Origin of the sequence: Candidatus Salinivivens marinus (assembly GCF_965655845.1) — a bacterium.
Classification (GTDB): Bacteria; Pseudomonadota; Alphaproteobacteria; order Rhodobacterales; family Rhodobacteraceae; genus Salinivivens; species Salinivivens marinus.
This window is the reverse complement of sequence record NZ_CBFHHX010000001.1, coordinates 114,804-230,146: the sequence shown is the minus strand read 5'-3', so window position 1 is coordinate 230,146 and position 115,343 is coordinate 114,804. Positions and strand designations below refer to the sequence as shown.

The window sequence follows — 115,343 nt, the reverse complement described above, 5'->3', positions numbered from 1 at the left end:
TGGAGTGTCTGTCGACGAAGGCGAGGATTGGTGGATAGTAAAGGGCAATGGTGCTGGCTCAGTCAAAGGTGGTTCTACTTGCCAGACATTTTTGGATCATCGTATTGCTATGTCTTTTTTAATCCTGGGTTTATCATCACAAAAATATATCGAAATAGATGATTGTTCGCCAATCAATACATCCTTTCCAAATTTCATTCAGCTAATGCGTGAGCTTGGAGCTAACTTAGAAGCACGAGGTTAACAGCTTTGGCAAAGTTTGACCTAGTAATAGCAATAGATGGTACGGCAGCATCCGGTAAAGGTACAATTTCAAAGAAAATAGCACAAAATTATTCTGTACCGCACCTTGATACTGGCCTTCTATATCGATTTGTTGGGTATAAAGTTCTTAAAGGATTTGATCCGGTAAGCGCTGCAGACCAGTTAAATCTGTTCGAACTGGAAGCTTTAGATTTAAAAACACTAAAGGTATCAAATGCAGCCTCCGAGGTTGCTAAAAACCCCTTAGTCCGAGCTAAATTACTAGAATTTCAGAGAAGTTTTGCTTCACAACCTGGTGGTGCTGTTTTAGATGGACGCGATATTGGAACAGTAATTTGTCCTAACGCAGATATAAAATTTTTTATAAGTGCTTCGGCTGAGATTAGAGCGCGAAGGAGATATGAAGAGCTCTTAGGCTTGGGGCACTCAATATCACTCAACAAAGTTTTAAAAGATATACAAGAAAGAGATGAACGAGATTCTAATCGTAAAGTTTCCCCGTTGGTACCGGCAGTGAACGCAAAAAAAATTGATACTTCTGATATGACCATTGCAGAAGTCTATGAATCAGTTTCAAGGGTAATTGAATCAGAACTAAAAAAATAATTTCTTCAGTATAATTGTGATTATTTAGTGTGCAGAAACCCCTTGATTTACAGAAAATTAACATGTAAACCGCGCCCGTCGTGCACTTAAAAGTAGTCAAGAAGATCTGCTTCTAATTGGCTAATCGTAGTAACGCTCGGCAAGTGAAACTAAAGACCGGTGGACCCAACCATCTGGCCAGTAAATATTTAATAAAGGATATAGAGACTATATGGCTCAAAATGCAACTATGGCAGAATTTGAAGCTCTGCTGAACGAAAGCTTCAAGATTGATACCCCCCAAGAAGGTTCTGTTGTCAAAGGTAAAGTGATTGCTATCGAGGCTGGCTTTGCAATCGTTGACGTAGGCTACAAAATGGAGGGCAGGGTAGAATTAAAAGAGTTTGCCAACCCCGGCGAAGCACCCGAAGTTGCGGTTGGCGACGAGGTGGAGGTTTTCTTAAGACAGGTCGAAAATGCCAAAGGCGAAGCTGTTATTTCTCGTGAAATGGCACGTAGAGAAGAAGCCTGGGATAGACTTGAAAAAGCTTATGCAGAAGATGCGAGGGTTGATGGTGCAATTTTTGGCCGTGTAAAGGGTGGGTTCACCGTGGACCTAGGTGGTGCAGTTGCCTTCCTGCCTGGTTCTCAGGTTGACGTGCGTCCAGTTCGTGACGCAGGTCCACTTATGGGTTTGAAGCAACCATTCCAGATTTTGAAAATGGATCGTAGAAGAGGTAACATTGTCGTATCCCGGCGTGCGATATTAGAAGAAAGTCGTGCCGAACAAAGAGCGGAAGTTATCGGAAACTTGGCAGAGGGTGACGATGTAGAGGGCGTAGTTAAAAATATAACTGAATACGGTGCGTTTGTTGATTTAGGAGGAGTAGATGGTCTTCTTCATGTAACCGATATGGCTTGGCGTAGAATTAATCATCCTTCCGAAATTTTAACTATCGGCGAGTCTATTAAAGTTCAGGTTATCAAAATCAATAAAGACACACACAGAATTTCGTTGGGAATGAAGCAACTTGAAGAAGATCCGTGGGAACTGGTAGCTGGTAAATATCCCTTAGAGTCTCTGCATAAAGGCGTCGTAACAAATATTACAGATTATGGTGCTTTTGTTGAATTAGAGGCTGGAGTTGAGGGTTTGGTACATGTTTCTGAGATGTCATGGACTAAAAAGAACGTTCATCCTGGAAAAATTGTGTCTACTAGCCAAGAAGTGGACGTCATGGTCTTGGAAATAGATGGTGTAAAGCGGAGAGTTTCTTTAGGGATCAAGCAATGCCAAAGAAATCCGTGGGAAGTATTTGCTGAGAATCATCCTGTTGATAGTGAAGTTGAGGGTGAAGTTAAAAATATCACTGAATTTGGCCTCTTTATTGGTTTAGATGGCGAGATTGATGGAATGGTTCACTTGAGTGATATTTCCTGGGATGAGCGTGGTGAGGATGTAATCCAAAATTTCCGTAAGGGTGACATGGTGAAAGCGGCAGTTACGGAAATTGATGTAGAGAAAGAACGAATTTCATTGTCAATAAAAGCGTTGGGTGGAGATAAATTTGCTCAAGCTACAGACAAGGTCAAGCGCGGCTCTATAGTAACGGTAGAGGTTACGTCAGTTGAAGATGGTGGAATCGAAGTCGAATACGAAGGTATGAAATCATTTATCCGTCGTTCAGATTTAAGTCGGGACCGCGCAGAACAGCGTCCGGAAAGATTTAGCGCGGGTGATAAAGTTGATGTTAGAGTGACCAGTGTTGATAGTAAGACTAGAAAATTGGGTCTCTCAATAAAAGCCCGTGAAATTGCTGAGGAAAAGGAAGCTGTAGAGCAATATGGCTCTTCTGATAGTGGAGCTTCGCTTGGAGATATCTTGGGTGCAGCACTTAAGGGTGATGAAGATTAATTTATAACATTTTCACAAGTTATAAGCCCCGCGTTTAACACGCGGGGTTTTTTTTATTGATTCGTTAGATGTGAGAAATTGCATTTAAACTTGGAATATAACAGTAACGACGCATCTTAAATTAGAAAAATATATCTTTTTGTAATAGTAATTCGTTAAAAAATAATACTTTAGGACGAGAAATGATTTTAATTTAGTGGGACTGATGATTATAGTTGAACTGCTACAACTAAAAATGCCAGGGAGACGACCCGATGATCCGATCGGAATTAATTCAAAAAATTGCGGATGAAAATCCACATCTTTTCCAACGTGATGTAGAAAGAATCGTGAATACCATATTTGAAGAGATTACGGATGCTCTAGCAAATGGTGATAGAGTTGAACTTAGAGGTTTTGGCGCTTTTTCAGTAAAAACGCGTGGTGCAAGAGTGGGGCGTAATCCTAGAACTGGTGAGGCAGTCAGTGTAGATCAGAAAAAGGTTCCATTTTTTAAAACTGGAAAACTTTTGCGTGATAGACTTAACGGGAAGGCTTAATATTTGACGCGTTACATTCGAGTTATTTTCTTAACTTGTCTTTCCGTCATAATTTTGACCTTAGCTGTTGCTAATAGAGAATTAGTGGACGTCAGATTGCTGCCCCGTGAATTTGATGGTTTTCTTGGTGTTGATGTGGGTTTGTCAATTCCAGTGTTTGTTCTATTTTTAAGTGGTGTTATTTTTGGACTTTTCGTAGGTTTTGTTTGGGAGTGGATTAGGGAAATGAAACATAGATCGGCTTCGAATAGAAAATCTAGGGATCTTGTTCGAGTAGAAAACGAGTTAAACAAGTTGAAACGTGACACTGGGCAAAACGAAGATGAGGTTCTTCTGCTTCTCAATAATAATCAATCAAACCAATGACCCGCAGCTTAAAGGAAATTAGCCCAATTGCGGTTAAAATTTGTGGGTTAACGTCTTTAAACGATATAAAGCTGGCAGCTTCCATAGGCGCTAGATATGCAGGTTTTGTATTTTTTGAAAAGTCTCCTCGTGCGTTGACGTTCGAACTAGGTCGTAAACTAGCACTGGAGGCGCCAATCGGATTGGCTAAAGTAGCGTTAGTCGTAGATGCTGAATTCTCGTATTTGGATGAACTTACTAGCAAGGTTCCAATAGATATGATACAGATGCATGGTTCCGAAAGTCCGAAATTAGTATACGAGATCAAAAGGCGATACGGTCTGCCGGTTATGAAGGCCGTTGGTATTTCTTCTGAAAGTGATTTAGACAAAGTAAAGTCATTTTGCGAAGTTTGTGATCAAATTCTATTTGATGCAAAACCTGCGAATAGGCACGCTTTGCCTGGTGGAAATGGGGTGCAATTTGATTGGTCTATCCTTGCAAATAGAAGCTGGTCAAAGCCCTGGATGTTGGCCGGGGGATTAAATGCCAGTAATGTTCAAACAGCTGTGAAATTAACCAATGCAAAGCAACTGGATTTATCAAGTAGTGTGGAGCTAAGCCCTGGTATAAAAGATGCGACTAAGATGAAGAATTTCATGCAGGCTTTGGACAATTGTAATTTTGGTAATTAATATAACTAAAATCCCTTGAACTTGGCGGCAAGTAATATAACAACTTAGTATCGAAACGTTAAAATTTCTAATAGGAGCTTGATTTTAGTGGCCAATGATCTTTTCAATAGTTTTATGACTGGTCCTGACGAAAAAGGTAGGTTTGGGCAGTTCGGTGGACGTTTTGTATCGGAAACCTTGATGCCATTAATACTGGAATTAGAGGACCAATATGAAAAAGCTAAGTTGGATTCAGAGTTCTGGGAGGAAATGGACTACCTATGGAAGCATTATGTCGGTAGGCCTAGTCCCTTGTACTTCGCTGAGCGTTTAACAGAGAGGCTTGGTGGAGCAAAAATTTATCTCAAACGAGATGAATTAAACCATACAGGCGCCCATAAGATTAATAATGTTCTTGGTCAAATTATATTGGCCAGGAGAATGGGAAAGAGCCGCATTATAGCTGAAACTGGGGCGGGTCAACATGGTGTTGCAACGGCAACTGTATGTGCAAAGTTTGGTTTAAAGTGTATCGTTTACATGGGCTCACATGATGTGGAGCGTCAGGCACCAAATGTATTTCGTATGAAACTACTTGGTGCCGAGGTTATTCCAGTTACATCAGGCAGGGGTACACTTAAAGACGCTATGAATGACGCTTTGAGGGATTGGGTAACGAATGTAAGAGATACTTTTTATTGTATAGGTACGGTTGCAGGTCCTCATCCTTACCCAGCGATGGTTCGCGACTTTCAATCTATTATCGGTAAAGAGGCTAAAGACCAAATGATGGAGGCAGAAGGTCGATTGCCCAATACATTAATTGCAGCAATCGGGGGTGGGTCTAACGCCATGGGTTTATTTTATCCCTTCCTTGATGACAAAGATGTGGAGATAATTGGGGTTGAAGCAGGTGGTAAAGGCGTCAATGGCAAAATGGAGCATTGTGCTTCGTTAACCGGTGGAAGGCCTGGCGTACTGCACGGTAATAGAACATACCTACTACAGGATAATGATGGCCAGATATTAGAAGGCTTTTCGATTTCAGCAGGCTTAGATTATCCTGGAATAGGTCCTGAGCATGCGTGGTTACATGAAATTGGAAGAGCAAAATATGTCTCAATCACAGATAAAGAAGCTTTAGGCGCTTTTGAACTGTGCTGTAAAGCCGAAGGTATCATTCCAGCTTTGGAACCTTCTCATGCACTTGCTCATGTGGAAAAAATTGCTCCTGATTTACCAAAAGATCATATAATTTGCATGAACATGTGTGGTCGGGGAGATAAGGATATATTTACGGTCGCACGGCATCTTGGCTTTGACATGTCTGGTCCAGAGGGTCGCAATTTAGAATAAATAATTAGTCGGTAAGGTTTTGGTGTAGCATAATATACTTCAATTCGCTCTTAAATTTCTTCTAGCCTCTTTAGTGCATTTGTAATTTGTGCTTCTTCCTCTTTTCTTTTCTCTAGATTTTCCCTTGTTTCATTTACGACTTCCGGAGGGGCACTTTTAACAAATTTCGGATTGTTCAGCCTACCTTCCATTGAACTAATTTCCTTAATTAATTTTTCGTTAGTTTTAACCAGTCGGTTTTTTTCAGCGTCAATATCAATAACATTTGCCAGAGGAAGGCCAAATATTGCCCCTGAGGCACTGACAGAAACGGTTCCTTTCGGAAATCTACTACTTTTTTCCGCATGACTAATGCGTGCCAATTTCATAATCATGATCGAATTTCGTTCAAAAGTTTTTTCAGCCTCTGTGGTCATTTCCTGATAAATCAGAGGAGTTTTCAGTCCCGCTGGTACGTGCATCTGCTGCCTTGCACTGCGAATGTTTTCTATTAAAGATATAACCCAATTCATTTCTTGGTCAGCTTCGGGGTCAACCAAGTCCAACGCATTATAATTTGGCCAGTTCTCGTGAACTAATAGATTACTGCGCTTTCCGAGTGAACTCCAGAGTTCTTCTGTGATAAACGGCATTATTGGATGTAATAATATTAAGCACTGATCAATTACCCAACCCATTGTTTCTTGAGTTTCAGCAATTACCTTTGTATTTGATGAACTAAAGAGTGGTTTAGACAGCTCTACATACCAATCGCAAACCTTTCCCCAGACGAATGCATAGAGAGCATTAGCAGCGTCATTAAATCGGAAGTTTTCAAATGAAATTTGAACTTCACTCAATACTTTTGCGGTTTCACCCATTATCCATTTATTAAGATTTTCCACTGGACTGGGTAAATTTCCGTTATTTGGTTTAGCTCCATTCATTTCAGCATAACGGGCTGCATTCCATAACTTTGTTCCAAAATTACGGTATCCTTGTATACGCTGCATATCTAATTTCAGAACGCCCCCGATTGACGCCATTGCCGCATTTGTAAAACGTAAAGAGTCAGCCCCGTATTCCTCAATTATATCTAAGGGGTCGATCACATTTCCTGTCGATTTCGACATCTTTCTACCCTTTGCATCTCTAACGAGGCCGTGTAAATAAACAGATGAAAATGGTATTTCATTAACCACTGCTAATTGCATCATCATCATTCTAGCAACCCAGAAAAATAGAATATCATGGGCTGTAATTAAGGTGCTCGTTGGAAAATAATCCTCCATCTGTTGCGTTTCTTCAGGCCATCCCAGTGTACCAATAGGCCAAAGTCCAGACGAGAACCATGTATCCAAAACGTCGGGGTCTCTTGTTAACTTAGCTCCGCTACCTGCCAGTCGCTGAGCGTCTTCTTTGTTAATGGCACAGTACTGGTTTCCATCTTGGTCAAACCAAACTGGGATTTGATGTCCCCACCACAATTGGCGAGAAATACACCATGGTTCTATATTTTCTAGCCAATGATAATATGTTTTTTTATCACTATTTGGTATTATCTCTACTTTCCCCGACTTTACGGCATCCAAAGCGGGTCCAACTATTTTTGCTGTATCAACGAACCATTGGTCTGTAAGCATGGGCTCTATTACGACTTTGGACCGATCGCCAAAGGGTTGCATAACTGGTTTTTCTTCAACAAATGGGATTTTTTCACTGTGCTCCCCATTTGGTTGTCCTTTATCAGTATATACGGCCAAGCCTTGATCTGTAATGTGATCAACAATTAGCTTTCGCGCTTCAAAACGATCCAAGCCACGAAACTCTTCTGGTACAATGTTTAAACTGTCTATTTCTGCTTCACTGAATTCGCCACCTCTGGAAAAATTCACTGCCAGTGATGCGGCTTCTTTATATGGAGCCCCATCGCTTCTCATTCGTCCTTTTGTATCCATAAGCCGATAAAGTGGAATATTATTTCTTCTAGCTACCTGATAATCGTTAAAATCATGAGCCCCTGTAATTTTAACAGCACCAGAACCAAAGTCTGGATCGGGATATTCATCAGCTATGATAGGAATCAGTCGTCTGTGTTCTTTTGATCCAACCGGAATTTCACAGTATTTTCCGATAATTGAAGCGTATCTTTCATCTTTTGGGTTTACTGCAATGGCGCCATCACCTAACATCGTTTCCGGTCGAGTTGTGGCGATAGAAATGTAATCGCGAACTTCTTCTTTAACGATATTACTGTCAACATCGCGCTCGATATGAAGATAAGTTTCATTATTTTGAAGTGGGTATTTAAAATGCCACATTTTTCCGGCAACTTCGATATTTTCTACTTCTAAATCAGAAATAGCAGTTTCAAAATGTGGGTCCCAATTTACTAATCTTTTGCCGCGATATATCAGGCCTTTATTATACATTTCGACAAATACTTTTATAACAGCATCATGAAAGTTTCCGCTGTCTTCGGCCGGTGAGCCAGGGGCGCCAGACATCGTAAAAGCTGTGCGTTCCCAATCACAACTTGCACCAAGCCTCTTCAATTGATTAATGATCGTATCTCCGGACTGTTTTTTCCACTTCCAAACATTTTTTAGAAATTCATTTCGGCCCATTTCCTGGCGAGTTTGATTCTCCGGATTTTTTGCCAACTCCCGTTCCACAACCATTTGCGTTGCTATGCCCGCATGATCCGTCCCCGGCTGCCATAGCGTGTTATATCCTTGCATCCGTTTCCATCGAATAAGTATATCTTGGAGAGTATTGTTGAATGCATGTCCAATGTGAAGAACTCCAGTAACATTGGGAGGAGGGATCATTATGGAGTATGCTTCTTTTCTCGATGCGTTTGCTCCTGCTCTAAAGCAATTTTCTTTTTCCCAATTTTCATAAATTCTTTTTTCTGCTGATTTAGCGTCGAAAGTTTTTTCCAGTGCCATAAAATTCTCGCCGTTTCCTCGATTTAGCTGCAATTACCTTTTTTAGAGTGAAATTAAAAGGCACAAGATAACAATATCTCATTAAAATTAAGTTAAATAATTATAAAGTTAGTTTAATGATTTTAACGAAAATTACGTTTTAACATTCTCTATGATGACCGCAATTCCTTGGCCGCCGCCAATGCACATTGTTGCCAAACCATATCGACCATCTTGCCGTTTTAATTCGTAAATTAGCTTGGTCAGAATTATGGCGCCAGATGCTCCAACAGGATGTCCAAGAGCTATTGCCCCACCATTTGGGTTGGTTATTGCTGGGTCAAAGTTTAATTCTCTCGCCACTGCACAGGCCTGGGCTGCAAATGCCTCATTTGACTCAATACAGTCAATTTGTGAAATAGTTAGTCCGGCGAGTGATAGCGCCTCATGTACTGCTGGTATTGGCCCGAGCCCCATTAAATTTGGAGCTACGCCTTTTAGTCCATATGATATAAATTTAGCCATGACAGGCATAGAGTACTTTGAAACTGCATGCTCGTTGGCAAGGACTAAAGCAGCGGCTCCGTCATTTATTCCAGATGAGTTACCTGCCGTTACCGTGCCTTCGCTATCAAAAGCAGGTTTCAGTTTAGTAAAATCCAGTAAGCTTACTGCCTTTCTGTAGTGCTCATCTGTATCAAAAACCTCTTTCTTTTTTCCGATTTGGATTGCTATTGGCAGAATTTGCTCTTTGAAATACCCCGCTTTAATTGCCATAGCAGCCCGTAGATGACTGTTATATGCTAGCTCATCTTGTGCGTCTCGCGTTACGCTCATTTTTTTTGCTACATTTTCGGCAGTGTTTCCCATGTGCCCGTTGCCAAATGGATCTGTAAGTGCTCCTGTCATCATATCAATTGCACTTACATGTCCCATTTTTTGCCCAAATCGAGCTGACAGTAGGATGTGACCGACGCGGCTCATGCACTCTGCGCCTCCAGCCAGGTTAACGCAGGAGCGACCTAATAAAATTTGTTCATAAGCCGTAACTACAGCCTGTAAACCGCTGCCACAAAGACGGTTTAAGGTCAGAGCAGGAGATTCTTGCGGGACCCCTGAGTTTATCGCGGTCACGCGCGATAAATACATATCTCGAGGTTCAGTGTGAATAACATTTCCAAAAACTGTCTGTTCAATTTTATCTGGAGCTATTCCAGCCCTATTTATCGCTTCTTTGCCCACATGGGTTGCCAATTCACTAAGCGATAAGCCGGACAGTGAACCACCAAAAGATCCTATTGCGGTTCTTACTGCCGAAGATATAAAAATATCTGCCATTTTATGTATCCGTAATAGAACCGTTGTTTTTTATCCATTCAGTGATGCCACCGGCCAAATTTATCACTGGTTTAAGTCCCATATCTTTGGCTGCAACTGCTGCTAGTGCTGAGCGTGCGCCAGAAGCACAATAGAAAATGTATGTTGTGTCCTGAGAAAAGTCTGATTTATGTAAAGGACTATCTGGGTCGATATGGAATTCGATCATACCCCTTGATGATAAAATGGCTCCTGGTATGACACCTACTTTTTGTTGTTCAGACCGTTCCCTAACGTCTACAAATTGATATCTATGGTTATCGACCAATGATTTTGCTTCCTGGACTGAAATTGAGTTTACCGAAGTCATGGCGTCTTTAACTATTTTCTTTATACTGGTACTTATACTTTGACCCATTTGGTGCCCTTTAAATTGGTGTTTTGGTTAAGTCGATTTCATTGGGGCAGTCAGTCAGCGATCAAACCTGACTGAAATGCTATATTTTAAGATCTAGCCTGGGTTTCCAGAAGGGTCTAAATAATTCAATTTTTGGACATCTATTCATGACGACTTTCAATCCCGCAGCCTCGGCTAATTTGGCGGCTTTGTCGTCATATACACCTATTTGCCCCCATAGGACTTTTGCTCCAACCTCGATAGCTTGTTCCGCTATTCCATAAAGTTCGTTTGCAGGCCGGAACACTTCTACCATATCAATTTTCTTATCAATATCTTGAAGAGAACGGTAAACTCTAAGTCCACGTATTTCTGTAATTTTTGGGTTTGGGTTTATAGGAAGTATGTCATAACCTATTTCGCTTAGTTGTCGTAAAACCCCGTAACTAAATTTTGTTTTATCTCCGCTCGCACCCACCATCGCAATCGTTTTAACTGATTTAAGAATGTCAGCGAGGTACAATGGGTCGTAATCATAAATGCGATCTATATCTGCAACTGGCAATTAAATGTCCTCCTTTGAAGCAATATCAGCCTTTAGCTGGTATGATTTCAATGGTTCTAAAAATGGGTTTCGGTACAATTTGTAATGACTTTCGGTGCCTATTTCCAGAGTAATATCAGACTTAGCCCTCGCAACGCATAAAATAACGTAGCCGTTATCCAGCTGCCAATTATTAAGAGCAACTTGTCTTTTCTGGTCCACATCTCCGGAGGTCAACTTTGCGGCGCAAGTTATACACCCGCCATATTTACATCCATATGGAAGATCTACACCTTGGTTTCGCAGTTCATCCAATATTGGCCGCTTGGCATCTACTTCATATTCCACATTATCGCGGTTTGTGATCGTAACCTTATATTTTGTCATAGCCATATGTCACTTGTGCAATCACCACCAGGGTAGCGGGCTTCATGGCATCGGCTAGGCCCATTTGGTTCTTTGCCAAAGTTGATCATAAAATTGGGGTTAACTTTCATTCCACCATTCTCTGGATCGCAGTCAATCTGAAGCATTACACCGCCTTTTTCTCGTATATCGGGATAGAATTGATTATCCCAGGTCGAAAATAGAGATGTGGTTACGTAAAGCCTCTTCCCATCCAAGCTGAGCTGAAACATTTGAGGTCCACCAGCAACCTCAACTCCATTAACTTTTGGTGATTTGCCTAAAAGGCCACCCATGTAAACTTGACCTGTCAGTACTGGGTTATGAGGGTCGGAGATATCGTATTGCCGCATATCACCATGCAGCCAGTTATTAAGATACAAGTACTTATCATCCATTGATACAAGTATTGCTGACATAACGCCTGGTAGTGGAATGGGCCACTCTGGATGCATCTCGTTTTCTATGTCTATTATTTTTTCCCACTGCCATTTCCCATCACTATTTTTCCACCAATGTATAACATTTGTGGAAAGTGCGGCCCCGCAGAAACCATGAGTGCTGTCTGGATTGTGGTGAAATTTTACTTCTAGTGGTACTAATCCATCCTCGCCCAAATAAAAACTTTCTACTGGTTCTCGTTTCTCAAAATCCCAAAAGTGTAATTCACGACCATACTTGAGATGTCCTACCTCTTCCAAATCAAAGCCAGGCATAAAGGTATTTGGTGCCGCCCATTCGGAACTTACCATGACATTGTGACGTGGTTGGTACCAAAAATCATATCCAAACTTAATGCCGCCCATAGAATTCTCCCAGCGACCAATAATATTAAATTCTTTATCTAATTGGAGATATCCTCCGGGTGCCTCTCCTTTTGCATTACCAAGAAACGATATAATTATTTCGGATCCTAGGCAGTGTACTGTGTGTGGGCCTGACAAGTCGGCCTTTGATTTAATTTCTGCTCCTTCAATTACTTTATATAGTCTTGGGGCTTTGGGGTCTGTCGCAGTATCAACAATATGAAGATTATTAGAGCGTACACCTGGAAGTATTAAATATTTTCGCGACATTGAGCTATCATCATGACACGAGGAGCAAGCATTCCAGCCCATATGATGAAGCTCATCACCAATCCCAGGCATTTCCAGCCTATGAATAACCTGACTGTACGTTGGACTGTCAGGGTCAACGTCGACGGTCGCCAAATAGTCTGGTTTTTGTATGCCAGTACCGGTATAGATGGCGATAGTATACAGTAGTTTTTCCCGCGGAGCGTTTATAGCCTCGATTGGTGAAGCGTAACCAGGTCCGCAACATACTTTGTTCATAAAAATCTCCTAAGCACGGGTCGCCATTTAACTTTTGCAATTAACTGAAATTGAAATTTAGTAATTTTCATTATGGAACACAGGATTTATAACGATGTCAATTATACGATTAGCGAAAGTTACGTATGGTAACTAAGTTGCTAAAAATCTTTACGAATAATTTTTATTGCATTGACAAAAAAATAGCAGATTGTGGCTGGGCACCTTAGCAAAACAACAGGAGCTAGATAGTTATGGAAGAAAAAACGCATCTACGTGGCGGTGCAATTTTAGCCAGAGCTTTTAAAGAAAAGGGTGTTGAGCATGTTTTTACTCTGGCAGGTGGGTTTTGTAATCCAGCTTTAGAAGGATTCATGGAATGTCAAATGCCAGTTATAAATTGCCCTCATGAGCAAGTTGCAGGCCACCTTGCCGATGGTCATACAAGAATTTCACGTAAGCCAACGGTTTGTTTAGTTGGTCCAGAAGGTTTTGCTAATGCTGTGCCTGCAATGCTGGAAGCTTGGGGGGAGAGGTCACCAGTAATTTTTATAACAGGATCGTCTACCCTTAAACGTCAAGGTGCTGGAGGGTTTAAAGAAATAGACGATGTTGCGATTGCTAAACCGTTAACCAAATACTCCGTTCAAGTTACAGATGGATCAAGGATAAGTGAATTTGTAGATCGAGCTTGGCATGCAGCTACGAATGGATATCCAGGGCCAGTCCATATTTCACTACCTGTAGATATAATGTTTTCCTCATTTGCAAAGGATGTTGGGCGTGAGGAGCGTCCCTTTGACCGTTCTGAAAAATCGGTATTAAAAGCTTGGCCCAATCCAGAAGAATTACTAAAAATTATATCTCTTGTAAGAGAAAGTAGTCGGCCAGTAATCATCGGTGGGCATGGAATTTGGTGGTCACACAACGAGCACGCATTAGCCTCGGCAGCAACTAAGTTAAAAATACCAATCTTTAATGTGCCATACCACACAAAATTACTTGGTGAGGACTGCAGCGCTATGATGGGGCTTGCGGATTTTCATCAATATCATCCATCCAGAGATGCAATTCAGGAAGCAGATGTGATTTTAATGGTTGGTTGCAAACTTGATAACCAAATGAACTTTGGGAACCCGCCCTTCATCAATAAAGATACTAAACTTGTTTGTGTAAATGGAAGCCATGAAGAGTTAGAATATAATATTGGAGCAGATATTCACCTGTTATCTGATCCTGGGGCGTTTTTTAATGAGCTTATAAAAATAGACCATTCTTGGGACGCATGGTTTGATCTGCAGAGACAGCGTAGGGCTGACTGGGTTTCTCAATGGGTCGAACACATTAAGAAGGAAACAGTAGATGATCTTAAACTTGATCGAAAAATGCATCCCTTACAGTTGGCTTTAGACGTGCAGTCCATGATGAAGGATGGTGATTGGTTGGTTTTTGATGGAGGTAACACGCATTTTTGGAATGAAATTGCTACAAATATTGCAGCGGCGCGAGGTAGAAAACTCGGCGGCATACTTCATCCAGGGAATTATAGCCTTTTGGGCGTGGGTGTGTCGTTTGCACTATCTGCAAAAAGGCTCAATCCAACCAAAAATGTTGTTTTAGTCACTGGAGATGGAGCCTTTCTGTCCGGTGGATTGTCTGTTGAGTCATGTTTTCAGGAAGGTACTCCAATTGTTGTTGTGATTGATAACAACGGTGGTCTAGACTGTATTAGCCAACAACAGGAGCGACTTTTTGAAAGTGGACAACACTTTGCAACCGATTTTCGCGATATTCCATTTCATACAATGTTCGAGGGTCTCGGTGGCTTTGGTGAGCTTGTTACTAAGCGTGATCAGCTGCCGGGCGCTTTCGAGAGAGCTTATAAAAGTGGAAAGACCGCATGCATCAATGTAAAATGCCGAGGTGTAATTAGTCCGATTGTTGCTGCCACTTCGGATAAAAGGGACAAGGCATCGATTGAGTAATGGTTAGTATTACATCGCATATACTAAATGGTACCGATGGAACCCATGCCATGAACATCCCGGTTAGGCTTGTTGAATTGAAGTCTCAAAAGCTTTTGGTAAGTGGTAAGACGGATGGTGGTGGACGGTTATCGTTAGAAATAAGATCAGAAGATATTTATTCTTCAATGGCGTGTGAGTTAGTGTTTTCGCTTACAGAATATTGGAAATTAAAAGAAATAACTGGGGGAATTGCTGAAATAGCTCTGAGGTTTTCAGTATTTCAAGAAGAAAGATCTTATCACCTCCCTGTTATAATTAATCCCCATTCTTATTCGACATGGATCTCGAGTTAATGAACGGTCTTAACATGTCGATTAGGCTTCGAAGAACACCTTATACTAACCGGGTGGAAAAGTTGGGCGTTTCTGGCTTCTCCATTGTAAACCATATGCTTCTGCCAAAAGCGTTTAAATCATCTGTTGAAGAAGATTACTGGCATTTAAGGGAGCATGTTCAAATTTGGGATGTATCTTGCCAGCGCCAAGTAGAAATTGAAGGTCCAGATGCTCAAAAGTTGGTACAACTAATGACGCCTAGAAATATTGCAAGGGCTTCGATTGGTGACTGCTTATATATTCCATTAATTGATGAGAATGCAGGATTAATAAATGATCCAGTATTATTAAAGCTTTCAAAAGATAAATTTTGGCTATCAATTGCTGATAGCGATGTACTTTTGTATGCGAAGGGCCTAGCCATAGGTAGTAAGTTCGATGTTAAAATTAGTGAGCCAGATGTATACCCTCTGGCTGTTCAAGGTCCAAAAGCTGAAAATTTATTATCTGAGATTTTTGGTTCTCATATAAAAGAGATTAAGTTTTTTAAGTTTGGTTGGATAGATTTTAATGGATCCAAACAGTTAATTGCTCGTTCCGGTTATTCGCGTCAGGGTGGCTTTGAAATTTATTTAAAGGGCAAAGATTTTGCAAATTTTTTGTGGGATGTAATTTGGGATGTTGGTCAGTCATATCAAATAGCGCCAGGGTGTCCTAATTTAATCGAGCGAATTGAGGGGGGCCTTTTTTCTTATGGCAATGAAATGACACTTGCAAATAATCCATTTGAGATTGGTTTTGAAAAATTCTGTGACTTAGATGGACCGACACAGTTTATTGGAAAAAGTAAATTGCTGGAAATCCGTGCCAACGGTGTGCAAAAGATTATTCGGGGGTTTGTCTTCGGCAAAATCCCTTGTTCAAGCTGCTCCGAACCGTGGCCTGTTTTTGTAGATGGTAAAGTGGTTGGTAACGTTACTTCAGCAATTTGGTCGCCACGCCTAAAAGCAAATGTAGCGCAGGGCATGGTAGACAAAGACTACTGGGACATAGGCCAGAATGTTAAAATTAAAGTTCAGGATGGGACTGAGATGATTGGTATGATTAAAGATTTCCCTCTTTGATGTCATTGTGTAAATTCAAACTCTAAGAAATAGGATCTAGGTGAAAACTAGTTCACAAAAAAGGGTGTTTATTTGTCTAATCGATCGCGCAGGAGACAGCAAAAAAGAGTTACCCCGTTGTCAAATAGAATAAGTCCGAACACTGGTCGGATAAAATTTTTTTCTGATGAGCAGTTGTACTCAATTCATGATGCAACTTTGCAAATTCTGGAAACTATCGGTTTAAGCGATGCCCCGGAAGAAGCTATTAGACTTATTCGTGATAATGGTGGAAAAGTTACTGACAGCGGCAGACTTACCTTTCCTCCTAAATTAGTAAATGAAGCAATTTTAAAGCTGAGAAAAAATTTTATTTTGCACGCTCGCGGTAATGATCAAAATTTAGATTTATCTGGATATAAGGTTCACACCGGTACAGGCGGAGCAGCACCGATGATAGCTGATATGTCGACGCACACCTTCCGGCAATCACTCTTAGGTGATTTATATGATGCATCTCGTTTGGTTGACAAACTAGATAATATTCATTTTTTTGCCCGACCGATGGTGGCAAATGATATGTCAACCAGTATAATGTTGGACATTAATACTGCTTACGCCTCATTAGTTGGAACATCGAAACATGTAATTAGTAGTATCAGTGCTGTAAGCAATGTCAAAACAGTCCACCAGTTATGTTCAATTATTGCTGGCTCTGATAAAAACTTTTTCGATAAACCTTTCATGTCTCTTAATGTGAATCATGTTGTTCCACCACTCAGATTTGATACTGAGTCATGTGAAGTTTTAATTGAAGCATCAAGGTTTGGATTTCCAGTTATGGTAAATACATTTGGCCAAATGGGTGCTTCGAGTCCAGTAACGATAGCTGGCTGTTTGGTTCAAACAAATGCCGAAACGTTAGCAGGTATGGTGCTAGCCTGGTTAGCAAATAAAGATGTAAATGCTATTTATGGCGCTCGCCCAATGGTTACAGATTTGAGAACTGGAGGAATGGCTGGAGGAAGTGGGGAGCAATCTTTATTGACCGCAGCTGCAGTTCAACTTGCTCAATATTATAATTTCCCTAATTCTACAATCTCTGGCGCTACTGATAGTAAGCTTCCTGATAATCAAGCTGGTTATGAGAAAGCTATCAATTTAACTCTAGCTGTGCAAACTGGCGCTAATCTTATTACCCAAGCTGCGGGCACCCAAGCGGGTTTAATGGCAACTTCACTTGAGGCTTATGTAATAGATAACGAAATGTTGGGTGCAATCCTCAGTACTGGGAAACAGATTGAAGTAAATGAAGAGACCTGCTCAGTTGAATCAATTAAAAAAGTAGTAGAGGGCGATGGTCATTTTCTTGGTCAATCTGCGACTTTTAATAGAATGAGCACAGATTTTGTATATCCAGAAGTTGCTGACAGACAGCCTTATGATAGTTGGGTGGCTAATGGTAAGCCAAGTATAAATTCAAATGCAAAAACAAAAGTTGAAGCTATATTACAGGAACATAAGCCTAACTACATTCCAAAAGATTGTGATACGCAAATTCGAAAACTATTCGACATAAAGATCAGAATTTAGGCAGGGAATATGATGAAAATCACTATTATTGGATTAGGCGCAATGGGGTCAATATATGCAGCTTTATTCGCGGCGGCTGGCTATGAAGTGATTGCATATGACCCCTGGGTCGAGCATATTGATGCGATCAATAAAAAAGGACTTTCAATTGAAAGCCCAAGCGGAACCTATACAATCAAAAATATAAAAAGCTCCTCAGTTTTTGAGGCACATAAAGATTGTGATCTTTATATAATTGCCACGAAGGCATCTGGTGTTGAGTCTGCGGCTAAGAAGATATCTCCATTATTGGGGCCAAATGCTACTGTGGTTACCATTCAGAATGGTTTAGGTGCAGACAAAGAAATAGAAAAACACATTAGTTATAATCATATTGTTCTAGGAGTGGCTGATGGCTTTGGAGCATCAGTCAAAAGTCCGGGGCATGTCCATCACAATGCTATGAACCTCATACGACTAGGTGAACTTAATGGTAAAATTACAGATAGGCTTAAAGACCTAACTGGCCACTGGGAAAAAGCCGGTTTCACTGTGCAGGCCTATGAGGACATACAAAAACTAATTTGGGAGAAATTTTTATGCAATGTTACGTTCAGTGCTCCTTGTACGGTTTTCGAAAAGACAGTTGGTGAACTGATGGATGATCCTCTTGCTTGGCCAGTGGCCTTGGGAGCCATGGATGAAGCTTATAAGATTGGAACCGCAAAAAAGATTAATTTCAGTTTCAACGACCCAGTTCAATATGTTTCCAAATTTGGAGAGAATCTGCGCAATGCTCGTCCATCTATGTTTTTGGATCATCTGGTAAAGAAAAGGTCAGAAATTATGTTTATCAATGGAATAGTACCTAATCTTGGAATTGAAGTTGGAGTTTCCACACCCATCAATTCAACTTTAACTGCTTTGGTTCTCAACAGGGAAACCCAATTTAAGGAAATAATAAAGTGAATGTTGGATCTTTTATAACCTCTGAAAAAGAAACATATGGAATATTTTCTGACGGGTATGCACAATCAGTTACAGATGAATTTATATTTGAATATAATAGCTTAAGAGATGTTCTTGAGAAAGATTCTCTTTCATTAATGTATGAAAATGCACTGGGAACTTCAAAATTAAAGCATAGTAATATACAGTTTTTACCCCCACTTATTAATCCAACTAAAATTATATGTGTGGGAATGAATTATCGTAAGCCATACCCCATCGATGGACAAAGTGTGCGCGATCCAAACAATATAATTCTATTCGGTAAAAATCGTGAGGCAATGCTGGCACATCTTGATTTCCTAGAAAGTCCCGTTGGGGATGCTTCCAATAGCTTTGATTATGAAGGTGAAATAGCAGTAGTGATTAGAAAGCAGGCGAGAAACATTCCACCAGCTAATGCACATGAATATATATTTGGTTTTTCAGCCTTCAACGATGGCTCTGTACGGGACTGGCAATCGCATTCAATATATGCCGGCAAAAACTTTTCTGGCTCGGGATCGTGGGGGCCATGGATAACGCCCTTAGAAGATTTAGTCCGTCCTAGCGATTTAGAATTGACAGTGCGTTTGAACGGAGAAGTTGTGCAAAAGGCTTCTAGTAAGGATATGATTTTTAGTATAAATGAACAAATTTCTTATATTTCTAGTATAATGACTTTGAATCCTGGAGATGTCATAGCCACGGGCTCCCCAGATGGAACAGGGGCTAGTTTTAATCCTAAACGCTATCTTAAATCAGGAGACGATCTGGAAATTCACGTAAGTGAGATAGGTAGTTTAAGAAATTATATTTGACCAGACCAATATACTTATTGTGCGATGCGAGATTTTTTTTCCTTAATTCCAGATTTAGATTTACGGCTCTCCAACTCGTCCGTTATATCACTAAGTTTTACCCCATTTGAATGAAGCATTACCACAAAGTGGTATAATAAGTCTGCTGCTTCGCGTATCAGTCCAGCTTTGTTTTTTTTTGCTGCTTCAATTATAATTTCGATTGCTTCTTCCCCAAATTTTTCAGCACATTTGTCTGAGCCTTTTGATAGAAGTTGAGCAGTCCAGCTTAACTCTGGATCGCTTTTTGCTCGATCCTCAACAACTTGAAATAAATCATCAATTTTCATAATTTAAATCCTTACGGGAATCCCTGCTGATTTTAAATACTTCTTAGCTTCTTCGATTGTATATTCTCCAAAATGGAAAATAGATGCAGCAAGAACAGCTGATGCACCTCCTAATTTTATTCCGTCGACTAGATGTGAAAGATTTCCAACCCCTCCAGATGCGATGACGGGTATATTTACAGCAGAAGAGATTTTTTTTGTTAACTCTAAGTTAAAGCCCGATTTTGTGCCATCTTTATCCATCGAAGTAAGCAAAATTTCTCCAGCCCCCATATCGGCAATTTTTTTCGCAAACTCAATAGCATCAATGCCAGTTTCTTGTCGTCCGCCATGAGTAAATAATTCCCATTTTTGAGAATCGACAGTTTTTGCGTCTATTGCGCAAACAATACATTGACTGCCAAATTGATTAGCTGCTGCGGTTATAATTTCTGGGTTAGCAACTGCAGCTGAATTAAAGGAAACTTTATCAGCGCCCGCAAGTAGAAGCTTTCTTACGTCCTCGACAGTTCTTACCCCACCCCCAACCGTCAAAGGAATAAAACATTTTTCTGCTGTTTTTCTAACCATATCATAGGTTGTATTTCTGTTTTTGTATGTTGCGTTTATGTCCAAGAAACATATTTCATCTGCTCCAGCTTGGTCGTAGCGATAGGCTGCTTCTACCGGGTCGCCTGCATCTTTTAGATTAACAAAATTTACTCCTTTAACGACCCTGCCATCAGCTACGTCGAGGCACGGGATAATGCGAATTTTAAGCATTAAAGAATTTCCAAGGCTTTTTTCAAATCAATCGCTCCATCATACAAGGCTCGTCCAGAAATTACTCCGTTAAGTTCTGCTCCGCAACTTTTCAATGCAATTATATCATCCATTTTTGAGACACCTCCTGATGCAATTATGGGGATTGATACCTCATTAGCTAACTCTGCAGTAGCCTGCACATTTGGTCCTTGCATTGCTCCATCTCTATTGATGTCTGTATAAATTATCGAACAAACACCAGCATCTTCAAAGGATTTTGCCAGTTCTGTGGCGCTAATATTTGTGGATTTTGCCCAGCCCTCAGTTGCTACTATCCCATCTCTTGCATCTACACCAACTGCTATTTTCCCGGGAAACTCCTTTGCTGCTTCTTTTACCAGTAGGGGGTTTTCGACTGCTACCGTTCCAAGAATGACTCTTGCTAAACCCTTCAATAGCCAATTTTCTATTGTCTTAAGACTGCGAATTCCTCCTCCAAGCTGCGCAGGAATATTTACCTGAGACAAGATTTCTTCAACGGCTCCTGAATTAACAGGTTCACCAGCAAAAGCTCCATTTAAGTCTACTAGGTGTAGCCACTGGCAACCGGCCTGCTCGAATTCAAGAGCCTGTTTACTTGGATTTTTATTAAAAACAGTCGATTTGTTCATATCGCCTCTAAACAACCTGACCGCATTACCGTCTTTTAAATCAATTGCTGGATATAATATCATTTTTCGCGAACCTGCAGTTTTGAAAATCCGTAAAGCATGCTTCATAAAATAATGCAACTTCATCTCCGCAGGGGCTTGCTCTAAATCAAGTTTGGTTGCAGAGTGTGGTAAATAAGGGAGGTTCCAATGAAGAATATTTTAAAAATAGCAGCTACCTTGAGCTTGCTGTCTGGCGCGGCGGTGGCGGATCCGGTACTTGGTGTCTGGAAAACAACTCCAGATGATAATGGAAATTTTGGCCACATCAAAGTAGCGGAATGTGAAGGAGAAATTTGTGGCACTCTTATAAAGTCATTCGACTCCACTGGAGCATCATACAAATCAGAAAATATCGGTAAGCAAATTATATGGGCTATGAAAAACAAAGGTGATGGCAAATACGGTGGAGGGAAAATATGGAGCCCTGATCGAGACAAAGTTTATAGTTCTAAAATGGTTCTAGAGGGAAATGACCAGCTAAAAATTTCAGGGTGTGTTTTAATTTTATGTCGTGATGGTGGCACTTGGACGAGGATAGATTAATATTTTCAACGGTTTAAGGCGCCCATTCTAAAAAATTTTTTATAAGTTTCATTCCAGATTGAGAACTCTTTTCGGGATGAAATTGTAATCCGACCATATTGTCTTTGGCAACAATAGCAGTGATGTCACCGCCATAGTCGACGTGTGCAAGTCGTTCTTCGTGACTAAATACTCTCATTTGGTAGGAATGCACGAAGTAAAAGTGATCTCCATTTTTAATATCCTTCAGAATGGCGTGGTAGTGATCGATGGCTATTTCGTTCCAGCCCATGTGAGGTATTTTCAAACTTGGATCATCTAATTGTATTCTTTCTACTTGGCCGTTAATCCAATTAAGACCATTAGTTGGCTCAAATTCAAAACCTTTTTTTGCCATTAATTGCATTCCGACGCAAATCCCAAGAAATGGTCTGCCTTTGGCTAAAACGGCGTGTTTAAGTGCCTCAAAGACCTCTGATTTTTCGAGGGCGACTTTGCACGCTGGGAAAGCCCCATCGCCAGGCAAAACTAATCTATCTGCATTACTAACAATTTCAGGGTCGTTTGTGACCGTCACGGATCCAAGCGAGTTTTCACTAGAAATTTTTTCGAAGGCCTTTAAAGCGGAGTGTAAATTGCCACTCTCATAATCGATAAGCGCTGTAAGCATTATCTCTAGAGTGTTCCCTTGGTGCTCGGTAAACTTTTAGCCATTCTCGGATCAATTTCGATCGCTTGTCGTAAAGCTTTCGCTACAGATTTGAATATCGCCTCTGCGATATGATGGCTGTTTATTCCGTGTACCATATCTACATGCAACGTTAATCCAGCGTGTGTTGAAAAAGCTTGAAAGAATTCACGCACTAGCTCTGCATCAAAATTTCCTATTTTATTTGTTGAGAAACTGACATTCCAGATAAAATAAGGCCTTGAAGAGAAGTCCAAAGAAGTTCGAATTTGTGCATCATCCATTGGTAAATGGCACGAGCCATATCTAACTATGCCTTGTTTATTACCCAAAGCATTTTTTACCGCCTGTCCGAGTGCTATGCCGGTATCTTCCACGGTGTGATGGTCGTCAATTTCTGTATCGCCTGTCGTTTTTACTTTTAAGTCTATTAGCGAGTGACGAGATAACTGATCCAACATATGATCAAAAAAGCCAACATTTGTATAGTTAGAATACTCGCCTGTACCATCAAGGTTAATAGAGACCGAGACTTTAGTTTCGTTAGTTTCGCGTGTAATTTTGTTTTTGCGCATCGGTCTTTTCCTCATGCTAGATGCGGTGCTTATAGCTCGGCTGGATAACTTGGAAAACCCTAAGAATATTTCTAAAAGTATGCTGTTTATTTCATGCCACAGCGCTATTATTTTTATATGACATCTTTTCTAATTTCTTCAGATATATATCGCAATACGCACTATGGAGAAAAACATCCTTTAAATATACCAAGGGTGGGAGCTACACTCGATTTAATCAAAGCTATGTCATGGTACGATGAGGCGAAATTTATAACAGCGCCTATCGCTAAGCCAAGTTTACTTAAGAAATTCCATTCTAACGATTATGTTAATGTCCTTATAGAAGTTGATGAAAAGCAGGAAATTGATAAAAATCAATCTAACAAATATAACTTGGGAACACCGTCTAATCCTATTTTTAAAGGAATGTACAAGCGGCCAGCTACCTCAGTTGGTGGGTCAGTGGTTGCGGCAGAATTTGCATTTTTACATGGTCGCGCCTTTAATTTGGGCGGTGGCTTACATCATGGTCTAGCAAATAAAGCAAATGGATTCTGTTATTTGAATGATTTAGTGTTTGCCATTAAAAGATTCAGAGACTTTGGCCTTCGCCGTATTGCCTACGTGGATTTGGATGCACACTTTTGTGATGGTGTAGCATCTGCCTTTTCTGACGACCCAGATGTGATGTTAGTGTCAGCACATGAAGCAAACCGATGGCCATTTCAAGGGAAATTAGAGGAAAATTTCCCTGATAAAAATTTATATGCACCCATTTCAAAAGGTTCGACGGATATTGATTTAGAAGCTCTCTTTGAATACATTTTTTATCCCGCGATAGAAAATTTCAAACCTGAAGCTTTGATTGTTCAAGGAGGTGCAGACATGTTAAAAGATGATCCGCTGTCTCGGTTGGAAATGACAAACAATTGTCTATGGAAAGTTCTATCAAAGCTTGCCCTTTTGGCCCCTAAATTACTTCTAACGAGCGGTGGTGGGTATAACCCCTGGTCTGTTTCAAGGCTTTGGACTGGCTTTTGGGCCATACTTAATGATATTGAACCGCCATCTTTATATACTGACGAGGGTAGGCGACTAATAGAAAACTTGCGCTGGTTTCGTAAGGATAAAGTTAACCCTAACTTACTCTCTTCTTTGAAAGACGAGCAAATTTGCTATCGAATAAAGCAGGAGACTTTAGATCTTATAAAACGGATGAACGTTATTCATAGGAGCTCTATTCGAATGACATGATATAATCTCAATTTAATAGAAAATATATTTTTAATTATTCTGGTATGTCTTAATGTACTTTAACTCTAAATAAAGTTATCAATTTAAAAATTGTTTTAATTTATGAAGGTCGTTTATGATTTTAAATAGATTGATCTATTTGATTGGGGTCTCTTCCATTGCGGTAGGCTTGTTATTTGGTTGTAGTAATACTGCTAATGTAGGTTCAGACGAAATTGAAAATTATTCTGCAAAACAGATTTACGATAGAGCAGAATATGAAATGGCAAGATCGAAGCCGATAGACGCAATCGCTTTCTTCTCTGACGTTGAAAGGCTTTACCCTTATTCAGAATGGGCAAAAAGATCGGTAATTATGCAAGCTTTTGCAAATCACAAGGCAAAGCAATACAAAGAGGCTAGGGACGCAGCCGAAAGATATATTGAATATTATCCAGCTGACGAGGATTCTGCATATGCTCAATATATAATAGCTTTAAGTTATTATGACCAAATTGAAGATATTGGTCGGGATCAAGAAGTAACTGCAAAGGCCTTGCAAGCTTTCAAAAAGCTTATCAAAAATTATCCCGACAGTGAGTATGTTAAACCTGCGGAACTAAAATTTGATTTAGCTTTTGATCATTTGGCGGGAAAGGAAATGGAGGTGGGCAGATATTATTTAAAGAGACAACAATTTCCAGCTGCTATCAACAGATTTCGTATTGTTGTAGAGGATTATCAGACCTCCTCTTACACCGCTGAGGCTTTGCACAGACTCGTAGAAGCATATTTGTCTATGGGACTGGTCGACGAGGCTCAATCCGCGGGTGCCATACTTGGGCATAATTATCAAGCTTCAGCTTGGTATAAACGAACCTTTAGTTTATTAAGGAATGAAGATCTGAGCCCAGCCGTTAAAGGTAATGGCTGGCTCCGGAAGATCCATAGGCAGGTTCTAAAAGGTAGATGGCTCTAACTTAATGATTTTATAAAATGCTTGTTGGTTTAGACATACGCGATATTTTGATTATCGACCATGCAGAGATTTTATTCACTAATGGATTGAATGTACTCACTGGTGAGACTGGCGCAGGTAAATCAATTCTTTTGGATAGTTTGGGATTTGTACTGGGCTGGCGGGGTAAAACAGAAATAGTTCGTCCAGGAGCTGATTTTGGAGAAGTAAGCGTTTGGTTTGAACTAAAAGATGACCATCCGGTGAGAAAGATACTCGATGATAATAACGTTCCGTGGGAAGGAGAACTATTAATTCGGCGGGTTATAAATGTCGATGGACGTAAGACTGCATGGATTAACGGAAGAAGGGCTCCAAGAGATTTATTAATTCGGATATCGACACTCTTAGTTGAAATTCATGGTCAACATGACGATAAAGGTTTACTTGATCAACGGTCACATATTCGCTTACTTGATATGTTTGCGGGTAACAGTACCCAACGAGAGAGGGTCAAAGAAGCTTGGAAAAAGCTAAAAAAAGCAAAAAAAGAATATCAGGATGAACAAAAAAAGTTATCAGATTTTGATGCTGAAGAATCGTTTATACAACATTCACTGGATGAGCTGAAGTGCCTAGATCCAAAAGTAGGCGAGGAACAAAAATTAGATACCAAAAGACGCATGATGCAGTCAGCGGAAAAAATAAAAGATGACGTATTAAAGGCTCAAAGTGCTGTTGGTAGTAGCGGTGCAGAGAGTTTAATTTTAGATGCTATGAGATGGATTGAAACAGCATCTGGCAAAAGTGATGGGCCATTTGAAGAAGCATTGGCGTCGTTATCCAGAGCATCAACTGAGTTAGGTGAAGCCGTACGCATTATTGAGAGTCTTGTTGAGTTGCTGGACTTTGATGGGTATGAGCTCGAAGTGCTTGAAGAAAGACTATTTGAAATCCGTGGTTTAGCTAGAAAACATAAAATTGCGCCCGATCAGCTACCACAATTTAAGGCAGAACTAGCGGATAAAATAGAAGAGTTTTCATTTGGTGCTGAAAAGCTATCTTCATTGGAAAATCAAATAAAAGAGTGCGATTCTGAATATAATGTTGCAGCGTCAAAACTGAATGAGTCCAGACGTATTGCTGGTGACAAATTAGACAAATTAGTCGCAGCTGAATTACCATTTCTTAAAATGGAAGATGCCCATTTTGAAACTAACATAAGACCTGCACCAAGTTCAGCTGATGGATGTGATGAGGTTTCTTTTTTAGTTTCTACAAATAAGGGAACTGCTAAAGGTCCAATTGGTAAAATAGCATCGGGCGGTGAATTAAGCCGTTTCTTATTGGCACTAAAAGTGTGTCTAACTAGAGATTATAGCTCAGTTACGATGATTTTTGATGAAATTGACCGTGGCATTGGGGGAGCTACCGCCGATGCAGTTGGTAGAAGACTTGTTAGACTGTCCCAAAATGCACAAATTCTTACAGTCACGCATTCTCCCCAAGTAGCAGCTCTTGGTGATGCTCATTTTCAGGTTTCCAAATCTACAAATTCAATAAGCACTATTACTGAGGTAACAACCCTTCATGGAGATACCAGGATCGAGGAGATTGCCCGAATGATCTCAGGAGACAAAATAACGGCTGCTGCAATTAATGCTGCTGCAACCTTGGTAGCAGGGCGTTAAAGATCTTAATTATTCGATTTTTTTTGTTGCGTGGTCCAACCAGATTTTTTCATTTTCTTCTAGGTTTTCTCTGATTTTTTTTCGACACTTTAAATGATACTCATTGAGCCAATCTTTTTCTTCGTTTGTCATCAGACTTATATCAATTAAATTTTTATCTATAGGGACAAAATTAAGGGTCTCAAAGATAAACATTTCGTCAACGGTTGAGTTTTCCAATTTTGGAGCTTTTGTGACTGCTAGAAGGTTTTCAATCCGAATCCCGAAATGTCCTTCTTTATAGAAACCCGGTTCATTTGATATGATCATTCCTGTTTCAAAGGGAACCTTTGACGTTCTACTCAATCTCTGTGGCCCTTCGTGAACAGAAAGAAATTGTCCTACACCATGTCCCGTGCCATGAGCGAAGTCTAGTCCTTCCGACCATAGGTGCACTCGAGCAAATGCATCTAAATCACATCCTGCCATTCCCTTAGGAAATTTTAACCTCGATATCGAGATCATTCCTTTAAGGACCAACGTAAATGCCTTCTTGATTTCGCCTGAAACCTCACCCAAGGCGGTTGTTCTGGTAATGTCAGTTGTTCCGCCTTTATATTGGCCGCCACTGTCGATTAGTATTACTTCATTTTTTTCTATAGCGCGATCACTATCGTAATTTACCCGATAGTGCGGTAGGGCCGCATTTGGTCCACTTGCGCAAATTGTTTCAAAGCTGATGTCATAAAATTCTGGATTTTGAGACCTGAACGCCTCGAGTGAGATAACTAAATCAATTTCGGTTAACTTACTCTCCGACTGGGAATTTAGCCAGCAAAGAAATTTACACATTGCTACGGCATCAATTAAATGGGCTTCTCTTGCTCTACTTAGCTCAATCTCATTTTTACAAGCTTTGGGTACTGCTGTTATGTCTCCTCGTGGGTCCAAAGTTGCTTTTGATGAAAGCAGAGCTTCAAAAGCCGCAAATGGCAGACTAGCCTTATCTATGCATATACTACCCGTAAGTTGTTCAAGGTGTGAAAGAAAATCATTTTGATTGTATAAGCTAATGTTGTGGCCAAAATGTTTTTTCAAATCTTTTACTTTGGTTTTATCTACAAAAAGGTCAACTTTACAATTTGAATGCAGAATAGCAAAAGCGTGAACAATGGGTAAATGTTCGACATCTCCACCCCGTATGTTTAACAACCAGGCAATTCCTTCTGGTAAAGTAATTACTGCTGCCGTATTTCCATTTTCCCTCAATTCTTTCGCTAATATTTTTCTTTTATTGACTTGTGTCAGACCTGCAAATTTGTTTTCGTATCGAAAAGCTTTTGCATTTGGTGGGGCTGGCTGATCTGTCCAGATTATATCAACAAGGTTCTGTGTCGGTTGTAAAACGATATTAGTGTTCTCTGTTGATTTTTTATATTGCTCAATTTCATCGACTGAGTGTAACCAAGGGTCAAAACCAATTTTACCCTTATTAGTGATTTCCATTATCCAGTCCGTGACTTTTTTATTTGGCCAATTAATAATTTCTATAGGTGGCAGTGTTTGATTTTTCGCCTGAATCGAGTAGCGCCCATCTACAAAAATACCTACCCGTTTATTAACTAAAACGCAGATTCCTGCAGAACCTTCAAATCCAGTAAGCCATCGTAAACGCTGATCTTTTTCAGCTACATACTCACCTCTGAAAGAATCGGAGCGTGGAACAAGAAAACCATCAAGGTTCCTTTTAGCAATTTGATCCTGCAACGCTTCAAGTCTTTTCGGACCCAATTTCGGATCGCCGGTAGAAGCGAAAGATTGAAACTTACAAATTTTTTCTTTGTGCATTAATTGTTAGCCTCTTTTGAGTTGATTCACTCGGGCTCTAGCTTTTGGATCGCTGTCGAATAGGGCAGCAAGCTGTTCAGTCATTGCTCCTGCTAGTTGTTCAACGTCTGTTATGGTAACTGCACGATCGTAGTAGCGGGTCACATCATGACCAATCCCAATTGCCAAAAGTTCTACATTTTTTATTTTTTCTACCATTGATATAACATCTCGTAAGTGTTTCTCTAGGTAATTAGCGGGGTTTACGGATAACGTGCTGTCATCTACCGGGGCCCCGTCAGAAATTACCATTAAAATCTTTCGAGCTTCTGGACGCGCAGTCATGCGTCGGTGTGCCCACTCTAACGCCTCACCATCAATGTTTTCTTTAAGAAGCCCTTCTTTCATCATAAGTCCAAGATTAGAGCGCGCACGGCGCCAAGGAGCGTCGGCTCCTTTGTAAATTATGTGACGTAAATCGTTCAAACGACCGGGCTGTTGTGGTCGATCCTGATTTAGCCAGGCTTCGCGAGATTGGCCTCCTTTCCAAGCACGAGTTGTAAATCCTAAAATTTCAACTTTCACGTTGCAGCGTTCCAATGTGCGTGCCAACACATCTGCACATATTGCTGCTATTGAAATCGGCCTCCCACGCATTGATCCAGAGTTATCCAAAAGTAAAGTCACCACGGTATCTCTGAATTCAGTATCCTTTTCTATTTTAAAACTGAGAGAGGTCGTTGGATTTGTGATAACCCTAGCAAGTCTTCCAGCGTCAAGAATTCCTTCTTCAAGATCGAATAACCAGCTACGGTTTTGCTGTGCCTGCAAGCGTCTTTGAAGCTTGTTCGCAAGCCTGCTTACTGCCCCTTTTAGTGGTTCGAGTTGTTGATCCAAATATGCTCTTAATCTCTCTAACTCAACTTGCTCAGCAAGGTCTTCCGCCTTTATTTCTTCGTCAAAATTTGTCTCAAAAACTTGATAATTTGGATCAGCGTCAGAAATAGGTTGTGCAGGTGGCGGTTCCAGTGGAGCTTCTCCGTCAGGCAATTCCTGATCGTCAAAGTCCTCATCAGAGCTGTCTTCACTACTCATTTGCGCTTGTGCAGCGTCTTGTTGTTCGTCCTGACTTTGTTGGTCTTCTGCGTCTAGAGTTTCATCATTGTTTTCATCTGTCCCTGAGCTTTCGGGGTCATCAGCTCGTTCCTCATTCTCGTCCTGCTGTTCTTGATTTTCATCGTCTTCTGCTTCGGGTTCGTCACCTAGCTGATCTCCGTAACCCAAGTCAGTAATTATTTGACGAGAAAATTTTGCAAACCTTTCCTGATTATCCAAATTTTCAGTAAGATTTTCTATTGTAGTCTCTGCTTGTTCTAGAATAAAATCCTTCCATAAATTTAATACGTTGTTTGCTGAGGAAGGAAGATCCTTTTTGGTCGTTAGAGTTCTAATTAAATAAGCTGCGGCGTCTGCAAGAGGGGCATCAGCGCGATCTGTCAATTTATCAAAACCCTTTCGTTTTGCTTCAACGCCGATTTTTGCATTAATGTTGCCAGTAGTACCTGGCATATCTTTTGCCCCGATAGCTTCGCATCTGGCGGTTTCCATCGCTTCATATATCTCCCTTGCCATAGGACCGTCTGGGGCAAATCGTGAATGTAAATCGGAATTGTGGTATTTATGATGCATGGCGAGAGCATCAGCTGTTCCTCGAGCCAGAAGAACTTCTTCTTTAGTCATGCGTCTGCTGACTTGGGGAAGCCTGATATTATCTCCAGATACACCTGATGGATCAACTGAGTAGTTAATAGAAAGTTCTGGGTTGTCAGCCAAAACTTTCGTTGCCTCTGCTAGGGCTTTTTTGAATGGATCAGCAGGATTGTCTGATTTTGAAACCATAATAAACTCAAGAAATGTTTAAGCTTTGCCAGATCACTTATATAAATTTTAGTTGATGGCTAATTATTGCTCATAATAAAATTATTCTACTCTAGACTTACGCTTGCTGCACTTTCTGGTAACTCTTCATCAAAACAACGTTGAAAAAATTCAGCTACTATTTGCCTTTCCAGCTCGTCACATTTGTTTAAAAAGGTTAAACGAAAAGCATAACCCACATCTTTGAAAATTTCTGTGTTACTTGCCCAATTTATAACCGTTCTTGGGCTCATAACGGTAGATAAATCTCCGTTCATAAATGCAGTTCTCGTGAGATCAGCCACGGTAACCATTTGCTTTATAACACGCTTGCCTTCTTCACTATCGTAACTTGGCGACTTAGCAAGCACTATTGCGCTTTCCACCTCCACCGATAGATAATTCAAGGTTGCAACTAGTGACCAGCGATCCATTTGAGCTTGGTTAATCTGCTGTGTTCCATGATACAGACCAGTCGTATCACCTAACCCGACGGTATTTGAAGTAGCAAACAATCTGAAATTACTATGAGGTGTGATAATTTCGTTTTGATCTAGTAGTGTTAATTTCCCATCGTGTTCTAAGACTCGCTGGATCACAAACATAACGTCTGCTCTGCCTGCATCATATTCGTCAAACACAATAGCGACTGGGTTTCTCAAAGCCCAAGGTAAAATTCCTTCATGAAATTCAGTAACTTGCTTGCCGTCCTTGAGCTTAATCGCGTCCTTACCTATCAAGTCTATTCTACTAATATGACTATCAAGATTAACCCTTACTGCGGGCCAATTTAATCTTGCAGCAACTTGTTCAATATGGGTTGATTTACCTGTGCCGTGATAACCTTGTATCATAACCCTCCTATTATGATTAAAGCCTGCCAGTATGGCTAACGTTGTATCTGGATCGAATTTGTATGTTTCATCAACCTCAGGAACTCGATTGGCTCGTTCCGAGAAACCTTTTACAATCATATCTGAATCGATACCAAAAACTTCTCTTACCGAAATATCCTCCGTGGGGTTGCTGTCCATGATTTTAGAGCCATCGGCCATAATTTTTTCCTTATAATCGGCTTATGAAATTAACTGGTGCACTAATAATTGCTGCTGTTCAAGAGTTCCAAGGTAAATAAATTTCATATTTTTGACTATTACTAACCTTCACAATATTTTAAACTTAATACTTGAAGTTGATTTTAACCTGTAATGAACCAGATATATCCGGTAGCAAACATGACAAGAGATAATTTATGAACAGACGTTCCTTACTCAAACTAGGTCTAGCAACAATAGTTATTCCCACCCAGTCAATCGTTGCAAAAGAAGAGCTTGCTGAATTTCCTTTTCGGTTAAGTAAAAGTGAATGGAAAGCTAGACTTACTCCATTTGAATTTGCAGTGATGAGAGAGGAAGCTACCGAACGTGCGTTCACATCTCCATTGAATTCAAACTATGAGACAGGCACGTATCACTGCAAGGGTTGTGATCAAAAACTATATATGTCTCGCTACAAATATGACTCAGGTACTGGATGGCCAAGTTTTTCAAAAGAGATTGATGGTGCAATCGGCACAAGAAAAGATAGAAAGTTTTTTATGATCCGAACGGAGTGCCACTGTAGCAACTGTGGTTCACATTTAGGACATATATTCGATGATGGGCCGCAGCCAACTGGGAAGAGGCATTGTATTAATGGCGTTAGCTTAATTTTCCGAAAAACTTAGTACTTCACTATTTGAAATTTCTGCTATCCTTAATTTGATCCCATGCCCACATAACTTGTTGTAACTGCTCTTCCTGACTTCTATCGCCACCATTCATATCTGGATGAAGTATTTTAATAAGTGCCTTATAAGCCTTGCGAATTTCTGGCTTTGACCAACTATCTTTTGCTTCAAGAATTTCCACCGCTCGCCTTTCGGTAGCCGGTAGCCGCCTAGTATGACCAGCACTCGTCCCGGCACGCCCAGGGTTTTTTGTCGCATTTTCTCCCAAAACTTGGTGGGGGTCTTCTATTCCAAGCCTTGCCCAAGCTCTTGATTCAGGATCTCTCCAAGATTTAGTTTCTCTTTCCCAAACTTTGTCTTTTGACATTTGCGCATTCAATTCTGCTTCAGTCTGGTTCTGGAAAAAATTCCATTTTTGATTATACTCTCGAACGTGATCTTTGCAGAACCAAAAAAAATCGTCTAGAACGTCAGGTGCTTTTGGGGCTCGAAATTTTCCTGCATTTTCGCAGCCTTCATGGTCGCAAAGCCTCCTCGATGTCTCACTTTCGCCGGACATTCCACGCCTTGTGCGAGGTTTGTTCTTCTTTGCCGAAGAAACAGATATATCAAATCCAAATGGATCAGGTTTTTCCGTCATTAATTGTACCTTTTCGACTCGAGCGTTAAAGCATACAGTAATTAAAAGTAAATTGAAGAGGTAATTATTCAAAATGACCAAAACAGATCGAATAAATAAGGCTTTAGAGGCCTCGTTTAAAGGGTCAGAAATATCTGTTGTTGATGATAGCGAAAGTCATCGAGGTCACGCAGGCTTTGCGGAAGGGGGAGAAAGCCATTTTCAAATAAAAATTGTTTGGAAAGGTTTTGAGACTTTGTCCCTGATTGCGAGACACCGAGCTGTACATGAAGCACTTGGAAAGGACTTGCTAAACGAGATCCATGCACTGGCACTCGAGTTAACGTCTGAGTAATTTCGTGTACATCCAGTCTTAAACTTTAATTCATGACTCAGAATAGTTAGGGCTCAGTCTTTTACGAGTTAAGCTTAGCTGCAACAAGTTCATTAACGGTTTTTGGGTTTGCTTTTCCACCAGTAGCTTTCATTACCTGACCAACGAACCAACCGACTAATTTTGGATTAAGTTTCGCCTTTTCAACCTGGTCGGGATTTGCACTAATTATTTCTGCAACTGCTTTTTCTATCGCGACTGTGTCAGTGACTTGCTTCATTTCCCGTTTTTCAACTATCTCGGCTGGTTCGCCACCTTCACTGTAAACAATCTCGAATAACTCTTTTGCTATTTTGCCATTAATTTCACCATTTTTGATTAAGTCAATGATTTGCCCGAGTTGCATCGGGCTCACAGGCGATGACGTTATTTCCAGGTCATCTTTTTTTAGGCGTCCAAACAGCTCATTTATTACCCAATTAGCAGCCATCTTACCATCTCGATTAGCTGCAACCGTTTCAAAATAGTTTGCGGCTTCCACCTCCGCTGTCAACACGCTTGCGTCATATTCGCTTAAACCAAATGAAGATATGAAACGAGCTTTCTTGTCATCAGGAAGCTCGGGTAGAGATAAAGCTATTTCATCCACCCAGGATTGTTCCAATTCTAATGGCAGTAAGTCTGGGTCTGGAAAATAGCGATAATCATGAGCCTCTTCCTTTGATCGCATTGATCTTGTTTCGCCCTTTTCAGGGTCATACAGCCTTGTTTCCTGATCGACGGTTCCACCACCCTCCAAGATCTTGATTTGACGTTTTGCTTCAACTTCAATTGCTTGTTGAATGAAACGCATTGAGTTCATATTCTTTATCTCGCATCGAGTGCCCAGCACGCTAAAATCACCAGTTTCTATAAATTTTTCAAAAGTACCCGATTGGCATACAGAAACATTTACATCCGCACGCAAATTTCCATTTTGCATATTGCCGTCGCATGTTCCCAAATAACGCATTATTTGCCGAAGTTTTCCCACATACGCAGCAGCTTCTTCTGGGCCACGAATATCTGGTCTGCTCACAATCTCCATCAGGCAAACTCCAGTTCTGTTTAAATCCACAAAAGACATATCTGGATCCATATCGTGAATTGATTTTCCCGCGTCTTGCTCCATGTGGATACGCTCGATCCGAACTCTCCGTGCAATTCCAGGTTCCATATTCACAATAACTTCGCCTTCACCCACTATCGGATGATATAATTGGCTAATCTGATAACCCTGAGGTAGGTCAGGGTAAAAATAATTTTTTCGATCAAATGCACTCCAAAGGTTAATCTTTGCTTTTAAACCTAAGCCAGTTCTAACAGCCTGCTCGATACAGTAGTCGTTGACTACAGGCAGCATCCCTGGCATCGCAGCATCAACGAATGATACATTAGAATTTGGCTCATTTCCAAATTGGGTTGATGCTCCCGAAAATAACTTTGACTTTGACGAAACCTGTGCATGGACTTCCATACCAATGACTAATTCCCAATCATGTCTCGCGCCAGGTATGACTGTCGGTTTGGGGGATGAGTAGTTTATATCCAGCATCTTATTCTTCCAATCTAATTTACAAACTCATTAACTAAGATGAAACAATGTTGCAATCTAGATTAACTGAGAGTTGTTTTAAAATTAAATCGCATATGAGAAGCTTAAGTATTCAGGGCCCTTTAATTATTTAGTATCCGCGAAATCATTTCGTTTGTGTCTTTGCTTAGCTTGTCGACTTTTAGTAACTTCGTAAGTTCTAAAGAGATTTTATCCTTGCGCAGGTTATCAAACTGTTTCCAGTTTTGAAATGCCGTGCAGGTTCTTGCTGCTAATTGTGGGTTTAAAGTATCAATTTTTTTGATCCAACTGGCTAAAAACTTATAACCTGCCCCATCTGCTCTGTGGAAAGCAACCAAGTTTTGAGTAAATCCACCAACGGTGGCTCGAAATCGATTTGGATTTTTTTTGTTGAAGTCAGAATGTTTTGTTAAAGTTTTTGTGATTTCGAGGGATTTACTAGGCTGACTTAACGATGTTTGCAGCATAAACCATTTGTCAATGACTAGACGGTCATCAGCCCACCTCTCATAAAAACTATCAATTTCTGTTGATACTAAGTCATTTTGAATCAGCACACTTAATGCTGCCACTTCGTCGGTCATATTATCTGCTCTAGCAAACTGCTTTCTAGAACTTTCCCCGTTATCCACCCTCGTCAGCAGACCAAGCAAAATATTCTTCAGTGAACGCTCTCCTGCCTGATCTGCCGAGGGTTCATATTTTACGTTTTGGGTCAGAGAATGGAATAATTGTTCTAAAAATTGATTAGAACTTTCTGCTAGCTTTTGGGAAAATATTTTTTTTGCAGTGTAAATCATTTCAGGATCTATGGGCAAATTATTTTCAAAAAAATGTGCGATAATTTCTGAAATAGAAGGTTGTGAAAGCAATTGTGCGCGAAAAGCTGGCATTATCTTTTGATCCTGCATTATTTGGCAAAATGCATTTATTAATTCGTCGTTTGGTTCTTGTTTTTGAATCGCAATCTTTTCAAAGCTTGCTAACATTAACTGCTGTGAAGCATCCCACCGATTGTATGCATCATTATCTTTGGTAAGAAGGGTTAGCCTGTCTTGGTCTGTGATCTCTCGCTCTATTATTACCGGAGCAGAAAATTTTCTTAAAAGAGATACTGTTGGCTTTTTCTCAATTCCTTTAAATGTAAGTGTATCTCTTGGCTTTTTAAGTTCGAATACCTTCGTTTCAATTAAATCTGCACCATTTTCATCCAGAAGGCCTATTGAGATTGGAATAACCATTGGTTGTAATTTCTTTTTGCGATTGTTGGGCAGAATTTGTTCAAAATCTAAAGTCAGAGTATTTTCGCCATATCTTTCATTCACCTTTACTTTAGGTGTTCCAGCTTGGGAGTACCAAAGCATGAATTGTTCAAGATTTTGATTGGTGACATCCTCAAATACTTTGATCCAGTCTTCAATTGTAGCCGCCTGACCATCATGTCGTTCAAAGTATAAATCTAGTGCTGAATAGTAATTTTTTTCACCGACTAATAGCTTAAGCATACCAATTAGTTCAGCACCTTTTTCATAAACGGTCAAAGTATAGAAGTTATTAATTTCAACAAAGCTATCGGGTCTTACCGGATGTGAAAGTGGGCCGGCATCCTCTCGAAATTGAGGCCCTTTAATTACCCTGGCATCTTGAATTCTTTTAACTGAGGGGTCCCTTAAATCAGATGTAAATTGTGCATCTCTGAAAACTGTAAGCCCTTCTTTTAAACAGAGCTGAAACCAATCTCGGCAGGTTACACGATTTCCTGTCCAATTATGAAAATATTCATGAGCAATTATACCCTCTACATATTCAAAATCGGTATCGGTACTTTTTCTGGGATGTGTCAGAACACACTTCGAATTGAAAATATTTAGCCCCTTATTTTCCATGGCCCCCATATTGAAGTCATCAACGGCAACGATATTGAAAACCTCAAGATCATATTGTCGCCCATAGCGCTCTTCATCCCATTTCATAGCTTTTTTTAAAGATCTGATTGCAAACTGACATTTGTCCTCATCGCCCTTTCTTACATAAATATTAAGGTCGATATGAGAGCCTTGCTGCGTTGTAAATTCGTCTGATACTTTCTCTAAATCTCCAGCGACTAATGCGAAAAGGTATGCCGGTTTTGGCCAGGGGTCTGACCACTTTGAAAAACCCTTTTCACTCGAAATAAGATTGCCATTTGACAATAAGACTGGTGAAGGTCCCCGAATACTAACAACAAATGGTGCTAAAACGTCTGGACGATCTGGATAGTAGCATATTTTTCTAAAGCCTTCTGCCTCACATTGAGTGCAGTAAATACCATTTGACATATATAACCCCTCCAATGAGGTGTTACTAGAGGGATCTATCTCTACCAGGCACTCCCATAGGAAAGGGCCGTTGGGGACGTCACATTCGAGACCGTCTTTTTGTAGTTTTGGATGTACTGTATTCCCATCGATTCTAGCGTTAAGGAAATTTAAATTTTCTCCATTTAAAAAAAAATTTCTTGCTGAATTTGAATTAGGATTTTTACGGAAATTGATTTTAGAGTAAACTTTTGTTCTACTTGGATGTAGTTCAAAATTGAGTTCCACTGCGTCTACTAAATAAGCAGGGGCCTTATAGTCTTTCAGAAAGATTTCCTCATTACTTTTTTTTGCCATAATTACTCCGCGGTGCTTGGAATTTGTAGTTGAACCTACTCAGCTAATAGATGTTGCTACATTTAGGTAGTGCTACTATTAATTAATACCAAAAAATAGGCGACTCTTTTAGTGAATAATAACAGCTTTTGCCTCGCCTTAAATAAGATACCTATTTGAAATCAGAGAAAGGTTTGGGGTCGAGTGATGAAAAAGCGCCTGATGCGATGTGATCTAAGTGTAGAAGAAGGCTTGGTGGATTTTATCGAGAATACGGCTTTGCCAGATACTGGAGTTTCGCAGAATAACTTTTGGCTTGGCTTGTCATCATTGATTAAGGAGATGACTCCCGAAAATAGAAAACTTTTGAGGGTAAGAGAAGAGCTGCAAGACAAAATTGATAAATGGCATGTGGCTAGAATTGGCCAGCCACATGATCATGTGGCCTATAAAAGTTATTTAAAGGAGATCGGTTATCTGGTTGATGAGGGTGAGAACTTTTTAATTGAAACAGAAAATGTTGATCCGGAGATTTCCAGCGTAGCTGGCCCACAACTCGTAGTACCATCGACCAATGCCCGCTACGCTCTTAATGCAGCAAACGCAAGATGGGGAAGTTTATACGACAGTTTATATGGCACTGATGCGATGGGTGCATTCGACCAGGCTAAGGTTTATGATCGGGGCAGGGGCGCTCGTGTTGTTGCCCGTGCAAGAGTATTTTTGGATAATGCATTTCCAATCATTGGTGCGAGTCATGCAGATGTGAAGCGATATTATGTTAGTGAAAGGCAACTTTTAGTAGATGACCTTCCGTTGGTCTCACCAGAAAAGTTTATTGGCTATTCAGGCAACTCGAAGGCTCCAAATTCTATTCTATTGAAGAATAACGGTCTTTTCGTCGTGCTTGTCTTCAATCGAGCACATGTTGTCGGCAGTAGGGATCAGGCAGGTTTGGCCGATGTTCGGATCGAAAGCGCTCTATCTGCCATAATTGATTTAGAGGATTCTGTAGCATGTGTTGATGGTGAAGATAAGGTAAATGCATACTCAACATGGTTAGGTCTAATGAAAGGAGACCTTACTTCCGAATTCGAGAAAAACGGAAAAAAAGTCGTTAGGCGTCTCAACTCTGATTTGTCTTTTATTTCTCCCTCTGGTGATGATTTTAGCATTAGGGCTAGAGCATTACTTTGGATCAGAAATGTTGGTCATTTGATGACGACACCAGCCGTACTTGACTCAAATGGGGACGAGATATTTGAGGGCTTGCTGGATGCTATGGTTACCACAATGCTCGGAATGCATGATTTGAAAAAGGCTGATGGCAATTCAAGACATGGTTCAATTTACATTGTAAAACCCAAGATGCATGGCCCCGCTGAAGTGGATTTTGCCGATAAAATATTTTCCAAGGTAGAGAGTTTTTTAGGTATAGAGAAATATTCTGTAAAATTGGGAATAATGGATGAAGAACGCCGAACCTCCGTTAACCTAAAAGAGTGTATCCGCGCCGCAAAAAGACGAGTAGCCTTCATAAATACTGGATTTCTCGATCGGACTGGAGATGAAATTCACACTAGCATGGAGGCAGGCCCATTTAGCAGGAAAGATTTTATAAAAAGAAAGTCTTGGATAGTAGGATACGAAAATCAAAATGTTGACATTGGTTTAGAGTGTGGGCTTTCCGGACGAGCCCAAATTGGAAAAGGTATGTGGGCTATGCCGGATTTAATGTCTGCTATGCTGGAGCAAAAAATAGAGCATCCAAAATCAGGAGCAAATTGTGCCTGGGTACCATCCCCTACCGCTGCCACATTGCATGCCTTGCATTATCATCAAGTGGATGTCTTTGCAGTTCAAGAAAATTTAAGAAAAAACGGCCGAAGAGCCTATGTTGATACACTTCTTGATATTCCCCTAGCTGCTTACAGAAAATGGTCGCACGGGCAAAAAATTCGGGAAGTAGAAAATAATGCTCAAGGGATCCTTGGATATGTTGTGCGGTGGGTGGATCAGGGAATTGGTTGCTCAAAAGTACCGGATATTAATAATGTAGGCTTGATGGAAGATCGTGCCACATGCAGAATATCTAGTCAGGCGCTTGCTAACTGGTTGCATCATAACGTCGTGAGTGAAGAAGAGGTCATTACAGCGCTTAAATCCATGGCAAAAATTGTTGACGAGCAAAATATTAACGATCCAAATTATATACCGATGAGCCCAAGCTTTGATGGATTGGCATTTAAGGCTGCATATAATTTAATCTTCGAGGGTAAAAATCAGCCATCGGGTTACACTGAGCCAATTTTACATGAAACTCGTTTGAAATTGAAAAATCTAGCATAGAAATATCGTTAATAGTGAGTTAAAAAATAAATACATAGAATAATAATTTGCAAAGTAATAGTTAAAGGCGAAAAATGGGACGTTTTGTAGTTGGAATTGTTGGGAATTTCAACTTAATCAATGATGAATATCCAGCATACGCAGCTGGGAAAATGAATTGTGACGCACTATCTAAGGTATCGAATGTAATACCTATCATCGTACCTTCGAGTCCCGAATTTACTACAGTTGATGAGCTCATCTCAATGTGCGACGGTTTTTTGTTTACTGGCGGTAGACCTAACGTACATCCGAGTAATTATGGTGTCGAGGCAACGGCAGCTCATGGCGATTTCGATCGTGATCGTGATGCTTTAACACTTCCCTTGATAAAAAGGGCTGTTTCGATCGGTCTTCCTATCTTTGGTATATGCAGAGGATTTCAGGAAATTGCGGTAGCAATGGGGGCAACACTACATCCAGAAATTCGCGAGTTAGATGGGAGAATGAACCATAGAATGCCACCAGATGGGACGCTTGAAGAAAAATTTGCCATTAGGCATGAAGTCACGTTTAGAAGCGATGGAATTTTCAGCAAAATTTTAGGTTCTGATCGAATTGAGACAAATACGCTACATGGACAGGGAATAGCAGATGCCGGTGATCGGTTGATAATTGATGGTTGGGCAAGTGATGGAACCCCAGAGGCGTTGTATGTAAAAGATGCACCGGGTTACACTTACTCTGTCCAATGGCACCCGGAATGGAATGCTGAGAATGATCCAATTTCTACACGTTTGTTTGAGGCTTTTGGCGAAGCGGTGCGTAATTATGGAAATGCTCAGTAGTTGATCCCAGGTAGTTATGTGACAAATTTTCGCTTTTTGTATTTGGGTCTGTCCCACAAGGAATTTTGAATAACATTTGAAATAACCTCAATTGCCAAATCGATATCTTCTTTAGAGATATACAGAGGTGTAATTCCAAATCTCATAATGTTTGGCGACCGAAAATCTCCAATAACGCCTTTTTCTATGATTGCTTGCATTGCAGGGTATCCATGTTCAAAATAAAACGAAACTTGGGAACCCCTGTCTTCTGCATTTATTGGAGATGCTAATTTAAGATCAGGGCAGTTTTTTCTCAACCCGCTTATAAGTCGCTCAGAAAGATCAACTGACCCGGAGCGCAGTTCACTCATGTCGACGGTATCCCAAATTTTTAGAGAAGCAGCAAGAGCCGCATTAGCCAGAACTGGTGGTGTTCCTATTTTCATTCGGTTTATACCTTTGCCAGGGGCATACTTATGCAAAAACTCAAATGGTGTTTTATGACCAAGCCAGCCCATTAAAGATGGTTTGACCGCATTAATTTTTTTTGGATTAACATAGATAAACGCTGGCGAACCAGGTCCTGCGTTCAGATATTTATATGTACAACCAACGGCATAATCGATATTCCACTCCTTTAGATTTAGATTTAAAGCGCCAGCAGAGTGCGCTAGATCCCAAATCGTAACGATCCCATTGTCTTTTGCAATTTCACTGATTACTGAAATGTCATGCCTTCTGCCAGTACGGTAATCAACGTCGGTTAGCATCAGTACCGCAATCTCGTCGCTTAGACTGTCAAGTATTTCCTCAGGTGCGCATATTCTAATCTCAAGTTGATCATTCACTAGATGCACCAGTCCCTGAGCCATATATAAATCTGACGGAAAGTTTCCACTATCTGTGAGTATAATTTTTCTTTTCCCCACATCTTTAATGGCGCTACTCAATGCTTGAAAAACTCTAACAGATAGGGTTTCTCCAACAACTACTGAATTATCTTCCGCTCCGATAATGCGCGAAATTTTGTTACCCAAACTTTCAGGCTGAAACATCCATTCCGCATCATTCCATCCATTTATTAAAAGGTTTGACCATTCTTCATGAAGTAAAGTGTTAATTTCACTGGGAACATTCTTGGGCATAGGGCCCAGCGAGTTACCATCTAAATAGATTAATCCTTTTGGAAGTATGAATTGCTTTTTTGTTTCTTCAAAGTTTGTCATCTGCTCTTTTGTAGCCGTCTCATATCAACGTTTCACCAAGTTGCTGTAGTTACAACATTTATATAACATGGAATACAATTAATATTTTTATTTTCGACAATTTTTGAATTTAATGAGGGTTGAATGGGTCTTTTAAGATATTTTTTATTATCAATTGCCATGAGCCAGTACTCAATAGCTAGTGAAAATATACCGGATCAATATCCTCAATCGGTATTGTATTCAAAACCTTCTGAATTTATCCCAAATGTATTTTCTGCAATTGGTGCTACTGCTCCACCTACGTACGAAAATTCTGGTCATAATAATAATTTATCTTTCGTTGTAACCGCGGATGGAGTCGTGGTGATTAACTCTGGTGCATCATTTAGTCTGGCTGAGGCAATGCATCACGAGATTAAAGCAGTAACAAATAAACCTGTAAAGCTAGTAATCAACGAAAATGGGCAGGGACATGCTATGTTGGGAAACTCTTACTGGGCTGAGCTTGGCATTGATATATTAGCACATGAAGACGCTATTGATGAGGTGAAGGATAATGGCTATCAAATCCTAGAAGAAATGAAGCGTTACAATAGAGAAAAGGCTGACGGTACAGCCGTTATTACCGCAAACATTTCATTTTCCGAAAAGTATGTTTTTACTTTAGGAGGTATAAAGTTTGAGGTTCTACATCTGGGTGATGCTCATGGTCCTGGAGATACACAGGTCTGGATCCCGCAATGGTCACTAATGATTGCTGGTGATATAGCTTTTCATGAACGAATGCTGCCAATTTTTGAAAATACTTGCACAAGATGCTGGATAGAAACTTGGAAAACAAGCTTTGCACCTCTTAATCCGCTTTATATAATTCCTGGGCATGGACATCCCACAAATTTACCACAAGTTGAAAAGTATACGTTGGGATATCTTTTAGATTTACGATCAAAGATCAAAAGCCATATTGAGGCTGGGGGCGATTTAAGTTCGTCTTATTATGTCGATCAGCAAAAATGGAAGAACTTAGATACTTTTGAAGAGTTAGCAAAGAAAAATGCTGGTAGGGTTTTTGAAGAAATGGAGTGGGAGTGATAAAACTGGTCTCTGGTCTCGAAAGAAAGTTGGGCTGGTTGCGGTTTCATTAATTGGTAGTCAAAACGCTATTGGAATTTATAGCGGTTGATTAAAATGCGTTGCGACATAATTTTTCACTTTAAGCACATTGATCTTTAATAATGTTGCGTATAGGAAGCTGGTCAGACATGTCTCTTAGTGTATTTAAGTGAGGATTTAATTTTGAAAATCGGTACCCCCAAAGAAATTTTCGACGGTGAAAATAGGGTTGCTTTAACCCCTGATAGTGCTCTTCAACTTCAAAAGTTAGGTTTTGATTGTTTAATTGAAAGTGGTGCCGGCAAAGCAGCAGGATATTCAGACAAAATCTACAAAGAGGCTGGGGTCAAGGTTGTAAAAACGGCTGCTGCTTTGTGGAAAGAAGCTGATGTAGTGACCAAGGTTAGGCAGCCCTCTACTGCTGAGCTTAAGAGATTATCTGCCGGGCAGACATTGATTTCCTTTTTTAATCCAGCCGTCAATGAGCAGGGTCTTGACCTGGCTAAATCCAAAAAAGCAAACGTCATAGCAATGGAAATGGTTCCAAGGATCAGTCGGGCACAAAAGATGGATGCTCTTTCATCCATGGCAAATATAGCTGGTTATCGAGCAGTTATCGAGGCCAGCAATAATTTTGGAAGATTTTTCACAGGTCAAGTCACTGCAGCAGGGAAGGTGCCTCCGGCGAAAGTGCTTATAATAGGCGCCGGTGTTGCCGGGCTTGCTGCGATTGGGACAGCTACATCGTTAGGAGCTATTACTTATGCTTTTGATGTCAGGCCTGAAGTGGCGGAACAAGTGGAATCCATGGGTGCTGAATTTGTCTATCTCGATTTTGAGGAGCAGCAGCAAGATGGTGCTAAAACTGGCGGATATGCGTCAGTTTCGTCACCAGAATTTCGAGAGGCTCAACTTGCGAAATTTAGAGAGTTAGCGCCAGAGGTTGATATTGTTATTACCACCGCGCTTATTCCAAACCGCGAGGCTCCAGAATTGTGGACAGCTGATATGGTTAAATCAATGAAACCAGGTTCGGTTATTGTGGATTTAGCCGCTGAGAAGGGTGGTAACTGTAAGCTAACAGTTTTGGATGAAAAAATTGTAACTGACAACGGGGTTACTATTGTAGGATATTCTGACTTTCCGAGTAGAATGGCCGCTCAAGCATCAAATTTATATTCTACTAATATTAGGCACATGATTAGTGATCTTACGCCGGAAAAAGACGGTAAAATAAACCATAATATGGAAGATGACGTAATCAGAGGTGCTACGGTTGCTTTTGAAGGGGAAATAACTTACCCGCCGCCACCGCCGAAAGTTAACGCTATCGCTGCAAAAACGCAGGAGAAGCCAAAAGAGTTGTCTCCAGAGGAACTGAGAGCGAAAGAGCAAGAGGATTTTAATGCGCAAACTCGCCAGCAGGTTATTCTGCTCGCAGTAGGTGGTGCCCTTACATTAGGTGTTGGGCTTGTTGCTCCAGCTAGCTTTATGCAACACTTTATCGTATTCGTTCTTGCTGTTTTCGTTGGATTTCAAGTTATTTGGAATGTAAGCCATGCTCTTCATACGCCGTTGATGGCTGTTACGAATGCAATATCATCGATTATAATTTTGGGCGCGCTGATGCAGATTGGTTCAGGTTCATTGCTAGTAATCTTACTTGCAGCATTATCGGTTTTTATGGCTGGTATTAACATTTTTGGTGGGTTTCTCGTCACAAGACGAATGCTTGCCATGTTCCAAAAATCTTAAGGGGTTAGAAATATGGAATTAGGATTTACTACCGCCGCATATGTCGTAGCTGCTGTATTGTTTATACTGTCCCTAGGTGGATTATCTGGACAAGAGAGTGCCAAGCGAGCCGTATGGTATGGCATTTTTGGGATGGCTCTTGCTGTATTTGCAACCTTGATAGGTCCCGGTTCTGGCTTATGGGCCCTGTCTGTTCTCCTTATCGCAGCTGGTGGTGTTATTGGGTATTTTCTAGCGGCCAGGGTTGAAATGACACAGATGCCTGAACTTGTTGCAGGTATGCACGCGTTGGTTGGTTTGGCAGCCGTTTTCGTCGGATTTAATGCAGATTTGGAAATAAAAAATGTAGCGTCAGCGGTGAACTCTGAGGCGGTGAAAGAGCTAACGGGATTTGCAGCCTTGGTGGCTAAAAAATCAGTTGTAGAAATTAATATATTGAGAGTAGAGCTGTTTTTAGGTGTATTTATTGGTGCTATAACATTTACAGGATCTATAATCGCCTACGGTAAACTATCAGGCCGTGTTACTTCTGCGGCGGTAAAACTTCCTGGCGGACATTTTTTAAACGCATCAGCGGCGATCATTTCTGTTCTATGCTTGATCTGGTATCTTCAAACAGGTGGTATTTTACCACTACTACTAATGACTATTTTAGCTTTTTTTATAGGTTTTCATTTGATCATGGGGATTGGTGGAGCAGACATGCCAGTGGTTGTGTCTATGTTGAACAGCTATTCTGGTTGGGCTGCAGCCGCCATTGGTTTCAGTCTTGGCAACGACCTGTTAATCGTTGTTGGAGCCCTTGTCGGATCCTCTGGTGCTATCCTCAGTTACATAATGTGTAAGGCAATGAATAGGTCGTTTATTTCGGTGATACTCGGTGGTTTTGGTGGTGCATCAGGACCTGCAATGGAGGTGGAAGGCGAACAAATTGCGATAGATGCAGACGGGGTCGCATCTGCATTAGCCGATGCCGATAGCGTTATAATAATACCAGGTTATGGACTTGCTGTTGCCCAAGCCCAACAAGCTGTATCCGAGCTTACTAAACGTCTTCGGGACAAAGGGAAGAATGTAAGGTTCGCTATTCATCCGGTTGCGGGACGGCTTCCCGGGCATATGAATGTTCTACTTGCTGAAGCTAAAGTTCCATACGATATAGTGCTCGAAATGGATGAAATAAATGAAGATTTTCCAGATACCGATGTAGCAATTGTTATTGGTTCCAATGATATCGTAAATCCTGCAGCACAAGAAGATCCAAATAGTCCAATAGCTGGTATGCCTGTTTTAGAATGTTGGAAATCGAAACAGGTCTTTGTATCTAAACGAGGACAAGGAACTGGGTACTCTGGCATCGAAAACCCACTTTTCTTTAAAGAAAATACACGCATGTTCTATGGAGATGCAAAAGATAGTTTGAACAAGCTTTTGTCAATGATAGACTAATGTAATTTCAACGCACCCTTAAATTGATGTAGATAAATTTGGGTTGTTTTACGTCTTTTATTTGGGTTTTATTAGCGTTATTCAATAAGTAGTGTGTTTAGATTAGGATAACATTTTGACACTTATCGCAGATCATGCGCAAAGGTATCAATTAGCTAATGAGCTTCACGCCCGCCCGTTTCCGTTTCACTCGGCACCTGGGATGGTTGCGTTTTTGGCATTGAAAGAGCCTGAAAATGCTGCCCAGAGAGATAGAAGTGGAGATAGAAAAAATTTAATCGAGCTGCTTGATAGGTTTGGTGCTCCACATCCAAAGGAAGATGCTACTCATTATTTTGGTGATTTAGGTCGTTTTAAACTTAAATGGGAAGCTCACACAGAATTTGTTACCTATACGATATTTTTAAACAATTTATCTGAAAAGCCTTTTGATGGTATTTGTTTCGATGCTTTTCCAAAAGATTGGTTAGAGTCCCTGTCATCGCTTCGGATAACATCGGTGAATTTGCGTCTTGAAACTATGAGTGATCAGGAAAACAGTAGCGAGATTATCTCAAAAAAATTAGCTAATTGGTTCGTACCGGAGAGTCTTGCAGTAAGTAAAGTTTTAGATGGGTCAGCGGTTGTGGCTTCAGACTTCAGAATAGATGAAGTAGGTCATCAACGATTCGTCCTTTTTGTTGATCCACTAACTGATGAACGACGGGTTGGTAGGATTATTCAGCGTCTATGTGAAATTGAAATGTATAAATCCATGTCAATGCTGGGCTTTTCGAGAGTGCGTAGTATGGCAAGGCAAATGGGTAATATTGATACAGAATTATCTCATATAATGAACGATATGAACGACGGTAAAGTGGCTGCGGAAGTTACTTTAGATAATTTGTTGAAAGTTTCCACTGAACTGGAAACTTTATCAGCAGCAGCATCTTTTCGTTTAGGTGCAACTGAGGCATATGAGGCGATTGTTCATCAGAGGATTAGGGTTTTAAGAGAGGAAAGGTTTAAGGGACGTCAGACGTTTTCGGAATTTATGATGAGACGTTATGATCCCGCGATGAGGACAGTTAAATCTAGTCGTGTTAGATTGGGAAATTTGGCTGACAGAGCCATTCGAGCGGGTGATTTGCTGCGAACCAGAGTGGATGTCGAAAGGTCTGCTCAAAATCAAGCTTTGCTTACTAGTATGGATAGGAGAGCAGATTTACAGCTGCGGTTACAAAAGACAGTAGAAGGTCTGTCGGTGGTCGCTATAAGTTATTATGCGGTGTCTTTGGTGTCGTACTTGCTGTATCCTCTCGCAGAGAACTATTCAGTAACAGAGGGGTTTTTAACCTCGATTATCACTTTGCCTGTGGTTGGGCTTGTCTATCTAATGATCCGGCGTGTACGTTCAAAAATGCTGTAGATGCTAATGCATACTTACATGCTAAACCTCCTAATATAATTGAAACTGTAACCAAAATTGTAGCTAGTGCTAATGACGGCAATCCGGCCAGACCTGCTCCAATTGTGCAACCCCCTGCCAAAACACCACCAACGCCCATCATTGTGGCACCAATGAAGTATCGTGTTGTTTGAGCAGTAGAGTCGAAAGTCTCAATTTTGAATTCTCTTGTAACTAGTGATGTTACAATGGAGCCACAGACTGTGCCGCCAACTAGGCCGACCCCAAAATTTGGTGATATCGCGCTGGAAGCTACGATCCAGAACAGAGTATCTGCATATGGTTTTGTGTATGAAAGGCTTTCAAACGCAATTGGGTCAAATTCATCGTATAAAATAAAGCCAGTTCCGGCCCATGATAATGGTATAAGCAAACCGATAATAGACGCTAACAGAAGTTTAATTAATTTTGGTTTAGTTAGTATAATCAGCAAAGCCCAAAACAAAGTTAGTGTCAGAGATAAAGCGACTTTAATTATTAAAATAGATATGGAGTTTGTGAACTTCTCAGTATTTAACGTTATTGTTTTTATGAAAATAATTGGCTCAGAGATGACACCTTTCAAGCTTGCGTGAGCTACTATACCAAAAATTAAGAGTACCATTGCCGCTCTTAAATTACCGGTACCAGCTAATACTGTCAGCCGTGATACACAGCCCTGTGTTAAAACCATCCCTGAACCAAAAAGAAATCCGCCCAAAATTAGTGCAACCCATGGCAACTCATTTTGGAAAAAACGGTGCTCATTAAAACTTATAAACCCCAGAAAAATAATAAGTTGTGTGCCTGCTAATGCCGTGATCAATGCAGACATCCAAATTGCAGTTTCCTGAGTAGGTCTTTCAACAATAAATGCACTTCTAAAACAAAATTTCGTTCTATGTGCTAAAATGCCAAAGCACGCGCCGATAAATATTCCAAAGTAAATGGACATCTGTCGTGAATCGACAATGTCTAAATTTATCAAATCGCTCAAAATTTTCTCCTATCAGAATAATTTTCTAATAAGGGTCAAAAAAAGTGATTTCAATTCATTAATTATTTGAAGTTTAGTGCTTTAGAGGAATAATATTCTAAATAATTTATTTTACTTTAAAATTTTTTCTAACTTTTTTTTGAACCCAAAAAAATATTGGGCCTTGTGTAATAATTTCAAAACGTAGGTCTTTTCTAGCCTTATCTTCCTCTAATTCTTGGGTCTAATGCATCTCTTAAGCCATCACCTAAGTAATTAATACTTAAAACGGTAAGAGATATGGCAAGTCCAGGCCAAAACACACGCTCAGGAAATTGCTGAAGATAATCAACGGCGTCATTAAGAAGCCTACCCCAAGTAGGAAAATCAGGAGGAAAACCGAGTCCAAGGAACGAAAGTGCACTTTCTGTTATTATTGCATTCGCGATTCCCAGTGTCGCTGATACCATTATCGGAGACAGCACATTCGGCAGGATATGGCGGAAAATGATTTTTGTATCGGTGCCACCGATTGAGCGGGCTGCGAGAATAAACTCTCGTTCTTTGATCGCCAATACATCACCTCTTACGATCCTAGCTGTAGGCATCCAGCTAGTTATACCGATTGATACAACTATTAGAATGAACATTCCTTTTTCTGGACCAAAAGAAGTGCTTAAAGGCTCTCTAAACAAGAGCATCATTACCAAAAGTAATGGTAGAAGTGGTAGCGATAAAAATAGGTCTGTGAACCGCATCAATGCACTATCAAGTTTTTTAAAATAGCCTGCAACCACACCAATTAGAGTACCTAAGAATAACGAAAGCAGCATTGCCGTTAGGCCTACAGTAATCGACGTTCGTCCCCCAGCCATTATCCTCGCTAAGGTATCTCTACCTAATTGATCGGTTCCTAATGGATGAGCTAGGCTCGGGCCTTGGTTTCTTATTCGAATATTAATTCCATTCGCTTCGTATGGCCAAACAAAAGGGCCAATTAGTACGAGAATTACAATCAGCGCGAAGATAATAGCCCCTGCTAATGCACCTTTGTGATTTTTGAACTCATTCCAGACATCTAACCATTTATTATTTGTCGTCTCGAATGTACTGTTTTGGACATTTTCAGTCATATCGGATCCTTGGATCTAAAATTCCGTAAAGAATGTCAGCTATCAAATTAAATACTACAATCAGAACAGCAAACATGAAGGTGATGGTCTGTACAGTGGGCAAGTCATTGGCGTATATCGCGTTGATTAACTGCTGACCAATTCCGTTTACTTTAAATACCTGCTCTGTAATAATTGCACCACCAAAAATACTTGGAATACCGAGAGCAATCACTGTTACCACTGGTATCATAGAGTTCCTTAACACATGTATTGCGACTACCGTCCACTCACTTAATCCTTTTGCTCTCGCCGTCCTGACATAGTCTTGGTTTAAATTGTCTAGCATCGACGAGCGCATAAACCGACTTATTTGAGCTGTTGTTTGAAGTGCTAGCACCATTACTGGCATTATCATTTGCCGAAATTGAAACTTGAATGTTTCCCAATCGACCACCTCATGCAATGTGTCATAAACAGAAGGAAGCCATCCAAGTTGCACAGAAAAAAGAACAATAACAAATACGCCGCTAAAAAAAGGCGGTACAGAATAGCCTACCATTGTAACAAAAGTTCCGACTTGGTCAAAGACTGAATACTGCCGATATGCAGAGTAGATCCCAATTGGTAGGGCGATTAAAATACCTACTATATAAGACATACCAACGACCCATAGAGTTTGTGGTAATCGTTGGACCACAATATCCATTACTGGACTTCTAGTTTGCCAACTGAATATCCGCTGTTTACCTTCAGAAAATGATGTGTTGAAAAGGTAATCAACAAAAACTTGAGGTTCGACCCAAAAAAATTGGATAACCCATTTCAAAAACTGAACGTGTAAAGGTTGTCCTAGTCCTAAGGCCTCTCTCATTTTTTCTTTGACGTCAGGAGGTATTGTCATTGGCACTTGTGCCATTGGATCATTCGGTGCCAAATTTAATAACAAAAAAATACACGCAGCTATAAACAGCAACGTGGGTATCGCCAGAAGCAAACGCCGAACAATATAGGTTAACATTTATGGGGTCTTTCTAAAAGCACGCCGGCGCTTTCGCGCCGGCGCCATTTTCAATTAGTCAATTCGATACCAGTCTTCTACATTCCATAACTCTGTATCCCATGTATTGAGAACAACTCCACCAAGTGAATTGGAACGTGCAGAAACTCTACCGCGCCATGTTAATGGAACGATTGTATAGCTATCTTTAGTAAGCATATCATTGAGTTTCCTACCAATTTCACCTCTTTTTTCGAGATCAGCAGTCATTTTCAACTCGTCCAATAACTTGTCATACGCTGGGTCACAATATCTATTGATATTTTCTCCAGCCCATCCATTTTCAGGGCTTGGTTCATTTCCACATCTGTATGCCGAAAGATAAGCTTGAGGATCTGTACCATCAAAAATGTTTGTATACATTTCAATGTCTGCATAGAATTTTTGATAAGTGTCAGGTGAAGCAGGATCACCTCCAAAGAACACAGATGCATTGAGGTTTCTCAGCTCAGTTTCAACTCCAATCTGTCCCCACCACTCTTTAATCAGAGCCTGATAATCCTGGCGAACAGCGTTAGTCGAAGTTTGATAAAGTACAGAAAGTTTCATTCCATCTTTCGTTCTCACACCATCTGCTCCTGCCTTCCAGCCTGCACCTTCTAGCAATGCTTTTGCACCTTCGATATCCTGCGTTAGACAGTCAGTATTATCTGAAGCATATAGTTCAGGACCAGGTACAAGGTTACAAGTTGGTTTACCTGCAACTCCATAACCGATCTCGGTGAGTAGGGTCCGATCTATAGCCATTGATAGGGCTTTTCTTACATTAATATCACTAAGAAATGGGTGTAGAGCTTTTCTAGTTGATCTAGTATCAGCGTCCAAGTTTGATGATGGATCAGTCATGTTCATTTCTAATCGCTCAACTGCAGTACCGAAAGCAGCAAGCGGTTGACCTTTTCCTGCAGAAGCCATCTGGTTAATAACTTCCGGAGCTAGCTGTAAGTTCCAGCCGTAATCGTACTCTCCGGTTTCCATAACCGCTCTACCAGCTGCAGCAGCGTCGCCACCACCTTTGAAAACCATAGTTGCGAAAGCTGGTTTGCTTGGATCTCTGTAATTGTCATTTGCTTTAAGCTGTATAACATCATTTGGTTTGAATTCTGTTACAACAAATGGTCCAGTACCTATGGGACCAAAATTTTCTTCCGTACATTCCTGACGCCGTGTACCGGTGCAGTTTTCAAATTGTGCTTGCTGTAAAATTGGCGTTTGTGATCCAACGAACGGTCCATATGGATTAGGCATTGGGTCTGCAAAAGAAATTTTTACGGTAAGGTCGTCTAGCGCTTCTACGTTAGTGACGCCCTCAAATTTTGCTTCTTGGTAGCATCCAGCTTCTCCCATACAATAATCATATGTAAAAAGAACGTCAGCAGACGTAAATGGAGTGCCATCTGACCAAAGTATGCCGGGTTTTAGGTTCCAGGTAATTGATTTCAGATCTGAACTTATGCCACCATTGCCGACAGTAGGAACTTCCGTCGCTAGTCGAGGAAACATTGCTCCGTTATTGTCGTAACCTGCAAGTGCTTCAATAACCATACTTGAAGACTCAATATCTTTTGTTCCACCTGATAGGTATGGATTCAGGATTGAGGGAGCTTGCCAGTATATTATACCGACATTGCCATCGGAACCACGATCAGCAAAGGCTGACGACCCAATGGCAATAGCTCCAGCGACACCCAGTGCTAAAGACTTAATTTTCATTTTATTCTCCTTATTTTTTAACTGTAATTAGAAATACGACCTTTGTTAATCCAAAATCATTTTCCCATACATATAGGGAGACCATATTTTTGTGTAAAACTCCCCCCGAAGTCGTAATGGAAGCAGAGTTTTCGAAAAATGCAAGAGAAAGCTGAAATTTTGTGCATTTTTTTTGAAACTTTTTAAAATTTTAAATTTAGAAACTGAACTGAACAGTTTTTTTAAAGTTAAGAACGAGCTAATAATTGGTTTTATTTTGAAATTATTGATGTTGACAAGAATAGCATCTTTAAGCAACGCTGCTTTGGTCTAGTTAGGAACAAAAATGTTAGATGATGACAAAGCACCAATTGCCGAATTTAAAAATCTTAAAGTAGTTTTTGAGACAAAAGATGGAACGGTTACAGGGGTAGAAGATGTTTCTTTTTCCATTTACCCGGGCGAGACAGTTTGTGTAGTTGGTGAGTCTGGCTCTGGAAAATCTGTGTCATCACTATCAATGATGCGTCTTGTGGAATTTGGTGGAGGGAAAATTCAGGGTGGTGAACTTAATTTTGAAAAGCAAGTCGGCGGTAAAATAGATTTAGCCAATGCTAGTCAAAAGTCCATGCGGCATACCAGAGGCAATGAAATTGGAATGATATTTCAGGAGCCAATGACAGCACTAAATCCTGTATTCACAATTGGCAGGCAGCTAACCGAAGGGCTACGTTTGCACAAAAATTTATCTAAACAGCAGGCAAGATCAAGAGCAATTGAACTATTAGATCAGGTAAGAATACCAGAGCCTGAAAAGAGATTAAAGCAGTATCCCCACGAGCTATCAGGTGGAATGCGGCAGCGGGTTGTGATTGCTATGGCTTTAGCATGTGAGCCAAGGTTACTGATTGCTGACGAGCCAACAACTGCTCTTGATGTAACTATTCAGGCGGAGATTTTAGCATTAATTGATCGTTTGAAAAGAGAAACGGGAACTGCGGTAATGTTCATTACTCACGATATGGCAGTTGTTGCACAAATGGCGGATCGAGTTGTCGTAATGTACCGTGGAAACAAAGTTGAGGAAGGTAATGTTATAGACGTCTTCGAGAATCCGCAGCATGATTACACCAAATCGTTGCTTTCAGCGGTGCCAAAGCTCGGGGAAATGTTGGGAAAAAAATATCCCGAACCCATGAAACTGCTAGGCGAAAGTAAGAAAAGCTCTAAGCCACTGATTGGCACTGATGAGGTTTTGCTGGAAGTAAAAAATTTAGTCACAAGGTTTCCAGTCGCCGGTGGTCTTCTTCGAAGGACAGTTGCGCAAGTTCATGCCGTCGAAGATGTTTCTTTTTCGATTAAACGTGGCTGTACTCTGGCTCTCGTCGGGGAATCAGGCTGTGGCAAATCAACTGTTGGCAGGTCGCTTTTACGACTTGTTGAGCCCTTGTCAGGTGAAGTGCGCATGGCAGGACAAGATGTGCTTAAACTTCCCAAAGACGAACTTCGTAATATCCGAAGTGATATGCAAATGGTTTTTCAGGATCCTTTTGCGTCACTCGATCCGCAAATGTTGCTTCTGGATCAAGTTGCGGAGCCAATGCGAAACTTTTCAACTATGGCTGAAAGGTCGATCGAGGCACGAGTTGAAGGCCTTTTCGAGCGTGTTGAACTACCAAAGAGTTTTTTACGCCGCTATCCGCACGAGCTATCGGGGGGGCAAAGACAGCGCGTTGCAATAGCTAGGGCTCTAGCTTTGAACCCAAAATTAATAATTGCTGACGAAGCAGTGAGCGCATTAGATGTATCAGTTCAAGCACAAGTTCTTAATCTAATGATGGAATTGCAATCGGAGTTAGAACTAAGTTTCTTATTCATAAGCCATGATATGGCCGTTGTAGAACGCGTTAGCCACGATGTTGGCGTGATGTATCTCGGTCGGTTGGTAGAAATTGGTTCTAGACAAGCAGTATTCAGTAACCCACAGCACGCTTACACAAAAGCACTCATGAGTGCTGTTCCTATAGTAGACCCGTCAAAAAAGGTTTTAGAGGGTGATTTGAAATTTAAGCAAATACCATCTCCAATCCATCCACTTGATCACGAAGCTGAAAAACCGAAATACAAAGAGGTAACTGAAGGGCATTTTGTTCTAACCTCTGATTGCGGGTATTGATCTATTTAAAAGGATTTTTTTATGCCAGTAAAGAACCGCTTTGCAGAGTTGCACGAGGAAATTACCGAATGGCGTCATGATTTACATGCTAATCCTGAAATATTATTTGAAACACATAGAACATCCCAAATTGTGGAGCAAAAACTGAAATCATTCGGCTGTGACGATGTAGTTTTTGGATTGGGAAGAACTGGTGTAGTTGGCGTTATTCATGGTAAAGTGAATACCAAAAATAGTGTAATTGGACTTCGCGCTGATATTGATGCTTTGCCAATTGATGAAGCGACTGGTTTATCTTATGCGTCAAAGGTTAATGGGGCGATGCACGCATGTGGTCACGACGGTCACACAGCAATGCTTCTCGGAGCAGCTAAATATCTAGCTGAAACACGGAATTTTGATGGTACGGCAGTGGTCATTTTCCAACCAGCCGAAGAAGGCGGTGGCGGCGGTCGGGAAATGTGTGAAGACGGATTAATGGAGCGTTTTGGTATACAAGAGGTTTATGGCATGCATAATTGGCCAGATCTAGAAATTGGTAAATTTGCAATAAGACCGGGACCTTTTTTTGCAGCCTCTGATTTTTTTGAAATTACAATAAATGGGCTTGGGGGACATGCCGCCAAACCGCAAATAGCCGTTGATCCAACAATTGTGGGATCTCACATAGTAATTGCATTACAATCTATTGTTAGTCGAAATGCCGACCCGACAGATCAAATTGTAGTTTCGGTCACTTCATTTGAGACATCCTCAACAGCTTTCAATGTTATCCCTCAAACCGTTGTACTAAAAGGAACTGTCCGAACGCTGTCCGATGAGACCAGAGATCTTGCTGAGAAGAGATTAGAAGAAATTGCACGAAAGACAGGTGATGTATTTGGAGCAAATGTAGATCCAGTCTATACCAGAGGTTACCCAGTAATGACAAATTCAGTTGATCAAACTGAGTTTGCCGCTTCTGTTGCAAAATCTGTTAGTGGCTATTGTGAAGAGGCGCCTCTAGTAATGGGCGGTGAAGACTTCTCATATATGGCCATTGAAAGGCCAGGTGCATATATTTTGATTGGTAACGGAGACAGTGCGCCTGTACACAATCCCAATTATAATTTTAATGATGAAGCAATATCGATTGGATGCAGTTGGTGGGCAGAGATAATTGAGAAAAGAATGCCTGTTAGCTAAAAATACATAATAGAATCTTTATAGATCAGCCGCCTGTGTGGCTCATATGACGCGTCATTTGCCCCTGAACTTCCTGCCGAGTATAATCAAAATCATGGCCCTTTGGTTTTTTAGCAATAGCAGCCTCAATTGCTTTTCTAAGATGACCCTCATCGGTTGGTTTCTCTCGAAGCGGACGCCGCAAATCTGCTTTATCCTCCTGTCCAAGGCACATGTAAAGCTCGCCAGTACAGGTCAATCTTACCCTGTTACAACTTTCGCAAAAATTATGTGATAACGGTGTAATGAACCCTATTTTTTGACCAGTTTCATTAACCTTTACATATCGAGCTGGCCCACCTGATCGTTCAGTCATGTCTGTGAGTGTATATTCTTGTTCTAATGTTTGGCGTAATTCATTTAATGACCAATATTGTCCTATCCGCTCTTCTGATTCCAGATCGCCCATTGGCATAACTTCTATCCAGGTTAAATCCATTCCTCGCTCATTACACCATGAGACAATTCTAAAAAGTTCATCCTCATTAAACCCCTTAAGAGCCACAACATTTATTTTTACCCTAAGACCTGCAGCCTGAGCAGCCTCTATTCCCTCTAGCACTTGTGATAAACGACCCCAACGTGTTACTTTGCCAAACTTGGCATCATCCAAAGTGTCGAGGGAAATATTTACCCTACGCACGCCTACTTCAAAGAGCTCTTTTGCAAATTTTTTCAACTGTGATCCATTTGTAGTTAGGGTGAGCTCCTTTAGTTTTTGATCATCTAAATGCCGAGATATTGACTGAAAAAAACTCATAATATTTCGTCTTACTAGCGGTTCTCCTCCAGTAATACGAAGTTTTTCAACACCCATATTGATAAATGAGGAGCATAGAAAATCTAATTCTTCTAAAGTAAGAAGCTCTTTTTTTGGCAGAAATTTCATGTTTTCTGTCATGCAATAAACACATCTGAAATCGCAGCGATCTGTTACCGAAACGCGCAAATAACTTATTGAACGGTTAAAGGGGTCTATTAACGTTTTCATCATCATAACAATGTATAATTAATAATTTTTATAGCAAGGCAAATATGATAGCGAAGCAAAATAAAAATGACAGACAATTGTTAATAATTTATTTTTCCTATTCTGGGTTTCCGAATTGATCTCACATTAATTTAAAAATTAAACTTGATTTCTATACTAAATCTGTCATTTGTGACATACTTTCTGTGAGAATAAAAAGGGTCTAACCGTGTCGAAAACATTTATAAGCTCGGATATGTCCGTTGAAGGCGATGTTTCAAGCCAAAGCGATATTGAAGTTGATGGCAAGGTAAAAGGAAACCTCTCTGGTGAGGCGATATCTATTCTATCATCTGGCTCGGTAGATGGTAGCATTTCTGGTACCTCAGTTAATGTTGATGGTAACGTATCTGGTAAAATTTCAGTGCAGGACTTGGCAGTAAACTCTACTGGAAAAGTGAGTGCTGACGTGACCTATCAATCTATTGCAACTCAAAAGGGCGCAAGGATTGATGGAAAGCTTAAATCCAAATAGCAGTGCGAATATCCAAGACGCATTTGCGTTCTTGCCTCACTTTAAGAGGGTTTATATTTGGAACTAAGCCCTCCTTCTTCTTCGACCTAATTTACCATTTTTTCCCGATAAAGCGTTGAATGAAGGACTGGGTATTTGTACTACCTTCCTTAGTTCCGTAAATGGATCATGCTTATGCGGTATCGCATTGGCAGCTACAAAATGCTCTTGAAATTTTGGCTCTACGGCGGTTTCAACTTTTGTTATTTTTCTCACGATCTGTTCGATCTCAGACCTTGCATTTATATTGCAAAGAGCAATTCTGGCTCCAGTACCCGCAGCATTGCCAGCAGAGGTAACATTCTTGAGGGATACATCTGGGATCATGCCCAAAATCATCGCATGTTTTGATGATATATGGGCACCAAATGCTCCTGCTAAAACAACTTTATCGACACTATCCACTTCCATTTCATCCATCAAAAGCTTTGCACCCGCATACAAGGCAGATTTCGCAAGTTGTATCGCCCTTATGTCTCCTTGCGTGACTTGTATTGCAGGCTGAGAGGCATCTTTGTTAGCGAAGAGTTCATAGGAGTAGGTTCGACCATCAGGTTTTGATCTTGCAGTTCCAGTTGCTTCAGGGCTTCCAATCAAACCACTTTCATCTAGAAGCCCTGCAATTCGCATTTCTGCGACAGCCTCGATTATTCCTGAGCCACAAATTCCAGTAATACCAATTTTCTTTATGCTTTCGTCAAATCCGCTGTCGTCAGACCACAGATCCGATCCAATTACTTTAAAACGAGGTTCTTTGGATTTTGGGTCTATCTCCACGCGCTCTATAGCACCAGGTGCTGCCCTTTGACCTGAACTAATCTGAGCCCCTTCAAATGCGGGGCCGGTTGGTGAAGAACAGGCTAGTACTCGCTGTTTATTTCCAAGCAATATTTCTGCGTTTGTTCCCACATCAACAATCAATGTTAAATCTTTTGATTTGTTCGGTTCTTCAGACAACGCGACCGCCGCAGCGTCTGCTCCAACATGTCCTGCTATACATGGAAGAAGATATATCCTTGCATCGTCTATTAACGAGACCAGGTTTAGATCCTTAGCATCTAGATATAATGCGTCTGAAGTGGCTAAGGCAAATGGTGCCTGACCTAGCTCAATCGGGTCAATTCCAAGCAATAAGTGGTGCATAACTGGGTTACAAACAAAAACAGCTTCCAGTATATCTTCTGGCTCAATTTTCGCACTTTCTGCCAGTTCTAAAACTAATTTATTTATGGCTTTACGCACTTCATTGGTCATGGCTGATGCGCCATCAGCGTTCATCATCGCGTAACTAACACGGCTCATTAAATCCTCGCCAAATCTAATTTGGGGATTCATTACGCCAGAACTCTCAATGACTTTTCCTGACCTCAAATCAGTTAGATGCGCTGCTATGGTAGTTGACCCTAAATCTATTGCTAACCCATATATGCTGGCATCGTGGTAGCCGGGCCAAATATTTACAATTCTTCGGAGACTTTCGCTGGGGGTCGAATTAACTGCCACTGTAACGCCCCAGTCTCCCTTGCGAAGAATGTTTTGGAGTTTTTTGACAAGAGAAATGCTCGCATGGGTATCATCTATATTCCATTGCTCGGCTAAAGCAGTTTTTAAACGTTCTAGGTCACCCTTCGGTTCGTGCATATCAGGTTCTAGGACCTCTACGTAATAAAGCTTAGTTGCAGGATTCATCTCAATTTTACGTGAGCTTGCAGCCTTTCGAATAACCTGCTTATGGACCTGACTTTCTGCTGGGACGTCTACGACTAAATCACCTTGAATTTTTAATTGACATCCCAAGCGACGGTTTGGTTTTAAACCTCTTTTGTCATGGTAACGCTGTTCAATCGCATTCCAAGCTGAAACCGCGCTCTCATCCACAAAAACACCGTGTTTTGGGAAATCTCCAAACGAAGGAGTAACTTGGCACTTGCTACAAATCCCTCTGCCGCCACAAACACTGTCTAAATCCACACCAAGCTGTTGAGCAGCCTCCAGAACTGGAGTACCTGTTTCGAAGCTACCTCTCTTGCCAGATGGAGTGAATACTACCAAATGCTTCATTGTTTAATCCCGTTTTCCTATGTCGGTTTTAACTCGTAGCACTTAGATAAAAATTCTAAAATCGCCAAGTCTTAGTTTATCAGCGCCAATTTATTATGTTTTTTAAAAAGATTTCAAAAAAACAAAACTTTTTATACAATCTTTTTATTGACTTATTTCAAACTTTTATTTTCGCTATCCTCTTTCAATTTCAATAGTTTCGTGAGATATAGGCTCGCCAGTGTACATGCTATGAAAAGGACGTGCATTATGCAGATTCGCGAGGCTTTAACTTTTGACGATGTACTTCTTGTGCCGGCAGCTTCCAAAGTATTGCCGACCGATGCTGACACGAGGACTCAGGTAACTCAATCCATTGCTTTGAATATTCCTTTGCTAAGCTCTGCGATGGATACCGTCACTGAAGCAAAAATGGCAATAACAATGGCTCAGGCTGGCGGAATGGGTGTTATTCACAGAAATTTAGGTGTGGAACAGCAAGCCCAGCAGGTGAGACGGGTTAAGCGGTTTGAAAGTGGGATCGTTTATAATCCTATCACCTTGAAAGCTGACCAATCTTTGAAAGATGCAAACGACCTTAGGGCAAAGTACAATGTATCTGGATTCCCAGTCATCGATGAAAAAAATCGTGTGGTGGGAATTCTAACAAACAGAGATATGAGATTTGCTTCAGATGAAAATACTCCTGTAAGCCTTATGATGACGACAGATGATTTAGCTATTTTGGAAGAACCAGCGGATAGGCAAGAAGCTATAAATCTAATGAAGTCGCGTCGTATTGAAAAGTTATTGGTGACTGATGCCTCAGGACGGCTTACTGGCCTATTAACCCTGAAAGATACTGAAATGTCCGTACTGAACCCTACTGCATGTAAAGATGAGTTAGGTCGTTTGAGAGTTGCTGCTGCTTCGACTGTAGGTGATGAAGGATTCGAAAGATCACAAGCGCTCATTGATGCTGGTGTTGATATGGTCGTAATCGATACCGCTCACGGCCACTCTGATAGTGTCTCTAAAGCGGTTGAGCGAATTAAGAAAACCTCAAATGAAGTTCAAGTTATAGCTGGTAACGTTGCTACTTCTGATGCAACCAAATCGTTGATTGACGTGGGCGCAGATGCCATCAAAGTGGGTATTGGGCCTGGATCTATCTGTACTACAAGGATGGTAGCTGGCGTTGGAGTACCTCAATTGAGCGCGATTATTGATTGTGCAACCGTTGCGGGTAATATTCCTGTTATAGCTGATGGTGGAATTAAGTTTTCCGGAGACTTCGCTAAAGCAATCGCGGCTGGAGCAAGTTGTGCGATGATTGGCTCTATGGTGGCAGGGACCGATGAAAGCCCTGGTGAGGTAATATTGTATCAGGGTAGATCGTTTAAAGCATACAGGGGAATGGGCTCTCTAGGAGCAATGGCTCGCGGCTCAGCAGATCGCTATTTTCAGAAAGATGCTGCTAGCGACAAACTGGTCCCGGAGGGAATTGAAGGGCAGGTGCCATATAAGGGTGCTGCGGCCGCCGTTATTCACCAAATGGTTGGAGGGTTAAAAGCAGCCATGGGGTATACAGGTTGCCGTTCAATATCTGAAATGCGTAACAATTGTAAATTTGTAAAAATTACTGGTGCTGGATTAAAAGAAAGTCATGTCCACGACGTTCAAATCACGAGAGAAAGTCCAAATTACAGGGTAATTTAGCCATGACTCCGGCGGCGCAAGTATTTTCTGCTAGTCAAATTTTACAAGAGATACTTAATGGTAAAAACGCCAACTACTTGCTTCAACAATGGGGTAAAGAAAACAGGTTTGCAGGTTCGAAAGATAGGCGTGCAATCAGAGATTTTGTATATGATGGCTTAAGAATAAAGCGAAGTGCTCTTTCTAGAATAAAGGCTCCTCACTCTGGTAGAAACTGGGCATTAGGGGTGCTTATGGAAACAAATGAGGATTTAGAACAATATTTCAACGATGAAGCTTATGGGAGCCCACGTCTAACGCCAACGGAAAAGCTGGCTATACAAGAAGCCACAAAGTGCAATAAACCACCAGACGTAGAAGTTAATTTACCGGCTTTTCTTTGGCCTATTTGGAAAGCTGACCTAGGAGAGGAGGCTGTTCCTGTTGCTAAGCGTTTATGTAAAAGGGCTCCAGCATTTCTCCGAGTGAATATCGGAAGAACTACAGTAGAAAAAGTCCAGCAAATACTTAGCGAGGAAGGTATTCATACTGATAAGCACCCCTCAGTAATTACTGCTTTGAAAGTAACCAATGGTCAAAATAAAATTAAGAGCTGCATTGCCTATAGAGATGGTTTAGTTGAAATTCAGGACGCATCCAGCCAGGCTAGCGTTACTGATCTGCCGGTAGATAGTAGTTTAAAAATTTTAGATTATTGTTGTGGTTCTGGAGGTAAATCTCTTGCTCTACATTCTTGGACTACTGCAAAAATATTTGCTTATGATGCTTTTCCGGAGAGAACTAATGATTTGCGTGCTAGAGCAGAAAGAGCAAAAGCAAAAATACTCAACATCAGTAAACCAATAAATGATAGATTTGACGTAATATTTTGTGATGTTCCATGCTCGGGAAGCGGATCATGGCGGCGGGACCCGGATGGAAAATGGAAGTTAACTGCAAATTCTTGGCAAAACCTTCTAAATACACAAATTCAGATTCTTAATGAGGCTAAAGAACTTCTTACATCGGATGGGACCTTAGTTTATGCTACTTGTTCTGTGCTATCGACCGAGAATCACAAGCAGCTAGAAACATTTTGTGATGCTTACCCTGAGTTTGAAATAAAAAAAGCTCGCCAGTTCTTTCCGTCTGATCTGGGGGATGGGTTTTTCTACGGATTTTTGAAGAAAAGTGAAAAATTTTCTTGATATGTTCTTTTTTTGCGTCCATAAGAGAACATTATAAGAACAAACGAGTGATTGCTGTTTCGTTTTCACTATGAAATAAAGAGGTATAAACATGGCAGAACTTTTATCAATGAGCGACAAAAAAGACGACGACAGACAAAAAGCATTAGAAAGCGCTTTGAGCCAAATTGAACGACAATTTGGGAAGGGTTCAATTATGAAGCTTGGCGATGAAAATGCCATTCAAGAAATTGAATCCACGTCAACAGGTTCATTAGGTTTGGATATAGCTTTAGGGATTGGTGGATTACCTAAGGGTCGGATTGTTGAAATATATGGTCCGGAGAGTTCTGGTAAAACAACCCTTACATTGCATTGTGTAGCTGAAGAGCAAAAGAAGGGAGGCGTATGCGCATTCGTGGATGCCGAGCATGCTCTTGACCCACAGTATGCGAAAAAGTTGGGGGTGGATCTAGATGAGCTACTAATTTCCCAGCCTGATACAGGTGAGCAAGCTCTTGAAATTACAGATACATTAGTACGGTCTGGTGCTGTTAGCATGGTTGTTGTTGACTCAGTTGCTGCTCTTACGCCCAAATCAGAACTTGAAGGCGATATGGGTGATAGCAATGTGGGTGTGCAGGCACGTCTTATGAGCCAAGCAATGCGGAAATTGACCGGGTCAATTAGTAGATCAAATTGTATGGTAATTTTTATTAACCAAATTCGCATGAAAATTGGTGTAATGTTTGGTAGTCCCGAAACTACAACTGGTGGAAATGCTCTTAAATTTTATAGCTCTGTTCGATTAGATATAAGGCGCATTGGTGCTATTAAGGATAGAGATGAAGTAGTTGGGAACGCAACTAGGGTAAAGGTGGTAAAAAATAAAGTAGCGCCGCCTTTTAAACAAGTTGAATTCGATATTATGTATGGTGAAGGTATATCCAAGAATGGAGAACTTTTGGATTTGGGCGTGAAAGCGGGTGTTGTTGAAAAATCAGGAGCTTGGTATAGCTACATGGACGAGCGTATTGGGCAGGGTAGAGAAAATGCTAAAATTTTCTTGAAGGAGAACCCTAACATAGCACTCTCAATAGAAGATAAAATTAGAGCTGCTCACGGGTTGGATTTTGATTTGCAGAATGATGCTGATGGTGAAGTTTTAGAAGCGTAGATTTAATATAAAAACTCGATCAAAGGGGTAGCATTTATGCTGCCCTTTTTTTTGTTTTAAGTGTTCGTTATGGACAATACACGAAGCAATCATTAGAGCTAAAAAAAATATGTGAGAATATAATGCGCACGCTAAATGATATTAGGTCTACATTTTTAGATTATTTTAAAAGGCAGGGACACGAAGTTGTCCAATCTAGTCCATTGGTGCCCCGAAATGACCCCACATTGATGTTTGCTAATTCTGGCATGGTGCAGTTTAAAAATTTGTTTACTGGGGTAGAAACAAGAGATTATAAACGCGCTGTAACCTCTCAAAAATGTGTTAGAGCAGGTGGTAAACATAATGATCTTGATAATGTTGGCTACACTGCTCGTCATCATACTTTTTTCGAAATGTTGGGTAACTTCAGCTTTGGGGATTACTTTAAGTCTGAAGCAATACCATTTGCATGGGAACTGATTACAAAAGAATTTGATATTCCTAAAGAACGACTTCTTGTAACTGTTTATCATACAGATGAGGAGGCTGCGCTGCTGTGGAAAAAGGTAGCAGGGCTTCCCGATGATAAAATAATACGAATTTCGACTAACGATAATTTTTGGATGATGGGGGCCACTGGGCCATGTGGACCATGTACAGAAATATTTTTTGATCATGGTGAGAAATATTGGGGTGGTCCACCAGGCTCGCCTGAGGAAGATGGTGATAGATTTGTAGAAATTTGGAACCTTGTATTTATGCAATATGAGCAGTTTGAAGATGGGACAAGGAAAGATCTTCCTAATCAATCTATTGATACTGGTATGGGCATCGAACGCGTAGCGGCTTTACTGCAAGGTACAAATGACAACTATGAAACTGACCTTATTAGGGCCCTTATCGAAGCATCTGCGGAAGCTACGAGTTCAAAACCAGATGGAGATAACTCAAATCATCATAGAGTGATAGCAGATCACCTGCGGTCAACCTCTTTTTTAATTGCAGACGGCGTAATGCCTTCCAATGAGGGCCGTGGCTATGTATTGCGTAGAATAATGCGGCGTGCGATGCGACATGCTCATTTGGTTGGCGCTAAAGACCCTGTAATGCATCAATTAGTTCCATCCCTTGTTGGGCAAATGGGAGCAGCATATCCAGAATTGGTTTCAGCTCGGGCATTGATAGAAGAAACACTATTGAATGAAGAAACAAAATTTAAGCAAACTCTGGAACGTGGACTTAAATTATTGGATGAAGAGCTTGATGGTTTGCCGTCGGATGTTTCATTTCCTGGCAAAATTGCTTTTAAGCTTTATGACACTTATGGATTCCCTTTGGATCTGACGCAGGACGCACTGCGAGAGAAAGGTCGTGTGGTTGATGCTGACGCTTTTCAGGTTGAAATGGACGAGCAGAAAAGAAAGGCGAGAGCAGCTTGGACCGGCTCGGGAGAAACAGCGGATACTGCAGTATTTTATGATATTTTTGATAAATATGGAGCTACTGATTTTTTGGGTTATGATACCGAGTTTGCGCAGGCTCAAGTTATTGCCATCGTTAAAGATGGTTTGTTGGTAGATAGTGCTGCTCAGGGTGATAGTGTTCAAATGGTTTTTAATCAGACCCCGTTTTATGGAGAAAGTGGTGGTCAGATTGGTGATACTGGCCAGATTAACTTTAAAAACGGTGCAGCCAATATTGTTGATACTAAGCGCTCTGCGGGTATTTTTGTTCATTTTACAAAAGTTACTGCTGGAGTTTTGTCACTAAATGACCCCGTAGAGTTGGAAGTTGAAAATTTGCGTAGATCGTCTATTCAGGCCAACCACTCAGCGACACATTTATTACATGAAGCTTTGAGAATTAAATTAGGCCACCATGTGGCGCAAAGGGGCTCACTCAATGCAGCGGATAGATTAAGATTTGATTTTAGTCATTCTAAAGCCCTTACTAAAGGAGAGTTGCTTGAAGTTGAACGTTCTGTAAATTTTTATATACGCCAGAATACAGAGGTTACTACTAGGGTAATGTCTCCTGATGATGCCAGAGAACTTGGAGCCACGGCTTTATTCGGGGAAAAGTATGGTGAGGAAGTTCGCGTTGTTTCAATGGGTTATAATCAAAAAAGTGGTAAGGGCATTGATGGAAATGGATATTCTTTAGAGCTATGTGGTGGAACCCATGTAAAACGCACTGGGGATATAGGAGCATTTGTTATTTTGTCTGATGGTGCCAGTAGTTCTGGGGTAAGACGTATTGAGGCTTTAACTGGCGAAGCAGCTATGGATCATCTTGCCAAACAGCAAAATTATCTGTCCGATATTGCAATTGAACTAAAGTCTGGCTCATCTGATATTCTTTCTCGAGTAAAAAGCCTGATGGCAGAACGAAAATCTCTCGTAAGTGAGGTCGCGCAGCTCAGAAAGGATATGGCACTGGGGGGCAGCTCTTCGGGACAAGATGAGTTGAAAAGCGAAGATCTTTCTGGTGTGAATTTTTTAGCAAAGCAATTAAATGGGATACCTGGCAAGGAGCTTCCGGGCCTAATTGATGGTTATAAACAGAAGCTATCTTCAGGTGTTATACTACTTATTTCGGAAAACGACGGAAAAGTTGCAGTCGCTTCTGGCGTTACTAAGGACCTTTTGTCTAATATTTCTGCCGTAGATATTGTTAAAACTGCAGCCAACAAGCTCGGAGGCAAAGGCGGCGGCGGCAGGCCCGATTTGGCGCAAGCGGGTGGCTCTAGTATGGATGGAGTTACAACTGCTATAGACGCTGTCAGATCGTTAATAGTCTCAAAATAAAATTACTAACTTAAAAACAGGGATCCTTATTTTTAATTATTTCGGGCCTGTCTTTTCCGTTCATGAGAGTCCAAAAACCTTTTTCTTAATCTGATACTTGCGGGCGTTACTTCAACCAATTCATCATTGTTAATATAAGATATGGCTTCCTCAAGAGAGAATTTTATATGCGGTGTTAGCCTAACTGCTTCATCTGATCCTGACGCCCTGACATTGGTCAGTTTTTTGCCTTTTAGTGGATTTACCTCTAAGTCGTTGTCACGAGTATGCTCTCCGATAACCATTCCCTTGTAGACCTTAGTTTGGGGGCCAACGAACATTTTCCCCCGCTCCTCAAGGTTCCAAAGGGCATACGCCACGGTGTCTCCATCTTCGATAGATATCAAAACGCCAGCGCGCCGTCCCTCTATGCTTCCCTTGTATGGTGACCAACCACTAAAGACCCTATTCATAATACCTGTTCCGCGTGTGTCAGTGAGAAATTCTCCATGGTAACCTATAAGGCCTCGGGCTGGAACCTTGGCAATTAACCTTGTTTTGCCTACTCCGGAGGGCTTCATTTCGACTAAGTCGCCCTTTCTTGGCCCCGTTATCTTTTCAATCACGGCGCCTGTATATTCATCATCTACGTCTATCGTTACTTCTTCTATTGGTTCTAATTTTTGGCCGTCTTCCTCTTTCATCAATACTTGAGGTCTAGAAATTGAAAGTTCAAAGCCCTCGCGACGCATATTTTCGATTAAAACACCCATTTGCAGTTCGCCGCGGCCAGCGACTTCAAAGGCATCACCGCTGGGAGTGTCTTTTATTTTAATGGCTACGTTACTCTCAGCTTCCTTCATTAACCTGTCTCTAATTACACGGCTTTGAACTTTGGATCCCTCTCTGCCTGCAAGTGGACTGTCATTTATTCCAAAGGTAACAGTTATTGTGGGGGGGTCTATCGGTTGAGATTCCAATGGCGTCTCAACTGCTAGAGCACAAATTGTGTCAGCAACGGTTGCTTTAGTCATTCCGGCAAGGGATACGATATCTCCGGCGATACCCTCATCAATATCCGCATGTCCTAGTCCTCTAAATGCCCTTATTTTACTTACTCTAAATTGTTCGATTTTTTGACTAGATCTGCTGATGGCTTGAACTGTAGACCCAACTTTTATAGTGCCACTTTCAATGCGACCAGTAAGGATCCTGCCAACAAATGGGTCACTTCCTAGTGTTGTTGCCAGCATTCTGAAATCATCTTCAATGTGTTCTGCCTGTCTTGGGGGAGGAACATGATTAAGAATAAGATCAAACAGTGCGTTTAAATCATTTCGTGGTCCGTTTAAGTCGTGATCCGCCCAGCCAGATCTCCCTGAAGCATACATGTGAGGAAAGTCCAGTTGATCATCGTTTGCGCCGAGATTAGCAAAGAGGTCAAAACACTCATCTAACGCTCTATCTGGCTCAGCATCACCTTTGTCTACTTTATTTAGAACAACTATTGGTCTAAGGCCTAAATTAAGAGCTTTTGAAGTGACAAATTTTGTTTGGGGCATTGGCCCTTCGGCAGCGTCTACAAGTAAAACTACACCGTCAACCATCGATAATATCCGCTCCACCTCTCCGCCAAAGTCTGCGTGACCGGGAGTGTCAACAATATTTATTCGATTACCTTTCCACTCGACAGACGTTGCTTTTGCTAAAATAGTAATTCCTCGCTCTCGTTCGAGATCATTACTATCCAAAGCACGTTCTGTAATGGCCTGATTTTCTCTAAATGCGCCAGATTGTTTTAGTAATTCATCAACAAGAGTTGTTTTTCCGTGATCAACGTGTGCTATTATTGCGATATTTCTTAATGTCATTTAGGGAGCCTGTTCCATATTTTAGGGCCACCTATATTGATTTTTATAGAAATACCACCCGTTAATGTGAGGATGTTGAGGAAAAAAGGTGAATTACCACAATTCCCAAAATGATCATTGTAAGTCCAATGATCGCAGCACTGTCTGGTTTTTGCCCAAACACGACTAATCCGACTATTGTAATAAAGATTATTCCCAAACCAGCCCAAAGTGCATAAGCGATACCAACTGGAATGTATTTTAATGTTATTGATAAAAAATAAAATGCCAATGCATATGAAATGATTACTGTAACACTTGGCCAAAATTTCGTAAATTGATTACTGGCCTGAAGTGCTGCAGTTCCAATTGTTTCAGAAAGTACCGCCGCTACAAGGAATAAGTACTTCATCCGCCCTCCAAATTAGCGAGTTACCCTAATTCGACTTACTAAATTTGTAAATGAATATTAAATGCTGAGCGAATTTTACTATCAGTGCCCGCATCTAATGCGCCTGGTGAATTTTTACTTAAAATTTCGTTCTTTTTTATAATTGCTTTCTCCAGTAAATCCGGTTTTCCAAGTTCCAGCCACTCCTTTGGTGATGTTCTGTCACCTAAATCTGGGTATATATATTCGGTTTGCATTAGGTTTAATGTCTGTTCTGAGCCTAGATAATGTCCCGGACCATCAAGACAGGTCGCGCGGATAACATCCAAGCTGACAGTGTCTTCTGTGACTTCAATGCCTCGAACACATCTAAGAGCTTGACCTATAAGGTCATTACCTAAAATTAAACTTTCTAGACAGAAGCCCAATAAAGATGCGTGCATTCCAGCTGCTTCGTAAACCATGTTCAGGCCGGAAAGACCAGCCATAACATTGGAAGTTGCCTGCTCCCAACCAGCTTGCATATCGGGCAGTTTTGCATCCGCTATACCGGCAGCAGCGCCACCTGGCAGATTGTAGAATCTATGCATCTGTGCGCAGCCCGCGCTAAGTAAGGCCTGTTCTCCGCTTCCACCCGACATCGCTCCCGTTCTTAAATCCGACACGAAGGGCCATGTTCCAAAAATCGCTGGGAAGCCTGGAACTATTGAATTTACATAAACAAGCCCGGCTAAACACTCTGCAACTGCCTGAACTATCGCACCAGCAATTGGCGCAGGTGCAGTCGCTCCAGCTTGTCCTGCCGACAAAAGAAGAACTGGCATACCGCCCTTGATACATTCTTCCATGACTTTACAACTCTCCGTTGCAAATTTCATAGGCGGTACAACAAAACAATTTGAATTAGAAACAAATGGCCGTTCTCGCCATTTTTTTTCTCCACCAGCCATCATAAACAGCATTTCAAGAGCATCTCTCGCATAATCTGGCTCTGTAAAAGATGTCCCAACATGTTTTGTCGTGCCAGTACAACAGGCATACACAGTATTTAAGTCCATTTCCTTGTTATCAATTATATCACGCGCGACCATCGGCCTTTGAACGAAATGAATATTATCGAGTTCGTGAGCTATTCGTGCAGCGTCATGTAAATCTTGTATTGTACTGTCTCGGTAGTTTTTACTTTCTAAATCGACTAAGTGTACAGCAGCACCAGCAGTTCCATAGTGAACTCTAGTTCCTGTTAAGTCCAGATCGTAGGCAGAGTCCCTTCCAAACAAAATGATATCTCGCTTCGCAATTGAAAGCATATCTTCTACGAGACTTCTAGGAAATCGAATCCGCCCATCATCTCCAAAAGTCGCACCTGACTTCAACATACTCTCTTTGCCGCTTTCGGGCACATCTCCCAGGCCGATAGTTTCCAGCGCATCCAATGCGGCAGAATGAATTCGCTTCTCACCAGCCTCAGTTAATGGTCTGTATGTGTTACTTTCCATACCCGCTCTTACGGGTTGTAATTCTTTTGAAAGAGGGGCTGCTCTTGCTGCTCGCCGTGCATTTCTGCCACCCGACCGGCGGCTATTTTTGTCTGTCATTTTCAAGATCCTTATTAATAAATTTTAAAGAAACTTAGCTATGACGGTCTGCCTCTAGCGGCTCTCCCCCGATTTGCACCGATAGTGATGATCACCAAATATATTTTGGATCTTTGATTTTGCACAAAAACTGACCTTATTTAACAATTAAAATCAAAACATCTATTGTTGCAGCGATCTATCCCAATTACGACCAATGTCGTTTTTATTCAAAGACCTAATCTAAGTCGATAATTCCCATTTTTACTGCTAAAGTTGCAACTATTGTAAAATTAATTTGGCAAAGCATCTTCCATGCTTTTTCATTCTGTGTTTTTACTTTCTGACTGATTGCGGTCCGCCATGGGTTATGAAATGTATTTTTTGCGTCTAATTCGGAATTTTCTGATTATAAGTTTATGTGCCAGCTACGGTAAAGCCGATGTTATTTCAAACCTCTATGATGCACTTCACATGGACAGGATAAATGAAATTATTCGTTTAGAGGGCATACAAGATGCGGAGGGTACCGGTGAAGCGTATCTGCCTCCAAATTCTGTAGATCGTTTCGTGGCTCAAGCAAAGTCTGTTTATCAACTGGAGGCGATGGAAAGAGATTTCAAGCGTCTCTTAACTCAAAACTTATCCATCCCAGATGCAAATAAAATATTATTTTTTTATCAAAAGCCTTTAGGGAAAGTTGCTTCAGAATTGGAAGTGAGCGCTAGAATAGCTATTTCTGATGCGCATATAGAAGAAATGGCAAAAATAAAACTCAAAGAAGCTGTGAAGTCAAAAAACAAACGTCTCGATGAAATAGAGTCTGTTATTAGGACGTTGGAGCTTGTTGAACAAAATTTAATTGGTGCATATGCCGCTCAGTTTGCTTTTATGTATGAGCTTTCAAAGCTTGGTGTCATTGAACTCAGTAAACAAGAGATGATAGATTTAATTACTAACGATGAAGAAAAACTTAAAAGTGAAATACTGGAGTGGCTAATGGCCTTTTCTCACATGGCGTATACGCCTATGAGCGAGAAAGAGTTCAGCGATTACAGTGACTTTTCAAAATCAGAACTTGGTATAGCACTAAATAAAGCTCTTTTTTCGGTTTACAATGAGATGGCGAAGGATCAGTCTCAGCGTCTTGCAAGTATACTGGGAGAATTCATGAAATCTGAGGATTTATGATTTAAAATAATTTTCAAAGTGTTGACTTCGTCTTGTATTACTGTAATAGCGCATGGATCGGAATAATTGCCGATTAACAACGCCGAAGGGCGCGCAGTTTTAGGCACAACAAAAGTTGTAAACGTTCTATATTAGAAGGCCAAATGACGCGAAGAAAAGGATGATAAAATTGTTTGCTGTAATAAAGACAGGTGGTAAACAGTATAAGGTTCAGGCCGGTGATATGCTCAAGCTCGAGAAGCTTGCTGCGCATGCGGGAGACAAAATACAGTTTAATGAAATTATGTTGCTCGGCGGAGATAAAACGGTGGTGGGAACGCCTCTTGTTAATGGTGCTGCTGTGCAGGCGGATGTTATTGATCAAATGAAAGGTGCTAAAACGATTAAGTTCGTGAAGCGTCGCAGAAAACATGGCTCACAAAGAACACGCGGACATAGACAACACTTAACGCTGGTGCGTATCACTGATATTTTAGCGTCAGGTGGTGAAAAATCTGGAGTAAAGTCTGCAATAGGGGCGCGTTTGGGCGCCGATGAAATGGTAAAGGCTCCGCTACAAACAAAACCAAAAGCAAAAAAGGCTGCTAAAACTGAAAAAGAACAGAAAAAGGCTGTTCCAAAAAGTAGTCCAAAAGCAAAGAATGATGAAAAGTCAAAAGCTGCTCTCAAGACAAAAATAGATGATCTAAAAGAATTGTCTGGAGTAGGTCCTGCGCTTGAGAAGAAGCTTAACGCAGCAGGTATAACATCATTTTCGCAGATAGCTGCGTGGACAGCTAAAGACGTAACTGCTATTGATGAAACGCTCTCTTTAAAAGAAAAGATAGATAAAGAGGGTTGGGTTAAGCAGGCAAAGAAATTGTCTAAGTAGGAGGACGGATAGAAATGGCTCATAAAAAAGCAGGTGGTTCGTCACGTAATGGTCGAGACTCAGCCGGTCGCCGGTTAGGTGTAAAAATATTTGGCGGTCAAAAGGTTGTCGCGGGCAATATCATTGTGAGACAACGCGGAACAAAAATGTTTCCTGGAGAAGGTGTTGGCATGGGTAAAGATCATACTATTTTTGCAACTGCCGAGGGTAAAGTTCAATTCAAAAAAGGCTTGAAGGGTAGGACCTTTATATCAGTTTTACCGGTCGCTGAAGCAGCTGAATAGTAGTCCAACTAACGAGTGCATTTTGGGATCGGTTAGCCCCGATCCCTTTTTATTTAAATTTGCGCGAACAATATTATGATTAACTTATCGTTTATACCTTTTGCGTTTTCGCAGGTTGCTACTCCTGGCCCAGCAAATATGGCTATGATGGCGACTGGTGCGCGCTTTGGCTTCAAGGCGGCGCTTCCTTTTGTGGTTGGGGTAATTTTAGGTAAGCAACTAATTATATGGCCAATTGGATACGGTATTATGGAGTTTGCTGCTCACGTACCACTTCTTTTTACGATTTTAAAATTTTTGTCTGCGACGTATATTATTTGGTTGGCGTGGCGCGTTGCCAATATGCGTTTGACATATAATGAGGCTTCAGCAGAAGTACCTGGCTTTTGGGCTGGGGTCTTGGTTCACCCACTTAATCCTAAGGCATGGGCAATGATCCTCGCTGGTTTTACAAATTTTATAGATAGCGATACGCCCACCTTCTTTGCCACACTGTACATCGCGTTTTGTCTATTAATTATTCAGATCATTTGTCATCCAATATGGACGTTATTTGGAGATCGCATCGCGACGCTTATTGCTGGAAAAAAATACGAACGTTTCTTTATGTGGTTTTTAGCCTTGGTAACTGTTATTTTTGTTTTGATGGCTCTAATTGCTTGAAATGTAAAACTTAGCCACAAATGGCTACACGAATTTACAAATAAATCTCTTTGCCAAGTTTATCTGATCGAGATCTTGAGCATTTAAGGCAAAGTCGCTACTGCTCGTGTCAATTACTAAAAGAGTTTTTAGGGAATGAAATTTCTAGATTTAGCAAAAGTATTTATTAGATCAGGGTCGGGAGGCGCTGGAGCGATAAGTTTCAGGCGTGAGAAATTTATTGAATACGGTGGCCCGGATGGGGGCGATGGCGGACGCGGTGGTTCGGTCTGGGCGCAGGCAGCCGACGGTCTAAACACCTTGATCGATTTTCGATACCAGCAGCATTTCTTTGCAGAAAATGGTAAGTCTGGAATGGGTAAGCAACGCTCTGGAGCAAGTGGTGGAGATAAAATATTAGTCGTTCCCGTTGGAACTGAGATACTTGATGAAGATAAGGAAACAATAATAGCAGATCTTACTGAAATCGGTCAGCGCGTACTTTTGGCGAAGGGTGGAAATGGTGGCTTCGGTAATTTGCATTTTAAAACTTCAGTAAACCAGGCTCCACGTAGATCTAACCCTGGTCAAGAAGGGGTTGAGCGGATACTCTGGCTTCGTCTAAAATTGATCGCTGACGTTGGTCTTCTTGGGATGCCCAACGCAGGTAAGTCTACTTTTTTAGCTGCAACATCTAATGCAAGACCTAAAATTGCAGATTATCCATTCACCACGCTAACGCCTAATTTAGGTGTGGTTGGGGTAGATCAAACAGAATTTGTGGTGGCAGATGTGCCTGGTTTGATTGAGGGAGCTAACGCCGGTCGTGGCTTGGGCGATTTATTTTTAGGACATATTGAAAGGTGTTCTGTTCTTTTGCACTTAGTTGATTGTACTTCGAACGATCCCATCAAAGATTATCATACGATTGTTAAGGAGATTGAAGCTTACGGTACTAAGTTAACTTCAAAGCCGCGTCTTACGGTTCTGAATAAAATTGATGCTCTTGACGAGCAGGCAAGGCTTCTTCTTGAGCAGGAATTTACCGAAAGATTAAATTCCGATATTTTAGTAATGTCAGCAGTAAGTGGTGAGAACGTTGAAAACGTATTGCGAGAGCTTAAAAAATTCGTAATTAAAGATAACGGCGAGAATTCAATCCAGAGCGAGACTGAAAGGGATGACTCACCATGGAATATTTAAATGGTGCGGCGAGGGTGGTCGTAAAAATCGGGTCTTCTCTGTTAGTGGATGATAAAACAGGCTCCCTAAGATCTGATTGGCTACAATCACTGTCTGAAGATATTAGTGATATGCAATCTAAAGGTCTAGAAGTGGTAATAGTATCTTCTGGTTCTATTGCTCTTGGTCGAAAAGTGCTAAGCTGGTCGGAGAAATCACTTTCGCTGGAACAATCACAAGCTTCTGCTGCGGTTGGTCAAATTCAGCTTGCGCAAGCCTATCAGGAGGCACTTGCGCAATATGGTATTAGGACGGCTCAAATACTTGTCACACTTGAAGATAGCAAAGATAGGCGGCGTTATTTAAATTCTCAGGCCACTGTAGAAACGCTTTTAGAAATGGGTGTTGTCCCAATCGTAAATGAAAACGATACTGTGGCTACAGATGAAATAAAGTATGGTGACAACGATCGTTTGGCGGCTCAGGTCTCAGTAACTATTGGAGCTGATCTGCTTATACTCCTGTCAGATGTAGATGGATTTTACTCAAGTAATCCAATGACTGACGCAAATGCAAATCATTACACTAAAATAGAAAAAATAACTCCTGAAATTGAGGCAATGGCAGAGGATACAAAGTCGAAGGTCTCAAAAGGAGGTATGAAAACTAAGTTGTTAGCTGCAAAAATTGCCACAGCGGCTGGCTGCGATATGATTATTGCAAAGGGAACAGGTTCTAATCCTATTTCTTCAATGGGCAATATAAATAAAAAAACACTATTTAAAGCGCAGATTAAGGATCCTCAAACGGCTCGAAAAAAATGGATATCAACAATGAAGCCCGTTGGTGAATTAGTAATTGATGAAGGTGCGGTCAATGCGCTTTTTTCTGGTAAAAGCCTTTTACCGGCTGGAGTTTTAATTGTGCGAAAGGACTTTGAAAGAGGTGATGCAGTATCAATTTTGAATACGAAGGGTGAAGTTTTGGGGCTTGGGTTATGTGCGTATTCTAGTGATGAGGCGAGTTCTATAATGGGTCATCAGACTAGTGAAATAGAAGAAATTCTTGGATATGCTGGTCGAGGCGTTATTGTGCATCGCGATAATATTGCTTTTTAATCGGAGAAGTTTCTATGGCTAGTATTGATAAGCAAATGCAACTTTTAGGCTCGCAGGCTAGGGCAGCTGCGGAAACTCTTGCTTTTTCGACGTTTGAACAGCGGTCCTTGGCCGTTTCAGAGGCTGCGAAGTCTATCTCAAATCAAATCGACTTAATTTTATCAGCAAATGAAATTGACATGTCGAATGCGCGCGGCCAAGGATTGGACGATGCAATGTTAGATCGTCTATATTTAGACAGAATGCGCGTTGAGTCCATCGCAAGCAGTCTTCAAGCTATCTCTGAGTTACCAGATCCACTTGGCAGGGTTTTAAGCCAATGGGAGCGGCCATCTGGTCTCAAAATCAGGCGTGTAACGACTCCCCTTGGAGTTATTGGGGTAATTTATGAAAGTAGGCCGAATGTAACCGCAGATGCTGGTGCTTTGTGTTTAATGGCGGGCAACGCAACGATCCTTAGAGGGGGATCTGAGAGCTCTTATTCTTCAAAAGCAATTTTTGACTGTCTACTCTATGGTTTGCAACTGGCAAACTTACCTGTCTCATCGATTCAAATGGTGCCTACTCAAGATCGTGAAGCCGTAAAATATTTGCTACGCATGACGGAATTTGTCGATGTTATAGTGCCTCGTGGTGGAAAAGGTCTTGTTGGTTTAGTTCAAGAAGAGGCTCGGGTTCCTGTTTTTGCCCATTTGGAGGGAGTCGTTCATATCTATGTTGATAAGATGGCAGATGCAAAAAAGGCCTTAGATGTTGTTTTGAATGCAAAAACAAGAAGGTACGGTATCTGTGGTGCTGCTGAATGCCTGTTACTTCATCAAGATATATCTCACGAATTGGGTGTTGAAATAATAAACTCACTTAGTCAGCAAGACGTTGAATTGAGAGTTAGCCCAGAGTTTTCTAAAATAAATGGTATAAAGTTAGCGACGGACGATGATTGGGGGAGAGAATATCTTGCCCCTATCATGGCCGTCAAACAGGTAAATGATATAAGTGAAGCAATTCAACATATTACCATGTATTCTTCAAGTCATACGGATTGTATAATTACTGAGGATATTTCTGCAAAGGATCTTTTCTTTTCGAAAATAGATAGTGCAATAGTTATGTGCAACGCGTCTACTCAGTTCGCTGATGGTGGAGAGTTTGGTTTGGGAGCCGAAATTGGGATTGCAACTGGCAAAATGCATGCAAGAGGACCGGTGGGTGTAAACCAGTTAACTTCTTTTAAATACTTAGTTGAAGGTAATGGTGCCGTCCGTGATTAAAAATAGTGTCAATTCTTTTTATGAGTTTTATTTTGGCTCTATATTTAAATCGTGATTTGTTGATCTGAAATCTAAAAAATGTTTGGAAGCAAGATATGGTGAAAGAGAATATTGATTTAAATCCTTTTCTAGAGCCTGGAGCCATTGTTTTCAATCCAAACGCACCCGAGTGGGGAAACGGTCAAGTGCAATCAAAAATAGGCAATAAAGTTACAGTGAATTTTGAAGATATGGGAAAGTTAGTTATCGATGGATCCTTAATTGCGTTGGAAATGGTAAATTGACTGCTAATACTGTGTGCTTATAAATAGTTCTCAGCGCCCTTTCTATAAGTTGAAAGATGTATAATTTTTGATGTGGGACAAATATAGTTTTGAAAACTTCACGGTACGGCTCGCTCGCAATTTGAATGAAATTAAAGCAGCTCAACGACTAAGGTACGATGTTTTTATTGAAGAGATGGGAGCAACTTCTGACCTAGTTGATCACAATGCTCGTTTAGAAATCGACAAGTTTGACGAGTATTGCGATCATCTACTTTTATTTGACCGCAATAAACGGGAAATAAATATGGGAGTTGTGGGTGTTTATCGCTTGTTACCAGACCATAAGCTTCCAATATGTGCGGAGTACTATTCACAGGAAGAGTACGATCTAAAAAAGTTAAAGAATTCGGGCAGAAAAATTATGGAATTGGGACGATCTTGTGTTCATAAGTCCTATCGTGGAGGAACAGCTCTGACGCATCTGTGGACTGGGCTGACAGAGTATGTGTACCAAAATGGTATTGAAATTTTGTTTGGCGTTGCAAGTTTTCATGGAACTAATCCGTCAAAAATTGCGCCTTCGTTAAGTTTACTTCATAGTAAATATCTTGCTCCGCCGGATCTGATGGTAACGGCAAAATCACCAAACAAGCAAAGGATGGATTTAGTTGATATGCATAAAGTCGACCGTGTCGTTGCTATGAAGCAAATTCCATCATTAATAAAAGCGTATCTTCGGATCGGTGGCTTTGTTGGGAAAGACGCTTATATAGATCACGCATTCAATACAATAGATGTATGTATGGTTCTTGATATTGAGAGGGCGAATTTGAAAAAGCTGTCCGCATATAGAAAAGAAACTTATTTTCGATGAGTACTTCGTGGCGAGGCAGAAAAGAACCAACAGCTGGAGAGCTTCTACTGGTAAACTGGGTACTCGTTCTTTTGCGTGGTATTCCAGTTGCCATCGTTGTTTTCGGCGGGCTAATCCTTCACACAGTTTTGCGTATTTTCGAATATCCATTTCTGGGCTCTCGGCGGCCGCTCACACAATATGTTACGCAGGTCGTATGCAAGACATCGTTATTTCTTCTGGGTATTTCAATAACTGTTGAAGGTTTCCCCATGAAAGAGAGAGGAGCGGTAGTTGCTAATCACTCATCTTGGCTCGATATATTTGCTTTAAACGCCACGCAGAAAATTTATTTTGTAGCGAAATCTGAGGTTGCGAATTGGCCAGGAATTGGCTGGTTGGCCAGAGCTACTGGCACAGTATTTATCCAAAGAAAAGCACTTCAAGCTCATAAGCAAAAAAATATCTTCACTGAAAGGTTGCTAGCCGGTCATAAACTATTGTTTTTTCCTGAGGGTACCTCAACGGACAGTTTACGTGTACTGTCATTCAAAAGCAGTCTATTTGCGGCTTTTTTTGAAACTAATGTGCCTCGAAACTTATTTATTCAACCAGTTACCGTGATTTATCATGCACCTATGGGCTCAAATCCATGGTTTTACGGTTGGTGGGGAGAAATGAGTTTTGGTGCTCATTTAGTACACACACTCGCAAGTGCCAAGCAAGGATGGATAGAGCTAATATTCCATAAGCCTCGAGCGATTGCCGATCAGCAAAACCGAAAGCAACTGGCAAAACTACTAGAATCAGACGTCAGGAGTGGTCATGTACACCACGGTAAGTTTGATTAAATCAGGTTTCATTTAAAATTTTTTCTAGAGCTTTGGATGGGTTCTCTGTATTCCAAATTTCCTCTCTAAACGCAAAAAAATCCGCGTCATTCTGTATTTGTCTAACCAGCTGCGAGGTCAGGCCAGTTTCTGCAATTACAGGAAATTCTATCATTTCACTCCACCATGCGAACAAGTCAGGGTCGGCATGTTTCCCATCTCCCAAATCTCCAGACATAGGGCCAAAACTAACATAATCCGCGCTAGCTTCTGTAGCATTAATTCCATGATGTTTAGATTGAAAACAGTAAGCTCCAACTATGAGATCTTTACCAAGAACTTTTCTGGCAGTTCGAACCGATTTAGAGCCATCCTTTAAATGCACTCCATCAAGCCCGAATTTTTCAACTAACATAAAATGGCTATCTATAATAATTGGTATGTCCCGCTTATGACAAATCTCTCGTAAAGTGTCTGCTGATTTACCAATAAGCAGTTCATTTCTCGATGACTGCTCCAAGCGAATGCACGCCACCTCATGATTATCCAGAATTCGTTTCAATGTTTCTGAAAAGATCCTTAGTTCAAATTCAGAGGGTGTAATCAAATATATTTTTGGTTTATTATGGTTTATTTTTTTACTAATTGGCATTCGTCTTAAAATTCAAAATTTGCGGGAATATAAAGGTTTTAATCTTTCCACTTCTATCCTAAGTCTTTTGATAAGAACAGGATTTAAAATATGCATGCAAGTAACAAACAACCAGCAATAATTTTGGTAAAGCCGCAAATGGGTGAAAATATTGGTTCAGCAGCGAGGGCAATGTTAAATTTTGGATTGGAAAATATGAGAATTGTTGCTGCAAGGGATGGCTGGCCTAGTCAAAGTGCCGTAGCGACGGCCTCTGGAGCGGGCAGAATACTAGACCAGGCAAGACATTTTTCGGTGTTCAATGATGCGGTAAGCGATTGTCATTATGTATTTGCAACAACTGCAAGGAATCGTGATATCACCAAACCCGTTTATGGCCCAAAGGAAGCGATGCTAATAGCTTCAGAAAAAATTTCAGAGGGAGAAAACGTTGGTATTATTTTCGGCCCTGAAAGAGCTGGATTAGAAAATAAGGAGGTAGTCCGATCAAACGCATTGATTACCGTACCGGTCAACCCCAACTTTTCATCTATAAACCTAGCGCAAAGTGTATTGCTTTTATCTTATGAATGGTTCTTAGCTCAGCACAGTCAGGCAGAGAATTTTTCTTATGAGAAAAAAACTGAAATGGCTTCAATGATGGAGATTGAAAAACTCTCCCAGCAGTATGAAACTGAATTAGACAAAATTGGTTTTTTCTTTCCTGAAGAAAAAGCTATCTCAATGAAGAGTAGTCTAAGAAATATTTGGTCAAGGTTGCCGTTGACCGTGTCTGATGTACGAGCATTTCACGGGATTTTGCGTCACTTGTTAAAGTCACGCAATTTGTAATAAAGAAGTAGAGTATTATCATTAAGATCAACTTTAATAGCGGTGCAGATTTTGGGAAAAAAGATGGGATCCAAGCGTAATATATTTGAAGAAGTTTCTGGGTCTGAAACAAAAGTTGCTAATTCAGAGATTAAAACTGGAATAATCGAGCAGTCTGAACATATTTCAGATCGAAGACATGTGAGATCTTGGTTGATTTGTTTATTCATTCTATTAGTTTTTATGATCTTAGTTGGAGGCTTGACCCGCTTAACTGATAGTGGGCTTTCAATTACGGAATGGAAGCCAATCTTAGGGGCGCTCCCTCCCATTTCTGAACAAGCATGGGATACTGAGTTTGAGAAATACAAGCTTATTCCTGAGTATAGATTGCAGAATTCTGGAATGTCTTTGAGTGAATTTAAAGTAATATATTGGTGGGAGTGGGGGCATCGTCAGCTTGGAAGAATTATTGGGTTAGTTTGGCTTGCCGGGTTTTCTTGGTTTTTACTGTCAAAAAAGATCCCAAACGGTTGGACAATACGTTTATTATTGCTGGGTATATTAGGTGGTTTTCAAGGCGCAGTAGGATGGTGGATGGTATCTTCCGGTCTCTCGGAAAATATGCTTGATGTAGCAAGCTATCGCCTCGCCACCCATTTGGGTCTAGCTTTTATCATATTAGGTTTTACTCTTTGGTACATTTTCATGATGAGCTTATCTGAAGCCGAAATACTTGCGCGTCAAAGAATAAGAGACCAGTCAATTTTTGGTAAAAGTACAGGATTGATGCATTTTGTATTCTTGCAGATTTTAATTGGCGCTTTGGTGGCTGGGATTGATGCTGGAAGAAACTATGTCGATTGGCCTTTAATGGCTGGTGGATTTTTGCCGCCGGATCTATTTGCATTGGAACCCGTCTGGAGAAACTTTTTTGAAGATGACGGATTAGTTCAGTTCATGCATAGGATGTCCGGATACATTTTATTTTTATTTGGAATATTCGTTTGGTATAATGCACGAAAATCTGGGAATTTCAAAATACGACAAGCTTTTAATGTTGTTATTTTATTTATGTTCCTGCAAATGTTGATTGGGATTATCACGGTAATGTATTCGGCGCCGTGGCATATTGCCATTTTTCATCAATTCGGTGCAATTGTTCTGTGGTATGTTGTCATGAGAGCTCGTTTTTTAGCAGCTTATCCACCTCAACAATCAATAAATTAGACGGTAAAATTAGATTTGAATAAAACTTCTAGTGCCCTTGATAAATTATTTGAGTTTCACAAAATTACTATAGCTTTAAATAAAGTTATTGAGAGAAATAGCTGGGATCAGGAGGCTATTATGCCCTCTGGTGCATTGGTGGATAGAGCAGAAGAACAAGCATGTCTAATGGTTATTGCACATAAGCGACAGACATCTAATGAATTTTCAGATTTACTAAACTCCATCAAGATAGAAAATTTATCAAAAAATGAATCGAGACAAATTTCTTTAATGAAAAAAGAGTTAAAACGTGCTCTTAGCGTCCCAAATGACTTGATTGGAGCCTTGGCAAAGCACACTACTCTGGCTCATTCTGTATGGGTTGATGCTCGTAAAAATAACGATTTTCAAAGGTTTTTGCCACAATTTTCCAAAGTATTGGAACTCCGAAAAGAAGAAGCTGATGCAATCAGGCAGGATACTGAGTTATCAAGATATGATGCTTTGTTGCAAGACTATGAACCAGATATAAAATCTGATTATATTGATACTATTTTTGATACACTGAGACCGGCGCTAGTCGAATTGAGGGCTCAAGTGCTTGATCGACCACCTGTCCAAGAAATAAATGGCCATTTTCCTGTAGATAAGCAGAGGGCATTATGTAACGAAGTTGCTGCTACTTTTGGATATGATTTCTCGAGAGGGCGCATAGATACTGCTGTTCATCCTTTTTGTTCAGGCAGTGGTAATGATGTAAGGATTACCACACGCTTTGATGTAAATGATCCTTTGGGTAGTATATATTCTACCATTCATGAAGTTGGACATGCCTTGTATGAGCAAAACATTGAAAAAGAATATAACTTTTCCAGTATTGGTCGAGGTGTGTCGATGGGCGTTCATGAAAGCCAGAGCCGAATTATGGAAAACCAGCTAGGTCGATCCGAAGCGTTCTCTGAATGGCTATTTAAAAAGTTTTTGGATTATTTTGGTGATATTGGCATTGAGGACAATGCTTCTTTTTATAAATCTATCAACTCTGTTAAAAACGGTTTTATAAGAACTGAATCAGATGAATTACAATATAATCTCCACATCTTATTGAGGTATAGGATTGAAAAATGGTTAATTGATGGTCACCTGAATGCTGATGATCTTGAATATGTCTGGAACGAGGAGTTTGAAAAGGATTTTGGATTATCCATAAAATACCCCAGTGATGGTGTTTTGCAGGACGTACATTGGTCTGAGGGGCTTTTCGGTTATTTCCCCACCTACTCGTTAGGCAATGTTTATGCTGGATGTTTGTTTGAAGCTATGCAAAATCAGCTGCCTTTATTAAACAAAAATTTAAAAATTGGTAATTTATCGGAAGCTACCGAATGGCTTTCAAGCTCAGTGCATCAGCATGGTTCGTTGTACTCGCCAATTGAGTTAATCAGAGATGCTAGTGGATTTGAAATAACTGCGAAACCGCTAATCTCCTATATCGAGAAAAAATACAGTTCAATTTACTGTTTAGGATAACTTGTCCGAACTAGTAAATCTTTTTTGTTTGCTTTCTTAGGTAGGGTCTTATGCTTCTAGTTCGTTTTCGTCAGCATCTTCTCCCTTTTCGGCAATCCAAGCGACCGACACCACTTGTTCCTCTTCGCCAGTATTGAATACTTTTACCCCCCCGGCAGAACGAGAGCGAAACGAAATCCCTTCTACTGGCACACGGATTGATTGTCCATTTGATGTAGCGAGCATAATTTGGTCCTCTATTTCTACTGGAAAACTGGCGACCAAAAGACCACCTCGCATTTTTTTATCTATCGCCGATACACCCATACCCCCTCTACCTCTAACTGGGTAATCATGGCTTGATGAAAGTTTACCCGACCCACTTGCGGTTATAGTAAGTATTAAATTTTCAGCAGCTGACATCTCTGCATATCTTTCCGGTGTTATTGTTGCGTTGGCATTAATTTCCTCGTCTTCTTCTTCTGGTGAGCCCACTGCATCATCTGACATTCCTGCCACTGCTCTCCTCATTTTTAGATATGCAGATCGTTCGTCTGGTGAGGCCTCAAAATGCCGAATTATTGACATTGAAACTACTTTGTCATCTCCCAGAAGTTTAATCCCCCTTACGCCTGTAGACTTTCTTCCCTTAAATACTCTGACAGCCGTAGTTGAAAATCTAATAGCCCGGCCACTATCTGTAACCAACATCACATCATCATCTTCATTTGCAATCCTAGCATTAACCAATGTTATATCTTCTGGAAGATCCATTGCGATCTTTCCATTTGATCTAACATTTGTAAAATCTGACAGTGCATTTCTTCTAACATCGCCTGAAGACGTGGAAAAAATTATTTGAAGCTTTTCCCATTCTTCCTCTGGTGCATCTACGGGCATTACTGCTGCTATAGAAACGCCTGTTTGAATTGGTAAAATGTTAACAATTGCTTTTCCTTTGGCAGTGCGGGCACCGAGTGGTAACCTCCAAGTCTTAAGCTTGTAAGCCATTCCATCAGTGGAGAAAAATAATAACTGCGTATGCGTATTCGCTACAAACAAAGTAGTCACAACATCTTCATCTTTTGTTTGCATGCCAGCTAGACCTTTGCCACCGCGTCTTTGAGCTCTAAAATCTGCCAAGGGCGTTCTTTTTATATAGCCGCCAGATGTAATAGTAACGACCATGTCTTCTCGCTCAATAAGGTCTTCATCCTCCATATCGCCAGCCCAATCGATTATTTCAGTTCTGCGATTTGTGGAAAACTGATCTTTTACTTCATTGAGCTCAGATGATATTATCGCCATTATTTTTGATCTTGATGCGAGTATTTCTAAGTATTCCTTTATTTTCGAAGATAACGCCTCCAATTCATCTGTAACTTCCTTCACGCCGATCTGCGTGAGACGTTGCAGGCGAAGCTCTAAAATAGCTCTGACTTGAGCTTCTGATAAATTATAGGTTCCATCATCATTTATTTTGTGTGTTGGATCATCAATCAAGGCAATATATTCTTGAATTTCGTTAGCTGGCCAACTTCGTTGCATTAACTTTTCGCGCGCTTCTGATGCGTCGGATGACGCTCTTATAGTTGCAACTATTTCGTCAACATTAGAAACCGTAACTGCCAGCCCACAAAGAATATGGCTTCGCTCTCGGGCCTTCCTCAATTCAAATGCAGTCCTTCGAGCAACTACCTCCTCACGAAATGCGATAAAATTCGTTAGAAATGTTCGTAGCGTGAGTTGTTCTGGGCGGCCGCCATTGAGAGCTAGCATATTGCAACCAAAGGATGTTTGCAGGGGCGTAAATCTAAATAACTGATTTAATACTACATCGGGCGTAGCATCACGCTTTAGTTCAATAACGACACGCACACCATTTCGATCGCTTTCATCTTGTACATGGGAAACCCCTTCAATCTTCTTTTCCCTAACCTGTTCAGCTATTTTTTCAATCATTGACGCTTTATTGACTTGGTACGGGATCTCATCCACAATTATTGCATAACGGTCCTTTTTAATTTCCTCTATTTTAGTTTTTGCCCGTATTAAGACACTGCCACGACCTTCAGTGTAAGCTTTCCGTGCGCCAGTTCTGCCAAGAATTATGCCTCCTGTTGGAAAATCGGGGGCAGGTACAAACTCTACAAGGTTTTCACTAGTTAAGTCTGGATTTTCAATCAAAGCCAATGTAGCGTTGATCACTTCACCAAGATTGTGTGGTGGAATATTGGTAGCCATCCCAACCGCGATTCCCCCAGCTCCATTAACCAACATATTTGGATATCGGGCTGGTAAAACCGTTGGCTCTCTATCTTTTCCGTCATAATTATCTTGAAAATCAACAGTATCTTTTTCAATGTCTGCGAGTAGAAAACTTGCGGGTTTATCCATGCGAACTTCTGTGTATCGCATTGCGGCAGGATTATCTCCGTCCATTGATCCAAAATTACCTTGTCCGTCTAGTAGCGGAAGAGACATAGAAAAAGGTTGGGCCATCCGGACAAGTGCGTCATAAATCGCACTATCTCCATGAGGGTGGAACTTACCCATAACGTCACCAACGGGACGGGCAGACTTTCGATAACCTTTGTCGTGTGTGTTACCACTATCGTGCATTGCGTATAAAATGCGTCTATGTACCGGTTTTAAGCCGTCTCGCAGGTCAGGTATCGCACGACTAACGATAACACTCATCGCATAATCCAAATACGACGTTTTCAGTTCCTTCGTTATCGAAACGCTAGGACCGTGATAGATGCTGATAGGCTTTTCATCATCGCTTGAGCTATCTGTATTTCGAGTCTCGTCGGTCAAGTTTTTTTCACTTTTTTATAGGTAAAGGCCATCAGTAAATTTAGCATGCGAGTTACAAATTCATCTTCTTTAATATCGATTTTGATCAATGTTAAACTCTACTTTTTTTGCTGTTATCGAAAAGCTATAAAATTAGTCACGGTATTATTTTTGTATACTTTGTGCCTTCAATGGTTGCTCCAATTTTGAAGCCGGCCTCACCAAAAACCAAGCCGATGATTGGTGAGTTTGCTTCTGTTGTATTGGCTCTGAAACTTTCTCCTGATCGTCTGTATGCGTACTCAATGTCACCTCCAGCTGACCATCCACTAGAATTTCTAAATTCGTTCAATGCGCTTTCTGTCATGAAAAATAGAACATGAGCGTATTGACTTGCTCCAATTTGCAACCCGTAGCTTGCATTTGCTGCAGAATAATAATCAACCGTCGCTTCGTTAATTAACAGCGCACCTCGTCCATACCCGACACCGAAACCAAAGCCTCCCTCGGTAATCAATGGCATTATAAGCATTCCTGCTGCTTGATTTTTTAACTCTAAAGTTTCTGGGAATTCCGCCTGCATTTGCTGAATTGTTTGCAAAACACGTGCGTCTATTTTATCAGCACCATCTTGTCGGTCACGTGATCCACTAAATGGTCGTAGAGAACAAGCGCTGATTGTTGCTGACAACAATCCCAGTATTAGTGCGTTTCTACGTGTTATATTTTTCATTTATTTACTGCTCCAAATGTACCCATGAAACATATTATAGCAGTACTTAGATCTCGACGCTAGATGTAGCGTTAATTATTAAGCTCTTTGGCAGCTATTGGGGCAAAATAAGTCAAAATACCATCACATCCTGCTCTTTTGAAGCAGTATAGGCTTTCCATAATAACCTTATTCCCGTTGAGCCAACCATTCTTTATTGCCGCTTGAAGCATCGAATACTCTCCTGAAACTTGGTAAGCAAATGTTGGAGCTCCAAACATATCCTTTGCTCGCCTACAAATGTCCAAGTAAGGCATTCCTGGTTTAATCATAATCATGTCTGCGCCTTCATCAAGATCTCTCGCTATTGTTCGGAGTGCTTCTTCTCCGTTGGCTGGATCCATTTGATAGGTGCTTTTATCTCCCTTAAGTGCCCCGGAAGCTCCAACTGCATCTCTGAATGGGCCATAAAAACCACTTGCATATTTGGCAGCATAAGAAAGTAAAATTACATCATGAAATCCTTCAGTTTCTAAAGCAGTACGTATCGCTGAAATTCTCCCATCCATCATGTCTGACGGGCCGATTATATCTGCGCCTGCTTTTGCTTGAGATAGTGCCTGTTTTACTAACGCTTCAACGGTTTTATCGTTAACGATACGACCATTTTCTACAAACCCATCATGGCCGTCTATACTATATGGATCCAAAGCGACATCAGTCATTACAGCTATATTTGGTACCGCCTTCTTTATTGCCCTCGTGGCCTTATTGGATAGGTTTTCTGGATTCCAAGCTTCAGCACAGTCTTTGGTTTTGAGCTTTGGATCTGTGTATGGAAATATACATATAGCAGGAATACCCAAATCTGCTGCAAGTTTAGCTTTTTCGACTAAAAGGTCTACACTATATCTGAAAACGCCCGGCATAGACTCGACGGGGACCTCAAGGTTTTTACCCTCGCAAACAAATATTGGCCAAATCAAATCCTCAACACTAAGTTTATTTTCTCGCGATAAGCCTCTAATTTCAGGAGATTTTCTTAAACGTCTATGTCGAGTTTTAGGATACGGTGCTTGTCGAAGATTCATTCATAGGTCCTCTCTTAAACTTAGTTCCTGAAAAGTGTCACGCTTTGGGACTCGTAACAAGCTTGATTAAATATCTTAACAGTTAACTTGTCTTTTGGGTAACATACACTTTATTTTATGAATACTATAAACGGATATAAACGGTGCCATTTGAATATCTCTTTTTAACATCAGTCAGTTCCATTTGGTTTTGGTTATTTTTAGCTATGATCTGGTACTTTTCAATTAGCAATGTGTTTGGTGTACCTTATAGAGCGTGGTTTATCGCATCAAATAATGAAGACGAACTAGCAGATCTTTGCCGCTTTACACGATTTATTGCTGCTCATTTCACTAAAAAGTATCGAATTCTGAACCATTGGTGTTACATCTTGCTTATTGCTTTTTTAATCACTTTTCTCACACTAACCGGATTTCTTTATAAGAATGAATTCTTACAATTATCACTGTTTTTATTTGTTCCAATTATAGCCTTAATCCACTTTAGGCTAAATTTAGCAAAAAAGTTTATTGCACAACAATTAACGCCCTCAGAATTACATGTTCAAATTTTTTTATACAGGCGGAACACAAAAATTTTAGGATTTTTATCCTTAATTACTATTTTTTGCTGGTTTATGTTTACAATTATCAAGCATCAAACTATTTGAAATTACACTATTTTAAGATCCGCTATTGCACCTCGACAATGCAAGATAACAATAATGTATACCAAACTATAAGTGGCCAAACCTCCTGATGTCTACTGAAATACTGGTGAGCGGCACCCCAGAAGGGTACGATGCCAAAATAATTTTGAATGAAATAAAGCATCAAGGAAACTCAGTGATTCATATCGCTAGAGATGACAAACGCATGCGCGCTATGGGCGATGCGCTTAAATTTTTTAAACCTGACCTTTCGGTTTTCGAGTTTCCCAGTTGGGATTGTTTACCCTATGATCGGGTTTCTCCAAATTTAGAGATATCATCGGCCAGAATGGGAATACTTTCTAAATTTGCAGATAATATAGCCAAAGAGTATGTTGTTTTAACCACTTTGAACGCTGTTTTACAGAAAGTGCCGTGTAGTTCCGTAGTTAAAAGTTATGGTTTCAAAGCAGTGGTGGGGCGAAATATTAATGAAAGTAATTTAAGAGAATTTCTCGTGAGGATGGGTTTCACCAAATCCTCGACAGTTAGGGAGGCTGGTGAATATGCAATTCGTGGAGGAATTATTGATATATTTCCTCCAAGATATTCGAACCCAGTCCGCTTAGATCTTTTTGGAACTATTTTGGATGGTGCTCGTCTTTTCGATCCAGAAACTCAACTGACAATTAAAAAACTGCATGAAATTGAATTAGCACCCGTTTCAGAAGTTATTCTTGATGAATTTTCTATTAGAAATTTTAGGCAATCTTACAGAGCTGAATTCGGATCATCTCTGAGTAATGACCCTTTGTACGAGTCTGTTAGTGCGGGTCGGAAGTATCAAGGTCTAGAACATTGGCTACCTTTATTCTATGAAAAACTTGATACTTTCTTTTCTTATTTTCCCTCAGCAACAGTAACGATGTACAAGAATCTCGAAGCGGATCTCTCTTCACGTTGCAAGTTAGTGGCTGATCAATATGAGGCCAGAAATTTTGCAAATGACAATAAGCCCACAAAAGACTACGCATACAAGCCATTAAAACCCACAGCATTGTATCTCGACGAGGCTGATTGGGTCAATTTGATTAAAACGCATCGAACCTTGATTTTTGATCCTCTTACACAACCTTTGGGGCCGAACATTATAGACTCGGGCGGGCGGGCTGGAAGGAATTTTGCGCCTGAGAGGCAATCTAATAATCTTAATCTCTTTAGCAGTTTGGCTGATCATTTGAAAACTAGATTGCAGTATGGGCCAGTACTAATTGCATCCTATTCGGAAGGATCGCTGGAGCGGCTATCAGGACTTTTAACAGATGAGGGGCTTGATCGGCCAGTAGCCGTGTCAAACTGGAGTATGGTTGCGAGCTCAGTCGTACACATGAGCGTTTGGCCACTAGATCAAGGTTTTCAAACTCCTGAATTTACAGTGATATCAGAGCAGGACATTTTAGGTGAGAGGTTAATAAGGAGGCCAAAAAAGAGAAGACCAGAAAATTTTCTTACGGACGCTCAAAGTCTCTCTATTGGTGGGCTTGTTGTTCATATTGATCACGGCGTTGGCCGCTACATGGGTTTAGAAGTGTTAGATATCGGTGGGGCTGCACATGAATGTTTGCTGATCGAATATGCTGAGAATTCTAGACTTTATTTGCCAGTCGAAAACATAGAACTTTTAACATCCTATGGCCACGATGAGGGCCTTTTGGATCGATTAGGAAGCGGTGCCTGGCAAGCTAAAAAATCCAAATTGAAGGACCGAATAAAAGACATAGCCGAAAAACTTATTCGTGTAGCAGCCGAAAGATCGCTGCGTCGTGGTCAAATATGTGAACCTGTTAGTGGAATGTGGGAGGCTTTTGCTGCAAGATTTCCATATGAAGAAACAGATGACCAATTGGTGGCGGTAAAAGAAGTAATTAGTGATCTTGGATCTGGCAAGCCAATGGATCGGTTGATTTGTGGCGATGTAGGGTTTGGTAAAACTGAGATAGCGATGCGGGCAGCTTTTGTCGCTGCTATGTCTGGTTTCCAGGTTGCATTGATCGCACCGACTACACTGCTTGCCCGACAGCACAAAAGGAGTTTTGAAGAGAGGTTCAGGGGATTCCCTGTTGAAGTTCGCGGATTGAGTAGGTTTGAAAGTTTAAAAGAGAATGAGCGAACTAGAAAGGAACTCACGGAGGGCCATGCTGATATAGTAATAGGGACACATGCCGTTCTGGCAAACTCTGTAAAATTCAAAAATCTTGGATTGCTGATAATTGATGAAGAGCAGCATTTTGGTGTGCGACATAAAGAGCGATTAAAGCAATTAAAATCTGACATCCATGTTCTAACACTGACGGCTACTCCTATACCCAGGACTTTACAGTTATCACTTTCGGGAGTTCGAGATCTTTCAATTATTGGGACACCACCAGTCGATCGACTCGCAATCAGAACTTATGTAAGTGAATTCGATGCCATAGTTGTAAGGGAGGCTTTACTAAGAGAACACTACAGAGGCGGCCAGTCTTTTTTTGTTGCTCCGCGCATATCTGATTTACAAGAAATAGAAAATTTTCTGACGGAGCAAGTTCCAGAAATAAGATTTACTAAGGTTCACGGCCAGATGTCTTCATCAGAGTTAGATGAGCGCATGAATAAATTTTATGATGGAAAGTTTGATGTTCTCGTCGCCACTTCAATAGTGGAATCTGGGTTAGATATTCCTAGAGCTAATACTTTAATTGTAGGTAATGCTGATATGTTTGGGCTGGCTCAATTATACCAGATCCGGGGTAGGATAGGTCGTTCTAAAACCAGAGCATTTGCATTTTTAACCACAAAGCCCAGAAAGAAACTTACAAATGAAGCAGAAAAAAGATTGAAGGTAATAGCGTCTTTAAGCACATTGGGAGCTGGTTTTACTCTAGCTAGTCAAGACTTAGATATTAGAGGAGCAGGCAACTTGCTGGGTGACGAACAATCGGGTCAAATACGTGAAGTTGGCTATGAACTGTACCAGTCTATGTTGGAAGATGCTCTTAGTAAAATGAGATCTGGGGAACTCGAGGGTTTGTCGGATTTTGACGATAATTGGGCACCGCAAATAAATTTAGGGGTGCCGGTTTTAATTCCTGAAAAATATGTTTCAGATCTTGATACAAGACTTGGCTTGTATCGTAGATTATCAGGTTTGACTTCAAAAGTTGAACTTGAAGGATTTGCTGCAGAACTTATTGATCGATTTGGGGAGTTGCCTAGAGAGGTGAATACATTGCTTCTGGTTGTTAGAATAAAAGCGATGTGTAAAAGGGCTCAAATTTCTAAATTTGATGGCGGTCCGAAGGGAGCAACTATTCAATTTTACAATAACAAATTTAAATCACCTTCAGGTTTGGTTACATTTATAGATAACGAAAATGGTTATGCAAAAATTCGTGATAACAAACTGGTGGTTATTCGAAGTTGGGCAAAAGATCGTGATCGAATTAGAGGCTCCTTCAATTTAGCGAAAGATCTAGCCAAATTGGCTCAGGCTAAAAATTAAGCACTAAGCCTGTCAATTTTTTAGATAAATCAACGTGTAGTCTCAGTTAAACGTCTTTTAACGTACGAGGTTACTGTGTCTAGCATTTCGTCCATATAAGGATCTTCAAAAAAATGGCCTGCTCCCTCCATTTCATTATGCGTTACTGTAATACCGCGCTGTTCTCTTAATTTTTCGACTAGCTCAACAGTTGCTGAAGGTGGGGCAATTCTGTCAGCTGCGCCGTTTATAATCATCCCTGAGGATGGGCAGGGAGCTAGAAAAGAAAAATCGTACATGTTTGCGGGCGGAGACACTGATATAAAACCGGTGATTTCAGGTCTACGCATTAATAATTGCATCCCTATCCATGCACCGAAACTAAATCCCGCAACCCAGCAATGTTTCGAATTGTTATTCATTGACTGCAAGTAGTCGAGGGCAGAGGCTGCGTCCGATAACTCTCCCACGCCTTGGTCATATTCTCCCTGGGAACGGCCAACACCTCGGAAGTTAAATCTTAAGACCGTAAAACCCATATTGTAAAATGTATAGTGCAAGTTATAGACAACCTTATTGTTCATCGTACCCCCAAACTGTGGGTGAGGGTGCAGTACAATAGCGATTGGGGCATCTCTATCCTTTTGTGGGTGGTAACGTCCCTCGAGACGCCCTTCAGGTCCGGGAAAAATTACCTCAGGCATACACTAATACTCCAAATAAGCTTTCTATTACGTTGACAGTGTTCGGCATAAACTTTAGAATTATTCTAAACTAGACTGATGCGCTGCCATACAGTGCACTTAAGCATTGTTTGAGTTAACGTCAATGAATTTAGAAAGGCCGGTTGATGAAGCTAAGCACCAAAGGACGTTACGCGATGGTAGCATTATGCGATATTGCTCTCCACGGTGGCTCTGACTTAGTAACTCTGTCAGATCTTTCTAAGAGGCAGAAAATTTCTTTGGCCTATCTTGAGCAATTATTCGTAAAACTTAGACGGGCAGAGTTAGTTATTGCTTCTCGCGGTCCCGGCGGCGGTTACAAATTGGGTAAAACTGTTCATGAAATTAGAGTTTCAGATGTGCTAGAGGCGGTTGATGAGTCGTTGAACGCTTTGCATACCGGAGCAGGGGCTAAGGGCGCTGTTTCTGGCAGTAAAGCCCAGTCTTTGTCCAATAGGTTATGGGAAGGTTTAAGTGCACATGTTTATGTATTTTTACATCAAACGAGACTTTCAGATGTAATTGAAAATGAATTGGCTCCTTGCCCAGCTGTCCCAGACCTGATCTCTATCGTAGAACCAGCAGATTGATTTATGGATCTAAAGTGTATGCTTTATTTGATGTGAACCAATGCAAAGAGTATATTTAGATCATAATTCTACTACCGATTTGAGACCAGAAGCGAGCAGGGCAATGCTGGATGCGATGAATGTTTTAGGTAATCCTTCATCTGTTCACTTTGAGGGCCGCATGGCGAAATCTTTGTTAGAAAATGCTCGAGATAGTCTTGCTGGCTCACTTGGCTGTAAGCCCCAATCTATTGTCTTTACATCTGGGTCGACAGAGGCTGCCTCGTTGGCCCTAAACGCTCATAAAATAATGTGTTCTGAGATTGAACATGATGCCGTTAAGAGTTTGTGTGAAACAACTTTGACTACTTTTCCTTCGGGCCAAGTCTTAATTAATGATCCTTCAACGTCTGCTGTTCAATTGGCTAATTCGGAGACCGGCATTATTCAAGATTTGCCCAGAGATATATTTTTAAGTGATGTGACGCAGGCAATTGGAAAAATACCGTTTTCATTTGAATGGCTAGGAGCAAAAAGAGCAATCGTTTCTGCACATAAATTTGGAGGTCCAAAAGGGGTTGGTGCTCTTTTATTGGAGGATAATATACCTTTCTCACCGCTAATAGTTGGTGGCGGTCAAGAAATGGGTAGAAGATCCGGGACAGAAAATATTGTCGGCGCGGTAGGTATGGCGGCCGCTGCTGCGGCAGCGTTGGTTGATTTAGAGAAAGGTGTTTGGAGCCGTGTTGAAGAACTTAGAAACATTCTAGAAAATTCGATTGAAGAATCTTTTAACGAAACTATTTTTGTAGGGAAAGGGATAAAGCGATTACCGAATACTAGCTTAATAATTAACGCCGGATGGCGAGGTGAAACTCAGGTAATGCAGTTAGATTTGGCTGGATACGCGGTATCTGCCGGATCTGCTTGTTCCAGTGGAAAAGTTAAGGGATCGGCTGTCTTGCAATGCATGGGTTATGATGATGAACAATCAAAAAGCGCTTTAAGGGTTAGTTTAGGTGTGGGTACAACTATAGAAGACATCAATGGCTTTGTAGGTGCATACTGCAAAGAAGGTAAGAAATTTATGAGCCGAAGAAGTGCTTAATTAGGAGATGGTTATGGAAGCAGGGGATACATTACAGGTTAAAGACGGCGTCGATCAGGAAACGATAGATGCTGTAAAGGAGGTCAGTACTTACAAGTATGGCTGGGATACTGACATCGAAATGGAGTATGCTCCAAAAGGCGTAAATGAAGACATTGTAAAGCTGATATCTGAGAAAAATTTAGAACCTGAATGGATGACAAACTGGCGATTAGAAGCTTTAGAACGATGGAAAAAAATGACAGAGCCCAAATGGGCTATGGTAGATTATCCGGAAATTGATTTTCAGGATCAATACTACTACGCAAGACCTAAGTCTATGGTTGAAAAACCAAAGTCTCTCGATGAAGTTGATCCTAAGCTTTTGGCAACGTACGAGAAGCTGGGGATTCCGTTAAAAGAGCAGATGATACTTGCGGGAGTCGAGGGTCAAGCAGATAAACCTGATGGTGAGAGAAAAGTTGCGGTTGATGCTGTTTTTGACAGCGTTTCAGTGGGGACAACTTTCAAGTCTGAATTAAAGAAAGCTGGAGTAATATTTTGTTCCATTTCTGAGGCTATTAAGGAGCATCCAGAGTTAGTTAAAAAATATTTAGGTTCAGTAGTTCCAGTTTCTGATAATTTTTACGCAACATTGAACAGTGCTGTCTTCTCTGACGGTTCATTTGTTTACATTCCTCCGGGAGTTAAATGTCCCATGGAACTATCAACATATTTTCGTATCAATGCCGAAAATACCGGGCAATTTGAACGAACTTTAATAATTGCAGATAAAGGGTCATATGTCTCTTACCTAGAAGGGTGTACAGCGCCGAAAAGAGATACGGCTCAGCTACACGCCGCAGTTGTTGAAATAGTAGTGGAAGAAGACGCTGAAGTTAAGTATTCAACCGTTCAAAATTGGTTTCCAGGCGACGAAAATGGAAATGGTGGCATTTACAACTTTGTTACAAAGAGGGCTGATTGTCGGGGTGACAGAGCAAAGGTGATGTGGACGCAGGTCGAAACTGGGTCGGCTGTCACTTGGAAGTACCCTAGCTGCATATTAAGGGGTGATGAAAGCCAGGGTGAATTCTACTCGATTGCTATCGCAAACAATCATCAGCAGGCCGACACTGGTACCAAGATGCTGCATCTTGGCAAAAATACTAAGTCTCGCATCGTATCGAAGGGTATCTCGGCCGGTGTGGCTCAAAATACCTATAGAGGTCAGGTCAATATGCATCCTAGGGCAAAAAATAGTAGGAATTATACCCAATGTGATAGTCTTCTAATAGGTGACAAGTGTGGTGCTCACACCGTTCCATACATTGAGGTTAAAAATAATTCTTCTCGAGTAGAACATGAAGCCACGACTTCGAAAGTCGATGACGATCAGCTTTTCTATTGCAGGCAAAGAGGCATGGGTGAGGAAGAAGCCGTAGCCTTAGTGGTTAATGGCTTTTGCAAAGATGTTTTGCAGGCGTTGCCGATGGAATTTGCGATGGAAGCTCAGCAACTTGTTGCAATATCACTCGAGGGATCAGTTGGGTAGTTGCGATTATGGTTACAATGTCATAAGTAAACGACGAATTGTGTCACTAATGGTGGAAAAAAATGTTAAAAATTAATAATTTACACGTTTCTTTGGAAGATGAAGATAAGGAAATTTTGAAGGGAGTGGATTTGACTGTGGACGCGGGAAAGGTTCACGCCATCATGGGGCCAAATGGGTCTGGAAAGTCTACGCTTTCTTATGTGCTTTCTGGTAAAGAGGGCTATAATGTGACGGATGGCTCGGTTGAGTTAAATGGTGATGATATAATGGAGTTGGAACCCGAAGAAAGGGCGGCTCTTGGTCTTTTTTTGGCATTCCAGTATCCTATTGAAATTCCGGGCGTGGGCAATATGACGTTTCTGCGAACAGCTTTAAATGCGCAACGGAAAGCCCGCGGTGAAGACGAAATCGGCGCGACAGATTTTTTGCGTATGGTTAGAGAAAAAGCTGCTGCGTTAAAAATTGATTCTGATATGTTAAAACGGCCTGTGAATGTTGGATTTTCGGGTGGTGAAAAAAAACGCAATGAGATTCTACAAATGGCTATGCTCGAGCCTAAAATTTGTATCCTTGATGAAACAGACTCAGGGCTTGATGTGGACGCAATGAAACTAGTGGCTAACGGAGTCAACGCTCTTCGTGATGAAGGAAGAGGATTTTTGGTAATAACACACTACCAACGCTTATTAGATCATATTAAACCTGACGTAGTGCACATTATGGCAGATGGTAAGATTATTAAAAGTGGTGGTCCAGAGCTAGCCCTTGAAGTTGAGAACAATGGTTATTCAGACTTATTGGACGAGGCTTCTTGATGGAAATGTCAAAGCATAATACCGATGCAGAACTTGAAGTTAAAAAATCAACTGTTTTAAATTCTGGTTGGAGTGCCAAGGCGCGCAGTGATGCTTTTGACCGAATAGCAAAGTCAGGTTTGCCGACTGCTCGTGATGAATACTGGAAGTACACAAACCCAAAAACCTTAACGAATAAAATAGTTGAGAAAGCATCACTTGTAACGGAGCATGAGAGTGATATTTTTAAAAGCGTACGCCCGCTTAAAATTGTTTTTGTTGACGGTAAGTTTTCTCCTGAAAAATCGGATAAATTAATGCTTTCGGGTCTCTCAATAGAGCGGTTAGATACGATAAAAAAATTAGATTTGCATTGGGCTAAAGAGTTGTACGGAAGGTATGAAAAGTTAGGTCAACTGTCTGTTTCTCGTCCTTTGGCCGCCTATAATACTGCTTATGCAAATGAAGGCCTTATTATCCATGTAACGGATCGGGTTGAACGCCCAATAAACATTATTTACGAACATGAAAACGAATATTCAGATGTAATTCTCCACCATGTCATCAAAATTGATAGCAATGCTGAGTTGACATTGCTTGAAAGTGGAGCAGCTGCTGCACGTTTAAACCAGGTATTAGAAGTTGAAGTTAACGAAGATGCAAAGTTCAACCATATTCGAGTTTTAGGTCGGGATCATGAGCGCAGAGCTGCTACTCACATCTTTGGTGAACTAAGTAGATGTTCCATATTTAAGTCTTTCACTCTTACAGTAAATGGTATTTTAACTAGAAATGAGTGTTTCCTTAATATTGCCGGCGATGATGCAATGGCACATATTTCTGGTGCTTGCGTAGGTGACGGTGATTTCCATCACGATGATACTGTATTTGTAACTCATGATGCGGTCGGCTCAGAGAGTAGGCAGGTTTTCAAGAAAGTTTTGAGGAATGGTGCTACAGGGGTATTTCAAGGGAAGATTCTTGTAAAACCAGATGCTCAGAAAACAGATGGGTATCAAATTAGTCAGTCGTTACTTTTGGATGACGACAGTCAGTTCTTAGCCAAGCCAGAACTTGAAATATACGCAGATGATGTTGCCTGCTCACACGGTTCTACTTCTGGTGCAATTGACGAAGACGCCTTATTTTATCTTACGTCTAGAGGTATTTCGAAACCGGTTGCGATAGATATGCTAACAATGGCCTTCTTAGCAGAGGCAGTCGACGAAATTGATAACGATAATTTAAAAGATGTTATACTTGAGCTTTTAAGTGGTTGGTTAGAACGGCGTCGATAATAATGTCTGTAGTTTCAAATGTTATATATACCTATCGATCGCCCTCAAAAGTATTTGAGTTCATATATGGTCGCCCAACCAACGAGGCAACATCTCTAGGTTATTTAATGGGTGCATGCTTTCTTACTTACGTTGCGCAATGGCCGTATCTTGCGCGGCAATCGCATTTAGAGGACTTTAATTTACAAACTAGTTTAGCGGCAAGTTTGTTGGCTTGGCTGTTGATCGCGCCACTTTTATTATATTGCGTTGCCATATTAGTGTACTTTTTGCACAGAGTTTTAGGGGGTAGTAAGACATCTGGACAAATCAGAGTGGGTCTCTTCTGGTCGTTCTTTGCGGCAACCCCAATGATGATGCTTTTCGGGCTTGTAAAAGGGTTCCTTGGCAGCGGAACTGCCGAAAATGTTGTTGGGTTTTTCTGGTTTATGGCCCTATCCTATTTTATCCTTTGCGCAGTGGTTCGTGCTAAGGTCGGGGGTGCGGCTCAGTGAACCAGATTTATTACCTGGCTAAAATAAGCATTTTGAATCCTGAAGAAGCAACGAGTATTCTATTTTCGAAAGGCTGGAGCGTGACAGTAGCTGCTATGGTTCTGACTGCAGCGACTTGTATAAGCACAATTTTGGCTTTTATCCCAAACCCTGATGTTTCGGAAGAGATCCGTGCAAATGGATTGATGTTTTCGCCGATCAGCACAGCGATTATAGTACTTATATCCTCTTACTTAGCAGCATTTTTTATTTCTAGAGGTGGCGCTTGGTTTGGCGGCGTAGCAAATTTCGGTCAGGTTTTGTCAGTTATGGCTTGGACCCAGGTATTACAAGTAATCTTTCAAACGATAGTGGTTGTTGTGCTATTTATTCTGGCCCCACTTGCGGGGATTGTGCAAATTGGATTTGTGATTTTGGGAGTCTACATTCTTATTTCATTTGTTAAGGCAGCGCATGGATTAACGAGTTTGCTGATGTCCGGTATTATAGTTATACTAGCGTCTCTATTTGCCTTTTTGGGCACCGGCATAATTTTTGGCGGTGTTATAAACAGGTTGTTATCATGATAAACGTAAACAAGTTACGATCAGAATTTCCAATACTCTCGCGGGAAGTTAACGGGAAGCAATTAGTATATTTAGATAACGGTGCTTCCTCTCAAAAACCTCAGGTAGTAATCGATGCTATTTCGAATGCATATTCAAACGAGTATTCCAATGTTCATAGAGGACTCCATTATCTTTCAAATTTAGCGACTGATAACTATGAGAATGTCCGATCTATTGTACAAAAATTTTTGCGTGCTGAGCATGAAGAAGAGATAGTGTTCACATCTGGAACAACGGAGGGCATTAACCTTGCGGCTTATGCATGGGCAATGGAGCATCTAAAAAATGACGATGAAATCATTTTGAGTATTATGGAGCATCATGCTAACATCGTTCCTTGGCATTTTTTGCGTGAGCGCTTCGGTGTGAAAATCAAATGGGTTGATTGTGATGCGAGTGGCAATCTCGACCCACAGGCTATTATTGATCAGTTTTCTGATAAAACCAAATTGGTTGCCATAACGCATATGTCTAATGTTTTAGGAACTGTAGTTGATGTCAAAACGATATGTCATGAAGCACGAAAGCGAGGAATTGTATCCTTGGTAGACGGCTCGCAAGCTGCGGTTCACATGTCAGTCAATGTTAAAGATATAGGATGTGATTTTTACGCAATCACGGGGCATAAATTATGCGGTCCCTCAGGTTCAGGTGCAATTTATATTAAACAAGAAATTCAAAAAACAATGCGACCATTCATTGGTGGTGGAGACATGATTAAGGACGTTTTTACGGATAAAGTAATTTATAATGATCCACCAATGAAGTTTGAAGCTGGTACTCCAGGCATTGTCCAGACGATCGGTTTTGGTGTCGCTTTGGAATACATGATGAGTATTGGTATGGATAATATTGAAATGTATGAAAGCGAGTTAACACTCTACGCGCGTCAAAAATTGGAAGGTTTAAATTGGCTAAATATACAAGGTAAGCCGAGTAAGAAAGGGGCAATCTTTGCCTTTACTTTGGAAGGCTCTGCTCACGCTCATGACATTTCTACCATCCTAGACAAGCAAGGCATTGCAGTTAGGGCCGGTCAACATTGTGCGGGTCCTTTGATGCATCACATGGGAATTAATGCATCATGCAGGGCGTCATTTGCCTTTTATAATACTAAACAGGAAGTTGACAAATTACTGTCGGGTTTAGAGCTGGCTCGTGATCTGCTGTCTTAATGATAAGATTTACTGCCGTTTTTATTGCAACTATTCCAGAAAATAGATAGTATCTTTTCGTCAAAACTAATCAAATTATTATTATTAAATAACTTAGATTCAAACTTTTTGATTTAAGAAATGCATGATCAAGGGTAAAAAAAATAGAAAAGCATTTGTAGAAGAGATTTCGGGTCTCCAAAATATTGTGGCTAATTTTAGCTCTTCCGATCAACATTATATAAATGCCATGAATAGATTACTTGACTATGCACAGTCTGCTGAAAAAGAAAAGGTTAGACTGCTATTGCGAGTTTTAAGTGCCTTTCCCCAAGTGAAAAGGGGAGTGAAACGCCAAGACTACAGATCACTTCTTCTAGATTTCGAAACTCAGGTTTCAAAAATGGGTTTAACGGATGATTTTCTCAACGAAGAGTTAAACGAAAAGGAGCAGAAAATAATTACTCTATACCGCGATGAGAACATTTTAAAGAAGTCACGGATCATCGAATTCTTGAATTCTGATATTGCAGAGCCCTCTCAGCATTCATCGTTAGGTAAGTCGAAAATGATTACAGATTTATTGCAACGTTTAAAGAATTCTTACGATCCGTCCAGTGATACATTGCTGGGTACAGATTTGGGTATAGGCCTTGAAGAGTTTCAAGAAGATTTAATTGCAGTTGAAGAAGAAAAACGAATTCTTTTATTTCGAATAGTTAATGGCTTACGAGGTGGTTTTATACAAAATGATCTTGCCACTTTTTTCTGCCAAGAGATTATTAATTCTGGAATAGTTGAAGATAAACTCAACAAAGAAGAATTAAGTGATGAGTCAAAAATTATTGAGAAACTTACTGTCGCCGAAAAATCTGGTGATTTTCAGCGTTCCAGAGAAATAGCTGAGAGAAAAAAAAGCCGAAGCCCGGAGCCTCGTTATGATAGTATTTTTTGGGCAATCGCAATGTCTGCTTTTGCGGTAGGGCTGTGGTATTTTATAAACTCATTGTGATTGTGACTGCTTTATTTTAAATACTGGGCAATCTGAACTTTCTTGGAGTAGCGAGATGTCTATTAAATCGGAATACAGAAAAACTTTAGTTATACGTGGCTTCCAAATGTTAGTTATAGGCTTTATTTTTAATCTTGGTGTAACAATTATTGGCTTATTGGCCCTGATTCAGTTTTTCTGGATGCTTTTTGCAAAAGAGAAAAATAATTTCATCGCTGATCTTGGTACATCTATGAAAAATTGGTTTGGGGAGGCCTCAGAATTTCTTTTAGCTTCTAGTGAATACAAGCCTTTTCCCTGGTCCAAATTCTAAATATTCCCAGACGTTATTAACCAAGTAAATTTATTATGAGATATTGGTGGTAGTCGTTAAGTTTTAGTTTTTGAAAGATTGGAAGATAAGTTGTTTGAATAAAAGGTTGTGGTTTAACTACACATATTTAAGTGGCTGGCTAGCTCTTATTCTACAATGCGTCCATGTAGCGAAATTCTCTTGTAGCGGCACCGTCTAAAACCCTTATGGCCTCTTGGTATTCAGGGCTATTATAGCCTGCGTCTGCAGCTTCTCTGGACGGCCACTCTATCAAAACTGTTCTTGTAGCAACCCCTTCTTCCCGTACTAGGTAGGGAATCCCTCGAGCCAAAAATGTTGCTCCGGCGCTTTTCATGGCTGGCCCAGCTAATTCTGCATAAGCTGCTAATTTTTTTGGGTTGGTTACGTTATGGTATACCACAACTTGATAAACTTTTGTCACTGGAGTTCCTTTCATATTCCATATTTGTCTATTTTTGTAACAAAAAGTCTAACATTTTTAATTTAGATTCATAAAGTAAAATTTTTTATTTGCTTTCTTGAAAAAAATTAGACCAAATAGTAAAAAATTGACCAGTTGGTAAAATATTTAATTGATTTTTGAAATGTGGAGATTTTAGAATGTCTAATAATTCAGAGGTTGGAGGCCCTCTTGCTGGCAGACTTGACCAGATATCGCTGAAAAAAAACTTTTCTGATTTGCATCCGCCCTTAGATAGCCATGAGGCGGCAGTTGCAGCAGACCGATGTTATTTTTGTTATGATGCTCCTTGCGTTACTGCATGCCCGACGGATATTGATATCCCCCTTTTTATAAGACAAATATCAACCGGGATGCCTGTTGCCTCTGCGAAAACGATATTGGATCAAAATATATTGGGAGGTATGTGTGCCAGAGTTTGCCCCACGGAAACTCTGTGCGAAGAAGCATGCGTCAGAGAAAAAGCGGAAGGTAAGCCTGTTCAGATTGGTCTTTTGCAACGTTATGCAACCGATGTCTTGATGAATGTTGATGATCACCCGTTTGAGCGAGCTCCGTCTACAAACAAAAAAATTGCGGTTGTAGGGGCAGGGCCAGCTGGATTGGCGGCGGCCCATAGGTTGGCACTTTTGGGCAATAACGTTGTTATATTAGATGCAAAAGAAAAACCTGGTGGCTTGAATGAGTTTGGAATAGCTGCATACAAATCCACAAATGATTTTGCCCAGAAAGAGGTGGCATGGCTATTGAAAATTGGAGGTATTAAAATCAATTATGGTAAATTGCTTGGCCGTGACTTTAGTTTATCTGGGTTAAGAGATGAATATGATGCTGTTTTTATCGGAGCTGGATTAGGTAATGTACGTAGTTTGGATATTGATGGTGAAAGTTTAGGAAATGTGCAAGATGCAGTTGAATTCATATCATCATTAAGGCAAGCAGAAGATTTGGCTGATCTGGAAGTGGGATCGAATGTGGTTGTGATTGGTGGAGGAATGACAGCAATAGACGCTGCAGTTCAATCAAAGCTACTTGGTGCCCATGACGTTACCGTTGTTTATCGACGCAGCGTGGAAGAAATGCCAGCCTCTTTATACGAGCAAGAACTAGCAAAGTCCAAGGGTGTCAAATTTATTTACAATTCACGTCCAGTCCAAATTGTGGGTACTGAAGGAATAAGCAGTATTAAGTTCCAGAATACTCAACATGACACGGAATTCTCGTTGCCAGCCGATCATCTTTTGAAAGCTATTGGCCAAATAATGGATGAGTTGCCGCTTGAACTTTCTCGTGAGAATAACAAGATAAAAGTTGATGAAAATTTTAAAACAGATGTAGCCAATGTCTGGGCGGGTGGAGATTGCACCAGTATAGGCGAAGATTTGACTGTAACTGCTGTAGCACAAGGTCGTGATGCAGCAATAAATATTCATGCTTCATTGAGTGGAGAAATATGATGGCAGATTTAACAAGTAGTTTTTGTGGAATAAAATCACCCAATCCATTTTGGCTGGCTTCAGCACCCCCTACGGATAAGGAATATAATGTTCGTAGAGCTTTCGAAGCAGGGTGGGGAGGTGTAGTGTGGAAAACACTCGGTGTAGAGGGGCCGCCAATAGTAAATGTCAATGGCCCAAGATATGGAGCAATATGGGGCGCCGACAGAAGGTTGTTGGGATTGAATAATATTGAATTGATCACTGATAGGCCATTAGAAATTAACCTCAAGGAAATGAGGCAAATTAAAAAAGATTTTCCAGATAGAGCGCTGGTTGCTTCGGTCATGGTGCCTTGTGAAGAAATTTACTGGAAAGACATTATTCCGCAGATTGCTGAAACAGGCGTGGATGGCTTTGAACTAAATTTTGGCTGCCCGCACGGAATGTCTGAACGTGGTATGGGATCCGCCGTCGGTCAGGTCCCTGAATATATTGAGATGGTAACCAAGTGGTGTAAGGAGTCAACAGATTTGCCTGTAATAGTAAAGTTGACGCCAAATATTACTAACATAATATATCCAGCTACTGCTGCAAAGAATGGTGGAGCAGATGCGGTTAGCTTGATTAATACAATAAGCTCAATTGTCTCAGTAGACTTGGAGAATATGGCGCCAAATCCGACCATTGATGGTAAAGGCACTGCAGGTGGATATTGTGGCCCAGCGGTAAAGCCTATTGCTCTAAATATGGTTGCGCAGATAGCGAGAACAGATGTCACCGCAGGTCTTCCAATATCTGGAATAGGCGGTATTACAACGTGGAGAGATGCTGCTGAATTCATGGCGCTAGGCGCTGGAAATGTTCAGGTTTGTACTGCAGCTATGACGTATGGTTTTAACATAATTAATGAAATGACTTCTGGCTTGTCTTCTTGGATGGATGAAAATGGATATACTTCAGTTGATCAATTGGTAGGAAAGGCAGTTCCTAACGTTACTGACTGGCAATATTTAAATCTAAACTATATTACTAAAGCTCGTATAGATCAGGAAAAATGTATTGGATGCGGGCGTTGCTATGCGGCGTGTGAAGATACTTCGCATCAGGCAATTACAATGAGTGAGGATCGCGTATTTGATGTAAAGGATGATGAGTGCGTTGCATGTAATTTATGCGTTAATACATGCCCCGTGGATGATTGTATTACTATGGTTCAGCTACTACCTGGTCAAATAGACGAAAGAACAGGACAAGTTGTTGCTGAGGAATACGGTAACTGGACTGAGCACCCTAATAATCCTAGTAAGGTTGCAGCAGAATAGTACTTTTTTAAATTGCGGTCTGTAAAGAATTAATCCTGCTTTAGACATCTGGTAAAAAAAGTTAGCAAGAAATCTTCTGCATCCTGAAATATCCTGCTTCGTTTCTTGGTGTTCAAAAGAGAATATACTTGAACATCAAAATCTGCGTAATGCTGCGTCATAGACCAAATTGAGAAAATAAGATGATAGGGATCTACGGGAGCAATTTTCTCTTCCGAGATCCATTTATTTAAAAGCTTGACCTTATCGTCTACTGTTTCTTTCAGACTTCCAGCAAGTATATTTTGTGTAAGAGGAGCGCCGTGCAATATCTCCGTAGCAAAAAGTTTACTCTCTTGTTTTTTCGTTTTGGACATTGTCAGCTTTTTTTGAACATATTTTAGTATTTCCTTAAGTGGATCTCCATTTTCTGAAATATCTTTTAACGGTCTAATCCATTCCTCAAGTAAACTCTGCAAAACTTCTGCGTAAATTTCATCTTTGCTGGAATAATAATATAAAATATTAGGTTTTGTTAGCCCACAAGCTTTTGCAATTTTGTCAAGAGTTGCACCCCTAAGTCCAAATTCTGAGAAAACCTGAAGCGCAGCCTTTTGTATTAAAAGACGTTTTTCACGCTGAATTCTAGTTTGTTTAATCTGTACAATCTTTGTCATAATTATTTTTTAGTAAACTAAAGTTGCTCTCACGCAAATTTTCGAACTAATTAATTTTCTTTATGCACTATGTTCGAACATTTTCTTTGCAATCAAGCAGATTTGTTAAATAGTTGTCCATTTGGTCAAAAAAATATTGACCCAGTTACTGTATATGATCAACTGTTTTAATGTATCTTGGAATCGCATCAGCATACTGGGCATCAGAGGGAGTATAAGTATGAATGGCGTTAAAAATTTCAGAATCGATCCTGATCGGCTTTGGGACAGCTTAATGGAAATGGCAAAAATAGGCCCAGGTGTTGCGGGTGGAAATAATCGCCAGACTTTAACAGATGAGGATGCGGAAGGCAGGGCCTTATTTGAAACTTGGTGCAAAGATGCAGGAATGACGATGGGTGTGGATAAAATTGGCAATATGTTTGCGACTCGTCCAGGAACGGACCCGACAGCACTTCCAGTATATGTGGGCTCTCATCTTGATACGCAGCCCACTGGAGGAAAATACGATGGTGTCTTAGGTGTGTTAGGTGGGCTTGAAATAATACGCACATTGAATGATTTAGATATAAAAACCAAACATCCAATTACTGTTGTAAATTGGACGAATGAGGAAGGAACCCGTTTTGCTCCTGCTATGCTTGCTTCCGGTGTTTTTGCAGGAAAGCACAAATTGAAGTGGGCCTATGATCGCGTTGACAGTGAGGGAAAGTCATTTGGTGACGAACTAAATCGCATTGGTTGGGTCGGCGAAGAAGAAGTTGGTTCAAGAGACATGCATGCGATGTTTGAGCTACATATCGAACAAGGTCCGATATTGGAAGCCGAGAAAAAAGATATCGGGGTGGTTACACATGGCCAAGGGTTGCGTTGGATCGAATGTAAAATCACCGGGAAGGAGAGCCATACTGGGTCAACACCTATGTCGATGAGAAAGAATGCTGGTAGAGGTCTAGCATTAATTACAGAACTTGTTCATGAAATCGCAATGGCTAATCAGCCAAATGCAGTGGGTGCGATTGGTCATATAGATGTGTATCCAAACTCTAGAAACATAATTCCTGGCCAAGTAGTATGCACGGTTGATATGAGAACACATCTCTTGGATAAGTTGAACGGAATGGTTTCTGAATTTCAGGAGAGAGCACCTAAGATCTGCAAAGATATTGAAGTGGATTTTGAATGTTCAATAGTAGGTCAGTTTGATCCTCCTGCTTTTGATGAAAATTGTGTTAATGCAGTTCGAAGTGCTGCGCAGGAACTTGGCTACAGTTATATGGATATAGTTTCTGGAGCTGGCCATGATGCATGCTGGATTAACGACATAGCGCCAACTGCAATGATCATGTGTCCTTGTGTTGATGGCCTCAGCCACAACGAGGCTGAAGAAATCTCTAAAGAGTGGGCTCAAGCTGGCACTGACGTACTTCTACATGCTGTGCTTAATACAGCTATTATTCAATAGAAAAACCGGAGGAACAAGATGTCTACAGTTATAAAAAATGGAACCATCGTAACACATGATCTAACTTATAAGTCAGATATTTTGATTGAGGGCTCTGCTATTGCGGAGATTGGTGCCAACTTAAAAGGAAATAATGAGTTGGATGCATCTGGTTGTTACATAATGCCAGGTGGAATAGATCCTCACACCCACCTGGAAATGCCATTTATGGGGACTTACTCGAGTGATGACTTCGAAAGTGGGACAAGGGCAGCACTCGCTGGTGGAACAACTATGGTCGTAGATTTCGCCCTTCCCAGTCCCGGTGAGAGCCTTTTAGATGCAATAAAAAGGTGGGATAATAAATCTACACGAGCAAATTGTGATTATTCGTTCCATATGGCTGTTACTTGGTGGGGAGAAAAAGTTTTTGATGACATGAAAACTGTTATCGAAACGAAAGGGATAAATACATTTAAGCATTTTCTTGCTTATAAAGGTGCACTTATGGTGAACGATGATGAGCTTTTCGCGTCTTTCTCCCGATTGGCTGAACTAGGTGGCACTGCCATGGTCCATGCTGAAAATGGTGATGTGGTAGCTGAATTAAGTGCAAAATTATTAGCAGAAGGAAATACGGGGCCAGAAGCACATGCCTATTCTCGTCCTTCACAAGTAGAGGGAGAGGCAACCAACAGAGCAATCATGATTGCAGATATGGCCGGCGTACCTCTTTATGTTGTCCATACTTCATGTGAAGAGGCCCACGAAGCTATAAGGCGTGCAAAGCAAGCCGGCAAAAGAGTGTGGGGAGAGCCCCTAATTCAACATCTAACTTTAGACGAGAGTGAGTACTTCAATAAGGACTGGGATCACGCAGCTAGACGTGTAATGTCTCCGCCATTTAGGAATAAAATGCACCAAGACAGTCTCTGGGCGGGCCTTCAATCTGGATCTTTAAGTGTCGTTGCAACAGATCATTGTGCATTTACTACAGAGCAAAAGAGGTATGGTGTCGGTGATTTTACAAAAATCCCAAATGGGACTGGCGGTCTGGAGGACCGTTTGCCCATGCTGTGGACACATGGTGTTCGCACCGGCAGGCTGACCATGAATGAATTTGTTGCTGTAACATCAACAAATATTGCTAAAATACTGAATTGTTATCCTAAAAAAGGTGCCGTTTCAGTAGGAGCTGATGCAGATTTAATAGTTTGGGATCCAAATAAAACAAAGGTTATTTCGGCAGATAGTCAACAGTCATCCATTGACTACAACGTGTTTGAGGGACAAAAAGTTTTTGGATTGCCACGCTACACTTTGACCAGAGGACAAGTGGCTGTCACAGAGGGAGAAATCAATACTCAGGAAGGCCATGGAGAATTTGTGGCTAGATCAGGAAATACGCCAGTTAATAAAGCACTATCCAATTGGAAGGAATTAAATGCGCCACGTCCGATCAAGAGAACTGGCATACCCGCCAGTGGTGTTTGATTTGGCAAGCCGGCGATTTATAAAATGAGCCCTAAAATCTTTGCCAAATCACTGGATTTAACATTTTCGACAAATGATGGGCCAGTTCATGCCCTCAAAGATGTTAATCTTGATATTAATGAGGGTGATTTTGTTAGTTTTATAGGGCCGTCAGGTTGTGGTAAGACTACTTTTCTAAGAGTTCTTGCGGATCTAGAAAAACCAACTGGTGGCAAAGTTCAGATTAATGGGGTTTCTCCGACGGATGCAAGAAAGAGTAGAGCATACGGTTACGTTTTTCAGGCTCCTGGTCTCTATCCATGGCGAACAATAGGTAAAAATATCAAGCTTCCCCTCGAAATAATTGGATTGAGTAAACAGGAGCAAAATGATCGTGTTGAAAGAGTTTTAAGGCTTGTCGATTTACAAGATTTTGAAAACAAATTTCCTTGGCAATTATCTGGGGGCATGCAGCAGCGAGCATCAATTGCTAGGGCTTTAGCATTTGATGCTGATATATTGCTTATGGATGAACCTTTTGGTGCCTTGGATGAAATTGTTCGAGATCATCTTAATGAACAGTTATTAGACTTGTGGCGAACAACGAGCAAAACAATATGCTTCGTGACTCATTCGATACCCGAGGCCGTTTATCTGTCCACAAAAATAGTAGTAATGTCACCCCGCCCAGGAAGGATCATTGATGTTATTGAGACTTCACTTCCCAATGAAAGACCCCTAGATATTAGAGAGTCTTCTGAATTTATAGCCATAGCACAGAGGGTCAGAGAGGGACTACGTTCAGGACACTCATATGAATGAGATTTTTGCTAAAACGTCACTTATAAAATTAACAAATGTGAGGCATTAATGCGTTCTTTGGCTTCAATATGTGTTGTGATTGGCGCATTGATTTTTACATGGTATCTTGGCGCATTTTTACTGAATTCAACTTGGGCGCTCGATAAAGTCAAAAGGGCTGGGGTGGAGATAAGCTCAAAAGAATTAATACTCGATACATGGTCACAAGAAAAACCGAAGCTTCCCGCCCCTCACCAGGTCGGTTCAGAACTTTGGAAAACGACGGTAGAAAAAAAGATTACTTCTAAAAGAAGTTTGATTTTTCACAGTTGGATCACTTTATCTTCTACTTTAGTTGGGTTCTTAATCGGGACCTCTTTGGGAATACTGTTAGCAATCGGTATTGTTCATAATAACGCAATGAATATGAGTATTATGCCGTGGGCAATCGCGTCCCAAACGATTCCTATTTTAGCTATAGCTCCAATGATTATAGTTGTGCTCAATTCTATCGGCGTTCAGGGTTTATTGCCAAAAGCTATAATAAGCTCCTACCTTTGTTTCTTTCCAGTCGTTGTCGGAATGGTGAAAGGTCTTAGAAGTCCAGATAAAATAGATAAAGATTTGATGCATACCTATAATGCTACTAACTTTCAAAAATTTTGGAAATTGAGGTTGCCAACTTCCATGCCCTTTTTGTTTGCTTCTTTAAAAGTTGGCATATCAGCCAGTTTAGTCGGGGCCATCGTAGGAGAGCTTCCAACTGGTGCAGTGCGCGGTCTTGGGGCAAGGTTATTGGCTGGTTCATATTATGGCCAAACGATTCAAATATGGTCAGCTTTGATAATGGCAGCGATATTGGCTGCAGCGCTGGTCGGAATTTTAGCACTACTGCAAAAATTTACACTAAATAGGATGGGTATGACATGACCCTAATCCTTAGTGCTTTAATTTTTTGGGTTTCTGCATGGATTTTAAATGCAAAGTTGGCAGATAGTGCCCTAGCTGAAACAAGAGCCGTAAAACTTTTAGTTCCTCTAATTTTTGGATTGACCATTATTGGAGTTTGGGAGCTTTTGGTTCGTGGTCTCAATGTTCCTCTCGTTATACTTCCTCCACCAAGCCTCGTTGTTGAAACAGCTGCACAAAATTTGGAAATATTATGGAAAGATTTAGTTCAAACTTTTATTAAGGGCGCTTTTCGAGGATATGTTATAGGTTGTATGAGCGCAATTTTTGTGGGGATTTTGCTTGAACGGTTTGAGTTTTTACGTCTAGGGCTAATGCCAGTGGCCAGCTTTATGGCAGCACTTCCAATAGTTGGGACGGCACCAATATTGGTTATGTGGTTTGGTTTTGGTTGGCAGTCAAAGGCGGCTGTTGTAGTTGTAATGGTTTTCTTTCCCATGCTTATTAACACCGTAGCTGGTCTGAGAGAAAGTTCTCAAATTCAAAACGATTTGATGACGACCTATGCGGCTAGTAATTGGCAGGCTTTTATAAAGTTGCGGCTTCCTGCTGCTATGCCCTTTATTTTTAATGGTCTTAAAATTTCTACTACTTTGGCTCTGATCGGGGCTATAGTTGCGGAATTCTTTGGATCGCCTACCGTTGGAATGGGTTTCAGGATATCAACTTCAGTTGGTCGTTTAGCTTTGGATATGGTGTGGGCTGAAATAATTGTTGCGGCGGTGGTTGGAAGTCTATTTTATGGTATCATCGTAATAATTGAGAAAGGGGTAACTTTTTGGCACCCCTCACAGAGAGGCTAAAGAGCAAAACATTTCTTAAATTGGAGATAAATATGAAAAAATTATTAATTGGCATTGTTGCCGCTATGATGGCCTCTGTGGCAAGTGCTGCCGACGAGGTGAAGCTTCAACTACAATGGGTTACCCAGGCACAATTTGCTGGATACTATGTCGCTCTGGATAAGGGCTATTACAAAGATGAAGGTTTGGACGTCACTATTCTTCCTGGAGGTCCTGATGTTGCTCCTCCACAAGTATTAGCGGGAGGCGGAGCGGATGTGATGCTTAACTGGATGCCGTCAGCATTAGCTGCTAGGGAAAGAGGCTTGCAAGTGGTCAATATAGCTCAGCCCTTTAAATCTTCTGGTTTAATGTTAACCTGTTGGAAAGATACCGGGATAAAAAGTCCAGCCGATTTTAAGGGTAGAACCATTGGGGTTTGGTTTTATGGAAATGAATATCCGTTCTTAAGTTGGATGAGCCAAGAGGGAATAAAAACAGACGGTGGAGCCGACGGGGTTACTGTTTTGAGACAGGGGTTCAATGTGGATCCTCTGCTTCAAAGGCAAGCTGACTGTATTTCGACAATGACATACAATGAATACTGGCAAGTAATAGACGCTGGAGTTTCGCCAGATGAGTTAGTGACTTTTAAATATGAAGAGCAGGGCGTGGCAACCCTAGAAGATGGCATCTATGCTCTCGAGGAAAACCTTAAAGATCCTGCATTCAAAGATAAAATGGTCAGATTTGTACGTGCATCTATGAAAGGATGGAAGCATGCGGAGGCAAATCCAGACGAAGCAGCTGAAATAGTTTTAGATAATGATGCATCAGGTGCACAAACTGAGAAACACCAGAAGCGCATGATGGGTGAGATTGCAAAACTGACAGCAGGATCCAATGGAAGTTTAGATCCTGCAGACTTTGATAGAACTGTAGCAACCCTTCTTGCAGGCGGATCTGATCCAGTTATTACTAAAAAGCCTGAAGGTGCGTGGACACACGAAATAACAGACGCAGCTCTAAACTAACTACTTTGCGTGTTAAAAGTTTTTTAAAAAGGTTACAGGTCCGGCTTAGGTTGGCCCTGTAACACTATGAAACTAAAAAAATCTATTTTTCTCTTGGCATGCATATAGTTATAGCTACTTGCATGAACATAGGAAGTTAGGCGATATTTGTAACGTAAATCAATGAATTACTTGTTGAAAGAAAAGATATTTAGTCACTGTTCAATGCTCGCCTTTTCTGTCTTTGTCTCTGGTTCATTTACTTTTGGAAGTTTGATTGCAAATGAAATAAGTCCTGAATTATTAACATTCTATAGGTTTTTGTTGGCTACTATAATTCTGGGAGTAATACTATATTTCAATAAAAGTATTTATTCGCATCATTTGAAAAATATCTGGCGTTACTTTGTCTTGGGCGCAATTTATGCCATATATTTTGTTTTTATGTTTGTGGCTTTAAAATATACAACTACTGTGTCAACTGCTGCGATTTTTACGCTACTTCCACTTTTTGCAGCACTTTTAGAACGGCTATTCCTTAAAAAATCGTCTCCAGCTCTTATTTGGGCCGCTTTAATTTTGAGCGGCATGGGGGCTCTTTGGATAATATTTGAGGGATCGATTAACGGACTTTTTCAATTCAGGTTTGAGGAAGGCGAAGCAATTTTTCTAGTTGGAACCATTTGTTACGCTTCGTATGCAATCATTCAGCCTAAATTGTTTAAAGGTGAAAATATTTATGTGACTACACTTGGAGTACTAGCTGCAGGTTCGATAATCCTCGCAATATCTTTAATTTTACAGCAGTCATCATTCATCGTAGATAAAATGACGTTCGAAGTTTTTTGGGTGATTTTTTATCTTGCTATTTTTGCAAGTATAGGTTCGATTACTTGCCTAAATTATGCTTCGCCAAGACTTTCAGCCCCCATTGTGAGTGCGTACACTTTGCTGGTTCCGTTCTGGGTTATATTAAATGATTTTGTGTTTTTTAAAATTGCTCCTAATATGAACATGACTGTGGGTGCTATGTTAATTGCTTTTGGACTTCTGACTCTAATTTACAGGAGTTAAGCAATTATCTGGAAATTAATTAATTTTAAGTTTTATGGAGGTTAATTTGGGTATAACGTGCGTCTCTGAATTCCCCTGTGCGCCAGGTAAAATTGATGAACTGATAGCTATCTTTCATAAATCGTTACCTCTTGCCAGAAAGTTGAATGGATGTGAAAAAATCTATTTTTCAATTTCCGATAACAATCCAAACGTAGCCGTTACTTTTGAAATTTGGAAAAGTAAAAAAGACCAAGAAAAATATATCACGGAGCTTACTGAAAATGGCACATTATCTCAAATTCAGCTTTGTCTGAATGGTTTTCCAAAATTCAATTTTTTTAATAATTTAGACAATTTTTAATTTAGAATCTATCTCGTCAAGTCTAGATAGGAACTCGTGATTATCGAAATTTGATTGGCCTTTAAATATGAATATGAATCTGAGATATTTATTGCGAGGTTTGGTATTTTTTACTTTCCTGATGTTGGCTTCATGCAGAATAACAGGAGTTAGTGAAAAAAGCGAAAACCAGAAAGATGATAATTATATTTCTGCAAAGAATATTTCATTTATGGAAGTCGAGACAAAAATAAAACCTAACTACGATCCCAATTCAAGATCAAGTTCCAAACTTGTTGTAAATATAGCGTTAGATGGTAGCGAAAATATAGCGGTTTGGGAGGAAACCTTAGATTTTGCTCAGGAAAATAATGTTAAATTCACCTTTTTCATCGTCGGAGTTCATCTGCTGCAAGATTCATTGGCAAACTTATATAATCCTCCGAGGCGGGACCGTGGACGATCTGATGTAGGTTTTGGGGGAAATAAAACTAGGGTCGAAAGTAGATTAAATATGCTTCGAAGAGCTTTTAGGGAAGGGCACGAGATTGCAGGACATGGGAACGGCCATTGGGATGGTAGTGAATTTACGTATGAAGACTGGATTTTGGAGTTACGCCAATTTGAATATTTTTTTCGAAATGCTTATCAAATAAATGAGATTTTAGACCCTGATCCAAATGAATGGAAGGTTATTTCTGATAGTATAGTTGGTTTTCGGGCTCCGCTGCTTATTAATAATAAAGAAATGTATAAAGCCCTCAAAGAAATGGGGTATATCTATGATACTTCCTTAGTCCTAGCACTTTCCACCAAGTACCGTTACCTATACGACGATGTAATTATATTTCCTTTAAATTCACTGAATACAGAATATGGTAAAACCATTTCAATGGATTATAACTTTTTCATGCTAGATCAAGGTAAAGAATTAGGAGCAGGCGCAAGGATGCTCAATGAGTATAGGCGTTATTTTTTGCATGCGAGAAAAAAAGGAAATGCTCCTATTCAAATAGGCCATCATTTTGCCCGATGGAATGAGGGAGAATATTGGTGGGCACTTAAAGAATTTGTTGTTGAGCATTGTAAATCTGAATTTACTGCTTGCGTTACCTTTTCTGATCGAATTCGGTTAGAAGATGTTCATTTTTTTAATTGATGTGGCTATGCATAAAGGCAATATGTACTGAGTTTTATTATATTTTAAAAATTTTAGAGGAATAAATGACCTACGTTCCAATTCCACTGCCCAATCGTGTAAATATACAAAAAAATGAGGCGATAAAAGTAGTCAGTGATTACTATATCCACATGTGTAAACGGCATTCGGTACGAGATTTCTCAAAAGAACCGGTATCCAATGCCATTATAGAAAAAATTATAGAAACGGCGGGTAGAGCACCGTCCGGTGCAAACCAGCAGCCTTGGCATTTCGTAGCTATTAAGGATCCTGAAAAGAAAGCTAAAATCAGAGCTGCGGCTGAACATGAGGAACAAGCATTTTATTCCGGCAGGGGGCATGATGAGTGGATAGCCGCATTGGAACCAATAGGAACCAATGCATCCAAGCCACATTTGACAGATGCGCCTTGGTTAATTGTTATATTTGCAGAACGCTATGGCTTTAATAAAGATGGCTCAAGACGAAAAAATTATTATGTTAATGAAAGTGTTGGTATTGCGACGGGGTTTCTCATCTCAGCGCTTCATAATGCTGGCCTTGTTTGCTTGACGCATACACCAAACCCAATGAAATTTCTGAATTCGATGTGTAAGCGGCCCGCAAATGAAAAGCCGATTATGATATTACCGGTAGGATACGCTAGTGAAGCCGCAACAATACCTGAGGCCTCTACAAACAAAAAGTCACTCAGAGATATAATGAGTATCTTCTGATCTGAGTTCTATCTGCCCCAGATTCTTACAGGTCCGCAATCTAAATGCACAAAGTTCGACCTACTGTACCTGCCAACTCCTCCAGATTTACATGCTTGAGCAGCTTTAGCTAATTGTCTAACCGAACGTGTGCCAAGTCTCACATCTGCTGCCTGACCAGTAATGTGGAGAGAGTTTTTAGATACAGACCTGGACTGTCTACGTAGCATAGCATTGGTTTTAGCGCTCCTATAGCCAGACATCAGTCGAAATGGTTCACCTGTGTCGAGAATCGAGTGAGAAGCAGCCAATATATCTATAGTTCTGAGATCAATTGGTTTTACTTCATTCCTACGCCAATCTCTCATTAACACGTCTATTTCATGCAGCGCTTCTGGAATGTATTCGCCATCTATCCAGTAAATCGTGTCGATTCTCTCTCCAGTTTTGTGAGAGACCATTTTAAGTTTCCGAATATCACCTGCGCCTCTTATAAAACCAGTGGCATTCGCAAAAACTGGTGCTGCAGAAATGACAGAAGCACCAAAGACCCCAAGGAGACTACGGCGAGAAAAAAAGTAATCTTTTTCAGAAAAATAATCTGCCTGCAATTTAGATAAC

At 40.7% G+C, this 115,343-nt stretch carries 103 protein-coding genes (1 of these 103 only partly in view); 68 read left to right on the top strand and 35 right to left on the bottom strand.

The genetic code is table 11. The features are described from left to right. From aroA to trpB, 7 genes are all read left to right on the top strand, one after another. A protein-coding gene (gene aroA, locus ACTF5Q_RS01105; protein WP_438952880.1) for a 3-phosphoshikimate 1-carboxyvinyltransferase crosses the window boundary here: on the top strand, positions 1–244 show its 3' end. It extends 1,106 nt beyond the left edge of the window; only the last 244 of its 1,350 coding nucleotides appear in the window; the start codon falls outside the window, past its left edge; the stop codon is at positions 242–244. Positions 245–249: 5 nt separating this feature from the next. After that, positions 250–870, top strand: a complete 621-nt coding sequence (locus tag ACTF5Q_RS01100) for a (d)CMP kinase (protein WP_438952879.1) — start codon at positions 250–252, stop codon at positions 868–870. Positions 871–1,081: 211 nt separating this feature from the next. Next, a complete protein-coding gene (gene rpsA, locus ACTF5Q_RS01095; protein WP_438952878.1) occupies positions 1,082–2,764 on the top strand; it encodes a 30S ribosomal protein S1 in 1,683 nt (560 codons plus the stop codon). Positions 2,765–3,018: 254 nt separating this feature from the next. Beyond that, on the top strand, positions 3,019–3,303 hold the full coding sequence (gene ihfB / locus ACTF5Q_RS01090; protein WP_020044132.1) for an integration host factor subunit beta: 285 nt from the start codon (positions 3,019–3,021) through the stop codon (positions 3,301–3,303). A 3-nt stretch (positions 3,304–3,306) separates the two neighbouring features. Then, positions 3,307–3,669 carry a LapA family protein gene (locus ACTF5Q_RS01085; RefSeq protein WP_438952877.1) on the top strand — a complete coding sequence of 121 codons (363 nt, stop codon included), beginning with the start codon at positions 3,307–3,309 and terminating at the stop codon, positions 3,667–3,669. Further along, on the top strand, positions 3,666–4,343 hold the full coding sequence (locus tag ACTF5Q_RS01080; RefSeq protein WP_438952876.1) for a phosphoribosylanthranilate isomerase: 678 nt from the start codon (positions 3,666–3,668) through the stop codon (positions 4,341–4,343). Before ACTF5Q_RS01085 ends, ACTF5Q_RS01080 begins: the two co-directional genes overlap by 4 nt. Positions 4,344–4,430: 87 nt before the next feature. Next, on the top strand, positions 4,431–5,678 hold the full coding sequence (trpB, locus tag ACTF5Q_RS01075; RefSeq protein ID WP_438952875.1) for a tryptophan synthase subunit beta: 1,248 nt from the start codon (positions 4,431–4,433) through the stop codon (positions 5,676–5,678). 50 nt (positions 5,679–5,728) lie between these two features. On the opposite strand, the gene ACTF5Q_RS01070 is transcribed toward trpB, so the two are convergent. The 6 genes from ACTF5Q_RS01070 to ACTF5Q_RS01045 all read right to left on the bottom strand — a co-directional run bounded on the left by ACTF5Q_RS01070 (position 5,729) and on the right by ACTF5Q_RS01045 (position 12,584). Further along, a complete protein-coding gene (locus ACTF5Q_RS01070) occupies positions 5,729–8,608 on the bottom strand; it encodes a valine--tRNA ligase (RefSeq protein ID WP_438952874.1) in 2,880 nt (959 codons plus the stop codon). A gap of 132 nt (positions 8,609–8,740) precedes the next feature. Continuing rightward, positions 8,741–9,925, bottom strand: coding sequence for a beta-ketothiolase BktB (gene bktB, locus ACTF5Q_RS01065; RefSeq protein ID WP_438952873.1), 1,185 nt, complete (start codon positions 9,923–9,925; stop codon positions 8,741–8,743). 1 nt (position 9,926) lies between these two features. Then, positions 9,927–10,322 (bottom strand): rhodanese-like domain-containing protein, encoded by a 396-nt coding sequence (locus ACTF5Q_RS01060; RefSeq protein WP_438952872.1) that lies wholly within the window; start codon positions 10,320–10,322, stop codon positions 9,927–9,929. 79 nt (positions 10,323–10,401) lie between these two features. Beyond that, the gene (locus ACTF5Q_RS01055; protein ID WP_438952871.1) at positions 10,402–10,866 is read right to left on the bottom strand and encodes a CoA-binding protein; all 465 of its coding nucleotides are present in this window, start codon (positions 10,864–10,866) and stop codon (positions 10,402–10,404) included. Then, the gene (locus ACTF5Q_RS01050; RefSeq protein ID WP_438952870.1) at positions 10,867–11,232 is read right to left on the bottom strand and encodes a 2Fe-2S iron-sulfur cluster-binding protein; all 366 of its coding nucleotides are present in this window, start codon (positions 11,230–11,232) and stop codon (positions 10,867–10,869) included. Then, a complete protein-coding gene (locus ACTF5Q_RS01045; RefSeq protein ID WP_438952869.1) occupies positions 11,229–12,584 on the bottom strand; it encodes a selenium-binding family protein in 1,356 nt (451 codons plus the stop codon). The genes ACTF5Q_RS01050 and ACTF5Q_RS01045 overlap by 4 nt, the downstream gene beginning before the upstream one ends. Before the next feature lie 233 nt (positions 12,585–12,817). Here ACTF5Q_RS01045 and ACTF5Q_RS01040 point away from each other — a divergent pair, with 233 nt between their 5' ends. From ACTF5Q_RS01040 to ACTF5Q_RS01015, 6 genes are all read left to right on the top strand, one after another. Next, a complete protein-coding gene (locus ACTF5Q_RS01040; RefSeq protein WP_438952868.1) occupies positions 12,818–14,548 on the top strand; it encodes a thiamine pyrophosphate-binding protein in 1,731 nt (576 codons plus the stop codon). After that, a complete protein-coding gene (locus ACTF5Q_RS01035; RefSeq protein ID WP_438952867.1) occupies positions 14,548–14,883 on the top strand; it encodes a hydroxyisourate hydrolase in 336 nt (111 codons plus the stop codon). The genes ACTF5Q_RS01040 and ACTF5Q_RS01035 overlap by 1 nt, the downstream gene beginning before the upstream one ends. Next, the gene (locus ACTF5Q_RS01030; RefSeq protein ID WP_438952866.1) at positions 14,883–15,989 is read left to right on the top strand and encodes a dimethylsulfoniopropionate demethylase; all 1,107 of its coding nucleotides are present in this window, start codon (positions 14,883–14,885) and stop codon (positions 15,987–15,989) included. The genes ACTF5Q_RS01035 and ACTF5Q_RS01030 overlap by 1 nt, the downstream gene beginning before the upstream one ends. A 72-nt stretch (positions 15,990–16,061) precedes the next feature. Further along, positions 16,062–17,561: a trimethylamine methyltransferase family protein gene (locus ACTF5Q_RS01025; protein WP_438952865.1), complete on the top strand. Its 1,500-nt coding sequence runs from the start codon at positions 16,062–16,064 to the stop codon at positions 17,559–17,561. A gap of 9 nt (positions 17,562–17,570) precedes the next feature. Beyond that, entirely contained in the window at positions 17,571–18,509 is a 939-nt protein-coding gene (locus ACTF5Q_RS01020; protein WP_438952864.1) for a ketopantoate reductase family protein, read from the top strand. Then, positions 18,506–19,348, top strand: a complete 843-nt coding sequence (locus ACTF5Q_RS01015) for a fumarylacetoacetate hydrolase family protein (protein WP_438952863.1) — start codon at positions 18,506–18,508, stop codon at positions 19,346–19,348. The genes ACTF5Q_RS01020 and ACTF5Q_RS01015 overlap by 4 nt, the downstream gene beginning before the upstream one ends. A 14-nt stretch (positions 19,349–19,362) precedes the next feature. Here ACTF5Q_RS01015 and ACTF5Q_RS01010 read toward each other — a convergent pair whose 3' ends face one another. Genes ACTF5Q_RS01010 through hisA form a run of 3 tightly spaced genes read right to left on the bottom strand, consistent with a single transcriptional unit; the run spans position 19,363 to position 21,155 of the window. Beyond that, the gene (locus ACTF5Q_RS01010; RefSeq protein ID WP_438952862.1) at positions 19,363–19,677 is read right to left on the bottom strand and encodes a phosphoribosyl-ATP diphosphatase; all 315 of its coding nucleotides are present in this window, start codon (positions 19,675–19,677) and stop codon (positions 19,363–19,365) included. Between the two features lie 3 nt (positions 19,678–19,680). Further along, positions 19,681–20,439, bottom strand: a complete 759-nt coding sequence (gene hisF / locus ACTF5Q_RS01005; protein WP_020044149.1) for an imidazole glycerol phosphate synthase subunit HisF — start codon at positions 20,437–20,439, stop codon at positions 19,681–19,683. After that, positions 20,439–21,155, bottom strand: coding sequence for a 1-(5-phosphoribosyl)-5-[(5-phosphoribosylamino)methylideneamino]imidazole-4-carboxamide isomerase (gene hisA / locus ACTF5Q_RS01000; protein WP_438952861.1), 717 nt, complete (start codon positions 21,153–21,155; stop codon positions 20,439–20,441). The genes hisF and hisA overlap by 1 nt, the downstream gene beginning before the upstream one ends. Positions 21,156–21,281: 126 nt before the next feature. Between hisA and ACTF5Q_RS00995 the strand changes: the two genes are divergently transcribed. Continuing rightward, positions 21,282–21,677, top strand: coding sequence for a DUF2147 domain-containing protein (locus ACTF5Q_RS00995; RefSeq protein WP_154033516.1), 396 nt, complete (start codon positions 21,282–21,284; stop codon positions 21,675–21,677). A 13-nt stretch (positions 21,678–21,690) separates the two neighbouring features. Here ACTF5Q_RS00995 and hisH read toward each other — a convergent pair whose 3' ends face one another. Beyond that, the gene (gene hisH, locus ACTF5Q_RS00990) at positions 21,691–22,326 is read right to left on the bottom strand and encodes an imidazole glycerol phosphate synthase subunit HisH (protein WP_438952860.1); all 636 of its coding nucleotides are present in this window, start codon (positions 22,324–22,326) and stop codon (positions 21,691–21,693) included. Positions 22,327–22,331: 5 nt separating this feature from the next. Then, complete coding sequence (gene hisB / locus ACTF5Q_RS00985; protein WP_154033512.1) at positions 22,332–22,919, bottom strand: imidazoleglycerol-phosphate dehydratase HisB; 588 nt, start codon at positions 22,917–22,919, stop codon at positions 22,332–22,334. Positions 22,920–23,012: 93 nt separating this feature from the next. Between hisB and ACTF5Q_RS00980 the strand changes: the two genes are divergently transcribed. From ACTF5Q_RS00980 to recN, 3 genes are all read left to right on the top strand, one after another. Then, positions 23,013–24,155 (top strand): acetoin utilization protein AcuC, encoded by a 1,143-nt coding sequence (locus ACTF5Q_RS00980; protein ID WP_438952859.1) that lies wholly within the window; start codon positions 23,013–23,015, stop codon positions 24,153–24,155. Positions 24,156–24,270: 115 nt separating this feature from the next. Further along, positions 24,271–25,113, top strand: a complete 843-nt coding sequence (locus ACTF5Q_RS00975) for an outer membrane protein assembly factor BamD (protein ID WP_438952858.1) — start codon at positions 24,271–24,273, stop codon at positions 25,111–25,113. A 17-nt stretch (positions 25,114–25,130) separates the two neighbouring features. Further along, complete coding sequence (gene recN, locus ACTF5Q_RS00970) at positions 25,131–26,783, top strand: DNA repair protein RecN (protein WP_438952857.1); 1,653 nt, start codon at positions 25,131–25,133, stop codon at positions 26,781–26,783. Positions 26,784–26,792: 9 nt separating this feature from the next. Here the strand turns inward: recN and ACTF5Q_RS00965 are convergent, their stop codons facing one another. The 3 genes from ACTF5Q_RS00965 to cobS form a co-directional block, all read right to left on the bottom strand. Next, entirely contained in the window at positions 26,793–28,610 is a 1,818-nt protein-coding gene (locus ACTF5Q_RS00965) for an aminopeptidase P family protein (RefSeq protein ID WP_438952856.1), read from the bottom strand. Positions 28,611–28,616: 6 nt separating this feature from the next. Beyond that, positions 28,617–30,488, bottom strand: coding sequence for a cobaltochelatase subunit CobT (gene cobT, locus ACTF5Q_RS00960; protein ID WP_438952855.1), 1,872 nt, complete (start codon positions 30,486–30,488; stop codon positions 28,617–28,619). 86 nt (positions 30,489–30,574) lie between these two features. Continuing rightward, a complete protein-coding gene (cobS, locus tag ACTF5Q_RS00955; RefSeq protein WP_154032840.1) occupies positions 30,575–31,561 on the bottom strand; it encodes a cobaltochelatase subunit CobS in 987 nt (328 codons plus the stop codon). A 197-nt stretch (positions 31,562–31,758) separates the two neighbouring features. Here cobS and msrB point away from each other — a divergent pair, with 197 nt between their 5' ends. Beyond that, entirely contained in the window at positions 31,759–32,232 is a 474-nt protein-coding gene (gene msrB, locus ACTF5Q_RS00950) for a peptide-methionine (R)-S-oxide reductase MsrB (RefSeq protein WP_438952854.1), read from the top strand. Between the two features lie 7 nt (positions 32,233–32,239). On the opposite strand, the gene ACTF5Q_RS00945 is transcribed toward msrB, so the two are convergent. Next, positions 32,240–32,875: a DnaJ domain-containing protein gene (locus ACTF5Q_RS00945; RefSeq protein WP_153691771.1), complete on the bottom strand. Its 636-nt coding sequence runs from the start codon at positions 32,873–32,875 to the stop codon at positions 32,240–32,242. Between the two features lie 73 nt (positions 32,876–32,948). On the opposite strand from ACTF5Q_RS00945, the gene ACTF5Q_RS00940 reads away from it, so the two are divergent. Continuing rightward, positions 32,949–33,209, top strand: a complete 261-nt coding sequence (locus ACTF5Q_RS00940) for a BolA family protein (protein ID WP_154032838.1) — start codon at positions 32,949–32,951, stop codon at positions 33,207–33,209. A gap of 61 nt (positions 33,210–33,270) precedes the next feature. Here ACTF5Q_RS00940 and gatB read toward each other — a convergent pair whose 3' ends face one another. Both gatB and pepN read right to left on the bottom strand, forming a co-directional pair. Then, a complete protein-coding gene (gatB, locus tag ACTF5Q_RS00935; RefSeq protein ID WP_438952853.1) occupies positions 33,271–34,782 on the bottom strand; it encodes an Asp-tRNA(Asn)/Glu-tRNA(Gln) amidotransferase subunit GatB in 1,512 nt (503 codons plus the stop codon). A gap of 122 nt (positions 34,783–34,904) precedes the next feature. Further along, on the bottom strand, positions 34,905–37,457 hold the full coding sequence (pepN, locus tag ACTF5Q_RS00930; RefSeq protein WP_438952852.1) for an aminopeptidase N: 2,553 nt from the start codon (positions 37,455–37,457) through the stop codon (positions 34,905–34,907). A 186-nt stretch (positions 37,458–37,643) separates the two neighbouring features. Here pepN and ACTF5Q_RS00925 point away from each other — a divergent pair, with 186 nt between their 5' ends. Beyond that, positions 37,644–39,785, top strand: coding sequence for a malate synthase G (locus tag ACTF5Q_RS00925; protein WP_438952851.1), 2,142 nt, complete (start codon positions 37,644–37,646; stop codon positions 39,783–39,785). A gap of 74 nt (positions 39,786–39,859) precedes the next feature. Then, a complete protein-coding gene (locus tag ACTF5Q_RS00920; RefSeq protein ID WP_154033776.1) occupies positions 39,860–40,612 on the top strand; it encodes a gamma-glutamyl-gamma-aminobutyrate hydrolase family protein in 753 nt (250 codons plus the stop codon). A 14-nt stretch (positions 40,613–40,626) separates the two neighbouring features. On the opposite strand, the gene kynU is transcribed toward ACTF5Q_RS00920, so the two are convergent. Then, positions 40,627–41,820 carry a kynureninase gene (gene kynU, locus ACTF5Q_RS00915; protein ID WP_438952850.1) on the bottom strand — a complete coding sequence of 398 codons (1,194 nt, stop codon included), beginning with the start codon at positions 41,818–41,820 and terminating at the stop codon, positions 40,627–40,629. Between the two features lie 123 nt (positions 41,821–41,943). On the opposite strand from kynU, the gene ACTF5Q_RS00910 reads away from it, so the two are divergent. The 4 genes from ACTF5Q_RS00910 (at position 41,944) to ACTF5Q_RS00895 (ending at position 47,527) form a co-directional block, all read left to right on the top strand. Further along, positions 41,944–42,894, top strand: a complete 951-nt coding sequence (locus tag ACTF5Q_RS00910) for an MBL fold metallo-hydrolase (RefSeq protein ID WP_438952849.1) — start codon at positions 41,944–41,946, stop codon at positions 42,892–42,894. A 204-nt stretch (positions 42,895–43,098) separates the two neighbouring features. Continuing rightward, the gene (locus tag ACTF5Q_RS00905) at positions 43,099–44,670 is read left to right on the top strand and encodes a Re/Si-specific NAD(P)(+) transhydrogenase subunit alpha (RefSeq protein ID WP_438952848.1); all 1,572 of its coding nucleotides are present in this window, start codon (positions 43,099–43,101) and stop codon (positions 44,668–44,670) included. Between the two features lie 12 nt (positions 44,671–44,682). Then, positions 44,683–46,119 carry an NAD(P)(+) transhydrogenase (Re/Si-specific) subunit beta gene (locus tag ACTF5Q_RS00900; protein ID WP_153697011.1) on the top strand — a complete coding sequence of 479 codons (1,437 nt, stop codon included), beginning with the start codon at positions 44,683–44,685 and terminating at the stop codon, positions 46,117–46,119. Positions 46,120–46,234: 115 nt separating this feature from the next. Beyond that, positions 46,235–47,527 carry a DUF3422 family protein gene (locus tag ACTF5Q_RS00895; protein WP_438952847.1) on the top strand — a complete coding sequence of 431 codons (1,293 nt, stop codon included), beginning with the start codon at positions 46,235–46,237 and terminating at the stop codon, positions 47,525–47,527. Here ACTF5Q_RS00895 and ACTF5Q_RS00890 read toward each other — a convergent pair. From ACTF5Q_RS00890 to ACTF5Q_RS00875, 4 genes are all read right to left on the bottom strand, one after another. Then, positions 47,463–48,542, bottom strand: a complete 1,080-nt coding sequence (locus ACTF5Q_RS00890) for a YeeE/YedE family protein (protein WP_438952846.1) — start codon at positions 48,540–48,542, stop codon at positions 47,463–47,465. The two genes, ACTF5Q_RS00895 and ACTF5Q_RS00890, sit on opposite strands and share 65 nt — an antisense overlap. Before the next feature lie 200 nt (positions 48,543–48,742). Continuing rightward, positions 48,743–49,654, bottom strand: a complete 912-nt coding sequence (locus ACTF5Q_RS00885) for an ABC transporter permease (protein ID WP_438952845.1) — start codon at positions 49,652–49,654, stop codon at positions 48,743–48,745. Further along, the gene (locus ACTF5Q_RS00880) at positions 49,647–50,654 is read right to left on the bottom strand and encodes an ABC transporter permease (RefSeq protein ID WP_020044174.1); all 1,008 of its coding nucleotides are present in this window, start codon (positions 50,652–50,654) and stop codon (positions 49,647–49,649) included. The genes ACTF5Q_RS00885 and ACTF5Q_RS00880 overlap by 8 nt, the downstream gene beginning before the upstream one ends. Positions 50,655–50,708: 54 nt before the next feature. Then, positions 50,709–52,406, bottom strand: a complete 1,698-nt coding sequence (locus ACTF5Q_RS00875) for a peptide ABC transporter substrate-binding protein (protein ID WP_438952844.1) — start codon at positions 52,404–52,406, stop codon at positions 50,709–50,711. Between the two features lie 325 nt (positions 52,407–52,731). Here ACTF5Q_RS00875 and ACTF5Q_RS00870 point away from each other — a divergent pair, with 325 nt between their 5' ends. Together ACTF5Q_RS00870 and ACTF5Q_RS00865 are read left to right on the top strand one after the other, a co-directional pair. Beyond that, positions 52,732–54,561, top strand: a complete 1,830-nt coding sequence (locus tag ACTF5Q_RS00870) for an ABC transporter ATP-binding protein (protein WP_438952843.1) — start codon at positions 52,732–52,734, stop codon at positions 54,559–54,561. Between the two features lie 21 nt (positions 54,562–54,582). Beyond that, positions 54,583–55,746, top strand: a complete 1,164-nt coding sequence (locus tag ACTF5Q_RS00865) for a M20 aminoacylase family protein (protein ID WP_438952842.1) — start codon at positions 54,583–54,585, stop codon at positions 55,744–55,746. A 25-nt stretch (positions 55,747–55,771) separates the two neighbouring features. Here ACTF5Q_RS00865 and moaA read toward each other — a convergent pair whose 3' ends face one another. Then, positions 55,772–56,779: a GTP 3',8-cyclase MoaA gene (gene moaA, locus ACTF5Q_RS00860; RefSeq protein WP_438952841.1), complete on the bottom strand. Its 1,008-nt coding sequence runs from the start codon at positions 56,777–56,779 to the stop codon at positions 55,772–55,774. A 205-nt stretch (positions 56,780–56,984) separates the two neighbouring features. Here moaA and ACTF5Q_RS00855 point away from each other — a divergent pair, with 205 nt between their 5' ends. Then, on the top strand, positions 56,985–57,290 hold the full coding sequence (locus ACTF5Q_RS00855; RefSeq protein ID WP_438952840.1) for a bactofilin family protein: 306 nt from the start codon (positions 56,985–56,987) through the stop codon (positions 57,288–57,290). Between the two features lie 63 nt (positions 57,291–57,353). On the opposite strand, the gene ACTF5Q_RS00850 is transcribed toward ACTF5Q_RS00855, so the two are convergent. Then, positions 57,354–59,390, bottom strand: a complete 2,037-nt coding sequence (locus tag ACTF5Q_RS00850; protein ID WP_438952839.1) for an ASKHA domain-containing protein — start codon at positions 59,388–59,390, stop codon at positions 57,354–57,356. Positions 59,391–59,639: 249 nt separating this feature from the next. Here ACTF5Q_RS00850 and guaB point away from each other — a divergent pair, with 249 nt between their 5' ends. From guaB to alaS, 4 genes are all read left to right on the top strand, one after another. Beyond that, positions 59,640–61,088 (top strand): IMP dehydrogenase, encoded by a 1,449-nt coding sequence (gene guaB / locus ACTF5Q_RS00845; protein ID WP_438952838.1) that lies wholly within the window; start codon positions 59,640–59,642, stop codon positions 61,086–61,088. Positions 61,089–61,090: 2 nt separating this feature from the next. Then, the gene (locus tag ACTF5Q_RS00840) at positions 61,091–62,275 is read left to right on the top strand and encodes an RsmB/NOP family class I SAM-dependent RNA methyltransferase (RefSeq protein WP_438952837.1); all 1,185 of its coding nucleotides are present in this window, start codon (positions 61,091–61,093) and stop codon (positions 62,273–62,275) included. A 91-nt stretch (positions 62,276–62,366) separates the two neighbouring features. After that, positions 62,367–63,431, top strand: a complete 1,065-nt coding sequence (gene recA, locus ACTF5Q_RS00835; RefSeq protein WP_153903167.1) for a recombinase RecA — start codon at positions 62,367–62,369, stop codon at positions 63,429–63,431. Positions 63,432–63,553: 122 nt separating this feature from the next. Continuing rightward, positions 63,554–66,220, top strand: coding sequence for an alanine--tRNA ligase (gene alaS / locus ACTF5Q_RS00830; protein ID WP_438952836.1), 2,667 nt, complete (start codon positions 63,554–63,556; stop codon positions 66,218–66,220). Positions 66,221–66,252: 32 nt separating this feature from the next. Here the strand turns inward: alaS and typA are convergent, their stop codons facing one another. The 3 genes from typA to ACTF5Q_RS00815 all read right to left on the bottom strand — a co-directional run bounded on the left by typA (position 66,253) and on the right by ACTF5Q_RS00815 (position 70,038). Continuing rightward, complete coding sequence (gene typA, locus ACTF5Q_RS00825) at positions 66,253–68,070, bottom strand: translational GTPase TypA (protein ID WP_438952835.1); 1,818 nt, start codon at positions 68,068–68,070, stop codon at positions 66,253–66,255. A gap of 61 nt (positions 68,071–68,131) precedes the next feature. Next, entirely contained in the window at positions 68,132–68,461 is a 330-nt protein-coding gene (locus tag ACTF5Q_RS00820; RefSeq protein WP_438952834.1) for a DMT family transporter, read from the bottom strand. A gap of 38 nt (positions 68,462–68,499) precedes the next feature. Beyond that, positions 68,500–70,038 (bottom strand): trimethylamine methyltransferase family protein, encoded by a 1,539-nt coding sequence (locus tag ACTF5Q_RS00815; RefSeq protein WP_438952833.1) that lies wholly within the window; start codon positions 70,036–70,038, stop codon positions 68,500–68,502. Between the two features lie 354 nt (positions 70,039–70,392). Here ACTF5Q_RS00815 and ACTF5Q_RS00810 point away from each other — a divergent pair, with 354 nt between their 5' ends. The 10 genes from ACTF5Q_RS00810 (at position 70,393) to ACTF5Q_RS00765 (ending at position 78,546) form a co-directional block, all read left to right on the top strand. Further along, complete coding sequence (locus ACTF5Q_RS00810; RefSeq protein WP_438952832.1) at positions 70,393–71,208, top strand: DUF2059 domain-containing protein; 816 nt, start codon at positions 70,393–70,395, stop codon at positions 71,206–71,208. A gap of 169 nt (positions 71,209–71,377) precedes the next feature. Then, a complete protein-coding gene (locus ACTF5Q_RS00805; protein WP_438952831.1) occupies positions 71,378–72,079 on the top strand; it encodes a 50S ribosomal protein L21 in 702 nt (233 codons plus the stop codon). A 14-nt stretch (positions 72,080–72,093) separates the two neighbouring features. Continuing rightward, entirely contained in the window at positions 72,094–72,363 is a 270-nt protein-coding gene (gene rpmA / locus ACTF5Q_RS00800) for a 50S ribosomal protein L27 (RefSeq protein ID WP_020044877.1), read from the top strand. A 75-nt stretch (positions 72,364–72,438) separates the two neighbouring features. Beyond that, complete coding sequence (locus ACTF5Q_RS00795) at positions 72,439–73,026, top strand: LysE family translocator (protein WP_438952830.1); 588 nt, start codon at positions 72,439–72,441, stop codon at positions 73,024–73,026. Between the two features lie 135 nt (positions 73,027–73,161). After that, positions 73,162–74,208, top strand: coding sequence for a GTPase ObgE (gene obgE / locus ACTF5Q_RS00790; protein ID WP_438952829.1), 1,047 nt, complete (start codon positions 73,162–73,164; stop codon positions 74,206–74,208). Then, entirely contained in the window at positions 74,196–75,305 is a 1,110-nt protein-coding gene (gene proB / locus ACTF5Q_RS00785) for a glutamate 5-kinase (protein ID WP_438952828.1), read from the top strand. The genes obgE and proB overlap by 13 nt, the downstream gene beginning before the upstream one ends. Before the next feature lie 14 nt (positions 75,306–75,319). After that, positions 75,320–76,576 (top strand): glutamate-5-semialdehyde dehydrogenase, encoded by a 1,257-nt coding sequence (locus ACTF5Q_RS00780; RefSeq protein ID WP_438952827.1) that lies wholly within the window; start codon positions 75,320–75,322, stop codon positions 76,574–76,576. Positions 76,577–76,671: 95 nt separating this feature from the next. Further along, entirely contained in the window at positions 76,672–76,860 is a 189-nt protein-coding gene (locus ACTF5Q_RS00775) for a DUF3553 domain-containing protein (protein ID WP_020044872.1), read from the top strand. Between the two features lie 70 nt (positions 76,861–76,930). Next, entirely contained in the window at positions 76,931–77,716 is a 786-nt protein-coding gene (locus tag ACTF5Q_RS00770; RefSeq protein ID WP_438952826.1) for a GNAT family N-acetyltransferase, read from the top strand. Beyond that, a complete protein-coding gene (locus ACTF5Q_RS00765) occupies positions 77,713–78,546 on the top strand; it encodes a lysophospholipid acyltransferase family protein (protein ID WP_438952825.1) in 834 nt (277 codons plus the stop codon). Before ACTF5Q_RS00770 ends, ACTF5Q_RS00765 begins: the two co-directional genes overlap by 4 nt. Position 78,547: 1 nt before the next feature. On the opposite strand, the gene ACTF5Q_RS00760 is transcribed toward ACTF5Q_RS00765, so the two are convergent. Then, positions 78,548–79,177: a thiamine phosphate synthase gene (locus ACTF5Q_RS00760; protein ID WP_438952824.1), complete on the bottom strand. Its 630-nt coding sequence runs from the start codon at positions 79,175–79,177 to the stop codon at positions 78,548–78,550. A gap of 90 nt (positions 79,178–79,267) precedes the next feature. Here ACTF5Q_RS00760 and ACTF5Q_RS00755 point away from each other — a divergent pair, with 90 nt between their 5' ends. The 3 genes from ACTF5Q_RS00755 to ACTF5Q_RS00745 all read left to right on the top strand — a co-directional run bounded on the left by ACTF5Q_RS00755 (position 79,268) and on the right by ACTF5Q_RS00745 (position 82,729). Next, on the top strand, positions 79,268–80,008 hold the full coding sequence (locus tag ACTF5Q_RS00755; RefSeq protein WP_438952823.1) for an RNA methyltransferase: 741 nt from the start codon (positions 79,268–79,270) through the stop codon (positions 80,006–80,008). Positions 80,009–80,071: 63 nt separating this feature from the next. Beyond that, on the top strand, positions 80,072–81,217 hold the full coding sequence (gene ctaA / locus ACTF5Q_RS00750; protein ID WP_438952822.1) for a heme A synthase: 1,146 nt from the start codon (positions 80,072–80,074) through the stop codon (positions 81,215–81,217). 15 nt (positions 81,218–81,232) lie between these two features. Further along, positions 81,233–82,729, top strand: coding sequence for a carboxypeptidase M32 (locus ACTF5Q_RS00745; RefSeq protein ID WP_438952821.1), 1,497 nt, complete (start codon positions 81,233–81,235; stop codon positions 82,727–82,729). 48 nt (positions 82,730–82,777) lie between these two features. On the opposite strand, the gene gyrA is transcribed toward ACTF5Q_RS00745, so the two are convergent. The 3 genes from gyrA to hemB form a co-directional block, all read right to left on the bottom strand. Further along, positions 82,778–85,477, bottom strand: a complete 2,700-nt coding sequence (gene gyrA / locus ACTF5Q_RS00740) for a DNA gyrase subunit A (RefSeq protein ID WP_438953075.1) — start codon at positions 85,475–85,477, stop codon at positions 82,778–82,780. A 187-nt stretch (positions 85,478–85,664) separates the two neighbouring features. Then, positions 85,665–86,240 carry a YSC84-related protein gene (locus ACTF5Q_RS00735; RefSeq protein WP_020044864.1) on the bottom strand — a complete coding sequence of 192 codons (576 nt, stop codon included), beginning with the start codon at positions 86,238–86,240 and terminating at the stop codon, positions 85,665–85,667. Positions 86,241–86,311: 71 nt separating this feature from the next. Next, complete coding sequence (gene hemB / locus ACTF5Q_RS00730; RefSeq protein ID WP_020044863.1) at positions 86,312–87,310, bottom strand: porphobilinogen synthase; 999 nt, start codon at positions 87,308–87,310, stop codon at positions 86,312–86,314. 738 nt (positions 87,311–88,048) lie between these two features. Here hemB and mfd point away from each other — a divergent pair. Continuing rightward, complete coding sequence (mfd, locus tag ACTF5Q_RS00725) at positions 88,049–91,480, top strand: transcription-repair coupling factor (RefSeq protein ID WP_438952820.1); 3,432 nt, start codon at positions 88,049–88,051, stop codon at positions 91,478–91,480. 29 nt (positions 91,481–91,509) lie between these two features. Here mfd and ACTF5Q_RS00720 read toward each other — a convergent pair whose 3' ends face one another. Next, complete coding sequence (locus tag ACTF5Q_RS00720) at positions 91,510–92,163, bottom strand: alpha/beta hydrolase (RefSeq protein WP_153695752.1); 654 nt, start codon at positions 92,161–92,163, stop codon at positions 91,510–91,512. 146 nt (positions 92,164–92,309) lie between these two features. On the opposite strand from ACTF5Q_RS00720, the gene ACTF5Q_RS00715 reads away from it, so the two are divergent. From ACTF5Q_RS00715 to ACTF5Q_RS00670, 10 genes are all read left to right on the top strand, one after another. Beyond that, positions 92,310–92,774, top strand: a complete 465-nt coding sequence (locus tag ACTF5Q_RS00715; RefSeq protein ID WP_438952819.1) for an Rrf2 family transcriptional regulator — start codon at positions 92,310–92,312, stop codon at positions 92,772–92,774. A 40-nt stretch (positions 92,775–92,814) separates the two neighbouring features. Further along, positions 92,815–93,861 carry a cysteine desulfurase family protein gene (locus ACTF5Q_RS00710; RefSeq protein WP_438952818.1) on the top strand — a complete coding sequence of 349 codons (1,047 nt, stop codon included), beginning with the start codon at positions 92,815–92,817 and terminating at the stop codon, positions 93,859–93,861. 13 nt (positions 93,862–93,874) lie between these two features. Further along, on the top strand, positions 93,875–95,395 hold the full coding sequence (sufB, locus tag ACTF5Q_RS00705) for a Fe-S cluster assembly protein SufB (protein ID WP_438952817.1): 1,521 nt from the start codon (positions 93,875–93,877) through the stop codon (positions 95,393–95,395). A 62-nt stretch (positions 95,396–95,457) separates the two neighbouring features. Then, positions 95,458–96,213: a Fe-S cluster assembly ATPase SufC gene (gene sufC, locus ACTF5Q_RS00700; RefSeq protein ID WP_438952816.1), complete on the top strand. Its 756-nt coding sequence runs from the start codon at positions 95,458–95,460 to the stop codon at positions 96,211–96,213. Then, positions 96,210–97,490 carry a SufB/SufD family protein gene (locus tag ACTF5Q_RS00695; RefSeq protein WP_438952815.1) on the top strand — a complete coding sequence of 427 codons (1,281 nt, stop codon included), beginning with the start codon at positions 96,210–96,212 and terminating at the stop codon, positions 97,488–97,490. Before sufC ends, ACTF5Q_RS00695 begins: the two co-directional genes overlap by 4 nt. 2 nt (positions 97,491–97,492) lie before the next feature. Further along, positions 97,493–97,984, top strand: a complete 492-nt coding sequence (locus tag ACTF5Q_RS00690) for a YIP1 family protein (protein ID WP_438952814.1) — start codon at positions 97,493–97,495, stop codon at positions 97,982–97,984. After that, positions 97,981–98,550, top strand: coding sequence for a Yip1 family protein (locus ACTF5Q_RS00685; RefSeq protein WP_438952813.1), 570 nt, complete (start codon positions 97,981–97,983; stop codon positions 98,548–98,550). Before ACTF5Q_RS00690 ends, ACTF5Q_RS00685 begins: the two co-directional genes overlap by 4 nt. Continuing rightward, positions 98,547–99,767 carry a cysteine desulfurase gene (locus ACTF5Q_RS00680; protein ID WP_438952812.1) on the top strand — a complete coding sequence of 407 codons (1,221 nt, stop codon included), beginning with the start codon at positions 98,547–98,549 and terminating at the stop codon, positions 99,765–99,767. Before ACTF5Q_RS00685 ends, ACTF5Q_RS00680 begins: the two co-directional genes overlap by 4 nt. Positions 99,768–99,891: 124 nt before the next feature. Further along, positions 99,892–100,758, top strand: coding sequence for a hypothetical protein (locus ACTF5Q_RS00675; RefSeq protein ID WP_438952811.1), 867 nt, complete (start codon positions 99,892–99,894; stop codon positions 100,756–100,758). 55 nt (positions 100,759–100,813) lie between these two features. Continuing rightward, positions 100,814–101,071, top strand: coding sequence for a DUF4389 domain-containing protein (locus tag ACTF5Q_RS00670; RefSeq protein WP_154033052.1), 258 nt, complete (start codon positions 100,814–100,816; stop codon positions 101,069–101,071). Positions 101,072–101,222: 151 nt separating this feature from the next. Here the strand turns inward: ACTF5Q_RS00670 and ACTF5Q_RS00665 are convergent, their stop codons facing one another. Beyond that, positions 101,223–101,513, bottom strand: coding sequence for a DUF1330 domain-containing protein (locus ACTF5Q_RS00665; RefSeq protein WP_438952810.1), 291 nt, complete (start codon positions 101,511–101,513; stop codon positions 101,223–101,225). Positions 101,514–101,692: 179 nt separating this feature from the next. On the opposite strand from ACTF5Q_RS00665, the gene ACTF5Q_RS00660 reads away from it, so the two are divergent. Both ACTF5Q_RS00660 and preA read left to right on the top strand, forming a co-directional pair. Further along, a complete protein-coding gene (locus tag ACTF5Q_RS00660; RefSeq protein ID WP_438952809.1) occupies positions 101,693–103,009 on the top strand; it encodes an NAD(P)-dependent oxidoreductase in 1,317 nt (438 codons plus the stop codon). Next, the gene (gene preA / locus ACTF5Q_RS00655; protein WP_438952808.1) at positions 103,009–104,313 is read left to right on the top strand and encodes an NAD-dependent dihydropyrimidine dehydrogenase subunit PreA; all 1,305 of its coding nucleotides are present in this window, start codon (positions 103,009–103,011) and stop codon (positions 104,311–104,313) included. The genes ACTF5Q_RS00660 and preA overlap by 1 nt, the downstream gene beginning before the upstream one ends. Positions 104,314–104,342: 29 nt before the next feature. On the opposite strand, the gene ACTF5Q_RS00650 is transcribed toward preA, so the two are convergent. Continuing rightward, the gene (locus tag ACTF5Q_RS00650) at positions 104,343–104,969 is read right to left on the bottom strand and encodes a TetR family transcriptional regulator C-terminal domain-containing protein (protein WP_438952807.1); all 627 of its coding nucleotides are present in this window, start codon (positions 104,967–104,969) and stop codon (positions 104,343–104,345) included. 220 nt (positions 104,970–105,189) lie between these two features. Here ACTF5Q_RS00650 and ACTF5Q_RS00645 point away from each other — a divergent pair, with 220 nt between their 5' ends. From ACTF5Q_RS00645 to ACTF5Q_RS00600, 10 genes are all read left to right on the top strand, one after another. After that, positions 105,190–106,434, top strand: coding sequence for a Zn-dependent hydrolase (locus ACTF5Q_RS00645; protein ID WP_438952806.1), 1,245 nt, complete (start codon positions 105,190–105,192; stop codon positions 106,432–106,434). 18 nt (positions 106,435–106,452) lie between these two features. Further along, positions 106,453–107,907, top strand: a complete 1,455-nt coding sequence (hydA, locus tag ACTF5Q_RS00640; RefSeq protein WP_438952805.1) for a dihydropyrimidinase — start codon at positions 106,453–106,455, stop codon at positions 107,905–107,907. Positions 107,908–107,931: 24 nt separating this feature from the next. Continuing rightward, a complete protein-coding gene (locus ACTF5Q_RS00635) occupies positions 107,932–108,708 on the top strand; it encodes an ABC transporter ATP-binding protein (protein WP_438952804.1) in 777 nt (258 codons plus the stop codon). 48 nt (positions 108,709–108,756) lie between these two features. Then, positions 108,757–109,617 (top strand): ABC transporter permease, encoded by an 861-nt coding sequence (locus ACTF5Q_RS00630; RefSeq protein WP_438952803.1) that lies wholly within the window; start codon positions 108,757–108,759, stop codon positions 109,615–109,617. Further along, positions 109,614–110,459: an ABC transporter permease gene (locus ACTF5Q_RS00625; protein WP_438952802.1), complete on the top strand. Its 846-nt coding sequence runs from the start codon at positions 109,614–109,616 to the stop codon at positions 110,457–110,459. The genes ACTF5Q_RS00630 and ACTF5Q_RS00625 overlap by 4 nt, the downstream gene beginning before the upstream one ends. Before the next feature lie 32 nt (positions 110,460–110,491). Further along, positions 110,492–111,472, top strand: coding sequence for an ABC transporter substrate-binding protein (locus ACTF5Q_RS00620; RefSeq protein WP_153902686.1), 981 nt, complete (start codon positions 110,492–110,494; stop codon positions 111,470–111,472). Between the two features lie 174 nt (positions 111,473–111,646). Next, a complete protein-coding gene (locus ACTF5Q_RS00615) occupies positions 111,647–112,525 on the top strand; it encodes a DMT family transporter (RefSeq protein ID WP_438952801.1) in 879 nt (292 codons plus the stop codon). Between the two features lie 46 nt (positions 112,526–112,571). Beyond that, entirely contained in the window at positions 112,572–112,868 is a 297-nt protein-coding gene (locus ACTF5Q_RS00610) for a putative quinol monooxygenase (RefSeq protein WP_438952800.1), read from the top strand. A 67-nt stretch (positions 112,869–112,935) separates the two neighbouring features. Continuing rightward, a complete protein-coding gene (locus ACTF5Q_RS00605) occupies positions 112,936–114,006 on the top strand; it encodes a polysaccharide deacetylase family protein (RefSeq protein ID WP_438952799.1) in 1,071 nt (356 codons plus the stop codon). A gap of 65 nt (positions 114,007–114,071) precedes the next feature. Next, a complete protein-coding gene (locus ACTF5Q_RS00600; RefSeq protein ID WP_438952798.1) occupies positions 114,072–114,743 on the top strand; it encodes a nitroreductase family protein in 672 nt (223 codons plus the stop codon). A gap of 8 nt (positions 114,744–114,751) precedes the next feature. Here the strand turns inward: ACTF5Q_RS00600 and ACTF5Q_RS00595 are convergent, their stop codons facing one another. Then, the gene (locus tag ACTF5Q_RS00595; RefSeq protein ID WP_438952797.1) at positions 114,752–115,333 is read right to left on the bottom strand and encodes a YcbK family protein; all 582 of its coding nucleotides are present in this window, start codon (positions 115,331–115,333) and stop codon (positions 114,752–114,754) included. Positions 115,334–115,343 lie beyond the last annotated feature (10 nt).

Excerpts from the sequence above, each read along its gene's own strand:
- rpsA (WP_438952878.1), top strand. The coding sequence starts at position 1,082 with ATGGCTCAAAATGCAACTATGGCAGAATTTGAAGCTCTGCTGAACGAA.
- ihfB (WP_020044132.1), top strand. The coding sequence starts at position 3,019 with ATGATCCGATCGGAATTAATTCAAAAAATTGCGGATGAAAATCCACAT.
- ACTF5Q_RS01080 (WP_438952876.1), top strand. The coding sequence starts at position 3,666 with ATGACCCGCAGCTTAAAGGAAATTAGCCCAATTGCGGTTAAAATTTGT.
- ACTF5Q_RS01070 (WP_438952874.1), bottom strand. The coding sequence starts at position 8,608 with ATGGCACTGGAAAAAACTTTCGACGCTAAATCAGCAGAAAAAAGAATT.
- bktB (WP_438952873.1), bottom strand. The coding sequence starts at position 9,925 with ATGGCAGATATTTTTATATCTTCGGCAGTAAGAACCGCAATAGGATCT.
- ACTF5Q_RS01060 (WP_438952872.1), bottom strand. The coding sequence starts at position 10,322 with ATGGGTCAAAGTATAAGTACCAGTATAAAGAAAATAGTTAAAGACGCC.
- ACTF5Q_RS01050 (WP_438952870.1), bottom strand. The coding sequence starts at position 11,232 with ATGACAAAATATAAGGTTACGATCACAAACCGCGATAATGTGGAATAT.
- ACTF5Q_RS01045 (WP_438952869.1), bottom strand. The coding sequence starts at position 12,584 with ATGAACAAAGTATGTTGCGGACCTGGTTACGCTTCACCAATCGAGGCT.
- ACTF5Q_RS01040 (WP_438952868.1), top strand. The coding sequence starts at position 12,818 with ATGGAAGAAAAAACGCATCTACGTGGCGGTGCAATTTTAGCCAGAGCT.
- ACTF5Q_RS01035 (WP_438952867.1), top strand. The coding sequence starts at position 14,548 with ATGGTTAGTATTACATCGCATATACTAAATGGTACCGATGGAACCCAT.
- ACTF5Q_RS01030 (WP_438952866.1), top strand. The coding sequence starts at position 14,883 with ATGAACGGTCTTAACATGTCGATTAGGCTTCGAAGAACACCTTATACT.
- ACTF5Q_RS01020 (WP_438952864.1), top strand. The coding sequence starts at position 17,571 with ATGATGAAAATCACTATTATTGGATTAGGCGCAATGGGGTCAATATAT.
- ACTF5Q_RS01010 (WP_438952862.1), bottom strand. The coding sequence starts at position 19,677 with ATGAAAATTGATGATTTATTTCAAGTTGTTGAGGATCGAGCAAAAAGC.
- hisF (WP_020044149.1), bottom strand. The coding sequence starts at position 20,439 with ATGCTTAAAATTCGCATTATCCCGTGCCTCGACGTAGCTGATGGCAGG.
- hisA (WP_438952861.1), bottom strand. The coding sequence starts at position 21,155 with ATGATATTATATCCAGCAATTGATTTAAAAGACGGTAATGCGGTCAGG.
- ACTF5Q_RS00995 (WP_154033516.1), top strand. The coding sequence starts at position 21,282 with ATGAAGAATATTTTAAAAATAGCAGCTACCTTGAGCTTGCTGTCTGGC.
- hisH (WP_438952860.1), bottom strand. The coding sequence starts at position 22,326 with ATGCTTACAGCGCTTATCGATTATGAGAGTGGCAATTTACACTCCGCT.
- hisB (WP_154033512.1), bottom strand. The coding sequence starts at position 22,919 with ATGCGCAAAAACAAAATTACACGCGAAACTAACGAAACTAAAGTCTCG.
- ACTF5Q_RS00980 (WP_438952859.1), top strand. The coding sequence starts at position 23,013 with ATGCCACAGCGCTATTATTTTTATATGACATCTTTTCTAATTTCTTCA.
- ACTF5Q_RS00975 (WP_438952858.1), top strand. The coding sequence starts at position 24,271 with ATGATTTTAAATAGATTGATCTATTTGATTGGGGTCTCTTCCATTGCG.
- recN (WP_438952857.1), top strand. The coding sequence starts at position 25,131 with ATGCTTGTTGGTTTAGACATACGCGATATTTTGATTATCGACCATGCA.
- ACTF5Q_RS00965 (WP_438952856.1), bottom strand. The coding sequence starts at position 28,610 with ATGCACAAAGAAAAAATTTGTAAGTTTCAATCTTTCGCTTCTACCGGC.
- cobT (WP_438952855.1), bottom strand. The coding sequence starts at position 30,488 with ATGGTTTCAAAATCAGACAATCCTGCTGATCCATTCAAAAAAGCCCTA.
- cobS (WP_154032840.1), bottom strand. The coding sequence starts at position 31,561 with ATGGCCGATGGCTCTAAAATCATGGACAGCAACCCCACGGAGGATATT.
- msrB (WP_438952854.1), top strand. The coding sequence starts at position 31,759 with ATGAACAGACGTTCCTTACTCAAACTAGGTCTAGCAACAATAGTTATT.
- ACTF5Q_RS00945 (WP_153691771.1), bottom strand. The coding sequence starts at position 32,875 with ATGACGGAAAAACCTGATCCATTTGGATTTGATATATCTGTTTCTTCG.
- ACTF5Q_RS00940 (WP_154032838.1), top strand. The coding sequence starts at position 32,949 with ATGACCAAAACAGATCGAATAAATAAGGCTTTAGAGGCCTCGTTTAAA.
- gatB (WP_438952853.1), bottom strand. The coding sequence starts at position 34,782 with ATGCTGGATATAAACTACTCATCCCCCAAACCGACAGTCATACCTGGC.
- pepN (WP_438952852.1), bottom strand. The coding sequence starts at position 37,457 with ATGGCAAAAAAAAGTAATGAGGAAATCTTTCTGAAAGACTATAAGGCC.
- ACTF5Q_RS00925 (WP_438952851.1), top strand. The coding sequence starts at position 37,644 with ATGAAAAAGCGCCTGATGCGATGTGATCTAAGTGTAGAAGAAGGCTTG.
- ACTF5Q_RS00920 (WP_154033776.1), top strand. The coding sequence starts at position 39,860 with ATGGGACGTTTTGTAGTTGGAATTGTTGGGAATTTCAACTTAATCAAT.
- kynU (WP_438952850.1), bottom strand. The coding sequence starts at position 41,820 with ATGACAAACTTTGAAGAAACAAAAAAGCAATTCATACTTCCAAAAGGA.
- ACTF5Q_RS00910 (WP_438952849.1), top strand. The coding sequence starts at position 41,944 with ATGGGTCTTTTAAGATATTTTTTATTATCAATTGCCATGAGCCAGTAC.
- ACTF5Q_RS00900 (WP_153697011.1), top strand. The coding sequence starts at position 44,683 with ATGGAATTAGGATTTACTACCGCCGCATATGTCGTAGCTGCTGTATTG.
- ACTF5Q_RS00885 (WP_438952845.1), bottom strand. The coding sequence starts at position 49,654 with ATGACTGAAAATGTCCAAAACAGTACATTCGAGACGACAAATAATAAA.
- ACTF5Q_RS00880 (WP_020044174.1), bottom strand. The coding sequence starts at position 50,654 with ATGTTAACCTATATTGTTCGGCGTTTGCTTCTGGCGATACCCACGTTG.
- ACTF5Q_RS00875 (WP_438952844.1), bottom strand. The coding sequence starts at position 52,406 with ATGAAAATTAAGTCTTTAGCACTGGGTGTCGCTGGAGCTATTGCCATT.
- ACTF5Q_RS00870 (WP_438952843.1), top strand. The coding sequence starts at position 52,732 with ATGTTAGATGATGACAAAGCACCAATTGCCGAATTTAAAAATCTTAAA.
- ACTF5Q_RS00865 (WP_438952842.1), top strand. The coding sequence starts at position 54,583 with ATGCCAGTAAAGAACCGCTTTGCAGAGTTGCACGAGGAAATTACCGAA.
- moaA (WP_438952841.1), bottom strand. The coding sequence starts at position 56,779 with ATGATGAAAACGTTAATAGACCCCTTTAACCGTTCAATAAGTTATTTG.
- ACTF5Q_RS00850 (WP_438952839.1), bottom strand. The coding sequence starts at position 59,390 with ATGAAGCATTTGGTAGTATTCACTCCATCTGGCAAGAGAGGTAGCTTC.
- guaB (WP_438952838.1), top strand. The coding sequence starts at position 59,640 with ATGCAGATTCGCGAGGCTTTAACTTTTGACGATGTACTTCTTGTGCCG.
- ACTF5Q_RS00840 (WP_438952837.1), top strand. The coding sequence starts at position 61,091 with ATGACTCCGGCGGCGCAAGTATTTTCTGCTAGTCAAATTTTACAAGAG.
- recA (WP_153903167.1), top strand. The coding sequence starts at position 62,367 with ATGGCAGAACTTTTATCAATGAGCGACAAAAAAGACGACGACAGACAA.
- alaS (WP_438952836.1), top strand. The coding sequence starts at position 63,554 with ATGCGCACGCTAAATGATATTAGGTCTACATTTTTAGATTATTTTAAA.
- typA (WP_438952835.1), bottom strand. The coding sequence starts at position 68,070 with ATGACATTAAGAAATATCGCAATAATAGCACACGTTGATCACGGAAAA.
- ACTF5Q_RS00820 (WP_438952834.1), bottom strand. The coding sequence starts at position 68,461 with ATGAAGTACTTATTCCTTGTAGCGGCGGTACTTTCTGAAACAATTGGA.
- ACTF5Q_RS00815 (WP_438952833.1), bottom strand. The coding sequence starts at position 70,038 with ATGACAGACAAAAATAGCCGCCGGTCGGGTGGCAGAAATGCACGGCGA.
- ACTF5Q_RS00810 (WP_438952832.1), top strand. The coding sequence starts at position 70,393 with ATGTATTTTTTGCGTCTAATTCGGAATTTTCTGATTATAAGTTTATGT.
- rpmA (WP_020044877.1), top strand. The coding sequence starts at position 72,094 with ATGGCTCATAAAAAAGCAGGTGGTTCGTCACGTAATGGTCGAGACTCA.
- ACTF5Q_RS00795 (WP_438952830.1), top strand. The coding sequence starts at position 72,439 with ATGATTAACTTATCGTTTATACCTTTTGCGTTTTCGCAGGTTGCTACT.
- obgE (WP_438952829.1), top strand. The coding sequence starts at position 73,162 with ATGAAATTTCTAGATTTAGCAAAAGTATTTATTAGATCAGGGTCGGGA.
- proB (WP_438952828.1), top strand. The coding sequence starts at position 74,196 with ATGGAATATTTAAATGGTGCGGCGAGGGTGGTCGTAAAAATCGGGTCT.
- ACTF5Q_RS00780 (WP_438952827.1), top strand. The coding sequence starts at position 75,320 with ATGGCTAGTATTGATAAGCAAATGCAACTTTTAGGCTCGCAGGCTAGG.
- ACTF5Q_RS00775 (WP_020044872.1), top strand. The coding sequence starts at position 76,672 with ATGGTGAAAGAGAATATTGATTTAAATCCTTTTCTAGAGCCTGGAGCC.
- ACTF5Q_RS00770 (WP_438952826.1), top strand. The coding sequence starts at position 76,931 with ATGTGGGACAAATATAGTTTTGAAAACTTCACGGTACGGCTCGCTCGC.
- ACTF5Q_RS00765 (WP_438952825.1), top strand. The coding sequence starts at position 77,713 with ATGAGTACTTCGTGGCGAGGCAGAAAAGAACCAACAGCTGGAGAGCTT.
- ACTF5Q_RS00760 (WP_438952824.1), bottom strand. The coding sequence starts at position 79,177 with ATGCCAATTAGTAAAAAAATAAACCATAATAAACCAAAAATATATTTG.
- ACTF5Q_RS00755 (WP_438952823.1), top strand. The coding sequence starts at position 79,268 with ATGCATGCAAGTAACAAACAACCAGCAATAATTTTGGTAAAGCCGCAA.
- ctaA (WP_438952822.1), top strand. The coding sequence starts at position 80,072 with ATGGGATCCAAGCGTAATATATTTGAAGAAGTTTCTGGGTCTGAAACA.
- ACTF5Q_RS00735 (WP_020044864.1), bottom strand. The coding sequence starts at position 86,240 with ATGAAAAATATAACACGTAGAAACGCACTAATACTGGGATTGTTGTCA.
- hemB (WP_020044863.1), bottom strand. The coding sequence starts at position 87,310 with ATGAATCTTCGACAAGCACCGTATCCTAAAACTCGACATAGACGTTTA.
- mfd (WP_438952820.1), top strand. The coding sequence starts at position 88,049 with ATGTCTACTGAAATACTGGTGAGCGGCACCCCAGAAGGGTACGATGCC.
- ACTF5Q_RS00720 (WP_153695752.1), bottom strand. The coding sequence starts at position 92,163 with ATGCCTGAGGTAATTTTTCCCGGACCTGAAGGGCGTCTCGAGGGACGT.
- ACTF5Q_RS00715 (WP_438952819.1), top strand. The coding sequence starts at position 92,310 with ATGAAGCTAAGCACCAAAGGACGTTACGCGATGGTAGCATTATGCGAT.
- ACTF5Q_RS00710 (WP_438952818.1), top strand. The coding sequence starts at position 92,815 with ATGCAAAGAGTATATTTAGATCATAATTCTACTACCGATTTGAGACCA.
- sufB (WP_438952817.1), top strand. The coding sequence starts at position 93,875 with ATGGAAGCAGGGGATACATTACAGGTTAAAGACGGCGTCGATCAGGAA.
- sufC (WP_438952816.1), top strand. The coding sequence starts at position 95,458 with ATGTTAAAAATTAATAATTTACACGTTTCTTTGGAAGATGAAGATAAG.
- ACTF5Q_RS00690 (WP_438952814.1), top strand. The coding sequence starts at position 97,493 with ATGTCTGTAGTTTCAAATGTTATATATACCTATCGATCGCCCTCAAAA.
- ACTF5Q_RS00680 (WP_438952812.1), top strand. The coding sequence starts at position 98,547 with ATGATAAACGTAAACAAGTTACGATCAGAATTTCCAATACTCTCGCGG.
- ACTF5Q_RS00675 (WP_438952811.1), top strand. The coding sequence starts at position 99,892 with ATGATCAAGGGTAAAAAAAATAGAAAAGCATTTGTAGAAGAGATTTCG.
- ACTF5Q_RS00670 (WP_154033052.1), top strand. The coding sequence starts at position 100,814 with ATGTCTATTAAATCGGAATACAGAAAAACTTTAGTTATACGTGGCTTC.
- ACTF5Q_RS00660 (WP_438952809.1), top strand. The coding sequence starts at position 101,693 with ATGTCTAATAATTCAGAGGTTGGAGGCCCTCTTGCTGGCAGACTTGAC.
- preA (WP_438952808.1), top strand. The coding sequence starts at position 103,009 with ATGGCAGATTTAACAAGTAGTTTTTGTGGAATAAAATCACCCAATCCA.
- ACTF5Q_RS00650 (WP_438952807.1), bottom strand. The coding sequence starts at position 104,969 with ATGACAAAGATTGTACAGATTAAACAAACTAGAATTCAGCGTGAAAAA.
- ACTF5Q_RS00645 (WP_438952806.1), top strand. The coding sequence starts at position 105,190 with ATGAATGGCGTTAAAAATTTCAGAATCGATCCTGATCGGCTTTGGGAC.
- hydA (WP_438952805.1), top strand. The coding sequence starts at position 106,453 with ATGTCTACAGTTATAAAAAATGGAACCATCGTAACACATGATCTAACT.
- ACTF5Q_RS00635 (WP_438952804.1), top strand. The coding sequence starts at position 107,932 with ATGAGCCCTAAAATCTTTGCCAAATCACTGGATTTAACATTTTCGACA.
- ACTF5Q_RS00630 (WP_438952803.1), top strand. The coding sequence starts at position 108,757 with ATGCGTTCTTTGGCTTCAATATGTGTTGTGATTGGCGCATTGATTTTT.
- ACTF5Q_RS00625 (WP_438952802.1), top strand. The coding sequence starts at position 109,614 with ATGACCCTAATCCTTAGTGCTTTAATTTTTTGGGTTTCTGCATGGATT.
- ACTF5Q_RS00620 (WP_153902686.1), top strand. The coding sequence starts at position 110,492 with ATGAAAAAATTATTAATTGGCATTGTTGCCGCTATGATGGCCTCTGTG.
- ACTF5Q_RS00605 (WP_438952799.1), top strand. The coding sequence starts at position 112,936 with ATGAATATGAATCTGAGATATTTATTGCGAGGTTTGGTATTTTTTACT.
- ACTF5Q_RS00600 (WP_438952798.1), top strand. The coding sequence starts at position 114,072 with ATGACCTACGTTCCAATTCCACTGCCCAATCGTGTAAATATACAAAAA.